Origin of the sequence: Bradyrhizobium sp. SZCCHNR1051 (assembly GCF_032489615.1) — a bacterium.
In the GTDB taxonomy this organism is placed as follows: domain Bacteria; phylum Pseudomonadota; class Alphaproteobacteria; order Rhizobiales; family Xanthobacteraceae; genus Bradyrhizobium.
In genome coordinates this window covers 57,672-170,734 of record NZ_JAUEYJ010000013.1, presented here as the reverse complement: position 1 = coordinate 170,734, position 113,063 = coordinate 57,672, and the positions used below count along the sequence as shown (strand labels likewise).

The following is a 113,063-nucleotide window of genomic DNA, read 5'->3' as shown; positions in this document are numbered from 1 at the left end:
CGGCGTCGGCGTGCATCTCGTCTCGGACCAGCCCAAGATCGTCGAGGAAGCCGTCGGCGGCTTCACCAAGGCACTGTACGAAGCCGTCATCATCGTGCTGGCGATCAGCTTCGTCAGCCTCGGCGTGCGCGCGGGCCTCGTCGTCGCGATCTCGATCCCGCTGGTGCTCGCGATCACCTTCCTGTTCATGAACTACACGGGCATATCCCTGCAGCGCATCTCGCTGGGCGCGCTGATCATCGCGCTCGGCCTCCTGGTCGACGACGCCATGATCGCGGTCGAGATGATGGTGGCGCGGCTCGAAGTGGGCGACAGCCTGCGCAAGGCAGCGACCTATGTCTACACCTCGACCGCGTTCCCGATGCTGACGGGAACGCTGGTCACGGTCGCCGGCTTCATTCCGATCGGCCTCAACAACAGCGCCGCCGGCGAGTTCACCTTCACGCTGTTCGTCGTGATCGCGGTGTCGCTGGTCGTGTCGTGGATCGTCGCCGTGCTGTTCACGCCGCTGCTCGGCGTCTCCATTCTGCCCGCGACCTTGCCGAGTCATCATGCCGAAGGCGGCCGGCTGACGCGGATCTTCCGCGCCATGCTCAATGCCTGCATGCGGCACCGCTGGACCACGATCATCGCCACGGTGCTGATCTTCGGCCTCTCCGTGTTCGGCATGCGCTTCGTGCAGCAGCAGTTCTTCCCCTCCTCCGACCGCAATGAGCTCGTCATCGACTTCAACCTGCCGCAGAACTCCTCGATCGCCGAGACCAATGCGCAGATGGCGCAGTTCGAGCAGGAGGCGCTGAAGGGCGATCCCGACATCGACCATTGGTCGACCTATGTCGGCTCCGGCGCGCAGCGCTTCGTGCTGTCGTTCGACGTGCAGCCGGCCGACGTGTCGTTCGGCCAGATCATCATCGTCACCAAGAGCCTCGAGGCGCGCGACCGTGCCCGCGCCAAGCTGCAGGCCTATCTGACCAAGACGTTCCCCGGCACCGACGCCTATGTGCATTTGCTCGACATCGGCCCGCCGGTCGGCCGCCCGGTGCAGTATCGCGTCAGCGGGCCCGATGTGGCCAAGGTGCGCGAGATCGCGCAGGAATTGGCCGGCGTCCTGCGCGGCAACAGCCATCTCGGGGCCGTCATCTTCGACTGGATGGAGCCGGCGCGCGTCGTGAAAGTCGACGTGCTGCAGGACAAGGCGCGCCAGCTCGGCGTCACCTCGGAGGACATCGCCAACGCGCTGAACGGCGTGCTCGACGGCACCTCGATCACCCAGGTGCGCGACGACATCTATCTGATCGACGTTCGCGGCCGCGCCCAGGCCAAGGAACGACAGTCGCTGGAGACGCTGCGCGATCTGCAGCTGTCCGGATCGAACGGCCAGTCGATCCCGCTCGCGGCGCTGGCGACCCTGCGCTACCAGATCGAGCAGCCGGAGATCTGGCGCCGCTCGCGGCAACCGACGCTGACCCTGAAGGCCAGCGTGATCGATCAGGTGCAGCCAAACACAGTCGTCGATCAGCTCAAGCCGGCGATCACGGCCTTCGACGCCAAGCTTCCGGCCGGCTACAAGGTCGTCACCGGCGGCAGCGTCGAGGAGAGCGCCAAGAGCCAGGCGCCGATCATCGCGGTCGTCCCGATCATGCTGTTCACGATGGCCACGATCCTGATGCTGCAACTGCAGAGCTTCCAGCGCCTGTTCCTGGTGTTCGCGGTGGCGCCGCTGGCCCTGATCGGCGTCGTCGCGGCGCTGCTGCCGAGCGGCGCGCCGCTCGGCTTCGTCGCCATCCTCGGCGTGCTCGCGCTGATCGGCATCCTGATCAGAAACTCGGTGATCCTGATCGTGCAGATCGAGCATCTGCGCGAAGAAGGACGGCCGCCGTGGGAGGCCGTGATGGAGGCGACCGAGCACCGCATGCGGCCGATCATGCTGACGGCGGCCGCAGCCTCGCTGGCGCTGATCCCGATCGCGCGCGAGGTGTTCTGGGGCCCGATGGCCTATGCGATGATGGGCGGCATCATCGTCGGCACAGTGCTGACCTTGCTGTTCCTGCCGGCGCTGTACGTCGCCTGGTTCCGCATCAAGGCGCCGGATAACACCGCGGCTCCGGAGGCCACGCCGCACGGCGTGTAAGACGACGAAGGGCGGGGAATCGCAGATAATTGCATGGGATAAGCCGTCCGCGTGGGTTAAACGCCACGCGGCGGCCGGTTAGATTCGGCCTTCATGGAAGGATGCGAATCATGACCGATCCTCAGATCGTCTGCCCCTCCTGCCGCACCGAGATCAAGCTGACCGAGCAGCTCGCAGCGCCCTTGATCGCGGAGACGCGCCGGCAGTTCGAAAAGCAGCTGCAGGCGAAGGAAGCCGATTTCGGCCGCCGCGAGGCGCAGCTCAAGGCCGCGCAGGAGCAAATCGCGCAGGCCAAGGCCGCGATCGATCAGCAAGTCGCCGCCAAGCTGAAGGCTGAACGCGCTGCGATCGCGCAAGCCGAAGCCGAGAAGGCGCGCCAGGCCGTCGCGGATGAGATGGGCAATCGCGATCGCCAGCTCGCCGAGTTGCACGAGACCATCCTCAGCAAGGACGCCAAGCTCGCCGACGCCCAGAAGGCGCAGGCCGAGATGATGCGCAAGCAGCGCGAACTCGACGAGGCCCGCCGCGAGCTCGATCTCACCATCGAGACCAAGGTGCAGGAGAGTCTCGTCGCCGTGCGCGACAAGGCGCGGCTCGAGGCCGAGGAAGGACTGAAGGCGAAGGTCGCCGAGAAGGAAACCCAGATCGCCGGCATGCAGCGCCAGATCGAGGAACTCCGCCGCAAGGCCGAGCAAGGCTCGCAGCAACTGCAGGGCGAGGCGCTCGAGATCGAGCTGGAATCGCAATTGCGTGCGCGCTTCCCCCGCGACCTTGTCGAGCCGGTGCCGAAGGGCGAGTTCGGCGGCGACGTGATCCATCGGGTCGTGGCCCCCAGCGGCCAGGTCTGCGGCGCGATCCTGTGGGAGTCCAAGCGCACCAAGAACTGGAGCGATGGCTGGCTGGTCAAGCTGCGCGACGACCTGCGCGCCGCCAAGGCCGACATCGCGCTGATCGTCTCGAGCGCGCTGCCCAAGGGGGTCGACGGCTTCGACCTGATCGACGGCGTCTGGGTCGCCGAGCCGCGCTTCGCGCTGCCACTGTCGCTGGCACTGCGGCAGTCGCTGATCGACGTCGCCTGCAGCAAGCTCGCGCAGGAGGGCCAGCAGACCAAGATGGAGATGGTCTACGCCTATCTCACGGGCCCCCGTTTCCGCCACCGCATCGACGCCATCGTCGAGCGCTTCACCGAGATGCAATCGGACCTCGACCGGGAGCGCAAGACCATGATGCGGCTCTGGGCCAAGCGCGAGGAGCAACTGCGCGGCGTGCTGGATTCGACGGCGGGACTGTATGGCGACCTGCAGGGCATCGCCGGCCGGGCGATGCAGGAGATCGAGAGCCTCGACGTGCTGCTGATCGAGGGCAAGAGCGAGGCGGCGGAGTAGCGCGCGCCGGCCGCGCCGATCCGAGGCGTGCCAGCACCGCACCACGTTTATGCTTTCCTACGCGGCCGCGTCTGGCATTCCTGTGGCCGCTACTGCTTCGCCATCTGCGTGCTCGCCTGTGCGTCCCTTGGCACAGCACCCTTGTCGACCCATTCCGGCGGGGCGCCCAGGCGGTTGGCGACCATACCGATGACTCCAGGATCCCTGCCGAACGCCTCACACGCCGCGTTCTTCGGCTTGCCGCCGAGGGCCGCGCCGATCCGTTCGATCGACGGCAGCTTCGGCACCTTGCCGAACGGGGTCTCGCCGGTCACCAGCATCTGGCCGAAATCGGCGCTGAACGAACCTGCCAAATCGTAGGCATCGCCGGCCTGCGACAGCACCGGCGAGTTGGTGAACGAATTGGCGCCGCGCGCCCATACCATTGCGGCCTGCTGCCGGCCCTTGCGGTCGAGCGCCTCAGCCTCGATCGTGAGACTGCCGAGCCCGATCGGCAGCCGCGGCACCGGAACGGGAACGCCGAGCGCGCCCGGCACGGCCGACACGACCTTGGAGGCCCCGGCGGCAACCGGATCGGTCGGCGTCGCCTGGGTGATGAAGGTGCGCGTCGTCAAATCGGCCCTCTGATTGGGCGCCACGACCGTGAAGCGTTCGCTCAGGTTGAGACACAGCGCGCGGTCGACGGCGTTGGCGACGAGCTGCCGCTGCTGGTCCGTCAGCACCGCGCCGGCCTGGCCCGAGAAGGTTGTCGGCATGATACGCACGGTCTGCGCCGCGAGCACATTGTCCTTGTCGACGTTGAGCAGCGACTTGGCGAGCACGCCGTTCGATTCCGCCAGCGACTGATAGGATGCGAGCGCGCCGCTCTGCGTCATCGGCGCCGTGGCGCAGCCCGACAGGTCGAGGGCCGCGCACAGCATCGCCAGGCGGATGGTGGCCGGGGTGCATGATCTCACGAAAGCCGCGACGTCGATTTCGACCATGCCCGGACCGCCTCACGCCGACCAATCTGCGCGCCCCTCGCGAGCGGCGCCATGTTTCTCCTAGGAAAATCCGGACAGCGTGGGGCGGAAGCATGGAGAGATGTTACGCAACGCCACCAACCAAGGAGAGAGTGCGGCAAGCGCGTCCGCGGTCCGCCACCTGCGCCGGCGGACTCAAAATCCGCTGGTGATGGCGACGACGCCCGACACGGCCAGGACGGCGCCCAGCCAGGCGGCCGGCGCGGGCCTGAGCCCGGTGCTCCACCACAGCAGCGGCAGGATCATGACAGGGGTCGTCGACGACAGGCTGGAGACGATCCCGACGGGCCGGCTGGTCAGCGCAAACAAGACGAGTGTCATGCCGACGCCCATCCCGAGCACACCGCTCAGCGCGGACCGCATGACGACCGATCGATTCACTGCGAACGAGCTGCGGAAACGCGGCATGACGGACAAGGCGACCAAAGCAGCCAATCCGATCGCGGCGCGAATTGACGTGGCCAATGCCGGATCCAGACCCGCGGCCATCACGGGACGCGCCATCAGGACAGCGGCCGCCGCGAACAGCGCGGCCGCCAGACCGAACAACAAACCTGCTCCGACCGAGCCGTGCGCTTCCTGAGCGACCGCGACAGGCTGTCGAAAGACGATCGCGACCCACACGCCGCTCACGATACACCCCACGCCCGTCATCTTGATCGTGGACAGCGTCTCACCGAGCAGGAGATAGCCGAGCACGGCCGCGAATGCGGCCCAGCTGGCGTAGACGACGGCGGTCAGGCGCGGCCCCAGCCGGGCCAGCGCCGCATAGAAACAGGAATCCGCGACGACGACGCCGAGCAGGCTCGATGCTGCCAGCATCAGCAGCTGATCACCGGACGGCGCGGCCCAGTGGCCTCGCAGCGTCACCAAGGCCAGCATGCTCAAGAGCGCCGCCGCAAGGCGGATCGCGTTGAACCTGACGGGACCGAGTTGGCGGACGGCCGACGGCGCGATGATGTTGCTGACGGCGATGCTGAAAGCGGCCGCCAGCGCGGCCAGATCGTGAAGCATCATCGGCGGCACGCCGGTCGGCCGAACACCTCACGCGGCACGGCCAAGCCAGGCGCGCATCTTCTGGGCCAAGGTGAGGCGCGGCTCTCCCGCCGATGTCCCGTTGCCGACCGGATCATCGGCAGCTTCGCGATCCGCATCGGAAGGCTGCGGCTCGGAGCTGCCCGTCTCTCGTGTCGGCACGGCGCCGGCTGCGCCGCCACGCGTCGCCGGACGGTCCGGAACGAGCGATTTGATCGCGGCCACGACAGCTTCCACCCGCTCGACATCCTCGGGCACGCGCTCCGCCTCGGCGGGCTGCGGCGCGATCGTCGCGCCGACCTCGGACAGTGCCTCCGTCTCCGGCCGGTCCGGCCGAGCCTCCGGCGCCGCTGCTGTGGCCGCCACTGCCGGCGTTGGTGCGATCTCCGGCGCGGGCGCGTCGTGCTCGGCTGCGGTGACGACGGCGATCTCTGCAGGCGGCGCAGGCGGCTCGCTGACGCGGCTGCGGCGCTTCTTCGCCACGGCAGACTTTTCGGCGACGGCGGCCTTCTCCGCCACGATCTTTTCAGCTGCCGCCGGGGTCTTTTCCACCGTTCTGGCCACCTCCGGCGCCGGCTTCGCCCTGGTCTTGCGGATCAGTCCGGCCAGCGCGTAGGGCCCGACCATCTCCAGGAACGTCCTTTCATGATCGCGCGACAGCCGCGCGACCGCGGCATCGAGCAGCAGCCAGTCGACGGCGCGGACGTCGTCCATCAGCGGCTGCGACGGCTCATCGGCCGCTTCCATGCGCCAGTAATGCACGACCTTGGAGCGCGTGCCGGTGTCGACGACCAACGTGCCGAGGAATTCGTGCACCGTCACCTTGTGGCCGGTCTCCTCCAGCACCTCGCGCTTGGCGGCGTCGCGCGGCGTCTCGCCGTCGTCGAGCTTGCCCTTGGGCAGCACCCATTCGTCGCGCTTGCGCAGGCGCACGACCGCGATGCGCGGCGGCTGTTCCCGCCGCAGCACGATGCCACCCGCCGCCATGATCGGCGCTCTCGCCATCGCCTCTCCCGAGCCGCAACGACCGCAACTCCCGCGGTCTGATTCGTCAGTTGAACGCTCGGATATAGGACTGCGCAACGACGAAATCGAGATTCCGCGGGCGCGGACCTGACATTCATCCGGCGGCGACGCGCCTGCGCCACAGTGGCTGTCCGGCGCGGATGCGGGCGCCTTCCGTCACATTGGGGCAGAACGTGAAGTCGCCGGGCGCGAGCAGGATGATCGTCGAGCCATGCTCGAACCAGCCGAGCTCGTCGCCCTTGCGCACATTGTTGTTACAGGTGTAGGCGAGCGGCCGCTCGGTCTGCGCGTTCAATACGCGGTCGAGCGCGTGCAGGCGGATGCTCGCGACCAGGATCGCGGCGACCGGCACGATCGTGAACGGCTCGCCGGAAGCGAGGTGCGTGCGGATGACCGCGCGCTCGTTCTTGCAGAACAGCCGCTCGACCCGCTTCAGCGCGATCGGATTGACGTTCCAGACGTCGCCATGGATCAGGCTGACATGCTCGATCGTCATGTCGGCCGGCGCGTGGAAGCGGTGATACATGCTCGAGGTGAGACGCAAGGTGACGAAGCAGTCGTTGCGATGGGTCTCGACCACGGCGGGATCGGCAACCAGATCGCGCAAGGAATAAGGCGCGCCCTTGATCTGGTAGAGCTCGCCGTCGCGGATCAGGCCGTGGGCACCGATGATGCCGTCCGACGGGCTGGTGACGATGGCGGGATCCAGATCGAACGGCCGCAGGCCGGGCTTCAGCTCGCGCGTGAAGCAGGCGTGCAGGCTCTCGAAGTGGCTCTCCTTGGCCTCGGAGAGATCGAGGTCGGAGAACAGCTTCCACAGCGCGATCGAGGCGTCGCGGACGAGCGGAGTCTCGATCTTGGAGAACCAGCCCATGAAGCGGGTCAGCGCGGCGCGCGGCACGCGGTTGGTGAGCAGGAAGTTGAGGTCTTCCTGTTGGGTGACGGAGGCGATCAGGCTTTTGACTGTCATGAATCTGTCAGCAGGAGGGGTTAGCGCTTTTGGACATGATGGAAAACTCGATTCCTTATGTATCGCTCGCCGTTGGCGCTGCCGTGACGGCCGCCGTCGCCCCGAAGGTCAAGGCCCGCATCGAATTGTCGCGCGCCAAGCACCGCTCGCTGGCCGGCCATTCCAAGATGTCGCGCCGGATCTCGAAGCTGATCCCGCGCTATGAGTTCGACATCGACGACTTCTTCCGCTCCGACGGCGCTCCGCCGGATGTCGCGACCCGGCGGCAGGATGGCTTCTTCCGGCTCGGCACGCTGTTCCAGGAGAAGTTCGCCAAGAGCCGCGCGCTGACGGCGGAAGCCGCGAGCCGCATCTCCGATCTGCAGTTCACGCAGTCCTACCGCGTGCCGTTCCAGTACAGCCGGCTGGTCAAGGAGCAGCTCGGCGCCGGCTCGTTCATGCAGGCCTCCTCCGGCGTGACCCTGACCGATCTCGACGGCAACCGGTTCTACGATCTCACCGGCTCCTACGGCGTCAACATCTTCGGCTACGACTTCTACAAGGAGTGCATCGCGGCCGCCGAGCGGCGGGCGAGCGCGCTCGGCCCGGTGCTCGGGCTCTATCATCCGGTCGTCGCGGACAACGTGAAGCGCCTGACCGAGCTGTCCGGCATGGATGAGGTCTCCTTCCACATGTCCGGCACCGAGGCGGTGATGCAAGCCGTGCGGCTCGCCCGCTACCACACCGGCCGCAGCCATCTGGTGCGCTTCGCCGGCAGCTATCACGGCTGGTGGGGCGACGTGCAGCCCGGCGTCGGCAATCCGATCGCGCCGCACGAGACCTACACCTTGGCCGAGATGTCCGAGCGCACCCTGCACGTCCTGCGCACGCGCCGCGACATCGCCTGCGTGCTGGTCAATCCACTGCAGGCGCTGCATCCGAACGGCAATGCGCCTGGCGATTCCGCGCTGGTCGACTCCTCGCGCAAGGGCCGCTACGACCGCGCGGCCTACACCGCCTGGCTGAAGCAGCTGCGCGAGGTGTGCACGGAGCGCGGCATCGTGCTGCTGTTCGACGAGGTGTTCCTCGGCTTCCGGCTCGCGCCGGGCGGCGCGCAGGAGTATTTCGGCGTCGCAGCCGACATGGTGACCTACGGCAAGAGCCTCGGCGGCGGCCTGCCGATCGGCGTGGTCTGCGGCAAGCGCGAGCTGATGCGCCGCTTCCGCGACGACCGCCCGGCCGACATCTGCTTCGCCCGCGGCACCTTCAACTCGCATCCTTACGTGATGGCGGCAATGGACGAGTTCCTGAGCCGGCTCGACAGCCCGAACTTCCGCGCCATCTACGACGGCCTCGACGGGACCTGGAACGGCCGCGCCGCGCAACTCAACGCCGCACTGGCCGAGCACGAGCTGCCGGTGCGCGTCTCCAATATGCATTCGATCTGGCTGGTCGAGTACACCGTGCCGTCGCGTTACAATTGGATGCTGCAATACTACCTGCGTGCCGAGGGCCTGGCGCTGAGCTGGGTCGGTACCGGCCGCTTGATCTTCAGCCTGAACTACACCGACGCCGATTTTGCCGAGGTGACCAGGTGCTTCGTCACGGCAGCCGAGAAGATGAAGCAGGACGGCTGGTGGTGGAACGACGGCACCCTCACCAACAAGGCGATCAAGCGCCAGATCCTGAAAGAGATGCTCGGCGCCGCGGTCGGGCGCTGAGCTCGCTGCCACCCTCCCCTGGAGGGGGAGGGTCGCCTCACGGGGCGCGCAGCGGCGCGTGAGGCGGGGTGGGGTGATCTCTCGACGCAGTTCAGTGCTCGTGGAGAGATCACCCCACCCCGACGCCCGCTGCGCGCGCGTCGACCCTCCCCCTCCAGGGGAGGGTGGCACCGCCGCTTCGGCTTCGGGCGCGATCGATCTCACTTTGGCCTTCCCACAAACACCGATGCCCGGGACCGGCCCGGGCATCGCGCAACTCAAACGCAGCGTCCGGCTCAGGCGTGCTGCTCTTCGAGGCTCTCGCCCATCAGGTGCAGGCCGGGGTCGATCAGCTCGCCGCGCAGCAGCGCCAGCGGGGCCGAGCGATACTGCATGAAATCGTTGAACGGGTCGGTGATGATCTTGGTCATCCAGACGAGGCCGGTTTCGACGTCACGGATGAAGAACAGGTGCACGGTGCGGAACAGCAGCCCGCCGATGCCGATCACGAGCCACAGCTTGGCGGTCTCGCGCACGAAATCCATCGCCGAGGTCCAGGGCGGCAGCAGGCCGAATAGGGTCGGCTGCAGATAGAGCACCACGGGGGCCGCGGCCCAGATCGACATCAGCACGACCTTGCGCTGCAGATTGTAGCCGACCTTGATCTCTTCCTTGTGTTCGTGGGTCGCCTGGTTGACGTGGTCGTAGCCCTTCGGCTCGAAGAAGAAGTGGCCCGCCTGGCGCGAGGTCATCGATATCAGCCAGCCGATCAGCGCCGAGACCAGCGGATCGAACACCATCATGACATAGGCGATCATGAAGCTGAGCGCGCTGACGAAGTGGAGGCTCTGGTTGATGCGGCTGTGATGATAATAGCGGTGGTCGTCCCAGCGCTGGATCCGCAGCTGCTCCAGGAAATGCTTGATCATGGTTGCTCCGAAGAATGAGTTGCAGGCCGTGTACAGGGATTCGGTGTAGATCGTGTGACATCATCAAGATGTCACACGATCGGACGCAGCGAGACGTTGGGGACTACGGAGAACGCCGCAGCGGCGGCAGAGGGCTGCCGCGGCTCAGGCCGCGGCGGCACGCTCCAGCTTGCGGAAACGGACCAGCGAGAAATGGCCGAGCGGCGGGATCAGGCGGCGTTCGACCAGCTCCATGCGCTCGGCGCCGGCGAGCCAGCGGAGATAGCGCGACCAGCCGAACTCGGCGGTGCGGAAGCCGAGACGGCGGACCACCGGCTGCAACGCCTGCTCGATGACGCGGCGCAGGCCGTCGTCGGCGCTGACGCGGGTCAGGATGATCAGCTCGCCGCCCGGGCGCAGCACGCGCGCGAATTCGTCGAGCGCGACCTCCGGGTTCGGTACGGCGGTGACGACATATTGCGCCATCACGACGTCGAAGGAGTCGTCGGGGAAGTCGAGCTGCTCGGCGTCCATCACCGCGAGGCCCTCGACGTTCTTGAGCCGCTGGTCGGCGACGCGGCGCATCGCCTTGCCGAGCATCGCCTCGGAGATGTCGGTGCCGAACACGCGCACATGCGGCGCATAGAGCGGCAGCGAGATGCCGGTGCCGACGCCGACCTCGAGCACGCGGCCGCCGAGCTTGTTGGTGGCTGATATCGCGGCCTTGCGGCCCTTCTCGAACACGCCGCCGAACACGAGGTCGTAGATCGGTGCCCAGCGGTCATAGGCCTGCTCGACCTGCTCGCGATCGAAGTCGAGCTCCCGCGCGCCGTCGAGCTTCATGGTTTCTGCCATCGTTACATCTCACTTGGTTTGGAATTGATGGAGTGACGCAACATCTGCCGTCAGCCGCGCACGGCGCTCTGACCGGCCAGCACCGGGGTCGGACGCACGACGCGGGACGGCTGCAGCACGGCGAGATTGCCGATGAACTGGCGCGCGCTGTTCTCCCAGGAGCGGTCGAGCGCAAATGCGCGGCAGGTCTCCCGCGACATCGTCAGCGCCTTCAAACATGCTGCGCGCAGATCCCAGTCGATCGCTCCGATCGGATGATCGGCGATGACGTCGAGCGGACCGGTCACTGGGAAGGCCGCGACCGGCGTGCCGCAGGCCAGCGACTCCAGTTGCACCACGCCGAACGTATCGGTCAGGCTCGGAAACACGAAGACGTCGGCGGCGGCCATGTGCGCGGTCAGATCCTTGCCGGTCTTCTCGCCGAGGAAATGCGCCGTCGGAAACCGGCGCTCCAGCTCCGCCTTCTGCGGGCCGTTGCCGATCACGACCTTCGAGCCGGGCAGATCGAGCGACAGGAACGCCTCGAGGTTCTTCTCGACCGCAACGCGGCCGACCGTCATGAACACCGGACGCGGCAGATCGAGCGTGACAGGCTCATCCGGATTGAACAGTCTCGTATCGACACCGCGCGTCCAGAAGCCCAGCTTCTTGAAGCCGCGCGAAGCGAGATCCTGCTTCAGCGAATTGGTCGCCACCATGGTCATCGCAGCCGCATCATGGAAGCGGCGCATCACCCAGTAGCCGACGGCATCGGGGATGCCGGTGCGCACCGAGACATATTCCGGAAAGCGCGTCGTGTAGGACGTCGTGAACGGCAGGCCGTGGCGCAGACAGTAGCGGCGCACCGCCCAGCCGATCGTGCCTTCGGTGGCGATATGAATCGCATCCGGCGCGGCGGCCTCGATGCGCCGGGCAATCTCGCGGCCGTTGGTCACGGCGAGCCGCAGGCCCGGATAGGTCGGCACGCCGAACGATGGAAAGCCTTCCGGCGTGAGGAAGGTGATGTCGGCGCCGAGGCCGGCCGCCGCGCGCGCCAGCGAGGTGAGCGTGCGCACCACGCCGTTGACCTGCGGGTGCCAGGCGTCGGTTGCGATTAAGATCCGCATAAGGCGATCCGGAAAGTTGCAGCGATTCTGAACAGCCGCAAATTCCGACATTGTTATTTCAGGCGTGTGACGTCATCGAACTGTCGAAGGGTCTTTTTGCTCGCCCGCCGCTATTTTCCGCGCGATCCGTGGCGGCGTCGCACAGGCGCTGTCGTGAAACCGTCATGAAACAAACGGTTAAGCCGACGAAACCGTTTTGCGTGCAGCGCGCAAACGCAACGAAACTTTTCTCCCCTATGAGTTGCAGCATCAGGCGTGGGTCGAAGCGCCACAAAGAATGATGACTGGCAGCCGATTTTGACGACGCCGGCCGAGACAATGGCGGCGCACCAAACGATCAAACAAGGGGACGTCCATGTTCACGCCAGGCACAGTCCGTTCGCCATCCCGCATCCTGTTCGGTGCGCTGATCGTCGGCACGATCGTTGCCACAACGCCGACGCTGGCCGCGCCCCCGGCCCCGCTCCCCTTCCCTTTCCTGCTGCAGCCGCCAGTGGCGACCTACGAGCCGCCGGCAACGACGCCGCAACTGATCACGCCGCGCGAGGACGAGGCGACCGCCTATGAGTTGCCCCCGCGCCTGCGCCGCCAGGTCGTGAGCTACGCGGCCCGCGAAGCGCCCGGCACGATCATCATCGACACACCAAACAAGTATTTGTACTACGTGCTCGGCAACGGCCAGGCGATGCGCTACGGCATCGGCGTCGGCCGTGACGGATTCACCTGGTCGGGCGTGCAGTCGGTGACCAGGAAGGCCGAATGGCCGGACTGGACGCCGCCGCCGGAAATGATCGCGCGCCAGCCCTATCTGCCGCGTCACATGGCCGGCGGTCCCGGCAATCCGCTCGGCGCCCGCGCGATGTATCTCGGCGGCACCGTCTACCGCATTCACGGCACCAACGCGCCCGAGACGATCGGCACGCATGTGTCGTCGGGCTGCATCCGCCTGACCAATCAGGACGTGATCGAACTCTATTCCCGCGTCGGCGTCGGCGCCAAGGTGATCGTGCTGCCGATGGAGCGCCGCGCCGATCTCGGCCGCATGACCCGCTGACCTGCGCGGGCCGCACTGCTCGTTCCTTCTCCCGGATCCTCCCTGACTGGACCGCCGAGGCCCGAAAGCCGCGGCGGTCATTTCTTTGCGCGCATTTCACCATTCACCATCACGGCCGATTGATGGTGGCCTGCTTCATCGGCTGCCCTGGCGCGCCTCCGTCCGGCCCTGTAAGCTCGGCAATCTTGCATTAACCGCGATCTCGCCGCTTCCGGCACGAGCCGGCCCGTGGCAACTGGAGTCCGTGGATCCGACATGAATCTTCCGACGCCGCGACCGGATTGGCAAAGCAGACCTCATCCGCTCGCTCCGAGACCGCAGCAGCCACGGCGGCGCTCGCCGCCCCGGCTGCGGATGATCCTGATCGGCGCCGCCGGCCTTGCCGCCGTCGTGCTGATCGGCATCATCATCGCGGAGGTGTTTCTGTTCTCGGGCAGCACGCCGGCGCCGCAACTGACCCAACTGCCGCCGCTGCCGCCGGCCACGCGCAACTCGATCATCATGACGCCTGTGTCGATCTCGCTCGGCGCGATTCGTGACGCCGCCGAAAAGGCCGCGCCGCGCAACTTCTCCGGCAAGGCCGACAACCCCGTCAACCAGATCCTGCAGAACGCCGACATCGGCTGGACCGTCACCCGCGGCGTCATCGCCGCCACCGGCACCCAGGACACATTGTCCCTGGCGACGCCGCTCTCGGGCCGGCTGAACGTCACCGGATCGCTGTCCGCCAAGGCGACCGGCGCGCTCGGCGATGCCATCGGCGGCCTGCTCGGCTCGGATGCCGCCAAGCAGATCGGCGGCATCAACATCAAGAATCTGAACGCCACCGCCGACATCAAGGGCAACGTCCTGATCGCGATGCGGCCGCGGCTCGCCGCCTCATGGTATGTCGAGCCGAATTTCGCCGCCCAGGTCAATCTCGGCGACACCGCGCTGACCGTAGCGGGTGCCCGCGTCAACGTGCCGGCGCAGATGAAGCCGATCATCGACAAGACCGTCAATGAGCAACTCAGCGCGCTCAGCGACAGGCTGCGCAAGGACCCGACCATCCGACGCGTGGCGCAGGCGCAATGGGCCCGCGCCTGTCGCTCGGTGCCGCTGCAGGGCACCGCGCCCGGACTGCCCGCCGTCTGGCTCGAGATCAAGCCGACGCGCGCGTTGGCCGCGCAGCCCGCGATCGATGCCAACGCAGTCAGCGTCACCATGGGAATCGAAGCGGAGACCCGGGTCACGGCGGCCGAGACCAAGCCGGAGTGTCCGTTCCCCGATAAGATTACGATCATTCCGCCCACCGCCGGAACTATCAATGTCGCGGTTCCGATCGACGTCCCCTTCACCGAGCTCAGCAAGCTCGTCGATTCGCAACTTGCGGGGCGGACATTCCCCGAGGACGGCTCCGGCCCGGTCGCGGTCACCGTCAAGCATGCGACCGTCGTGCCCTCGGGCGACCGGCTGCTGATCTCGCTGCAGGTCAAGGGCAAGGAGAAGGAGAGCCTCTTCGGCTTCGGCGCCGATGCGACCGTGCACATCTGGGGACGCCCCATGGTGGATCAGGCGCAGCAGATTCTGCGGCTGTCCGACCTGCAGCTCGCCGTCGAATCCGACGCGGCATTCGGCCTGCTCGGCGCCGCCGCTCGCGCCGTGGTGCCGCATCTGCAACGCGCGCTGCTGGAACGTTCGGTGGTCGATCTCAAGCCTTTCGCCGACAACGTCCGCGATAAGATCGCCACGGCGGTCGCCGAGCTGCAGAAGAACGAGAACGGCATCCGCGTCGATACCGACATCAACAATCTCGCTTTGACCGACATCGCCTTCGACGCCACCGTGCTGCGCGTGATCGCCTCGGCGGAGGGCACGATGTCGGTTCGAGTCAATACATTGCCAGGACTGTAACGGCCCGTTGCTACGCCTGGACGACGACGCCTTGCCGAAGCCGGCGGCAATTCGTGATCCTCGACGGCCGAGGCCACTTCAGGAGCAGGATATGGGAAGCCAAATGGATGGCGCCGTTAGTCTGGCGATCGACAAATAGACGGACGCGAGGCATCGACGGCTTCGTCATCATTCCGCTTCACGACCGATCTGGTATTATCATCCGCAAGCGCATAGCCGGACCGTCATGCGCGGCGCGGACGCGAGACGGGACCGTGGCGCTCCCGCCACTGCGCGGGCTTGACGCGCTCTCACGAAAGCCGCAACACGGCGCAGAGAGATGTCGTCGGGCCCTTTCCGCGCGCCCGTCGCAGGAAACATTCCGTAACAAAATTCTTCGCAAAACGCCGCGATTCTAGGTCACTTGTCGGTATGGCCCAGACACAACCACACATTCTTGTCGTCGAGGACGACCGCGAGACGCGGACGCTGATCGCAAAATATCTGCGCAACAATGCCTGCAACGTGACCACCGCGACCGACGGCCGCGAGATGACCCGCATCATGGGCGACCACCGTGTCGATCTCCTGATCCTCGACGTGATGCTGCCCGGCGAGGACGGCCTGACCTTGTGCCGCAAGCTGCGCGCGGAGTCGCAAGTGCCGATCATCATGCTCACCGCGCGCGGCGAGGACGTCGATCGCATCCTCGGACTGGAGATGGGCGCCGACGACTATCTGCCGAAGCCGTTCAATCCGCGCGAGCTGCTCGCCCGCATCAACGCGGTGCTGCGCCGGCAGGCGGCCGCGATGACGGCGAGCGCAACCGAAGGCGCGACCGCGCTGAGCTTCCTCGGCTGGACGATCGACTTCCGGCTGCGCGAGCTGCGCAATCCCGAGGGCGCGCGCGTGGCGATGACCAGCGCCGAGTTCGATCTGCTCCGCACCTTCTGCGAGCGGCCGGGCCGCGTGCTGTCACGCGACAGCCTGCTCGACCTGACGCAGGGCCGCAGCGCCGGCTCGTTCGAGCGCTCGATCGACGTGCTGGTCAGCCGCATCCGCCGCAAGATCGAGCCAGACCCGCAGGAGGCCACCATGATCAAGACCGTGCGCTCCGGCGGCTACATGTTCACGCCCGTCGTCGAGGTGGTGACCGGCCCGCAAAGCCATTGACCATCGGATCGAATGGCGATGTCATGATGTCGTTCGGTTTTCTCAACCTCAAGGGAATCCGCGGCCAGATCACGGCGCTGGTGGCCATTTCGATCGTGGCGCTCCACGCCATCATCACTGCGACATTCCTGATCTATCGTGCCGAGCAGCCCGACCCCGAAAACGAGGTTGGGCCGTTCCAGCTCGCGACCGCCATCCGCATTCTTGGCCGCGCCCCTGCTGCCGAACGACCTCGGCTGATCTCCGACATCGCTCGTGCCTATCCTGAGTTCGAGCTCAAGCCTCACGCGGGACCTCTGCCGGGTGATCCCGGTCGCCTGCACGAGCCGGCCGGCCCCGACGTCGGCGCCGGGAGCGGTGGCGACGAGCGCCGCCCGGCCCCTCCGGAGATGGCTGACGGACGGCCTCACGGTCCAGGCGGCTTTCGCGGCCTTGGCCCAGGCTATCGCATCTTCATGCCGCCGCCCGGCTCCCAGACGCGCACCGTCATCTTCGCTCTGCCCGATGGCAACATGGTCTCGGCCCGAATGGTCGACCGGCCGCACCGGCCGCCGTTCTGGGGTGCGCCCTGGCTGACGACGATCATGTTCGCGCTGATCAGCATGACGCTGCTCGGCCTGTGGGCCGCGCGCGCACTGACATCGCCGCTGTCGGGCTTCGCGAAGGCCGCCGAGAATTTCAGCCTCGACGGCGATGCGCCGGAATTGCCCGAGCGCGGACCGGAGGAGATCCGATCGTTGGCGCGCGCTCTCAACCGGATGCGCCAACGCATCACGGCGCTGATGAACGACCGCACCAAGATGCTGGCGGCCATCAGCCACGATCTGCGGACACCGCTGACCCGCATGCGGCTGCGCTGTGAGTTCGTCGAGGACGAGCTGCAGCGCAGCCGCATGCTGGCCGATCTCGATCAGATGCATGCGATGCTGGGCTCGGTGCTGTCGTTCCTGCGCAACGGCCGCAAGCTCGAGCCGATGACGCTGGTCGATATCGCGAGCATCCTGCAGCTCGTCGCCGACCAGTTCGCCGACGTCGGCCACAGCGTCACCTATATCGGCCCGGCGCACGCAATGGCGACGGTGCGGCCCGACGACCTGATGCGCTCGGTCACCAATCTGGTCGAGAACGCCGTGAAGTACGGCAAGGAAACGGTCATCAGGTTAACTGCGTCGGGGAAGCGCCTGACGATCGATGTGGAGGATGACGGACCCGGGATCGCCGATGCGCGCAAGCCCGACATGCTGGAGCCGTTCGTGCGCGGCGACGATGCCCGCAACATGGACGAGGCCACCGGCTTCGGGCTTGGCCTGTCGATCGCGAAGGCGATCGTCCAGGCTCATGGCGGCGAACTGTCGCTGCACGATCGCAGGCCGCACGGGCTGATCGCCCGCATCGAGCTGCCGCTCGGCCAGACCACCTTGCGCCCCGCAGCATGACGCGCGAACGCGCCCGGACAAGCCAGGCGCGCCGCGATCGAGACGAGCAGCTATTTTCGTCGGCGATGCCGTTACTGGGAGTACTTGAACTCGGGCATCGACTTCAGCTGGTCCTTGGTCGCGTTGATCATCGCGTGATCGGGATACCAGCGGTTCTTCGTGGAGCTCATCGACGAGGACGAAGTGCCGGTGGCCGCACCAGTCGTGGTCGTGGCCGGCGGCGTGGTCGAGGACGTGGTGCCGGAGGCCGGGGCATTCGACGCAGTGCTTGCCTGAACCGGCTGATCCGAGAACTTGATCTGATCGAACGAGACGGCGACGAGGTGCTCGCCCATGCCGAGGAAGCCGCCGACGCCGATCACGACGCCCTTGACCGCGCCGCTCTTGTCGACCAGCAGGTCGTCGATCGAGCCGACATTCTCGTTGTTGTTGTTGTAGACCTTCACGCCAACGAGCTTCGAGCTGCGCCAGTCGCCCTGATACGATGCCGCCGTGGTGCTGGCATGGGTCGTGGTCGTCGTGGTCGAGGTCGTGCTCTCCGCAGCGAAAGCCGCCGTCGCGAGCAACAGGGAACCGGCGAGGCCGGCCGCAACAGTTTTCATCACCATGTGGTGTCTCCTCTCAATGTGTATGGTGACGAGAGAACTGCAGCCGCCCCCCAGCGTTCCGTGGGAACTACGATTTCGTCATTTTGCGCGACAAGCCGCCTCGGTGCAGCTCGACAACGTCGTTTTGTGACACTCGGGAGCGCGCCGGGCCGGCGAGCTGAAGCCGGAATCGAGTTTGAGGAGAGCGTTCGACTGGGAGCCCGTGCAACCGGAAGAGCCGCCCCTCACAGCAGAGGACTGCGAGTCGGCGGTCTTCGTTGAGCCGCGCGCGTCGAGCACGGATCCCGCAACGCGGTTCGATGCTCACCTCCCGCAGGTCAATCGCATCTGGAAGAGGCTGGCCGCCCGATACGCCCGCCTGCGGCGGGCTCCTCGGGACGAGGGCTGCTTGGCAAGATCCAAGCCCTCATAAATCCAAGCCCTCGTGGTGAGCGTCTCGAACCAGGGGGCCACGACGGCTCAGCCCATAGGAGATTGCCCTGCCCGCCGACTGCGTCAGGGCCATCTCATTCGGGACGACTGGTCGGTCGATCGACGAAAACTCCGAGCTTCGATATTTCCGAGAGAGCGGCGCATTCTGAATCAGCTACGCGGCCATCGCGCCGTCCTCATCGACGGCCTCGGCATAGAACGCGATGGTCTCGTAGCGATAGTCGCAGAGACGGCAGTGCCAGAGATAGGCGGTGCGCCGCCCATCCTTCTCGACCCAGGCCGGCAGCGCGATCGGCTCGCCACATTGGGCGCAGGGATTGTTGCGCGGCAGGTCGAGGACGCGCATCGCGGATTGCGCGTTGTCGAAATTGCGAAACTGGATATCGGCTGCCTTCACGGCCATCACGCGCTCCCTCTCTGTTCAGTCTTCTTGAATGAGTCAGGCATGCTGTCGAACTGACGGCGGGATCATAGCCGCGCAGCGGCTGATTTGCACGCGCCGGGATGCCGCGCGACATCCGACCTCACGAGGATGGGATCAATGCGCTTGATTCAATTGCGGCTGGTGTCCACCGCGGGTTCCGCCGTGTGGCGGGCGGCCGCCTTGCGCAGATGGATGGTGGCGATGTCGTCGGCATAAACCTTCTGCCAGCCGTCGACGTGATCGAGCAGCTTGGTCGCCGCACTCTGCGTGCGCAGCAGGGTCGCCTCGATGTCGTAGTCCTTGAGCAGGCGGAACAGATTGTCCGGCTCCATCAGGCCGGAGGCGGCATTGTGATCGACGAAGAACTTTTCGCCATAGAGCTCGGTGCGGCCGTCGATGAACGGCGCGACACCGGCTGAGATCAGGTAGCCGCCGAAATCATAGTCATTGAGGACCCGCGTGAGGTTGAGCTTCTTCAGCTCGGTCACGGCTGCGACCGGGGTGCCGCGCATGTTCGGCGTGTAGTTCAGGATCGCGGCCGATGCGATGGTGCCGGCGCCGAGCGCGAGCATCACCGCCGCCGTCAGCGCGGCTCCCGACGCGCGCGCCTGCGGCAGCACGGGCAACGCGCCCGCCTGCCGGGCCAGCGGCGCGGCGAGCACCAGCGGCCCGACCAGCGCCAGGATCTCCGCCGCGCGCGCCTGCGCCAGCGCCATGTGCAGCAGGCCGACCAGCATCAGGATGCGCACCGGCGGCAGCCTGAGGCCGTGGAACAGCGCGAACCCGATCGCGATCAGCAGGCAGATCTCGAACGGGCCGAGGCCCTGGAAATCGGTCGCCTTCCATTCCACGATCAGCGGCAGCGCCTGTCCCAGCGACAGGATCTTCTGCGACGCCAGCAGCGCGTTCCAGCCATAGGGCGTGCAGCAGCTCGCCGCCAGCGCGAGCGCCGCAAACCCCGCCCAGCGCAGCGCCAGGCTGGAGCGGACCGAGCGATCGGCGTTGACCAGCGAGTCGAGTGCGGCGGGCGCGATGAAGAACAGGCCGAACACGAAGCCGCCATGCAGATTGGCCCATAGCGCGATCAGCAGCGCCAGCGGCCATGGCGGCGCGTCCTTGCGATCGGCGGCGTCGATCAGACCGGCGATCCAGGCGACCAGGATGGGAAACGCCAGCACATGCGGCCGCGCCAATAGATGCGGCAGGCAGAGCAGGAACGCCGCGACCACGAACACCAATGTCGTGCTGTCGCGCAGATGCCGGCCGAGCGCACGCGCGAACAGCGCAAAGGACAGCGCAATCGCCGACGCCGCCAGCACCACCGGTCCGGTCCAGCCGGCGAACTTGTAGGCGGCGGCATAGGCGACCTGCGCCAGCCATTGCGTGGAGATCCACGGCGCGCCGCGCATGGTGAAGGAATAGACGTCGACCTCGGGCACCGTGCGGTGGTCGATGATCCACTGCCCCACCGTGATCTGCCACAACGTGTCGGGATCGTTGAGCAGCCGGTTGCCGGAGATCAGCAGCAGCGCATAGACGCCGGCGCCGACCCACAGCGGCAGCAGCGCCTGCGCGCGCCCGGCGGTCGCTTCGGTGTGGGTGACGGACAGCGTCATCGCGGCATGGCCCCATTGGCGGAATTGCTCCGCCAGCCAAGCATGCACGGTATAATTCGCGGTAAACCGCCGGCGCATCCGGACTCGACCCGGCGTCTTCGCCCCATTCCTGCCACATTATCGCCCGGCGTTTGCGCCAATTACGGTGTGCAAAGTGTAAAGCGCGTGCTGGGGGGCTACTCGGCATGCGTGTGGTTCCCGGGGGATCCTGACACATGAGACGTCTCGTGCTGACGGCCTGCATTGCAGGCTTCGCGATGGCTGGTCCCGTGCCGTTCGCCGTGGCTGCCGATGATGCGAGCACCGCATCGGACAGTGCAGCCAAACCGAAGGCCGGCAAGGTCAAGCTCGCCCATGTCCGCTCTGACGGCAGGGAGCTGGCCGTACGCAGCGCGGTGACCAAGGCCGCGCGCGAGGTCGAGGCGATCGAGGCCGTCAGCAGCGCCGACACCTCGCCGCCGATGGACGCCAATGCCTCAGCGCCAGCCGACACCGATGCCGCTGCGGCCGAGCCCCGCGAGGCCGAGCGCAAGGCGGCCGAGGCCAAGCCGCGCCACATCGACACCGGCCATCCGCATATCGACGCGCTGGTGGCGGTGCACGCCGCCGCCAACAACATTCCGGAATCGCTGATCCACCGCGTCATCGTGCGCGAGAGCAAATACCAGAAGGACCTGGTCGGCCGCTGCGGCTGCATCGGCCTGATGCAGATCAAGCTCGGCACCGCGCGCGGCCTCGGCTACACCGGCGACGCGCAGGGCCTGCACGATCCGAACACCAACCTCACCTATGGCGTGCGCTATCTCGCCGGCGCCTACCGTGCCGCCCGCGGCGACCACGACCGCGCCGTGCTCTACTTCGCCAGGGGCTATTACGAGGAGGCCAAGCGGCAGCGCCTGGCCGACGCGCGGCCCGCCGGCCGCTCCGAGCGGACGAGCGCCCCGCTCGACATCACCCCAAAGATTGCAACCGGCCGCCACGCGCGGGCGCACTGATCGCCATTGGTTCCAAGGGCCGTCGGCATTGTCTTTCCGTGACACTCCGTTGACACGGGGGGATATCGGTCTATTTTAAGCGCGTTCCGAGGGGAGCTCCGAGGGGAGCTGAGATACCGCAGCGATGTGCGGTGACCCTTTGAACCTGATCCGGGTCATGCCGGCGAAGGGACAGGGATGCAGCAGACAACCACGCGCGGGGATGTCCCCGTTTCCATCATCGGTGCGGGCATCGCGGGTGCCTGGCAAGCCCTGCTGCTCGCGCGGGCCGGCCATCACGTCACCTTGCACGAGCGCAGCGACGCCGATCTGATGCTCTCCACCAGCCATTGGGCCGGCGGCATGCTCGCGCCCTATTGCGAGAGCGAGGTCGCCGAGCCGATCATCAGCCGGCTCGGGCTCGCCTCGCTCGACATCTGGCGGCGCGAGCTGCCGGACACGCCGTTCAACGGTTCGCTGGTGATCGCGCATGCCCGCGACCGCGCCGACTACGACCGCTTCGCCCGCCGCACCTCCGGCTATCAGCGGCTGGACGCGCAGCAGCTTGCAGCGTTGGAGCCGTCGCTGGAGGGCCGCTTCCGTGAGGGCCTGTTCTATCCGACCGAGGGCCATGTCGAGCCACGCCGCGTGCTGCCGAAGCTGCATCAGCGCATCGTCGAGGCCGGCGGCCGGGTGCTGTTCAACAGCGACGTCACGGCTGATGATCTCGACGGCCTCGTGATCGACTGCCGCGGGCTGGAGGCGCGCGACGCCGAGCCCGAGCTGCGCGGCGTCAAGGGCGAGATGATCCTGATCGAGACCGCCGAGGTGCAGCTCGCGCGGCCCGTGCGGCTGATGCATCCGCGCTTCCCGCTCTATCTGATCCCGCGCGAGGACAATTTGTTCATGCTGGGGGCGACCTCGCTCGAGGCCGAGGACACCGGCGTCAGCTTGCGCTCGGCGCTGGAATTGCTCGGTGCCGCCTACTCCGTGCATCCCGCATTCGGCGAGGCCCGCATCCTCGAATTCGGCTCAGGGCTCAGGCCGGCCTATCCCGACAATCTGCCGCGCATCACCATCAAGGGCGAGCGCGAGATCCGCGTCAACGGCCTCTATCGCCACGGCTTCCTGATCGCCCCCGCGCTGGCGCAGGCGACGCTGAACTACATCTCGCACGGCCAGATCGACAACGAGGTGATGCGATGCGCGTGACCGTCAATGGCGAGGCCCGCGACATCGCCGCGACCTCCGTCGCCGCGCTGCTCTCCGAGCTCGACTACGAGGGCACCCATTTCGCGATCGCGCTGAACTACGACGTCGTGCCGAGGAGCCGCTGGGCCGAGACGCAGCTCAAGACCGGCGACGAGATCGAGATCATCACGCCCCGGCAGGGAGGGTGAAGTTCATGGAGCGCTCGCTTGCGCCACGCACTCCGCTGTCGTCCCGGCGAACGCCGGGACCCATAGCCACCGGCTTTTGTGTTGAAGCTCGATCTCTCCCACCGAGGTCCCACGCGAGATCACGCGGTATGGGTCCCGGCGTTCGCCGGGACGACGTGGGGAGAGAAAGTCGCGCCCCGCGCAGACAGGGGATGACAGCCTCATTCGGGGAGAAACCTTTCCCATGCTGAAATTCTACGACAAGACCTTCACCTCCCGCCTGCTGATCGGCACCGCGCTCTACCCATCTCCGGCCATCATGCAGGACGCGATCCGCGCCTCGGGCGCGCAGATCGTCACCGTGTCGCTGCGGCGCGAGGCGGCCGGCGGCAAGACCGGCGACGCTTTCTGGAAGCTGATCAACGAGCTGAATGTCACGGTGCTGCCGAACACCGCCGGCTGCCGCAGCGTGCGCGAGGCGGTGACGACCGCCAAGCTCGCGCGCGAATTGTTCGGCACGAGCTGGATCAAGCTCGAGGTGATCGGCGACAACGACACCCTGCAGCCCGACGTGGTCGGGCTCGTCGAAGCCGCGACCATCCTGATCAAGGACGGTTTCGAGGTCTTCCCCTATTGCACCGAGGATCTCACGGTCGCGATGCGCCTGGTCGATGCCGGCTGCAAGGTCGTGATGCCCTGGGCGGCGCCGATCGGCTCGGCCAAGGGCATCACCAATCGCGATGCGCTCAAGCTCCTACGCGACCGCCTGCCTGACATCAGCCTCGTCGTCGACGCCGGCCTCGGCGCGCCCTCGCACGCGGCGGAAGCGCTCGAGCTCGGCTACGACGCCGTGCTGCTCAACACCGCGGTGGCAAAAGCCGCCGACCCGGTCGCGATGGCGCGCGCGTTCCGGCTCGGCTGCGAGGCCGGCCGCACCGCCTTTGAGGCCGGGCTGATGGACGCCCGTGATTTCGCCTCGCCCTCCACTCCTGTCGTTGGGACACCGTTCTGGCATGCCGTATCCTGACCGCTTCTATCCCGTCGTCGACAGCCTCGCCTGGGTCGAGCGCCTGACCAGGCTCGGCGTCGGCACCGTGCAGTTGCGCGCGAAAGACCTCAATGACGGCGAGGCGCTGCAGATCGTCACCGACGCGCTCGCCATCACCAAGGGCACCGCGACCAGGCTGATCGTCAACGACTACTGGCGCGCCGCGATCGTCGCCGGCGCCGCGCACGTCCATCTCGGCCAGGAGGATCTCGCCGACGCCGACGTCGCCGCGATCAAGGAGGCCGGCCTGACGCTCGGCCTCTCGACGCATGACGATGCCGAGCTGGAGACCGCGCTCGCCGCCAAGCCCGACTACGTCGCGCTCGGTCCGATCTTCCCGACGACGTTGAAGGCCATGCGCTTCGCGCCGCAGGGCATCGCGAAGATCACCGAGTGGAAGAAGCGCGTCGGCACGATTCCGCTGGTCGCGATCGGCGGTATCAAGCTGGAGCAGGCCGCGGAGATCTTTGCCGCCGGCGCCGATTCCATCGCGGTCGTCAGCGACGTCACGCAGAACGTAGACCCCGACGCCCGCGTCCGCGCCTGGCTCGATGCGACGAAGGAGCCGGCCTGATGCGCGCCACTATTGCGAATGCGTCTGAGAGCGATTGGGCCCCGACCTCGCCCCACACGAGCTCGTTCCCTCCCCCCTTGTGGGGGAGGGCTAGGGAGGGGGGTGAGCCACGAGCACCGAACGCGGGGTTACCCCCCTCCCCAACCCTCCCCCACAAGGGGGGAGGGAGCCTGAACAGCATCCGCCCCTTACGTCGACAACTCATTTTCGCCCTCGGCTCGGTACGAGCGAGCAACTGGCATGAGGCTCAACTCTCTCCGCCGTCATTGCGAGCGAAGCGACGCAATCCAGAGCCACGCGTGCCGCCCTGGATTGCTTCGTCGCAAGTGCTCCTCGCAATGACGTCCCCCATTCACTCCGATAACAACAATTGATCAGGAGGATCCCATGAACATCCGCTCCAATCCCGACACCACCCTGCCCGCCGTCACCACCGGCCCGCTGCCCTCCTCGCGCAAGATCTACGCGACCCCGGAGTCCGCGCCCGACCTGCGCGTGCCGCTGCGCGAGATCATCCTCTCCGAAGGCGCCGGTGAGCCCAACCTGCCGGTCTACGACACCTCCGGCCCCTACACCGACCCGACCGTGACGATCGACGTCAACGCCGGCCTGTCGCGCGCCCGCATTGCCTGGGTGCGCGAGCGCGGCGGTGTCGAGGAATATGTCGGCCGCGACATCAAGCCCGAGGACAACGGCAATGTCGGCGCCGACAAGGCCGCAAAAGCGTTCACCGCGCACCACAAGCCGTTGCGTGGCCTCGACGGCCACAAGATCACCCAGCTCGAATTCGCCCGCGCCGGCATCATCACCAAGGAGATGATCTACGTCGCCGAGCGCGAGAATCTCGGCCGCAAGACCCAGCTCAAGCGCGCCGAGGCCGCGCTCGCCGACGGCGAGAGCTTCGGCGCCGAGGTCCCGGCCTTCATCACCCCGGAGTTCGTGCGCTCCGAGATCGCGCGCGGCCGCGCCATCATCCCCTGCAACATCAATCACGCCGAGCTCGAGCCGATGATCATCGGCCGCAACTTCCTGACCAAGATCAACGCCAATATCGGCAACTCGGCGGTGACCTCCTCGGTCGAGGAGGAGGTGGACAAGATGGTGTGGGCGATCCGCTGGGGCGCCGACACCGTGATGGACCTCTCGACGGGCCGCAACATCCACACCACCCGCGAATGGATCCTGCGCAATTCGCCGGTGCCGATCGGCACCGTGCCGATCTACCAGGCGCTGGAGAAGTGCAACGGCGACCCGGTGCAGCTGACCTGGGAGCTCTACAAGGACACCCTGATCGAGCAGTGCGAGCAGGGCGTCGACTACTTCACCATCCATGCCGGCGTGCGGCTGGCCTACATCCACCTCACCGCGAGCCGCGTCACCGGCATCGTCTCGCGTGGCGGCTCGATCATGGCCAAGTGGTGCCTCGCGCATCACAAGGAGAGCTTCCTCTATACGCATTTCGAAGAGATCTGCGACATCATGCGCAAGTATGACGTCTCGTTCTCGCTCGGCGACGGCCTGCGCCCGGGATCGATCGCGGACGCCAACGACCGCGCGCAATTTGCTGAACTGGAAACGCTTGGCGAACTGACCAAGATCGCCTGGGACAAGGGCTGCCAAGTCATGATCGAAGGCCCCGGCCACGTGCCGATGCACAAGATCAAGATCAACATGGACAAGCAGCTCAAGGAGTGCGGCGAGGCACCGTTCTATACGCTCGGGCCGCTGACCACCGACATCGCGCCGGGCTACGACCACATCACCTCAGGCATCGGTGCCGCCATGATCGGCTGGTTCGGCTGCGCCATGCTGTGCTACGTGACTCCGAAGGAGCATCTCGGTCTCCCCGACCGCAACGACGTCAAGGTCGGCGTCATCACCTACAAGATCGCCGCCCACGCCGCCGATCTCGCCAAGGGCCATCCCGCAGCGCAGCTCCGCGACGACGCGCTGTCCCGCGCCCGCTTCGACTTCCGCTGGACCGACCAGTTCAACCTCGGCCTCGATCCGGAGACCGCAAAGCACTTCCACGACGAGACCCTGCCGAAGGAAGCCCACAAGGTCGCGCATTTCTGCTCGATGTGCGGCCCGAAATTCTGCTCGATGAAGATCACCCAGGACGTCCGCGACTACGCCGCGACGCTGAACGATCCGGCGACGGTCGGCATGACCATCAGCGGCACCATCGAGGACGGCATGGCCCAGATGAGCGCCAAGTTCAAGGAAATGGGCGGCAGCGTGTATCTCGATGCGGAGAAGGTGAAGGAGAGCAACAAGGCGTTGTCCTGAAGCCGCGCCCCGCTCTCTCCATCGTCATGGCCGGGCGCAGACCCGGCCATCCATCAAAGCCGGGCGAAAGCCCGGCTTTTTGTTTGACCAAGTTCACGAATCGTTCTATTGGCCCTCATAGTAGAATAGGACAAGGGAGCTTAGTTGGTTAGGCGCACACCGTGAGCTGTGCGGACTGTAGCCGGCATACTCCACTGCAACGCCTGACTGAGTGCCTCTTAGCGAACAAGGCTAATTTGTTTGTACGACGGCCTATTAAGGCTCGGATTGGCCATGTCTTACAATGCGAAAGTTTTTCGTATCCTTATCGCCTCACCATCGGACGTTGGCGAAGAAAGAGAAATTGCGGTAGATACGATACAGGCATGGAATGATCTAAACTCTTCTGAGCGCCAGATCGTTCTCTTACCCCTTCGATGGGAAACGCACAGCTCCCCCGAATTTGGTCATCGACCTCAGGAAGTTATCAACAGACAAGTAGTGGATCACTGCGATCTCCTGGTCGGTATTTTTTGGACGAGAGTCGGCTCGCCGACCGGAGCCGCAGACAGCGGCACCGTAGAAGAGATCGAGCGCGTTGCACAACAAGGCAAGCCGGTCATGCTATACTTCTCTCAGGCGAAGCAAGATCCCGGCACAATCGACTTGGAGCAACTTAGGCGCCTTAGAGAGTTCAAAGGAAAGACCTTCCCTAGAGCGCTTGTAGAGCACTTCTCCAATCAGATTGAATTTCGCGACAAGCTTTGGCGTCAACTTGAAATTCAGATAAGAACTTTGTTGGCGGAGGAGAACAAAAGCGGCAACAATGTTAACCTCAGCAGCAGGACCGAAATTCAATTTGGATTTGCTGATCCAAGCAGCGGAAAGCTGGTTGGCTCTGAGATGGACCTAAAGACGACATCTATAAACGTCAGCGGCATCGAAGAACTGCCAAACCACGGAGAGAGCGCCGACCCGACCAAAACATCGACGGGGTTACTTAGCGGACTGTTTGAGGACAATAACAAAGACTATTATCGAAAGATGGCCAAGTATCTAGTAACCGAAAATCTCTTTCGGCCGATACGATTCTGGCTTAAAAACTCTGGGGGAGTTGGAGCGCGAGATATATACGTTGATATTAGAATTTCGATGAAAGACTCTCAGCTCTTAGCCCTTCCTTTCGCCGAAATCCAACGACCAACTCCTCGGCGATCAGAGACCTCTATTATCTGGCACCCAACATTTCTTGACAAACGCTCGCAAGTCGAAGAAATAGGGAATCTAAAGGTTACTAGACTAGAGCTTCCAGCCCTTCAGCCTCAAAGGGAAATAAGTCCTGAAGCAACGGTCATGATTGGCGCACGGCATTCAGGTCTAGTGTCTGTGGAAGCTCGGATCTATGCGGATAGCCTGCCCGAACCGGTTTCGCACACGCTTCAAATCAATTGGACTGTGCAAGAGGTCAGTTTGACAGCGCATCAACTGCTCGAACAATCTGGAATCACTCTACGAAAATAGATAGTTCGACATCGATCACAGCGGTCGTTGATCTTAATGTTTTTCGCCAGTGTAAATGATATTGCCCATTCACCACATCCCCGCCCCGCCTCACATCAAGGCCCCGCCGCTGTCGTTCGGCACCCGCGTCGGCGATCTCCTCTTCGTCTCCGGCATTCCCGGCTTCGATGCCCACGGCAACCTGCCCGACAATTTCGAGGCGCAGTTCGCCAACGTCGTGACGAACTTCACCCGCGTCCTGACCGAAGGCGGCGCTGATATTCGCGACCTCGTCAAGGTCAACGTGCTGCTGACGCGCGCCGCTGATGTTGCGACCATGAACCGGCTCTACGCCGCGGCGTTCGGGCCGGCGCCGTATCCGGCGCGCACCACCTGCGTGGTGGTGGCGCTGCCTGATCCGAAGATGCTGATCGAGATCGAGGGCGTCGCGGCCGTGAAACGGTAGGGTGGGTTAGTACTACTGCGTCACAAATTTCTTCTTTTTGGCTTCGGGACAAGACCGCAACATGGGCATCGAGGCAAGGTTCTGGCCAGCACTCGAGTCAGCCGTATGCGCATGGTTGCAATCGAGTTCGGGATGTGGCGTTCAGGCCGCACGGGCGGCGCCTCTGGGTCGATAATCGTCGGGTAAGGCAGGCGCCTGGATTGTCCAGGTGGAACGCGATCCTGAGGGGGGAATCGTCGCCTGCTCGGCGATGAGGAAGCCGTAAGCCGCGATACACAGCGTGGCGTGGTGATGGAAGCCGCGCCAGCCGCGTCCCTCGTAGTGGCCGAGCCCGATCTCCTGCTTCAGCTCTTCATAGTCGCGCTCGACCCTCCAGCGCAGCTTGGTGAAGTCGACAAGCTTCCTGAAGGTGGTTGTCGCGGGCAATGTCGAGAGCCAGTATCTGGTCGGCTCCTTTTCCTCTTTGGGCCATTCGATCAGCAGCCACTCCGATTTCAGTTGCTCCGGGATCAGCTTGTTGTGCCCGACACGAACGCGTACCCGGGCGAAGCGCGATGACAGCCATTCGGCCGAACCCTGGCGCCACCGGATCGTGTGCCAAGCCTCCTTTGGCAGGCCACACGCCACCTTCTTGGCCGAGACCAGGTCAGGCTCGTCACGACGACCCGTGTTGTTCTGCGGCTTTCCTTTCCGCCGTGGACCGCTCCCGGGTGGCCACATCAGGGTGTTGGGCAGAATGCCCGCGACATAGGTCAATCCGAGCGCCGTGATCTCCGTGCGCAGTTGCGAGTCACGGCCGTAACCGGAGTCCATCAAGACCACCCCGCGCGGCAGACCGGCTTCGCATGAAGAGCGGATCTGCTCGATCGCGATCTTCGACTTGGTCTTGAACTTGATGTCTTTGGGCACGCCCGCCTTCTTTCGTCGCGTGCGGTCCTTGGTCCAGACGTCCGGCAGATACAGCCGATAGGCCACCGGCAGGCTGGCGGCGTGATTGGCGATCGACAGCGTCACCGCCACCTGGCAATTGGCCTGCTTACCGAGCTCGCCACAATATTGGTGGTGCACGCCGACCGAATGCTTACCCTTCTTCGCAAACGAGGTGTCGTCGAGAATCCAGGCCTCGATCGGCCCGGCTTTCTCCATCGCCGGCAGCACCATCTCGCACACCTTGGCCAGTACCTTCTCGTCCGACCAGGGTGAGGCATTGACGAAGTGCAGCAGCGACTGATGCTGGGCCGCCGTGCGCGCCGGAGCCGTCCTGGCCGCCATTGGTTCTACGCTCTTGCGCTCCCCGGGCAGCATCAGGCCTGTACAATAATCGTGAAGCGGGTTTACTCTGTCCGCGTGCCCGATCTCGCTCGCGAGACCTTCGACATAGGTTGAAAATCGACGCGCACTGGCTTCCTCAGGCTTGAGATCCATTCGACCCTCCCGCGCGTGAAAGTCTGAATCTCTACAAATACTTGATTCTTAGCCGGGTATATCGTCGATTTTTGACTCAGTAGTATTAGCGGACGGCAACCGACGGATCTCTCCACGCTCGCACATGGCTGAAAGCCGTTCGCGTAACCCACCATTCCGCGCAGGCGGCGGGTTACGCGCCCTGGCAAACATTCCCTCCGCGGTGAAATCGTCCCGCGGGCGCTAACCCGCCCTACGTTCTCCGTGCAGGAAGCAACCGCTCCGCCTGCAGAATTCGCCGGCCTCAGCTACTCGCCGTCGCCCAAGCGCAGTTCAACCGCGAGGTCCCCTTCATCCACTGCAATGATGCCGAGCCGCGCCGCCGTTTGCCACCGCAGCGAGCGGCCTGCCTCATTCTGCTGCAACCCTGCGTCGTGATGGCCCCGCTCCGCGATTTTCGTCTCTTGCGGCCGATTTAAATTTTAAATAGGATTTAATAATCCGAAACATTATCTCCGAAAATTTCACGATAGATGTTTTATTCATGGTCGATCCATGCCCTGTTCCGCCTCGTTGGCGCCGCCACGGCGCCATTGCGGGAGGCGATCCGGGAGGCCTTCCAGGCTCAGGTCTATCCGCTCGGCTACGTTCCCTCGCATGACGGCATGCGCGGGCTGATGACCCTGGGCGTCGTTACGGCCCATGTCTCGCACACGCTCGTGCCGGGCGCCGTGCTCTATATCGACCTGTTCTTCGTGGCGAGCGCCTATTACATCACCGGCCTGCTGCTGCGGGACATCGACAAGCACGGCCACATCAGGTTCCGGCAGTTCTATGCGCGGCGCTTCGCCCGGATCGTGCCGCCGCTGCTGCTGATGCTCGCCGCCTATCTGCTGTTCGCCTGGCTGCTGCGGCCGCCGTTCCTGCCGGCGCTGGAACGCGCCGCGATCGCGCTCTCCTACATCGCCAACTACTGGTATGTGTTCGACCCGAAGACGATCGAGGACATCGGCCACACCTGGACGCTGTCGACCGAGGAGCAGTTCTATCTGCTGTGGCCGCTGACCTTCGCAGTCCTGGTCAAGCGCCTCGGCGTCACCTGGCGATTGGTCGGCGCCATCTGCGCCATTGCGGCCGCGATCTGGGCCTGGCGCGTCGCTCTGGTGCTCGATGGGGCCGAGTGGCGCCGGCTCTACACCGCGTTCGACACCCGCGCCGATGCACTGATGGCGGGATGCGCGATGGCCGTCGTGCTCAGGCTGGTGCCGCACGGCACCTCACCCGCGCTCGACCGGCTCTGGCCGAAGCTGGCGTGGCCGCTCCTGATCTATTGGGGCACGGTCACCTTCCTGTTCTGGCCGGCGGACGGGCCGAGCATGAACTACTATCTGTTCGGCAGCATGCTGTGCGGCGTGCTTCCCGGCATCCTCGCGTTGACCATGCTGATGCGCAGCCACGGCACGATCTGCCACCGCATCTTCGAATGGCCGGTCGCGATCTTCCTCGGCCGGATCTTCTACGGCATCTATCTCTGGCACCTGCCGGTTCTGAATTTCCTGGACAGCTACGGCGTCTGGTGGCCGCTGCGGCTCGCGATCGGGCTGCCGCTGTCGGTCGTGGCGGCCACGCTGTCCTACGCCTATCTCGAGCGCCACTTCCTGCGCCGGCGCGCGGGGCCGGTGGCCTCGCAGCCGCTCCTCGCCGGCGCGGGTCCGGCGCTGGTTCCGACCGCGAGCTTCAGCGGCGATCTCCGGTTCTCGTCCCGACCGAGCGCCGGGGGCATCCACTCCTGAGGCCTGCGCGACGCGCTGCGCACGCCGAGAGGCCTCTCGCTCCGCCACCTCATCGCGCCTCATCATCGGCCGGGGGCATCGCGCGCTTTTGCCGCACGATTCGCGCGCGGCTGCCTTCAAATTGATCGAGACCGCTCCGACATAGGGCCGGCCGCGGGCTGGGCCAGTTTGTTGCCGGAGTTTTCACGATGCCTCGTTTCACCACAGTCTGTCTTGCCGCAGGCCTCGCCGCGGCCGCGCTGCTCGCCGCTGCGCCGGCGCAGGCCGGCTACTACATCATCCGCTGGGACAACACCGGCATCTGCCAGGTCTGGAGCGAGGCCTTCGCCTTCAAGCCGATCGCATGGCCGTCCGGCTATCAGGTCATCAGCCGGCCGGTGCCGACGTTCAACGACGCCGTGACCCGCCAGATCAGGCTCCGCCAGCAGGGCCGCTGCACGCTGTAAGCCGGCGCGCGCCTGACGGCATCATGTGACAACCGCATGTCGTCATTCACATCCCGGACATCGCTGTGAACGACGGCACGGGCGGCTTGCGTTGCGCGCGCTTTTGTCGCACCACTTGGGCCTTGGTCCGGCCGCAAGGCCGGTGGCCCGCGCGGGCGGGCGATTGTCGTTGTTTCGTTTGAGGAGATTGATGATGCGTCGCCTGACCACGTTCGCTGCCGCCACGGCCATTGCAGCCGCCTCGATCGTGCCCACCGCCTTCGCCGCGCCTGCGCCCAAGTCCGGCTACTACGTGATCCGCTGGGACAACACCGGCATCTGCCAGATCTGGAACACCGAGTTGCAGTCGAAGCCGGTGGAGTGGCCGTCGACCTACAAGATCGTTTCCAAGCCGGTGCCGACCTTCGTCGAGGCGACCAACATCCAGCTCAAGCTGCGCGACGAGCGCCGCTGCTTCCTGTAAGCGGCGTTCGCACGCATTCATGCATGGCGGCGGTCAGGCGGCGCTGACCGCGCTCGCCTGCATCGGCACGAATCCGGGCAGATCAGTGATCCGCGCCAGCCACGCCTGCACGCTCGGGTACGGCGTCAGCGACACGCCGCCTTCGGGCGCGTGCGCGGTGTAGCTGTAGAGCGCGACGTCGGCGATGGTCGGCGCCGCGCCGGTGAGGAACGGCCGCGCGGCGAGTTCCCGCTCCATCACCGTGAACAGGCTGTTGGCGAGCTGATGCGCCCTCGCCATGTCCAGCGGGGCGCCGAACAAGGTCGCCACCCGCGCCGCTGCCGGGCCGAACGCGAGCGGACCGGCCGCCGCCGACAGCCAGCGCTGGACCTGCGCTTGGCCGAGCGGATCGCGCGGCAGCCATTTGCCCGAGCCGTCATAGCGGCCGGCGAGATAGACCAGGATCGCATTGGAGTCCGGGATGACGGCGTCGCCGTCGACCAGCACCGGCACCTGGCCGAACGAATTGAGCGCGAGAAAGTCCGGCCGCTTGTGCGCGCCGCCCTTGAGGTCGACCTCGACGAGCTCGCAAGGCAGGTCAAGCAGGCTCAACATGAGCCGCACGCGATGCGCGTGGCCGGAAAGAACGAAATGATACAGACGACGTTGCGACATGCGGTGCTCCTGTTGCTCGCCGTCACCTAGACCACGGCCGCCGCAGCAACAATGCAGCATCGCGTCAACAGCCTGTTGCAACGACTGCAACAATGAGACAACGGCGCCATGGACCGCCTGCCCGACCAGCTCCAGCCCGGCCTGCGCCTCGTCTTCGTCGGCACCGCCGCGAGCGAGCGCTCGGCGGCGACCGGGCACTATTACGCCCACCCCGGCAACCGCTTCTGGCCGACGCTGTTCGCCGTCGGCCTGACGCCACGGCTGTACCAGCCGCACGAGTCTCCAGCGCTGCGCGTGCTCGGCATCGGCTTCACCGATCTGTGCAAGCAGGGCGCGGGCATGGACCATGTCGCGCTGAAGGCCGGCGTCGACGTCGCCGGTTTCATTGCGAAGATCCGGCAGCATCGACCAGCCACGGTCGCCTTCACCAGCAAGAAGGCCGCGAGCCTGTTCTATGGCCAGCCGACCGGCGCGACCGCGCTCGGGCGGCAGCCGGAGCAGGCCGACTTCCCGACCACGTTCGTGCTCGCCTCGCCGTCCGGCGCGGCGTCGGGTGCGTGGACATTGGCGCCGTGGCGGGAGCTGGCGATGCATTTGGCCCAGACCTCAGACGCGCAGCCGACTCGCGTGCGGTGATGATGGGTAGTAAGCCCATCATCATTGCGGCAAGCGACTCGCTGACGACGATCCGCGCAATGCCGATGACTGCGCCCTCTCCCCTTGTGGGAGAGGGCATGTAGTATAGAGCGGCAAACGCGCTCGGGTGAGGGGTCCCTCTCCGAGCGTAGTTTGCTGAGAGAGACCCCTCACCCAAGCGAGCGGGCTGATCGGCCGGAGATGCCCTCTCCCACAAGGGGAGAGGGCGCTGCATCGCAGAGCGCAATGCTGGCGATCCGACGCGCGGTTGTGGCTATCCACGTCACCGAGGTGAAGCATCCTATCTCTGCCCGACGGGCAATCCGCGCATGCGCATCATGCGCAAACTGCCCGTCGTGTTAGTTTGTCGCACCCACGCGCGCTTGCCACGTCGGGCAAATCAGGACGATGTTTTCGCTCAACCCGCCTCATGCAGAGGGACGTACGCGTCGTCACGATACGTGGAGGTGGGCCGCGGTGGACGTGGTGGCTGCGCCCGACGAGCGCCGGCTGTCACGTACGGTGAAGTCGTGATGTCCTGACACCCCGAAGCTGGTGTCACGTGCGTGCTCATGCGAAAGCGTAGCGCGCGCAATGGTGGCCAACAAGCCCGGCGCACCAGGGAGACCACGTATAAGCCGTCAAACCATGCGCGCAGGGAAGGCCGGGATGTCTCCGCCGAACCTGTGGTTCTGCCGCGTGCTTTTTTGTTGCACGCGGACCATGGGAGCGGCGAGCTCCCGGCCTTCCCTGCCCCTCTCGATTTTCGACGGGGCTCTCACGATGCATCCCTCGCGCACGCGGTGCGGCGAGAGCGCGGGCTTATGAGCAGAAGAGAGGGAGAGAGATGGTGTTGGCAATGCTCAGCACGCAACAACGGTCGTCGCCCACGCAAGCGGGCGATGACACTTGTTGTGAGTTGCTGGGCGTCCACGATGACGACGACGACGCAACTACCTGATCGTGATAGCAAGCCCCGACAGATCGACGTTCGCCAAGAGGCCGATCTGCTCACCCGAGAGCTCCAGCACCGCGCCCTTCTGGTTGGTCAGCACGATGCCGCGCACGCCGCGGCCGACGGCAAGGCCCGCGCCGGCGGCGCCATAGACGCCCTCGACGTCGGACGGACGCCAGATGTTGCTGACGCGGCCGCGCAGCACCGTGCGCGAGCCGCCGAACACCAGACCCCAGTCGAGGCCGCCGGTCGACAGCGGATAGGCGCGGCCATGAAAGTTCAACACGCCGCTGCCGCCGGAGCCGCCGATGATCCACCCCGCTTTGTAGATGGTCAGCGTGATGAAGCCGCCATCTGCGTGCGCCGTGGCCGGAATGACAGCGCCGCAAGCAGCTGTCAGTGCCACCAGCAGACCGCGAAGCGAGGATGCAATTGTCATGGATGAAGTCTCCAGCGAAGTGAATTTGGGCTTGAGGTAATTCGATGGCCGTGTGCGACGATCGTGCCCCACTAAGCGAATCGATCGGGCCGAATTTAGCCCTTTGCACGGCACCGTGCATGCGCAGCCGCCGGTGTGTTCGATATGATGCGCTCGCAGCGCAGGAACTGTGGCGGTCCGACGATCAGTCCTCTGCACCCCCATCGTGGACGCGCGTCGGCGCCGGCCAAATGGGTCGAGACCCGCGCGAAACCAAGGCCATTTCGGGGTATTCGGCACCGGTGCGACAGCAGGACGCCCGCGTTAAGGCCCCATTAACCTTGTCGGACCACGGTGATCTACGGGCTGGATGTTTAGTTGGTCTCGATGTTTGCGCGTCGTTTCAGTGTCGGCGTGGGCGTTGATCGGGAGGAGTTATGTCGCAAGAATTGTCATCCGAAGCCGCAAGTCCGTCACTCGTGCCGCTTGCCATGCCACCGTCGCGCTCCGCGGCGGAGGTCCTGCCGCTGTTGATCGGCACGCCGTTGTCCGAGATCGAGCGCGAGCTCATCGTGCAAACCCTGGCGCGCTGCAACGGCAACCGTACCCACGCCGCAAGGCTGCTCGGCATGCCCGTGCGCACTTTGCGCAACAAGATCCGCATCTACACGGCCGACGGCATCGCGGTGCCGGCCTATTCGGCCTGATCCAACGGCGGCCACGCGATATCCCATCGCGTGGAACTCATCAGGATGCGACGCCGATTGATGTTGATCAATCGGCCTCGCAGCCCTGCTGCAATTGCTGCCATCATCGCGGCTCTGTTACGCTTCGCCGCGAATCAGAGGTGTGTAGCGGAGTTGCGGTAGTGGCAAAGAATCCGGCCGGACGCGGCCTGCAGGGCCCCGTGGGTCCACGTGGCCCGCAGGGGCAGCCCGGGCGACGCGGGCCAGATGGTCAGCGCGGCAAGCCGGGTTCCGACGGCAAGGCAGGTGCGCAAGGCAAGCCCGGCCCGCAAGGGCCGCGCGGCGAGCAAGGCCCGCCCGGCAAGCCGGGACCGCAGGGGCCTCAAGGTCCGCAGGGTGAACCGGGACCGCCGGGCACGCTGCCGACGATCGATCAGCTGATGCCGTGGCTCGAGCAGATCTTCGCGGCCTATGACGACTACAAGCGCGCGCGCGATCGCGAGGCGCATGAGCGCGAGGCCGAGCTGGTCGCGGTGCGCGACATCTTCGCCGCGACGACCCATGACGATGCGCTGGACGAGGCCTTCGAGGACGACGATCCGCACGACATCGACATCCCGAAGAAGAAGAAAAAGAAGAAGGGCAAGAAAAAGAAGAAGCACGACAAGCAGGCCCAGGACCGCCACGACCACGACGACGAGGGGTTCTGAGCTTCGCCTTCTGTCAGGGCACGATGGGCCTCAGCGCGGGCCGAACCTGGCCGCCGAACGCTCCCGCGCCTTGGCCGCCTCAATCTCGCGGTCGCGCGGCGGGGCCTGGGTCTGCAGCGAGGTCAACAGCCGCCGCGCGGCGTCGGCCACCTCCTCGACCGCGCGGGCGAAGGCGGCGTCGTTGGCTTGCGACGGCGTGTTGAAGCCGGACAGCTTGCGCACGAATTGCAGGGCCGAGGCCTGAATTTCAGCCTCCGTCGCCGGCGGCTCGAAATTGAACAGCGTCTTGATGTTGCGGCACATGATGAGTCCCATCAATCCGGTACTGAACCAAGTCGCAGACCGTGCTATCATGTCCCCGACGCGGCCGGAAGAGTCGCGCATGATCAGGGGGAGTCCATGGTTCGACCGCTTGCCGCCGTTTTTGCCGCCGTCGTCGTTTTTTGCGCGCCGGCCCGCGCCTCCGACTATCCCGCCCCGAAGCAGGGCGACTTCGTCGTCAAGGATTTCAAGTTTCACACCGGCGAGACGCTGCCGGAGCTGAGGCTGCACTATACGACCGTCGGCGAGCCGACCGGGCAGCCGGTGCTGGTGCTGCATGGCACCGGCGGCTCAGGCGGAAGCATGCTGGTGCCGACCTTCGCCGGCGAATTGTTCGGCAAGGGCCAGCCGCTCGATGCGACCAGGTACTACATCATCATTCCCGACAGCATCGGCCACGGCAAATCGTCGAAGCCCTCCGACGGGCTGAAGACCAGGTTTCCCGCCTATGACTATGCCGACATGGTCGATGCGCAGCATCGCCTGCTGACCGAGGGCCTCGGCATCAAGCACGTCCGGCTCGTGATCGGCAATTCCATGGGCGGGATGCACAGCTGGGTGTGGGCCACGCGCTATCCGGACTTCATGGACGCCGCGGTGCCGATGGCCTCGCAGCCGACCGAAATGGCGGCCCGCAACTGGATGCTGCGCCGGCTGATGCTGGAGACGATCCGCAACGATCCCGACTACAATGGCGGCAACTACACCGCACAGCCGCGCATGATGAAATATGCCGTCACGGCCTATGCCACCGCCACGGCCGGCGGCACCATCGCCTATCAGCTCGCGGCACCGACCGCGGCCAAGGCCGACAAGCTGGTCGAGGAGCGGCTCGCCACGCCCATTCCCACCGACGCCAACGACTTCATCTATCAGTGGGACTCGTCGCACGACTACAATCCGTCTGCCGATCTCGACAAGATCAAGGCGACCGTGATGCTGATCAACTCGGCCGACGACGAGCGCAACCCGCCGGAGACCGGCGTGACGGTCGACGCCATGAAGCGCGTCGCCAACGGCAAGCTCCTGCTCATCCCGACCTCGGCCGAAACGCGCGGCCACCTGACCACCGGAAATGCGAAGTTCTACGCCGAGCCGCTGCGCGAATTGCTGGCGACGGCGCCACAGCGCGGCATGTAGGTCCGCAGAAGGGAGCGTTGAATGCGCAGGATGGTGCTGGCCGGTCTCACGATGGGCTCGCTCGCCTGCGCGACCGTCGCCGCCGCCTTCGACAACGGGCAGTTCGACAACGTCCCGCCTGACATTCGCGCGTGGTTCAAGAGCGTGATCGCGCCCAACGGCGTGCCATGCTGCGATGTCTCCGACGGCCACCGCACCACCTATGACGTGCGTGACGGCACCTATTGGGTGCCGATCGAAGGCCGGTGGATGGCGGTGCCGGAACGCGCCATCATCCGCGACCGCGGCAACCCGATCGGCGAGGCCGTGGTGTGGTACGTCCATCACCGCGGCGACATCATCATCAGCTGTTTCGTTCCCGCCGATGCCGTATGAGGCGCCGGCGCGTGCGGCTACCACTCATGCGACTCATTAGCGGCACGAGAAGTGACCTCCGGTTTCGTGACTAGCTCCGATTGACCTAAGTCAACAGTCGCGGAAACCGGCCGAAATAGTGTACAGAATGTGTCATGCATGAACCTGAAGATTCTTGATCGAGATGCCCAAGCGATTGTTTTACTGGTCCGCAGGCCGTCTGGCCCGGGCGTCTCTCGGGCTGGCTCTCGTTGTGGCGCCCTGCGCCGCGTCGGCCGATGATGAGCTGAAGCTCACGCCAAGCCAGGCGCAGAACCTCGGCGTGCGCGTGACGCATCCGATCTCCAGCCGGATGGACAAAACGCTGCCCTATCCCGCGCAGATCGTCATTCCCACGCCTCAACTGTGGGTCGTCAGCGCGCCGGTCGCGGGAATGATCACCAACCTCGCCGTTGCCCGCGGCGATCGCGTGACCGTCGGACAACCGCTGCTCACGCTGGAGAGTCCGAGCTTCGTCTCGCTCCAGCGCGATTACCTGCATGCGCTGGCCCAGGAGGTTCTCGCGGTTCAGCAGTTGAAGCGCAATGCCGACCTGTTCGAAGGCAAGGCCATCCCGCAACGCGTGCTGGAGTCGAGCCAGACCGAAGCGCGCCAGGCCAGCATCGTCGTCGCCGAACGTCGGCAGATGCTGCACATCAGCGGGCTGTCCGACGAAGCCATCGCCCGGCTCAGCAGCGAGGCGGCGATCAGCGCGACGCTCACTGTGACGGCCCCGCGCACGGCGTCCGTGGTCGAGCTCGCGGTATCGCCGGGCCAGCGCCTGGAACAGGCCGCGTCACTGGTGAAGCTCGCCCGGCTGTCGCCGCTATGGGCCGAGATCGCGATTCCCGCAACCAACATCGGCGCCATCAAGACCGGCGCCAAGGTCGACATCGAAGGCTATGCGACACCGGGCCAGGTCATCCTGGTGTCCGAGACGACCGATGCCGCCACGCAGACAATTCTCGTCCGCGCCGAGATTCCCAACAACGGCGAACTGCATTCCGGACAAATGGCGGCGGCCCGCATCGGCTTTGTCTCGGCAGGAGAAAGCGCGTGGGAAATTCCCTATAGCGGCCTCGTCCGGCGCGGTGAGCAGACCGCGGTGTTCGTTGCCACGGAAGGCGGCTTCCGGCTCGTTGCGGTCACCCTGCTCGCGGAGGATCAGGATCACGTCGTCATCGCAGGCCCCCTCACGGACAAGAACGAGATCGCCATCGGCGGCATCTCGGCGTTGCGCGGCATCCTCTCGCGACTGGGGCAGTAGATGCTGCAACGGCTGGTCGCATTCGCGCTGTCACAGCGGCTCTTCGTCATCCTCAGCACGCTGCTGGTGATCGGCGCAGGCGCCGTTGTCTTGCCGAGCCTGCCGATCGATGCCTTTCCAGACGTCTCGCCGGTCCAGGTGAAGATCATCATGAAGGCTCCCGGCCTGACGCCGGAAGAGGTCGAGCAGCGCATCACGGTACCGATCGAGCTGGAGCTGCTCGGGTTGCCGAACAAGAAGATCCTTCGCTCGACCACGAAATACGCGCTGGCCGACATCACCGTCGATTTCGAGGACGGCACCGACATCTACTGGGCCCGCAATCAGGTGTCGGAGCGGCTGTCCAACATCTCGCGCGACTTTCCCGAGGGCGTGAACGGGGGCCTCGCCCCGATCACGAGCCCTCTGGGCGAGATGTTCATGTTCACGATCGACAGTCCCGAACTGTCGCTGGCCGAACGCCGGACCTTGCTCGACTGGGTCATCCGACCAGCGCTGCGCACGGTGCCCGGAGTAGCCGACGTCAACGCGCTCGGCGGCTATGTCCGCGCCTTCGAAATCGTGCCGAGGAACGACGCGCTGGCGGCGCGCGGCATCTCGTCCGAGCTGTTTCGCAAGGCCATCGAGGCCAACAGCCGCAACGACGGTGCCGGGCGGGTCAACCAGGGCGAAGACAGCGCGCTGGTCCGCATCGAAGGCAGCATCCGCGGCATCGACGACATCCGGGCGATCATCGTCGACACCCGCGACGGAATCCCGATCCGGGTCAACGACGTCGCAAGGGTCAAGATCGGCGCACTCACCCGCTATGGCGCCGTCACGACGGACGGCAAGGGCGAGACGGTCGAGGGGCTCGTGCTCGGTCTGCGCGGCGCCAACGCCGGACAATTGGTGCGCGACGTTCGGGCCCGGCTGGACGAACTGAAGCGGTCGCTGCCGAGCAGCGTCTCCATCAACGTGTTCTACGACCGCAGCCGGCTGGTCAACCGCGCCGTCGGCACGGTGGTCCGGGCGCTGGGCGAAGCCACGGTGCTCGTCGTCGTGCTGCTGCTGCTGTTCCTCGGCAATTGGCGCGCCTCGCTGGTGATCGCGCTCAGCCTGCCGCTCGCGATCGTGATGGCGCTGATCGTGATGCGGGCGGTCGGCATGTCCGCTAACCTGATGAGTCTGGGGGGCCTTGCAATCGCGATCGGCATGCTGATCGACGCGCTGGTCGTGGTGGTCGAGAACATCGTCGGCAATCTCGCCAAGCACGATCACGGAAGCGCCACGCCGCTGATCCACGTCGTCTACCGCTCGGTTTGCGAAGTCCTGCAGCCGGTCGCCTCGGGCGTCCTGATCATCATCATCGTGTTCGTTCCGCTGCTGACCTTGCAGGGGCTGGAGGGAAAGCTCTTCATTCCGGTCGCGCTGGCGATCATTTTCGCTCTGGCCGCATCGCTGCTGCTTGCGCTGACGGTGCTTCCGGTCGCGACGTCCTTCGTGCTCACATCCGCATCGCATGACGATCCAATGCTGATCCGGGCAGCGCAGCGCGTCTACGCGCCCGCACTCGACTGGGCGCTCGGGAACGAGCGCAAGGTGATCATCGCGGCGCTGGTCAGCCTCGTTGCCGCGGGATACGGCTACACCCAGCTGGGCAAGACCTTCATGCCGACGATGGACGAAGGCGACGTCATCGTCAGCGTGGAAACGCTGCCGTCCGTCAATCTCGACGAGTCCCTCGCCATCAATGCCCGGCTGCAGACGGCGTTGATGAAGGTGCCAGACGTCGCCGGCATCATCGCGCGCACCGGCTCGGACGAGCTCGGGCTCGATCCGATGGGACCCAATCAGACCGACACGTTCCTGGTGCTCAAGCCGGCAGACCAACGGCAGACCAGCGACCGCGATGTCCTGCTCGAGAAGCTTCGCGAGGTCCTGACCGGCTTCCCCGGCGTCTCGCTCAGCTTCACGCAACCCATCGACATGCGCGTGCAGGAAATGATCAGCGGCGTGCGCGGCGACGTCGCGGTCAAGATCTTCGGCCCGGACATCACCAAGCTCAACGAGATCGCAGCGAAGCTGTCGGCGATCATGTCCGACATCGATGGCGCCCAAGACGTCTACACGACGCTCAACGAGGGCGCGCAATACTACACGATCGCCGTCAACCGGATGGAGGCGGGCCGCCTTGGGCTCACCGTGGACTCGATCTCGGCCGCCTTGCGCACGCAGATCGAAGGCCGAACGATCGGCACCGCGCTCGAGGAGGGACGCCGGACGCCGATCCTGGTCCGCGGCGGCGAGACCACGCGGCAGGCTCCGACGATGCTGGCGGCGCTGCCGCTGACGCTTGCGTCAGGCCAGCATGTTGCGCTCTCGCAGGTCGCCCGCATCCAGAGGGTCGACGGCCCGGTGAAGATCGATCGTGAGGACGGCAACCGCATGAGCGTGGTTCGCAGCAACGTCCGCGGCCGTGACATGGTCGGCTTCGTGCAGGCGGCCCAGCAAAGGGTCGCAGCCGAGCTGCCGCTGCCGTCCGGCTATCGGCTGACATGGGGCGGGCAGTTCGAGAACCAGCAGCGTGCAGCCGCGCGTCTGTCCGTCGTTGTGCCGGTCGCGATCGGCCTGATCTTCGTGCTGCTCTTCACGACGTTCGGCTCGGTGCGCCAGGCCCTGCTCGTCCTCGTCAACATTCCCTTTGCGCTGATCGGCGGCGTGTTCGCGTTGGTCTCGACCGGCGAATACCTCTCCGTCCCGGCCTCCGTCGGCTTCATCGCACTGCTTGGAATCGCCGTGCTCAACGGCGTCGTGCTGGTGTCTCATTTCAACCAGTTGCGCGCTCACGGGCTCTCCGAGCAGCGCATCGTGGTCGAAGGCGCAAAGCGCAGGCTGCGGCCGGTGCTGATGACGGCGAGCATCACGGCGCTCGGATTGATCCCACTGCTGTTTGCATCCGGACCTGGATCGGAGGTCCAGCGTCCGCTTGCGATCGTCGTGATCGGCGGCCTGTTGTCGTCTACGCTGCTGACGCTGATCCTGTTGCCGATCCTGTATCGCCGCTACGGCGCCGCTGCGAAGGACGCGACATGACCGGCCAAGCCGTCTGCCTGACACTGATCGTGCCGGATGCGCTTCGTGCCGAGGTGCTCGACCATCTGAGCGAGCAGACCGATCTGGTGAGCGGCTTTACGGCCTCTGATGCGTCCGGACATGGCGTCCGCGTCCGGCTGCGCAGCGCGGCGGAGCGGGTCAAGGGACATGCCGACGAGGTCGTCGTGCGGATCGTGCTGCAGGGACAGGATCTCGAGCACCTGCTGGAACGGCTCAGGAACGCATTTGCAGGGACGAAGCTCGTCTATTGGGTCATGCCCGTGACGGATTTCGGCATTATCGACTGAGCACGACTCTGGGCGCCCCTCACGTCACAGGGGCGGTCGATTCAAGGCATGAAACACCAGCCGTGAATCGACCCTGTACCGAAAGCGGACGACCGCCTCAACGTTGACGTCAGTGCTCGCTCTCGAGGCCGCCGACGTGCTTCTGCGTGTAGAGTTCGAGACCGATCCGGTTGATCAGGTCGAGCTGGGTCTCGAGGAAATCGATGTGATGCTCCTCGTCCTTCATCAGCTGCTCGAACAGGTCGCGCGACACGTAGTCCTTCACGCCATGGCAATAGGTTGCGGCTTCCTGATACAGCGTCCGCGCGCCGATCTCGGCGGCGAGATCGCACTCGATGATCTCCTTGACGTTCTGGCCGATGCGCAGCGGATCGAGCACCTGCATGTTGGGGAAGCCGTCGAGGAAGAGAATGCGGTCGGTGAACTTGTCGGCGTGCTCCATCTCCTCGATGGATTCCTTGCGCCAGACCTTCGCCATGTCGAGAAGGCCCCAATTGTTCAACAGGCGATAGTGCAGCCAATATTGGTTGATGGCAGTCAGCTCGCTGCGCAATCCCTTGTTGAGATATTCGATGACCTTGGGGTCGCCCTGCATGGATAAGCTCCGAAAAAGTTAGAGGCCGCAGGCGCTCAATAACAGGTTCGAAGTGCGGAGACGACCCCCGTTCATGTGCATTTTTAGGGCGGAAAGCACGCGACCGAGGGCAAACGCCTGTCAGCAGGCGGCGAGCGCGAACCGGCTCTGAAGGTCGTCATCGATCGCCTGCACCGGCGCCGCCCCATGATGGTGGCCGTGCTGACAGCCAACCTGGCAGGAGCGGGCGCAGGGACCCAGCGCCTCGTCGATGATCGTCTTGATTGTGCGCGCACAGCGGCCGCATTCCGCGCTGCACCCCAGGCAACCGTAGACCTGCTTGGGGTTCCGCGGCAGTTCGTCCGCAGACTTCACCGCGTTGCGGATGTCGTGATCGCTGATGACGTTGCAGGAACAAACAATCATGAGAAACCGGCCAATCGTCCTTGGTCAGGTATCGATAGTCATCCGCAGCTACCCGCGCAAAGGGAAAACGGCGCTTTTGAAGCGATTCCAATTTCCAGATCAATCTAGAACGACTCCAACTATGCGAGCTTGCCGCAGATCAAAGTCGTCGCCGGACGACCATCGAGCGGCGATCGAGCAGCCGGAACTCAGTCGCCACCACCCCCGTCGCCTCCACCACTGTCGCCACCGTCACCCCCGCCATCGATCGGGTTTCCCATGACGTCTGACGAGGTATTGGAAAACCAACTCGCAAGTCCGATCCCCTGGCCGTCGTGCGATGAGCTGCCGGAATCGCTGATGGTGGTGTCGGTGGAAGAGCGGCGGCGGTTGGGCCCGCGGTCGGCGCGAACCAGCAGCGCGTAGCAGATGGCCGAGGTCGGTCCGATCGCCACGACGATCGTCATCGTGGGAGTCATGCCTGCTCCGAACCGACGTCAAATTTTGTGCACTGCAGCATTGAACGCATCCTTGAGATGGGTCGTCCAATGGAACGCGCCCGTTCATTGATCATTCAAGCGGGATATGTGAACCTGCCGTATCGCTTGATGCGCGATCCGCCGACTTGGAGTGAGAGAGGTTAAGGTCATGAAGAAGACTCTTGCGGCCCTGGCCGCCGTCGCGACGCTGTCGACCGCAGCGCTGGCCCCTGCTCCTGCTGAAGCGCGCAATGGTCGTGTCGCCGCCGGTGTCGCTGCCGGCCTGCTCGGCGGCGCCCTCATCGGTGGCGCCATCGCTGCGGGCAGCAATCCCTATTATTACGGGCCGGGCTACTCCTACTCGCCAGGATATTCTTACGGGCCGGGCTACTCCTATTACGGCGGGCCTGCCTACGTCGCCGATCCCGGCTATGCCTGCTATTGGCAACGCCAGCGCTTCTGGGACGGCTACGGCTGGCGGCTTCGCCGCGTCCGCGTTTGCGAGTGATCGTTCACCTTCATTAATTCCATGACCTTGCACCGGAATTTCGAGAACGGCGGCCTCCACGGCCAGAAAAAACCGTTTTTCCGTCGCATCAGGTCGGACAGAGTTTACGAAGGGTTGACGGATTGTCGTGTTTTCTCACGATGCTGACGGCCCCTGATCGTGCGTGAATCACCAACCTGGTGCCCGCGAGGGCGCCTTCCAGGAGATCTCGGAACATGAAGAAGATCCTGACCGCAGTGCTTGCGGTTGCGACCATCGCCGGTTCGCTGAGCGTGACGGCACCAGCCGCCAAGGCTGGCGACGTGGGTGCCGGCGTGGCTGCCGGCCTGATCGGCGGCGCCCTGATCGGCGGCGCGATCGCGTCCAGCCGCCCGGCCTATGGCGGTCCGGTCTATGTCGAAGCCCCTCCGCCGGGCCCGCCGCCGTGCGTGTGGCGCCGTGAGCGCTATTGGGACGGCTACGGCTGGGTGTCGCGCCCGGTTCGCGTCTGCTACTGATCCTGACGACGCATAGCGTTGCAGCAAGCCCGGCCCTGCGGCCGGGCTTTTTGCTGCCGGCCAATCCGCTGAATTCGGTCGATCAGCGCGCGGCGTTGATCGCCTGCAGCACCGACTCGCTCGGCCAGCAGTCGACCTTCAGGCCCGCCTTCTTCTGAAATGCGCCGAGCGCGGCGCGGGTCTGCATGCCGGCCTTGCCATCCAGCTTGTCGCCGTAGAGACCGAGCCGCGTCAGGCCCTTCTGCATCGCCTCGACGTCCTTGCTCCGAAGCTGCTTCGACGCCGCCCACGGCGTCGCGAACGGGGCCGAACTCGTCATGCGGTCCGCGAGGTGGCCGACGAACAGCACGTAGAGATCGGAGAAATTGTACTCCTTGATGACGAAGTAGTTCGCCGTCGTCAGGAAAGCCGGACCATAGATGCCCTCAGGCTGCAGCAGCGACGCCGGCTGCCGCTGCTCGGCTGCGCTCAGCCGCTGGCCATGCACCGGGACGAAGCCGGCCCGCAGCCATTCGCCGATCGGCTTCTTCACCTCCGGCACACCCATCGCGCAATCGACATTGGCAGGCGGCTTGACCTCGTAGGCCCAGCGCACGCCGCGCTGCCAGCCCTTGTTCGCAAGCTGCAGCGCCGCCGAGCCCAGCGCGTCCGGCACCGAATGCCAGAGATCGACCTTGCCGTCGCCATCGAGATCGACGCCGTGCTTGTAGTACTCCGACGGCAGGAACTGGGTGAGCCCGACCGCCCCGCCCCATGAGGCCCTGAGATCGCCGCGCGACACGACACCGTCGCTCAGCATCTTCAGCGCCATGATGAACTCGGTGCGGTACTGGTCCTTGCGCCGGCCGACATAGGCCTGCGTCGCCAGCACGCGCAGCGCATCGTAGGGCAGCGCATAGCGGCCGAAATCGGTTTCGCGGCCCCAGATCGCGAGCACAACCGGCCCCGGCACGCCGAAGCGGCGTTCGATCTCGGCGAGCGCCGAACGATATTGCTGGATCAGCTTCTCACCGTGCGCGGCCAGCCGCGCGATCGACGCTTCCTTGATGTAGTCGGCTGGCACCTGCACGAACTCGGCCTGCGCCGGCGCCCCCGTCGCGGGCCGGCCGGGCAGCAGCAGATCGGGAAGCTTGTAGTCAGGCTCCAATCCGCGCGTCTCGGCCTCGAACGTCGCGCGGGAGACGCCCTGCTCCTTGGCTTCGGGCCAGAGCGAGTTGACGAACTCCGTGAAGGCGGCGTCGGTCGCGCTCGCTTGGCCATCGCCAAACATGCAGAGCACCAGACCGACGAGAACGAGCCTGCGCAAACGGAGTAGCAGCTGCCGAGCCATCCGATAGGGCTAGCACAGCCCGCGGCCGTTGTGAACGTCAGCAGACCGCGCGGCGGAACTCGAGGCTGCCGCTCAATGCCCCGCCTGCTTCGCCTCTTCGATCGCGGCATTCGACAATTTGTCGACCACGGCGATGCCGATCGCGGAGAGGATGAAGACCGTGTGGATGATCGTCTGCCACATCACGCCGGTCTCGGTGTAGTTCGACTTGCCCGACGAGAGCGCGCCGGCCTCGATGAAGGTACGGAGCAGATGAATGGAAGAGATGCCTATGATGGCCATCGCCAGCTTGATCTTCAGCACGCTGGCATTGACGTGGCTGAGCCATTCGGGTTCGTCGGGATGGCCCTGCAGATTCAGCCGCGACACGAAGGTCTCGTAGCCGCCGACGATCACCATCACGAGCAGGTTCGAGATCATGACCACGTCGATCAGGCCGAGCACCGCGAGCATGATCTGCTGCTCGGAGAAATCGAAGGCGTGAGCGAACAGGTGCCAGAGCTCCTTCAGGAACAGCACGACATAGACGCCCTGTGCGATGATCAGCCCGACATAGAGCGGTAGCTGCAGCCAGCGCGAGCCGAAGATCAGCATTGGAATGGGGCGCAGCGCTCCGCCCTTGGAGGACAGGGTCGCGTCGGGGGAAGACATGATGGGATTTTCTCGCGGCTGGATGGGATTGCGAAACGACTATCTACGCAATCACGTCGCACATGGAAGCGACAACTGGCCGCAGCCTGGGCGCGACGCTTTGTCCCGGAACGAAGACAGCGTCGCGCCTTGCGATGTCCTGAGATCAGCGCGTTAGCTTCTTGTACTTGACCCGGTGCGGAATCACGCTGTCCTGGCCGAGCCGGCGCATCTTGTCCTTCTCATAGTCCTGGAAGTTTCCTTCGAACCATTCGACATGGCTGTCGCCCTCGAAGGCCAGCATGTGGGTCGCGATACGGTCGAGGAACCAGCGATCGTGGCTGATGATGACGGCGCAGCCGGCGAAGTCTTCCAGGGCCTCTTCGAGCGCACGCAGGGTATCGACGTCGAGATCGTTGGTCGGCTCGTCGAGCAGCAGCACGTTGGACCCGGACTTCAGCATCTTGGCGAGATGCACGCGATTGCGCTCACCACCCGACAGCGCGCCGACCTTCTTCTGCTGGTCGGCGCCCTTGAAGTTGAACGACGAGCAATAGCCGCGCGAATTGACTTCCTTCTTGCCGAGCAGGATCAGCTCGTTGCCGCCGGAGATCTCTTCCCACACCGTCTTGTTGCCATCGAGCGCGTCGCGCGACTGGTCGACATAGCCGAGATGCACGGTCTCGCCGATGGTGATGGTGCCGGCGTCCGGCTTCTCTTGTCCCGTGATCATGCGGAACAGCGTGGTCTTGCCGGCGCCGTTCGGGCCGATGACGCCGACGATGCCGCCGGGCGGCAGCTTGAAGGTGAGATTGTCGATCAGCAGGCGATCGCCGAAGCTCTTGGTCAGCCCCTCGAAATCGATGACGTTGTTACCGAGCCGCTCGGCCACGGGAATGATGATCTGCGCGGTCTGGGTCTGCTTCTCGCTCGCCTTCTTGAGCAGCTCCTCGTAGCGCTGATAGCGCGCCTTGGATTTCGCCTGGCGGGCCTTCGGCGACGCCGCGATCCACTCCTGCTCGCGCGCCAAAGTGCGCTGGTGCGCCGCATCCTCGCGGCCTTCCTGCTCCAGCCGCTTCTGCTTCTGCTGCAGCCAGGACGAGTAGTTGCCCTCGTAGGGGATGCCCTTGCCGCGGTCGAGCTCGAGGATCCAGCTGGTGACGTTGTCGAGGAAGTAGCGGTCGTGGGTGACGATCAGGATCGCGCCCGGATAGTTGCGCAGATGGCCTTCGAGCCACGACACCGATTCGGCGTCGAGATGGTTGGTCGGCTCGTCGAGCAGCAGCAGCTCGGGCTGGTCGAGCAGCAGCCGGCACAGCGCGACGCGGCGACGCTCGCCGCCGGACAGCTTGGCGACGTCGGCATCGTCGGGCGGGCAGCGCAGCGCATCCATCGCCTGGTCGACCTTGCTGTCGAGATCCCACAGGCCCTGCGCCTCGATCTCGTCCTGCAGCTTGGTCATCTCGTCGGCGGTCTCCTCGGAGTAGTTCATCGCCAGCTCGTTGTAGCGATCGAGAATCGCCTTCTGCTTGCCGACGCCGAGCATGACATTCTCGCGCACCGTGAGCTTCGGGTCGAGCTGCGGCTCCTGCTCGAGATAGCCGACGCGGGCGCCCTCGGCGACCCACGCCTCGCCGGTATAGTCCTTGTCGATGCCGGCCATGATCTTGAGCAGGGTGGACTTACCGGAGCCGTTGACGCCGAGCACACCGATCTTGGCGTCCGGATAGAACGACAGATGGATGTTATCGAGCACCTTGCGTGTCGGGTAGGTCTTGGACAGACCCTGCATGAAGTAGACGAACTGGCGCGCCATCGCGTGTCCCTTGAAGCCTGCCGGAATTTTCGGAAAATGGTTGCCGCTGATGTAACCGCGCGGTCCCCAAAGGGCAACCGGCGAGCCGGTCCTGACCGGAACAAATGCCGGGAGAATCACGGTCGTTCCTGCGCCGGGACGGGCCTCCCGCCCACGGACGAATACGGGTCCGTCACCTTGTGTGTGGCGGATCACGACAATTGCAACCATCTTTTAATTAATTCGGCGGGACACTCGGTCTCGGCCCGCAAGACCCGCGCGCCCAAGCGGCAAAAGCCGCGACCGACAACAGCGAGAGCCCGTCATGGCAGCCTTCACCTCAGCCTCCCTGCCCGCTCCGGCGGCCCACCGCAACGACCGATCCGGGATCGTCGACGAGATCCGCGGCTTCTGGCGCGACTTCGTCACGCGAGCGTTCAACCCGTACCGACCGGAGCTGCATTACATGCGTGGCCCCGGCCCCGCCTGGCGCGCCAAATACGGCCATGACGCAGCGTTCCGGCTGAAGACCCGCCTCGACTGATATCGCCTGGTTCCGCGTCACAGCGGGACGACGCCTTGCGCACCCAGCCCTTTGCGCGCAAGCATGGCTCCATTCCCGACGGCATTCATGATTGCCGCCGTTTCCCGATGAATGGACCTTGCCGATGACACGGCTGCGCTGTGCGATCCTCGACGACTATTACGATACGGCCCTCTCATTGGCCGACTGGCCCCGGCTGGCCGACAGAGTGGATGTGACAGCTTTCACACAGCCGTTCGGCAACGAGGAAGCGGCCGCCGGCGCGCTCACCGATGCCGACATCATCTGTGCGATGCGCGAGCGGACGCCATTGCCGCGCTCCCTGATCGAGCGGTTGCCGAAGCTGAGGCTCCTGATCACCTCGGGCATGCGCAACGCCGCCATCGACATGGAGGCCGCCAAGGCGCGCGGCATCATGGTCTGCGGCACGCAATATGGCCGTGACCCCACCGCACCGCTCACCATGGGCCTGATCCTGGAGCTGACCCGCAGGATCGGCCAGGAGAACGCCCGCATGCATGCCGGCGAGCCTTGGCAGGCGCTGGGCGGCGTGGAGATCGAGGGCAAGACGCTGGGCGTGATCGGGCTGGGCAAGCTCGGCACCAAGGTGGCGGAGCTCGGCAAGGCGTTCGGCATGAACGTGATCGCCTGGAGCCCCAACCTGACGCCAGACCACTGCAACGCGGCGGGCGTCGGCTTCGCCACCAAGGAGGAGCTGTTCGCGACCGCCGATGTCATCACCATCCATGTCGTGCTCAGCGACCGCTCACGCGGGCTGGTCGGCCCCGCCGACCTCGCGCGGATGAAGCCAACCGCCTACCTGGTCAACACCTCGCGCGCACCGATCGTCGACGAGGCCGCGCTGCTGCAGGCGCTGCGCGACAAGCGCATCGCCGGCGCCGGGCTCGACGTGTTCTCGGTCGAGCCGCTGCCGGTCGCCCATCCGCTGCGCGGGCTCGGCAACGTCGTGATCACGCCGCATCTCGGCTACGTCACCGAGGAGAGCTTTCGGGCCCATTACGGTCAGATGGTCGATTGCATCGCCGCCTGGCTCGCCGGGTCCGAGCCGCCGCGCCGGCTGGCTTGAGGCAGGCGAGAGCGGCTCACAAAGCAAAACACCCTCCGCGAGGAGGGTGTTTCCAACGGGCTCAGCTCGGGCAAACGCGCCTCAGCGGATCGTGACCGGCGGCGGCAGCGGCTGCATGTTGGCCGGCTGGCTAGCCGGCACGGCCGCCTGCGCCTGGACAGGCGCCTGAGCCGGTGAGGCCGCGGCGGCAGCCATGTTCTTGCCGGAGCCCGGAGGTGCACCGCCCGGCATCACGACCACGCGGGTGCCGACCTTGACCCGGTCGAACAGGTCGGCGACGTCGTCGTTCAGCATGCCGATGCATCCTGACGACACGAACTTGCCGATGGTCGACGGCTGGTTGGTGCCGTGGATGCGGTACACGGTCGAGCCCAGATACATCGCGCGGGCGCCGAGCGGATTGCCGGGACCGCCGGCCATGAAGCGCGGCAGATAGGGCTGGCGCTCGATCATCTCGCTCGGCGGATACCAGTCCGGCCACTCGGTCTTCTTGGTGATCTTCTGCACGCCGGTCCAGGTGAAGCCTTCGCGGCCGACACGGACGCCGTAGCGCATGGCCCGGCCGTTGCCGAGCACCAGATAGAGGTAGGTGTTCGGCGTATCGACGACGATCGTTCCCGGCGGCTCCTTGGTGACGAAGTCGACCTCCTGGCGGCGCAGGTTCGCCGGCAGCGGCGCCGGCGCCGCATCGGGTTGTTCCTCAGGCGGCAGGGCTGCCACCGTCATCGGCCGATCTCCGGCGGCCGGAGCCTGTGCGGCGCCCGCGACGGCGGGAGCGCCACCGACGGCGCCGGGCGGCCGCGGCGCGCCGGAGTCGCCACCAGGCGCGCTGTTGCCGTAGGCGCCACCATAAGCCTGTTGGCCGGAGGCGGGACGATCACCGTAGATCACCGGGGGCGGACCAGCCGGGCGGCCGTAACGCGGATCATCCGGGGACATCACGGGGCCGTTCGGAGCTGCTCCATAGACCGCCGCACCGGCCGGACGCCCATATCGGGGATCGTCGGGAGAAAGGATGGGGCCGGTCGGAGCAGCAGCGCCATAGACCGGCGCATTGGCTGGACGACCGTAGCGCGGATCGTCCGGCGAGATCACCGGGCCGGGCGGCGGCAGGGCCGCGGAATTGCCAGGCGCATCCTCGTCGTCGAGCGCGTCGAAATCCTGCCCCTGCCCGCGCGCATCGGCCGGGTAAGGCGTCGGCGCCGGTGAATACGCTCCAGGCGCGGTCTGATAGACCTGCTGTGCCTCGGCAAACGAAGCTGCCGTCACGCCCGCTGCCGCGACCGCGCAAACCGTCAGGATTTGTCTGATCATCATCGCCCTTGCAGTATCCCCAAGCCGCCGATTGGGACCTTTGCTGTGCCAGATGGCCGAAGATAGCGGCGCATTCAAGACAATTCCGGCCAGAGCGGCCCGACTTCGGCAATTTGTGATCATGTCTCCGTCGTTGCACGGAAGTCTCACGCCGCCGAAAAAGTGCAGCGGAGCCCCCGCAGGCCCTATCGATGCCGTGATTTGCCGAGCGGGCGGGAACACTTCCGGTATTCTGACTTGAGCCTGATTCGCGATGCACGGCAGAAGCCGGCCTCGTCGCGGACGCGGCTATTCCCTGTGATCACCGCGTTCCCTACTGGCTCGAATGTCTCGGCAGTCCCGCTGCCGTGGCGAGAGTTACCGTCAATGCTTCCCGGCTTTCGTTTTCTGGTCGCCGCGATCGTCTGTTCCATTTCTCTCACCATCTTCGGCATGGGCGCTGCGGCTCTGTTGCGCGCCGCCCATGAGCAGTTCGCCAGCAACGCGTCCTGGCGCACGACTCAGGCGTCGGGCTTCACGACGTTCCTACCGCCGGCCGAACCCACGCCGGTGCTCGCGGTGCTGCGGGTGGATTCGATTCCGACACCGCCGGTGACGCCGCCGCCGGTCGTGGCCGATGCTGCCCCGGCAACGTCCGAACAGCCGAGCGCGCCGTCGACGGCGGCGCCGCTCACAGAAGCGCCCGAAGTGACCCCCGTTGCGGTGGCCACCGATGTGCCGACGCCCTCGCTGCCGGCGGAAACGGTCGACACGTCCCGCACCTCCGCCATTGTCGCGACCGCGTCCGCGACGAATGACCGGATCGAGAGCATCAAGCCGGAGCGCCCCATTCCGGACACGACCGCTTCGATCGTCGCTCCGGTCGAAAAAGCGTTCGACAAGCCGAGCATGGACAGCTCGCCCGAGACTGCAGCGACCGCCCCGCCGCGGGCGTCGCGTGAAGCTGCGGCCGCCGTGGTGGCACCGCCGCCGCCAGCTCGTCAGATCCTCGCCAGCGCCGATCCGATGATGACGACCGCAGCCGCCGCTTCAACCGCGCTCGCGCCCGTTCCGGCGGTGCTCGACCCGATCGCCGCCAAGCTCGCCGCACTGGCCGAACAGCCGGCTCATCAGGAGCGGCCCGCCGCCAGCGAGCATCGTGCCTCGGTGAAGGTCGCGAGCATTCAGTTGCGCCGGAGCATGCTCAAGAAGCGCCAGGCCCGCGAGAAGCAGATCGCGGCGCGCCGCGCCAACCAGCGGCGCATCGCACAGCGGCTCCGGTCGGCACGGCAAGCTGCTGCTGCTGCTGCTCAACAGCAACAGGCCGCATTCCCCGATCCGTTCGGGCAGCAGCCGTTCGGTCAACCGCAGACGGTCAGCCAGCAGGCGGCCGGGCCGCGCACACGGTAAAGAGGAGCCGCCGATCAGGCTGGCCCGGTCGCAACCGGCGGGCCGTTCTCGATGCCCCACTCCGACCACGAGCCGTCGTAGAGCGCGGTGTCGCGGATGCCGAGACGATAGAGCGCCAGCGTGAGCACCGCCGCCGACACGCCGGAGCCGCAGGAGGTCACGATCGGCTTGGCGAGATCGACGCCAGCGGCGCCGAATGCCTCGCGCAACTGGTCGAGCGGCCTCATCATGCCGGTCGTCGCGTCGAACAACTCCGCATAGGGCAGATTGCGGCTGCCGGGGATATGGCCGGATCGGAGGCCGGGCCGCGGCTCGGCGACCTCGCCCGCGAAGCGCGGCGCCTGCCGTGCATCGATCACCTGCTCGGCATTGCCAGCGAGATTGGCAACCATCTGTTCGATCCGGCGCACGCGCGCGGCATCGAATTTCGCGCTGTAGGTGCCGAGCGCCGCCGTGACCTGTCCGCTCTCGACCGGGCGTCCCTCCGCCATCCACTTCTTCAGCCCGCCGTCGAGCACGCGCACATCCGTGTGGCCGAATGACAGGAACATCCACCAGGCGCGCGGCGCGGCGACCCAGCCGCCGGAATCATAGACCACTACCGTATCGCCATTGCTGACGCCGAGCCGGCCTGCGTCGCGGCCGAACTGCTCGGCGCTCGGATACATGTGCGGCAGCGGATTGGAACGGTCGGAGACCTCGTCGACGTCGAAGAACACGGCGCCGGGGATGTGCGCCTTCAGATAATCGTCCTTCGGCAGCGGCAGCACACCCGGCATCTTGAAGGCCGCATCGAGCACCTTGACCCTGGGATCGCCCAGATGCGCAGCAAGCCAGTCGGTGGAGACGAGAGGGTCGTTGGGGGTGGTCATGCGTGGCTCCGCGGTCACTTTCAGTCCTCATGGCCGGACTTGATCCGGTCATCCATCTTCTTCAAGCGATGGACACGCGGGTCAAGCCCGCGCGTGATGGGCAGCGATCAATCCTTCTTCTTCGGCGCCCAGGCCTCGACCGGCCCGCCGGCGTCCCGCCACGCCGCGAAGCCGCCGCCGATATGGGCGACCGGTTTCAGGCCCATGTCCTGCGCGGTCTTGGCAGCGAGCGCAGAGCGCAGGCCGCCAGCGCAGTGGAAGATGAACGTCTTGTCCTCTTGGAAGATCGCCTTGGCATAGGGGCTCTGCGGATCGATCCAGAACTCCAGCATGCCGCGCGTACAGGAGAACGCGCCGGGGATCCTGCCCTCGCGCTCGATCTCGCGCGGATCGCGGATATCGACGATGACGACGTCGTCGCGCTTGGCAGCCTCGATTGCCTCAGCCGCAGAGAGCGTGGCGATCTCGGCATTGGCTTCGTCGAGCAGCGCCTTGATACCGCGGGTGATGGTCTGGGGCATTCTCTCGTTTCCTCTTGGCGTCATTCCGGGCCGATGCGAAGCATCGAACCCGGAATCTCGAAGTGGCAACGCAATGTCGGGATTCCGGGTTCGCCCTTCGGGCGCCCCGGAATGACAGCATCACCGCACCAGCTCCTTCATCGCCGCTTCCAGACCCTCGATCGTGATCGGATACATGCGCTCGGAGAAGATGCGGCGGATGAGGGTGGTGGACTCCGAATAGTCCCAGTGCTTCTGCGCCACCGGATTGAGCCACACCGCGTGTGGATAGGTGCGGATGACGCGGTCGAGCCACACCGACCCCGGCTCTTCGTTGACGTGCTCGACCGAGCCGCCGGGCACCATGATCTCATAGGGCGACATCGAGGCGTCGCCGACGAACACGACCTTGTAGTCGTGCGGGTACTTATGCAGCACGTCCCAGGTCGGCGTGCGATCGGTGAAACGCCGCTTGTTCTGCTTCCATACGCCCTCATAGAGGCAGTTGTGGAAGTAGAAATATTCCATGTGCTTGAATTCGCTCTTGGCGGCCGAGAACAGCTCCTCGACCTGCGCGACGTGGGAATCCATCGAGCCGCCGATGTCGAAGAACACCAGCACCTTCACCGCATTGCGCCGCTCAGGGCGCATATGCACGTCGAGATAGCCGTGGTTGGCGGTCTCGCGGATCGTGGTGTCCAAGTCGAGCTCGTCGGGCGCACCGGTGCGGGCGAACTTGCGCAGCCGGCGCAGCGCCACCTTGATGTTGCGGATGCCGAGCTCGACATTGCCGTCGAGATCCTTGAACTCGCGGCGGTCCCACACCTTCACCGCGCGGTTGTTGCGGTTCTTCTCCTGGCCGATGCGGACGCCTTCGGGATTGTAGCCATAGGCGCCGAATGGCGAGGTGCCGGCGGTGCCGATCCACTTGCTGCCGCCCTGGTGACGGCCCTTCTGCTCTTCCAGACGCTTCTTCAAGGTCTCCATGAGCTTGTCCCAGCCCATGGCCTCGATCTCTTTCTTCTCTTCCTCGGTGAGATATTTCTCGGCCAGCTTCTTCAGCCATTCCTCGGGGATTTCGGCCTTCTCCATCGCATCGAGCAGGTTCTCCAGCCCCTTGAATACGGTGCCGAACACGCGATCGAACTTGTCGAGATTTCGCTCGTCCTTCACCAGCGCGGTGCGCGAGAGATAGTAGAAGTTCTCGACCGAATGCTCGGCGAGGTCGGCGTCGACAGCCTCCATCAGCGTGAGATATTCACGCAAGGAGACCGGGACCTGCGCGTCGCGCAGCGCTGTGAAGAATTGCAGGAACATGCCCATTAGATCGCGCGGCCGGGAGGGCACGTCAAGGGCCGCTCCACGCCCCGCGCTGGACCCGCCCGCATTTTGCTCTACAATCCCTGGAACAACAGGCGAAATGGGGGCTTTCATGGGTATCATCGCAGCGCTGATCATCGGCGCCATCGCAGGCTGGCTGGCAGGGCTGATCGTGCGCGGCGCCGGTTTCGGCCTGATCGGCAACATGGTCATCGGCATCATCGGCGCGCTGGTCGCAAGCTACGTGCTGCCGGCACTGCACATTGCGCTCGCCAGCGGCACGCTGGGGACGATCCTGGACGCCACGATCGGCGCCGTCATCGTGCTCGTGATCCTCTCATTGATCAGGCGCGCTTGATTATTTCTGCTTCCGATGGCAGCCATCATCTCAAGGCCGCAGCGGCGTTGCCGCTGCGTAGCCACTCAACACAAGTTCGAACGATGAGCGAGACGCGATGAAATTTACCGGCACCCAGGACTACGTCGCCACCGACGACCTCAAAGTGGCCGTCAACGCGGCGATCGTGCTCGAGCGCCCGCTGCTGGTGAAGGGCGAGCCGGGGACGGGCAAGACCGTGCTGGCCGAGGAAGTCGCAAAGGCCGTCAACGCGCCGCTGCTCACCTGGCACATCAAGTCGACCACCAAGGCGCAGCAGGGCCTTTATGAATACGACGCGGTGTCGCGGCTGCGCGACAGCCAGCTCGGCGACAGCAGGGTGTCCGACATCAAGAACTACATTAAGCGCGGCAAGCTGTGGGAGGCCTTCACGGCCGATCAGCGGCCGGTGCTCTTGATCGACGAGATCGACAAGGCCGACATCGAGTTCCCGAACGACCTGCTGCTCGAGCTCGACCGGATGGAATTCCACGTCTACGAGACCAACGAGACCATCAAGGCGAAACTGCGCCCGATCGTCATCATCACCTCCAACAACGAGAAGGAGCTGCCGGACGCGTTCCTACGCCGCTGCTTCTTCCACTACATCAAGTTCCCCGATCCGGATACGATGGGCCGCATCGTCGACGTGCACTTCCCGAACATCAAGAAGCGTCTGGTCGAGGAGGCCCTGCGCATCTTCTTCGAGGTCCGCGACGTGCCCGGCCTGAAGAAGAAGCCGTCGACCTCCGAGCTCCTGGACTGGCTCAAGCTGCTGCTCAACGAGGACATCGGACCCGAGCAGTTGCGCGAGCGCGATCCGCGCAAGCTGATCCCGCCGCTGCACGGTGCGCTGCTCAAGAACGAGCAGGACGTGCACCTGTTCGAGCGGCTCGCCTTCCTCAGCCGGCGCGAGGTGTGAGGCGCCCGGCTCAATCCGACGGGGCCGAACGCGTCATTGCGGCGCCGTCCTCTCGATCAGGCGTCCGAGCGCGCGCATGATCCCATCGACAGCAATCGGCTTCTCGCAGCGGAGGATCTTCGAGAAGCGGTCCGGGATGACCGATTCGTCATAACCGGTGGTGAAGACGAAGGGCACGCCGCGCTCGACAAGCAGATCGGCGACCGGAAACGCCATGTCGCCGCGCAGGTTCACGTCGAGAACGGCGCCTTCGATCCGCCCCTCGCGTTTGATCAACGCGAGCGCGTCAGGGACGGTTCCGACCGGGCCCAGGATCGTGCCACCGGCGCCGCCGAAGGCGCAGCGCAGCTCGTCGGCAAGCATGTATTCGTCCTCGACGATGAGGATATGACGGTCGCGAAGCGAGCGTTCAGGCATGCTCATCGAGCTCCAGTGTGGTGAGCGAAACGGGAATCGATATCGTGCAACGGACACCGTCGGATTCGAAAGTGTATGAGGTCCTCGCGCTGAGCTGATAGGGCAAGGCCTGTTCGATCAGCTCGCGCCCTTGTCCGGTGCCGCGGGGCATCGTGGCTGGCGGCGGCATGTCGACGCCGCTCTCGCGCCACTCGATGTGCAGCCAGGGTCGTCCCTCCGCGCCTTCGCACTCGAGCGACCAGCCCACGCAGAGCCGGCCGGACGGCTGCGCCAGCGCACCATACTTGACCGCGTTGGTGGCGAGCTCGTGCAGCGCCATGGCAAGGGTCTGAACCGTCGACGACCGCAGCCGAACGCCGGACGGCCCCGAAAGCTCGATGCGCTCGGAACCGCCGGCGACAGCAGACAGCTCGCTGCGGATCAGATCGTCGAAGGTGACGCGATCATGCTCCTTGAGGCGCGACAGCAGGCCCTGGGCGCGCGACAGCGTATCCAGCCTATCACGGAAGCGGGCGCGAAAATCGCCGAGATCGGTGCTCGCGCGCGCCGTCTTGTCGGCCATCGAGCGGACCACGCCGAGCAGGTTGCGGGTGCGATGCTGCAGTTCGGCGACCAACACCTTCTGCCGCTCCTCCCATTCGCGCCGCTCGGTCACGTCGACCATGGCGCCGGTCATGCGGATCGGTCGTCCTGCATCGTCATAGAAGAAGCGCCCACGGCCGTACAGGCAGCGAATTGCGCCGCCCGGATGCACAACACGAAACTCGCTGACATATTCCTGGTGCGCCTCCATCGCGCGGTGAAGCGCGGCTTCGGCTGCGGGACGATCGTCGGGATGGATGCGCGCGGCCCAGACCTCGTAGCTCGGGGTCAGTTCGCCAACACCATAGCCTTCCATGCGAAAGTGCTCGTCCGACCAATACACCTCGCCGGTCGCGACGTTCCAGTCCCACAGGCCGAGCCGCCCCACCTCGACCGCGCTGCGCAGGCGCTCCTCGCTCTTGCGCAACTCCCGTTCGGCCTTGTTCTGCTCGGAGATGTCGCGCGCCGTTCCGAACCACTCGATGATCTCGCCGTTGCGCCCGAGAATGGGGATGGCGCGCGAATGGATCCAACCGAGGCTGCCATCGATCCGGATGACACGGTGCTCCAGCTCGAACATGCTCTTCGTCGCAACGACCCTGCTGATCGCCGCCATCACCTGCGGCTGATCGTCCTGATGAATGTATTTCGCGAGCCAGCCCTGGCTCGGCTTCATCGTATCGGCAATGAAGTCCTTGCCCTGCAACTGGCGCATCTCCCGCCAGTCAGGACTCATGCGATAGACGACGTCGGAGCTCGCCGTCACGAAAGCGCGATAGCGCTCCTCGCTGGCACGCAGCCGCTCCGTCGCCTCGGCACGCAGCCGGGCCATCTTGAGATGCGCCTCGACGCGCGCCAGCAGTTCACGCGCACTGAACGGCTTGATGAGATAATCATCCGCACCGGCCTCCATGCCTTCGACGCGGCTCTCTTCTGCGGCCCGGGCCGACAGCAGGATCACCGGGATGGTGCCGACCTGTTCATCGGCGCGCAGCCGGGCGAGCAACTGCATGCCATCGATGCGCGGCATCATCACGTCCGACAAAACGAGGTCGGGTTTGTCGCGGGCGATGGCTGCGAGCGCGGCTTCACCATCGGCGACGGTCTCGACATCGTAGCGCGCTGCGAGCAGGCGGCGGACATAGTCGCGCATGTCGGCATTGTCGTCGGCCAGGAGGATGCGGGGGCGCGGCCCGGCCCTGTTGGCGGAGAGGGCGGGGACGTCGATGTCCCGAACGGCATGCGCATCGAGCGGCGGCGTATCCGGCAGCCAGCGCAACGCCTCCTCGATGAAGGGGCGCTCACCGCGGAACATCGGCTCCTGCGCTGGCGCCGCGTCGACCTGGTCGGACGGCAGATGGCTTCGTCCCCTGGGAATTCTGACTACGAACGTGCTGCCCTGCCCGGCTTCGCTGGTCGCTGCGACGGATCCACCGTGCAGCTCGGCGAGCTCGTGCACAAGCGCGAGCCCGATGCCCGAGCCTTCATGGGTGCGGCCGCGCGCGCCGGCGACGCGATGGAAACGGTCGAAAAGCCGCGGCAGCTCGTGCTGCGGGATGCCGGTTCCGGTGTCCTTCACGCTCAGCTCGAAATGACGATCGCAGGTGACGAGCCGGACCTCGATGTCGCCCGTGAAGGTGAACTTGAACGCGTTGGACAGCAGGTTGAGGACGATCTTCTCCCACATTTCGCGATCGACATAGGCCGGCTCCGGCAGCGGCGGGCAATCCACGATCAGCCTGAGGCCAGCGGCCTCGATCGCCGAGCGGAAGGTGCTGGCGATCTCCGCGGTCAGGCTCGCGAGGTCGACCGGCGCGTAGACCGCCTGCATCCTGCCGGCCTCGATCCGCGAGAAATCCAGCAGCGTGTTGACCAGCTTGAGCAGCCGCAAGGCATTGCGCTGGGCGATTTCCAACCGGTCGCGATCCGCCGGCGGCAAGCTCTGCGACCGCAGCAGGACATCTTCGAGCGGACCGAGCATCAGCGTCAGCGGCGTGCGAAACTCGTGGCTGACATTGGCGAAGAACGCGGTCTTGGCCCGATCGATCTCGGCGAGCGTCTCGGCGCGGCGCCGCTCCTGCTCATAGGCCAGCGTCTCGGCGAAGGCGCTGCCGAGTTGAGCGGCCATCAGATCGAAGAAGCCCTGGTGCTCCGCATCGAGGGCGCGGCGCGGATTGACGCCACAGATCAGGATCGCCGTCGCCTGCTCCCGGCCCGTGGCAACCGGCAGCGCAAGCGCCAGCTGTGGCGGCTCGGGCCATGCGCCGGTCGGCACGCCGGCAAATTTCGCACGATCCAGCACGACGCGAATCGGTGCCGCCGCACGCGCCGCCTCCCGGATCGGCCACAGCGCGCCCCCGTTGCCGTCGAGGGCAATCTGCGCCGGCGCGATCGCGCTGTCCGGCTGCACCCCCGCAGCGCTCAACAGCCGTGCCGATCGCTGGTCCTCGCTGAGCTGGTAGATCACCGCAAACGGGACGTCATGCGGATTCTCGGCGAGGACATCGGTGGCTTCGCGACAAGCGTGGGCCAGACTGTCGGCACGGCCGCGCGCGGCGAGATCGCGCAAGGTCCGCATGCGACGCTCGCCCACGACCCGGGCCGTCGTCTCGATGACGGGGGTGAATACGCCGCCGACGCCGCCGGTCTCATCGCGAATCGGCGAATAGGAGAACGAAAAATAGGTCTCTTCGAGGTAGCCATGGCGGTCGATGAACAGCGGCATGTCGCGTGAGCGGGTCGCTTCGCCAAGCCCAACGACCTGCCGCAACATCGGGCTGATGACCTCCCAGATCTCGGACCATACCGCGCACCCCGGTGCCCCCAGCGCGGCGGGATGCTTCTGCGAGCCGAGGATCGGACGATACTCGTCATTGTAGAGCATGACGAGCTCCTGGCCCCACCAGATCAGGATCGGGAACGCGCAGTCCAGGCAGGTGCTGACCGACGTGCGCAACGACTGAGGCCAGCTCTCGGGCGGCCCCAACGGCGTTCGTGACCAATCATGGATGCGCATGAGCGCTCCCATCTCGCCGCCACCCTGCAGGAAGTCGGCCCCGCGCGCGAACGCCTGAAACGTTGCGCGACCGGCATCCGAATGCTGGTTCACTCCTGGTCCCTTTTGGCCCCTTTTTCGCCGCACAGTATCGCGAAATGCGCGCGGGCGCCAAGCACGGGCCCGAACGAGCGACAAGCGCATCGACGGGGAACTCGGCGGCGAGGCGGGTTCCATCTGTCCATCCACAGCCGATCTCGCAATTTGGGACAGTCCACCGCAAACGCTCGACGTGCGCGCCTGCGCTTGTTAAGCGCCAGCCTCTGCGTGAGGCGGGGTTGAGTCGGGGCACATGACGGTTGCGATCGAGATGGGGCAGACGGCGGCGGGATCGCCTGCAGCTCTCGACCTCGAGGAACTCCTGGCGACCCGGCTCCTGGTGCAGGGCAATTCCGGCTCCGGCAAGTCGCATCTCTTGCGCCGCCTGCTGGAGCAGAGCGCGCCCTGGGTGCAGCAGACGATCATCGATCCGGAGGGCGACTTCGTCACGCTCGCCGAGCGATTCGGCCATCTCGTGATCGCGGCCGAGGATCACACCGAGCGCGCGCTGCAGGTCGCCGGCGAACGGGCGCGGATGCATCGCGTCTCGACGGTCCTCAACCTCGAAGGCCTCGATGCCGAGAATCAGATGCGGCGCGCGGCCGCCTTTCTCAACGGCCTGTTCGAGATCTCCCGCGACCACTGGTACCCGATGCTCGTCGTGGTCGACGAGGCCCAGCTGTTCGCACCAGCCGTCGCGGGCGAAGTCTCCGACGAGGCCCGCAAGGCTTCGCTCGGCGCGATGACCAACCTGATGTGCCGCGGCCGCAAGCGCGGGCTGGCGGGGGTGATCGCGACGCAACGACTGGCGAAGCTCGCCAAGAATGTCGCGGCCGAGGCCTCGAACTTCCTCATGGGCCGCACCTTCCTCGACATCGACATGGCCCGCGCCGCCGACCTGCTCGGCATGGAGCGGCGCCAGGCCGAGGCGTTCCGCGACCTCGAGCGCGGCCAGTTCATGGCGCTGGGCCCTGCGCTGTCGCGCCGGCCGCTGGGCCTGCGGATCGGCCCGACTGACACCAAGCCGCGCAACGCGACGCCGCGGCTGATGCCGCTGCCGGAGGCCTCGCTCGAGGACGCCCGCGCGGTGATTCTCGCCGCACCGCCGCCCGAGACGAACGCGAGGCCGCAGCGCAAGCCGCAGCCCGAGCTGCTCGACCAGTTGATGGCGGCGAAGTCCGCCGCGCTCGAGCTGCGCCCCGAACCGCCGGCGCCCGCCGTCAGCGAGGAGGAACTCGCCGAGCGCCGCGCCCGTGTCGAGCGCGTGCTGCGCGCCGTGCTGGCCGAGCCCGACGCCGGCTTCCGCGCCGTCGGCGTGCTCTATCAGGAGTTCGTCGTCCGCTGCCGCATCGAGGGGCTGGGCACGGCGGTGCCCGACCTCAACGAGTTCCGCCGTATGCTGACGCGCGCCCGCGCGGGGCTCGGCGGCGACGAGACGGCCGACGACGCCGGCTGGCGGGACGTCACGCTGCGCGCCTCGCTGCTCCCAGAGGACATGCAGGGCGTGTTCATGATGATCGCCCGCGCCGCCAAGGACGGCCGCCCCTGCCCGAGCGATGCCGCGATCGCCCGCGCCTATGGCTCGCACTCGTTGCGGCGGGCGCAGCGCCTGCTGACCTATATCGAGGACCAGGGCCTCATCGTCTGCCAGCTCGATGGCGCCGGCCGCCGCATCGTCACTTTGGTCGAACTCGCCTGGGCCACCGCGCCGGGTGATCCCAATGCCGACGACGCCGAGCAAAGTCTCGTCACCTCATCATCTTGAGGATGCGCCCGGATCGCTCCGGGCGCATCCCGATATCGTTCGCGATCAGGTCGCGGCGATCCTGCCCATCGCCGGGTCGCTGATGCTGGGCCGGCCGTTCTCGACATGACCCGCGAGCTGCCAGTTGAAGTTGGCATCGGTATCAGTCGTGACCGTCAGATCGTACCAGCCATGGGTCTGCTGCAGGCGAACCCGCGTCTCGAGCCGCTGTCCGCGCTGCAGGCGGTGCCGCTCGCTGCGTCCCGTATAGTTGTCGGCCAGCGTCACGACGCAGCTCGCCCCCTTGTTGGTGAGCGCGATCGCAAGGCTGCGCGAATCGTCGCCATCGTCCCAATCGCAGAGATGGACGGTGTCGACATCGACCAGCGCGGCGGTGGTGGCGACGCCGCCCTTGAAGTGGCGGAAGAAGCCGTTCGGCCCGTACACCGACAGATCGTACTGGCCGGCGCTGGCCGCAAGGTCCCATGCGCCCCGCAGCGACTTGCCGGCCTCGACGGTGTAGCTCCACGGTCCGGCCGCGGTGTTGCCGGAGCGGACGTGGAAGCAGACGCCCGCCTGCCCCGGATTGACGAAGCGGATCGCAAACGTCCTGTGCGCGGCGTCGGCATCGCCGTCGACGCGGAGATCGTAGGGCAGCGCGCGCGCCGGGCGAATGCCAGGCTCCTGCTGCGGCATCACCTGCTTGGCCGGCGGAACCGGGTGATAGTCGTCGAAACGCGCACCGGAGGTGATGTCCGCGACCGGCGGCTTGAAGCCGGCCGTGCTCGGCAGCGGCGCCATGCCTTCGTTGGGCGAGGTGAAGTTGAACGCCGAGGTGAGATCGCCGCACACCGCGCGCCGCCAGGCCGGGATGTTGCTCTCGAACAAATCAGGCGCCTTGTGATGGAAGCGGCGCTCGATGAAGCGGATCACCGAGGTGTGATCGAACACTTCCGAGCACACGAAGCCGCCGCGCGACCACGGCGACACCACCAGCATCGGCACGCGCACGCCAAGGCCGTAGGGACCAGCCACGTGGCTGCCGTCGCCGGCGAAGAGGTCCGTGCTGACATCGACGGTCGACTGGCCCCAGGCCTGCGACATCGCCGGATACGGGCCGACGGCATGGTCGAAGAATCCGCCGCCCTCGTCGTAGTTGATGATCAGCGCGGTCTTGCTCCACAGTTCCGGATTCGACGTCAGGATGTCGAGCACCTTGGAGATGTACCAGGCGCCCGGCCCCGGCAGCCAGTTCGGATGCTCGCTGAACGCTTCGGGAGCTGCGATCCACGACACCTGCGGCAGCGTGCCGTTGCGCACGTCGTTGCGCAGCCCGTCGAACAGGTTCTCGAACGTGCCGCCCTTGGCGATGTTGCTGCCGCGCAGCGCCTTCTCGTACAGCGGACTGCCCGGCTGCGAGTTCTGATACTGGTGGAAATACAGCAGCGAGTTGTCGCCGTAATTGCCGATCCACGGATTCTGGGTCCAGCCCCAGAAGCCTTCCGCCGTCAGGCCGAGACCGATGTCCTGGTAGACCTTCCAGGAAATGCCGGCCTTCTCCAGCCGCTCCGGGAACGTGGTCCAGTCGTAGCCGGCTTCCGCATTGGTGATGACCGGGCCGCCGCCCTTGCCGTCGTTGCCGTCCCAGCCGGTCCACAAGTAGTAGCGATTCGGATCCGTCGGGCCCATCACCGAGCAGAAATACGAATCGCACACCGTGAAGGCGTCCGCGAGCGCATAGTGCCAGGGCAGATCCTGCCGATTCATGCAGGTCATCGTCGTGGTGCCCTTGTTAGCGATCCACTTGTCGTAATTGCCGTTGTTCCAGGCCTTCTGGCCGTCGTTCCAGCCATGCGCCACGTCCTCGACATAGACCTGGCCGGCATTGTCGACGCGGAACGGCATCACCGATCCCGTGCCGCCCGGCTGCTGCCACACCGGGTTGCCGTTCGGCAGCTTCACGGCGCGCGGATCGTTGAAGCCGCGCACGCCGCGCATCGCGCCGAAGTAATGATCGAAGGCGCGGTTCTCCTGCATCAGCACAACGATGTGCTTGACGTCCTCGATGCTGCCGTGGCGGTTGAACGCCGGAATGGCATGCGCGCGCTCGATGCTCTGGCCGAGGGCCGCGGTCGCAGCCGACGCTCCGAGCAGCCGCAGGAACTCGCGCCGGTTGTGCGCGATCGTGTTCGACATCTCGTTCATTCCCCATGGTGATGACGGTGTCGAGCGACTTAGGTCGGCGCGTTAACAGCCGCGTGACCGGCCGGTAAAGGATGTGTGGCAGGCTTTTGACCCCGCGCGGCGGTGCGGCATTCGCGGCGGCGCGAAGGCGCCCTGCCGCGATCCGCGTCAAAGCCGCCATTGCCCTTGCGCCAGAGGCGAAAAGCTGAATGATCCGTTCGGGTTGAGACGACGACAGGCCGGGCCGCCCCCGGGTTTGGCGCGTTGCGTTTTTGAGGATGATTTGCATATGCCGACGTTGACGGTGCAAGCGGCGGGTCTGCAGGGAGCGCCGGTATGGATATGGCTGCAGGTCGTGTCCAACGGACTGGTCGCCAGCGCCTTCTTCACCATCGCCTTCGTGGTCGGCACGTTTCTGCGGCGGCGTTGGCGCGACGTGATGTTCCGCGGCATCGTCGGGGCGCTTGCGACCTTCGTGGCCGTCGTCGGGGTCACGCGCCTGCTGGCGATCGTCGATCTCTGGGTGCCGACCTCGACCATCACGGGCCTCATCAACATCTTTCTTGGCGTCACCTCGATCGGAATCATCGTCGTCATGATCAAGATGCTGCCGCAGCTTCTGGTGCTGCCGACGCGCATCACCTTGCAGAAGGCCTATGCGCAGCTCGAGGAGGAGATCCGCCAGCGCCGCGCCGCGGAGGCGATGGTGCGACGATTCCAGGAGATCGAGGCCAACGAGGCCCAGGTCCGTCAGGCACAGAAGATGGAGGCGATCGGCCAGCTCACCGGCGGCGTCGCGCACGACTTCAACAACATCCTGACCGTCATCACCGGGACGATCGAGATCCTCGCCGATGCGGTCAAGGACAAGCCCCAGCTCGCCGGCATCGCCGGCATGATCAGCGCCGCCGCCGAGCGCGGCGCCGATCTGACCCGGCACCTGCTTGCCTTCTCGCGCCGCCAGCCGCTGCAGCCCCGCGCCACCGACATCAATGCGCTCGTCGTCGAAGCCGGCCGTCTGCTGCGGCCGACGCTCGGCGAGCAGATCGAGATCGAATCGATGCTGGCCCATGACAGCGCGCCGGCGCTGATCGATCCGAGCCAATTGTCGACGGCGATCCTCAACCTCGCGCTCAACGCGCGCGACGCGATGCCGGACGGCGGCAAGCTGACCTTGGAGACCAAGAACGTCACGCTCGACGAGCACTACGCGCAACTGAACCGCGACGCCAAGCCCGGAAGCTACGTCATGATCGCGGTCAGCGACACCGGCCAGGGCATTCCCGCCCCGCTGCTCGACAAGGTGTTCGAGCCGTTCTTCACCACCAAGGACGTCGGCAAGGGCTCGGGCCTCGGCCTCAGCATGGTCTATGGCTTCGTCAAGCAGTCGAACGGCCACGTCAAGATCTACAGCGAGGAAGGCCACGGCACGACGGTCAAGCTCTATCTGCCGCGGGCCGCGAGCGCGCCGGAGCCGCCGGCGGCCGAGCCTGGCCGGCCGGCTGTCGCACAGGGCGACGAGACCATCCTGATCGTCGAGGACGATGCGCTGGTGCGCGACTACGTCGTGGCTCAGGTGCGCCGTCTCGGCTATCGCACGCTCGCCGCGAGCAACGCCGCCGAGGGCCTGGCGCTGATCGACAATCCGGAACGGATCGACCTGCTGTTCACCGACGTCATCATTCCAGGCGGCATGAACGGCCGCCAGCTCGCGATCGAGGCCGAGAAGCGCCGTCCCGGGCTGAAGGTGCTCTACACATCGGGCTACACGGAGAACGCGATCGTGCATCATGGGCGGCTCGATGCCGACGTGCTGCTGCTCGCCAAGCCCTACGTCAGCGCCGATCTTGCGCGCATGATCCGCACTGCGCTGGAGGCGTAAGGCTGACATCGGTCGTTGCGGTCGCGATCCGACATCTGATCGACGTTTCCAACAGCCCATCCTCGCCATGTCTGTCATCACCCGCGAAGCCAGGCGTGACGGCGGAGCTTGTAGAGCTCATGCTGATCTCACATCCGCCCATTCTGCTCATGAGTACACGCTCTCGCAGCTGATGAGGCCCGAGTGATGCGGCGGTCACGTCCCTCCCGAACAACGAGAGGGCGCAGGGAAGGCCGGGAGCTCGCCGCCCCCATGGCCCCCGTGCGGAAAGAATGCACGGGGCAGGAACCACAGGTTCGGCCGAGACATCCCGGCCTTCCCTGCGCGATGGCTCTACGAATTATACGTGATCTCCCTGGGGATCGGCTGTCTTGCCCCCATCGTCCGCGCGTGCCGTCAAGCAACGACCGCGGACTTGACCTCAGCGTCGAGAGGCCAGGACCACACGACTTCTCCGTACGCGCCGACTGCGCTCGTCTGGCGCAGCCATCACGTCCATCGCCCCCCACCTCCACGTATCGTGACGACGCGTACGTCCCTCTGCACGAGGCGGGTTGGCAGGAGATAAGCACACTTTCCGAAAAAGCGAAAGGAAAATTTTGTTGCGTGCGCGGGATGCCGGACTGCCTGGAAGCTCACGCCAGGATGAAAGCAGCGCCGCTCACCCAGCAAGGCGTCGCTGCGGCTCCTCGGCGCCATCAGGCCTGTATTCGAGCAGGTCGCCCGGCGGGAGACATCCTCGGCTCAGGACCTATTGAATTGCTTGCGGGACAAGGGCGGCTCGATTCACTGGCACCCCAAGGAGACGCCGGCATGAGTGATCTGTGCTTATGGGGTAATCTTCCACGTTTAGGTGTTTGCTGACGAGTTCATCCACACGATTTCCCAAACGTAGCCATCCGGGTCTTCAATGTGGCGGTTGTACATGAAGCCGAGATCCTGAGCTGGGTTGGGATCGGCGCGTCCGCCCGCAGCAACAGCGCGAGTTAGGGTTGCATCAACGGCATCGCGGTCGGCGACCGTAAGGGCGAACATAGCCTGACTCTCGCGTCGAGCGTCGCCGATCGGGCGTTTGGTGAATTCGCGATATTGATCGTGGGTCAGCAGCATCACACCGATCGTGTTCGTGAACATGAGGGACGTCGAGCTTTCGCCGGAAAACTGTGAGTTCACCGCCCCACCAAGGGCAACGTAGAATGCTGTCGACGCGGCGAGATCTCTCACGGGGAAGTTCACCAAAATCATGTTGGGCATCGCTTTCCTTCCAAGACCTATGAGGCCAAGCTGTCGCCTCGCCTCATAGCGGTAGTCCAAATGTATCTTAATATCAAGATACTTTATCGAAAGACACTTGCCCATGGATCGTGCCGAGATCGCTTCAAAACAATGGGCTCGCGAGCGCCCTGATCTTCCAACGCTGCCTGTAGAGCTCGTGGGGCGTTTGCTTGACGCCGCCGCACGGGTGATCCGCGACCACATGAACCCATTGCTCGCAGAAGCAGGGCTACAGGTTGGCGAGTTTGACGTCCTCACGCCCCTCAGGCGCGCCGGTGAGCCCTATATGCTTTCACCGACCCAGCTCTATGAAGCGGCAATGATCTCTTCAGGCGGCATGACGAACCGCCTCGATCGGTTGGAGCGCGCCGGATTGGTCGAACGATACCCCGATCCCAATGACCGACGTGGCAGGCAAATTGCCTTAACCCCTGCCGGCAAGCGCGCGATCGACGATCTGATCGGTCCAATGGTGGCCCTGGAGGCACGATTGATTTCCGTCCTGACACCGGCGGAACAGAAGACGCTCAACGCTCTTCTCAAGAAATTGCTCACCGGCCTCTAGGTCGTTTTGGCACCTCAGCCTTCACCTATCACCTGGGACGACTGCTTCACGCTGGCCGCGAGCTATGTGATCTCGTCCAACTACGCGGTTGCGGGTGCCGACACAATCTCGAGATTCCGGGTTCAAGGCCTACGGCCTTGCCCCGGAATGTCGATGGTCGCGACGCAAGAGGATTGCGTCCGTCAATTCGGCCCCGCGTTCCAGGTCACCGGCAGATTCAGCAGGCCACGGAAGGCCCAGCCGCCGATGCGCACGGGCTCGGTGTTTCGGAGCCTCAGGTTCGGCAGTCGCGCAAACAGCGTCGGCAATGCGACCTCGGCAATCATCGCCCGCGAGGCCCAGGCGCCGGCGCAGAAATGCGGACCGGCGCCGAAGGCGATGCTCTTGGAGACGTCGCGGCGGATGTCGAAGCGATCCGGCCCGGAAAAATGCGTCTCGTCGCGGTTGGCCGAGCCGAACATCAGGAACACGCGCTCCTCCGGCTCGAAGGCGACGTCGCGAATCGTCCAGGGCTTGGCGATCCGCCGGGGCGACATGCCGATCGGCGAGATCCAGCGGGCATATTCCTCGAATACCTGCAGCCAGCGCACCTCGCCATTGAGGGCCAGCGCAAGCTGATCGGGATGCGTCAGCAGCGCCCATACCGTGCCGGCGATCGCATCGCGCGGCTCGTTCTGGCCACCCGAGATGGCGAGCTTGATGTTGGCGCGGATGCTCTCCATCGGCATTTGCGTGGCAAGCATCACGCCAAGCAGGCTCTGGTTCGGGGTCTTCTCCAGCACCGGCAGCATGTCGTCGATGGCGGCGTCGATGCCGGCAGTCGCGGCGTTGCAACGCGCCTCGACCGCGGGATCGGCGGTGTAGTTGGCGATGCCGTCGATCATCGCCTGCGACCACGCATTCATGTCCTGAAAGCGCATGTTGGTGAGGCCGGTGATCAGCTTCAGGCACTCGGCCGAGAACGGCAATGCGAAGTCGCGGACGAGGTCCACGTCGGCGGTGGGATCGAGCGCGTCGATCAGCCGGTCGGCATGGGCCTGGAACTGCGCCAGCCAGTGCACCCGCACGGCCCGCGGCGACACCGCCGGCGCGATCGCCTGGCGCTCGGCCATGTGCGCCGCGCCATCCTTGCGCATCATGTTGTGGCCCATCAGCCGGTTCATCAGGCCCTGCGGCTGATGCGAGCTGAAGACGTCGATCTGCTTCTCGGACACGAAGATGTCGTCGCGACGGCACAACAGCGTACTGCCGAGCTGCGGCACGAAGGCGATCGGCGCCTCCTGGCGCATGCGCGCCAGCGCCGGATAGGGATCGGCCCAGAAGGTGGCGGTATCGATATCGAAGCGCGGTGCTGTGCTCACTCTCGGTCTCCGGTCTGACGGCGCAGGCTAGCTGCACGCTCCGGCAACGTCTGTCCCGGCGATGGGTGACAGCAGGCGCGCCCTCCTCGCTCAGTTCAGCGGCCGCGGTGTCGCCATCAGGCGGAGGGCGATCGCAAACAGCTCGTTCTGCGAGGCGATGCCGAGCCTTTCATAGGCGCGCTTGCGATAGGTGAAGACGGAGTTGAGGGCGATGCCAAGATCCCCGGCGATCGCCTCGGAGGTGAAGCCTTCGAGGATGCGACGGCAGACGTCCTTCTCCCGCGCGGTCAGCACCGACAGCGGTCCGCCGGCGGCAAACAACGAAGCAAATTTGTCGGCCGGGTCCATTGCGGCGGCGCGATCCTGGCAATGACGCGCGACGATGGCCCCCACGATCGGGGCGACCGCGGCGATGCGCTGGCGCTCGTGGGGCTCAAAACCGCCTTGCACAGCGGTGCGATAGAAGTTCACGTAGGTGCAGTGCTCGCCGACCCAGATCGCGGTGGCGGCCTTGTCGACGATCTCGGAATCTTCGAAGAACAGCTTGCGGTAGCCCTTCGGGTACATGCGGCGCGCGAAATTCGGCAGCAGGATGTAGCGCGCGTCCGCGCGCCTGCGGAAGATCGTGTCCCGGTTTGGATCGGCCGTGTGGAAATGCTCCGAATAGGCCGCGCCGAGATCAGGCCCGATCGCGATGTTCCCCGTGCTGAGCAGGCAGCGCGCCGAGCGCTGGTTCTCGAAGGTGAACACCATGCAGTGGCCGACATCGGCAACGGTGCGCAGCGTCTCGATCAGGACTTGCGGAAACTCGGGCTGTCCGATCGCGAGCACCATCGCGCCGACGGCGCCGGCCGCCTCGATGCCAGGCCCCTGAGCCTCCATGCGTTCCTCCCGGATCTCTTTGTTCGCTGAAACCTAGCAGCAACCCGCCCTGGCTGGAAGCGCCGCCCCGCGTCACCAACCACGGGGACAGACACGAGGCCGCCAGTCCGGCTACGCTCATTGGCCAAAGTCTCGGCCAGTCAACGCGCCGAGCACGCTCAACGGGGAGGAACCACGATGAGAGCCGCGCTCATGGCGATCGGAATTGCTGCAACGATGGCTTTCGGCTCGCCCGCGCGCGCCGACATCAAGGTCGGTATCGTGGTGTCCGCAACCGGGCCCGGCTCGGCGCTCGGGCAGCCGCAGATCAAGGCGGTAGCTGCGCTGCCGAAGGAGATCGGCGGCGAGAAGATCGTCTATATCGCGCTCGACGACGAATCCGACAGCGTGAAGGGATTGCAGAACGCGCGCCGGCTGGTGATCCAGGATGGTGTCGACGTCATCATCGGCTCGTCGCTGACGCCGGTCACCATGCCGATGCTCGACGTCGCGCTCGAAAGCAGGACGCCGCTGCTGTCGCTGGCGGCCTCGACCGCGATCGTGCAGCCGATGGACGACAAGCGCAGATGGGCATTCAAGGTCGTGCCCAATGACGACATCATGGCCGCGGCGATGCTCAAATACATCGCCAAGAGCGGGGTGAAGTCACTCGGCTTCATCGGCGTGTCCGACGGCTATGGCGAAGGCTACTATCAGGAGGTGACAAAGCTGGCGCCGAAGCTCGGGCTCACGGTGACCACCCACGAGGTCTATGCCCGCGGCGACACCAGCGTCACCGGCCAGGCGCTCAAGGTGATCGCCACCAATCCGGACGCGGTGTTCATCGCCTCGGCCGGCACGCCGGCCGTGCTGCCGCAACAGGCGCTGCGCGAGCGCGGCTATGCGGGGAGGATCTTCCAGACCCACGGCGTCGCGACGCAGGAGTTCATCAAGCTCGGCAAGGAGAATGTCGAGGGTGCGGTGTTCGCCGGCGAGGCCTTTTCGATCGCCGACGATCTCGCCGCTGAGGATCCGTTCCGCCGTGCCAATGACGAATTCGTGTCAGCCTATCAGGCCGCCAATGGCGACAAGCCCAACATCTTCGCCGCACATCTGTGGGACACCGCCACGCTGCTCAAGCGCGCCATCCCCGGCGCGTTGAAGGCGGCCAAGCCGGGCACCGCAGAGTTTCGCGCCGCGCTGCGCGACGAGCTGGAGCGCGGCAAGGACGTCTATCTCAACAACGGTCTCTCCAACATGAGCCCGACCGACCACAACGGCTACGACGAGCGCTCGGCGTTTCTGATCAAGGTCGAGGGCGGGAAGTTCAGGCTGGTGAAGTAGTCAAGCTCGTGATCGGAAGTATAGTCTGCCGCGCAGGCGGTGCACTCCCCTCCCCCTTGCGGGGAGGGGTCGGGGGTGGGGGTCCACGAGTCCCGCTGTCAATGATGTGCGATTGAACGCGCGCGAGACAGACTAAATCGTAGAGGGCGAAGTCAATGCTCACGCCGAAGCCCATCTGCCGAACGTGAGCTTGCAACTTAGTTCAGCGCCCGGGGACCCCCACCCCCGACCCCTCCCCGCAAGGGGGAGGGGGCGCACTGGTCGTGCGGCACGACACGGGCTCGAACGATAAGCGGCGACGGCCCCAACTACGCCGGCAGCCTCTCCCCCACCGGCGCCTTGCCCAAAATCAGATCCGCCGCCTTGTCGCCGATCATCAAGGTCGCAGCGTTGAGGTTGGCGGAGATCATGCGCGGCATGATCGAGGCATCGGCGACGCGCAGGCCCTGAAGGCCGTGGACGCGGAGCTGGTCGTCGACGGTGGCCCAGGTCGACTCCGCCGGGCCCATGCGGCAGGAGCAGCCGGGGTGGAAGGTGGTGGTGGCGCGCTGCGTCGCCGCGGCCAGGAGCTCATCGTCGCTCTGCACCTTCGGGCCGGGGAAATCCTCGTAAGCGTAGTATGGCGCGAGCGGCGCCGAGGCCAGCAGGCGACGCGCCAGCTTCATGCCGGCGACGACGACGCGGCGATCGAGCTCGGCGGTGAGATAGTTGGTCTGGATCAGCGGCTGATCGAACGGATCGGCCGAGCGCAGCCGCACGTAGCCGCGGCTCTCCGGGCGCTGCTGCCACGACGCGACCGTCATGCCGGGCTCGTCCTCGAGCTGGCCCTGCACACCCTCCTTGTAGCTCGCCGGCGTGAAGGTGAGCTGCAGATCGGAGCTTTCGGCGGTCTCGCCGGAATGCCAGAAGCAGTAGACCATGGTCGGCGACAGCGACAGGATGCCGCGCCGCGTCACCGCCCATTTCAGCGCCTCGCCCCACAGATTGAGGCCGCGCGCGAGCTCGTTGACGGTCTTGATGTTCTTGACGCGCGCGACGGTGCGCGGCGCGTAGTGGTCCTGCAGGCCCTCGCCGACGCTTCGGAGTGCATGACACACCTCGATGCCGTGCTCCTGCAGCAGCTCGGGCGCGCCGATGCCGGACAGCTGCAGCAGCTGCGGCGAGTTATAGGCGCCGCCGGACAGGATCACCTCCTTGCGCGCGCGCACCTCGACCGGCACGCCGCCGCGCCCGCCGCGGTGATAGCGCACGCCGACCGCGCGCTTGCCGTCGAGCATGACGCCGGTGGCATGGGCATGAGTGCGGACCTCGACGTTCGGCCGCTTGCTGGCCGGACGCAGGAACGCGGTCGCCGACGACACGCGGCGGCCGTTCTGGATGGTGCGCTGGACGTAGGACACGCCTTCCTGGATCGCGCCGTTGTAGTCGGGGTTGCGCGGGATGCCGAGCGAGACGGCGCTATCCATGAAGGCCTCGCACAGCGTGTCCTTCCACTCCATGGTGGTCACGATGAGCTTGCCGTCGCGGCCGCGATATTGATCCTCGCCGGCGCCGATACGCTTCTCCATGCGCTTGAAGTGCGGCAGCACGTCGGAATAGCTCCAGCCGCGATTGCCCATCTGCGCCCAGGTATCGAAATCCTGGCGCTGGCCGCGATTGTAGACATGGCCATTGATCGAGGAGGAGCCGCCGAGCGTCTTGCCGCGCGGCGCGTAGATGCTGCGCCCCGCCGTGTACGGTCCCGGCTCCTGCTGATAGCCCCAGTTGATGCTCTTCATGTAGAAGGTCTTGATGAAGCCGGCCGGCAGATGGATGTAGGGGTGCCAGTCGCGTGGCCCCGCCTCCAGCACGCACACCGTGACCTGGGGGTCCTCGCTGAGGCGGCTCGCCAGCACGCAGCCGGCAGAGCCGGCGCCCACGATCACATAGTCGAAGGTATCCATCTGGTCGTTCGTCCCGGTCTCGTCATCGTCCGCCGCGCCAGGCGGCAAGCGGCCATAGCGCGATCAGCGCGGCTTGTCATTCAATTGGTAGTCGAGATGCGCCTTCACGGTCGGCCATTCGGCCGCGGTGATGCTGTAGACGACGGTATCCCGCAGCGTGCCGTTCGGCGCGATCTGGTGGCTGCGCAGGATGCCGTCCTGCTTGGCGCCGAGTCGCTCGATGGCGCGCCGGCTCTGGTGGTTGAAGAAATGCGTGCGGAACTCGACCGCGATGCAGTTCATCGCCTCGAAGGCGTGCGCCAGCAGCAGCCTCTTGCACTGCGTGTTGAGCGCGCTGCGCTGCACCCGCTTCGCATACCAGGTCGAGCCGATCTCGACGCGGCGGTTGGCGGCATCGACGTTCATGTAGGTGGTCATGCCGGCGACGCGGCCGTCGGCGTCGAGCACCGTGAACGGCTGCATGCTCCCCGCCGCTAACAGGCCGAGCCGGCGTTCGATCTCCTTGGCCATGGTCTCGGGTTTCGGAACTGCGGTGTACCACAGCTTCCACAATTCGCCGTCGCTGACGGCCTCGACCAGCGCGTCGTGATGATCGGGCGACAGCGGCACGAGGCTGGCGTGGGAGCCGCGGAGGGTGACCGGTTCGAGAAAGGGCATTTGACACTCCTTCCCCTCATCCTGAGGAGCAGCGCGCAGCGCTGCGTCTCGAAGGATGAGGCCGAGGTCGGGCCTCATGGTTCGAGACGCGCCTACGGCGCTCCTCACCATGAGGAGCAATTCCGAGAACGTTCTACGTTGCTCGTTATCATCCGCGCAGCGTCATGACGATGCCCAGCTGTCCTACTTGTTCAGAAAATTCAGCGGCAGGCCCGGCCGCGGCCAGTCCATCGCCACCAGCTCACCCCTGCCCGACAGCGTGATGTAGGCCGTCTTCAGCTCGGGACCGCCGAAGGCAATGTTGGTCGTGACGCGGTCACCGGTCGGCACCTGCTCGACCAGCGTCCCGTCGGGCGCGATCACGCTGATGCAGCCGGTCACCAGCGTGGCGACGCAGACATTGCCGTTCGCCTCGACCGCGAGCGAATCGAACATCTGGTAGCCGCCGAGGCCCGCGATCGGCCGGCCGCGCTCGCCGCGATAGATCACCTCGCGCGGCTTCACGGTGCCGGGCTCGGCGAGATCGTAGGCCCAGAGACGCGCGGTCGGCGTCTCCGCGATGTAGACGGTCTTCTCATCCGGCGACAGCCCGATGCCATTGGCCGGCAGGATGCCGTGGACGGCCTCGACGATCTCGCTCATGCCGGGCTTGAGATAATAGAACGCGCCGACATCCATGTCGCGGGCGCGGCGCTTGCCGAGATCGGAGAACCACAGGCCGCCATGGCGGTCGAATACGAGGTCATTCGGCCCGCGCAGCTCATGCTCGCCGCAGCGGCTGACCACGGTCTCGATCTTGCCGCTCTGCAGATCGACGCGCTGGATCGAGCCGCCGAGATAGTCCTCGGGCTGCGGGCCCGGCATGATCATCTTGCCGGTCGGAATCCAGGAGAAGCCACCATTGTTGCAGATGTAGATCTTGCCGTCGGGCCCGAGGGCTGCGCCGTTCGGCCCGCCCGGAATCTGCGCCACGACCTCCTTGCGTCCGTCGGGAAACACCCGCGTCAGGCGCTTGCCGCGGATCTCGACCAGCACCACCGAGCCGTCGGGCATCACCACGGGCCCTTCCGGAAATTCCAGATCGGTGGCGAGCACGCGCATGTCGGACATCGGACGACCTCCCGCTTTCGTCGCCGCGCTGCGGCGCATTGTTGTTAGGCGTGAGGTTATCGCAAACGTGCCGCTGCTTGCCAAGCAATCGGCGGGGTCCGGCGCCGCAGGGCTGGCCTGCAGCGTCTCGACACAAATCCGGGGCGCCTCCGGCGGAGGTCAGCGAATCACCGGAACCCAGATCTCGAACCCGCCATCACCGGTCCTCGGATCGAAGCGCTGATCGTAGCGTTCGAAGCTCGGTGCGTCGGCGACCGTGCAGCCCGATTGCGGCAGCCAGTGATTCCAGATCGTGTTGACGGTGCGGCGGATGGTCGAGACGTGGCCCGGATGGGCGAACACGGCAAAGGTCGCGGCGGGAATCCGAACCTTGGCGAAGCTGCGCGGCAGGTCGGAGAAGTCGGTCACCGCGACTCCTGCCACGTAGTCGAAATTTCCGGCATCGTCGCCGTTGCAGCAGACACCGTAGGCGACATCTCCGATGCGAGCCGGGATCTCGTGCACCACCTGGTGGAAGCGCTGCCACAGCGCCGGAATACCGGCCCCATTGTCGTGGCTGAAGCGTTCGGAGACGCCCGCCACGAGCAGGGGCTTGGCCGTCACGAAGCGCGGGGCGGCGAGATCGTCGAGCGGGGTCTGGTCCATCATGATCGGCTCCTGAAGCGGAAGGCCATCGAGGCATGGGTTGGCGCGCACCGATTCCGGCGTGACGCCGAACTGGTCGCGGAACGCGCGCGTGAACGCTTCGTGGGAGCCGTAGTCCGCCTCAAGCGCGAGACTGAGAATGTCGGGTGCGCCAGAGGCCAGAGCCCGTGCCGCCTCGCTGAGACGGCGCAGCCTGACATAGCGCATCACCGAGACGCCGGTCGCCGCCGCGAACGCGCGCACGATGTGGAAGCGCGACACGCCAGCGATGGCCGCCACGTCATCCAACGTCAACGGCGCCGACAGATGACTCTCGATGAACCAGAGTGCCTTCTGGGCCGGGTTGGTGGACACGCTTCTCTCCTATCGAAGCGCCCGATCCTGCGCGCGGAGATCCACGTGCGCTTGATCGTTATTGCGCTGCGGACCGTGCTATTTGCTGGTCGGCTTCGCCGGCGCCGCGTCCTTGGCAGCCGGCGCATCGGCCTTCTTCCTCAGCTCGTCCGCGAGCTTCGCCTGGGACGCCTTCAGCTCGTCGATCAGACCCTGCTGCGAGATCAGCGCGGCCTTCAGCGCCTGGATCTGGCGATTCGCCGCATCGAGCTTCTGCTGCTGATCGAGCGATTGCTTGGTCATGGTTTTCTGCAGGAAATCGATATTGCTCTGCAGACATGATGTCCGTCGATCCATCGCCTTTTCTGCAGTGCAGATTTCGATGCCCGGAATATCCTGCGCATGTCCGGCAGAACTCACACATAACGCGAGCACGCTCGCGGCAAAGATGATTCGCGCGGCAACGAATTTTCGCATCACAATTTTCTCATTTGCTTGCCCAACACATGATTTTGCGTGGAACTGACGGAGTTTCCTGATTGATACCATACTGAGACCTCAATCGCGCATTGAAGTTCCGGCCGGGACCCGTTTTTAGGGAGATGGACAGAATGGCTACGCGCGAAAAACGGCTGGCGCAATTCGACGGCAGCGGTGAGCCACCGCCGGGGCAGACGGTCGAGGTGCTGTGCGAAGATCACAGCGGCACCTATCAACTTCCGTTCCCCTGTTTCTACATTGATGGCAAATGGCACAACAAGGAATCCGGCGGCGCGCTCGAAGCCACTGTCATCGGCTGGCGCTTCCCGCGCGCTCGATTTGATGAGCGCAACGGACGCCGTCCGCAGCCGAGCTTCGTTGCCGATCGCGCTTCGTCTTATTGATTACACCGGGCCCTGAGTTCTGCTCAGGGCCGGTCTTGCCGAAAATACGGTTTCGAACGCAGATTGAGCATCACGACCGGATAGGCCATCAGCAGCGCGCCGGTGACGACCGCAAGGACAGCCGTTCCAACGTCGAGCACACCGTCACCCCACGCCCGCCGCCACATCGCAATTGCGATCGGAAAGAACAGAATCAGCGCCGTCGCCAGCCCCGGCGAGAATCTGCCTCCACTGCGCAGGAACGGCAGAATGTGGAAGAAGATGGCGTTGATGATCATCAGCGCTGCGTAGGCGAGCGCGGCCGGCGGCCATGTCTCGGCAAGCTCTGCCTGCACCGCGCCGAGCACGACCACCAGCGCGTTCGTCACGTAGAAGTCGCTCCACTCGACCGGCAGCTTCATCACCGCACGCGCCCAATTGCGCCAATCGAACGTGTATTCCTCGAGAATATGCGCGCCATAGGCCGCGAGCGCGAGCCAAGCCAATGTGGTCAAGGTCATGATCGATGCTCCCCTCGCGGGTGATGGACCGGCGCCGGATCGGTCGCAAGGGGCAATGTAGAGCACCAAGGCGCGAGACAGGCAGCGCGCGTGCCGTGTTTCAAAATGCGACGGCGCTGCCTTGCAGTCTTAATCCTTGGAACGCTGCTGGAACGAATCGCGTCCGAATCGGATGCCGCATCTGGTGCGCGATCTGTTCACGCTAGATGTCGGACACAATGGAGACGACGCACCACATCGTGAGGAGAAGCCTCCGGCCGCATGCCGCAACCGGATGCTAAAGATTAACGGAGAAGGAGCTCAGGCGTTCAGGTCCACGGCGTGACCGGGGGCACGTTGTCGGTCGCCGGCGGCATCTCGACCGTCTTGAAGTCGGCCGGGCTGACGATCTCCATATATTCCATGTCAGGGGAATAATCGTAGAGGTAGTGCACGATGCCGGGACGCTGGTGCACAACGTCGCCGGCCTTCACCAGGGTCGGCTTGTCCTCGTACATGAAGCGGGCCCAGCCCTTCATCATGATGACGATCTGGAAATCGCAATCATGGCGATGCCAGCCGGTGCCATCCACCGGCGGACAATCCGGATTGGCCTTGACGAGGTGGCAGATCACCTGCCCGCCGGTGGCGTCGGCGATGCCCAGATCGCGATACAGGAAGAAGTCGCGCAACCCGCCGCCCGTGTAGGCGGTGTCGTCGGGCTTCACGTGCGAGAACTTGGTCACCACTGCATGCTGGTTCATGACGGCCTCCACCGGTTGATCCCGACATCGGCGACCGTTGCGGCCCATCGATCGGCCACAGAGGCCACCACGTCCGAAAGCGGATTGTGCCATGCGAAAACCACGCCACGCCCCGTTTGCAACGCAAAGATCGGCAGGCCAGGCGCGCCTTCGCGGGCCGAACCGATTGCCAACAACCGGGTTTTGACCGACGCCACACGGCAATGGTGACGTGCTGACAGCTCACGCCACGCGCCGCGAAGACGCAGATCCGGCTTCAAATTGAGCAGCACCTGCCCGTGGCATGAGCCGTTCTCGCCGGAGCCGGCGGCTGCAAAGTGCCGCGGGCACGGGCCGCTGACGGCAGGACCCTAGTACTCGACCTCCAGCTCCTCGATCTCCTCTGGCTCGGCCTTGGCGGCCTCGATCCATTGCTGCATCTCCGGCAGCGCCATGATCAGGTCGGCATAGGCCCTGAGCTGCGGCTCGAGCTTCACGTCATAAGTCACGAACCGCGTCACCACCGGCGCATACATCGCATCCGCCATGCCGCGCTGACCGAACAGAAATGGGCCGCCGGATCTGTCCAGGCAGTCGCGCCAGATCGCCCAGATGCGGTCGATGTCGGCCTGCGCCCGCGTCCAGACCTTGAAGCCCGGAAAGCGACCCTTGAGATTGACCGGCAGCGACGCCCGCAGGGTCGTGAAGCCGGAATGGATCTCGCCCGAAATCGAGCGGCAATGCGCGCGCTGAATGCGGTCGGCAGGCAGTAGGCCCGCCTCCGGAAAGGTCTCGTTGAGATACTCGCCGATCGCCAGCGTATCCCAGATCGTCGCACCATCGTGGCGCAGGCACGGCACCAGGATCGAGGACGACAGCAGCAGGATCTCGGCGCGCGCCGATGCGTCGTCCGGACCGACCACGACCTCGTCGAAATCGAGCCCGGAAAATTTTGCGAGCAGCCAGCCGCGCAGCGACCACGACGAGTAATTCTTGCTGCTGATGGTCAACGTCGCTTTGGCCATGTCGCCCCTACCCTCTTGCCGCTTTGCCGCTTGTCGTTCGCCCATCGTGCCGCTCGTGCGAGCGGCATCATGCGCGGAGCCGGATACGTCGAGATTTCAGCGAGCAAGCGACATGCCAGTTTTTCAGGCAAGCCTCGGCCACTCTGGCTCCGATATTGCATACAGCAATGCATGTAATGGATCGGACGCGATGGCGCTGCTGTACCAAGCCTATCAGAACCACATGGACCTGACCGAGCCGTGGCGCCAGAGCGCAGCAGCCGCCATGCGCTATCTCAACCTGATCCCATCAGGGCTATCCAGCCGCGCCATGCGGCGTCTGTCCGCCGCGCTCGAGCTGATCTCCCGCGCGGCCTTGACCTACGCTCGCCCGGCGTATGGCATCGACAGCGTGACGGTCGGCAACCGCGAGCTCGCCGTCACCGAAGAGGTCACGTTCAAGACGCCGTTCGGCTCGCTCCTGCACTTCAAGAAGGACGCTGCGCCGGATCAGCCCAAGGTGCTGCTGGTCGCACCGATGTCCGGCCATTTTGCCACGCTGCTGCGGGGCACCGTGAAGACGCTGCTGCAAGACCACGACGTCTATATCACAGACTGGCACAATCCGCGCGACATCCCGCGCGATCATGGCCGCTTCGGGCTGGAAGACTACACCGATCATCTCATCAGTTTTCTCAGCCAGCTCGGTCCGCGGTCGCACATGGTGGCGATCTGCCAACCGTCGGTCTCCGCGCTCGCGGCCACCGCCGTGATGTGCGAGGACAACCATCCGTCGCGCCCCGCCACCTTGACCTTGATGGCCGGACCGATCGACACGCGGATCCAGCCGACCAAGGTCAACGAGTTCGCCAAGAGCAAGCCGATCGACTGGTTCGAGGACAACCTGATCCACTACGTGCCCTTCCAGTGCAGGGGCGCCTTCCGCAAGGTCTATCCGGGCTTCGTGCAGCTCACGGCCTTCGTGTCGATGAATCTCGAGCGCCATGTGAAACAGCACATGGATCTCGCCAATCATCTCGCCAAGGGTGAGGTCGAGAAGGCGGAGACCATCAAGACGTTCTACGACGAGTATTTCGCGGTCATGGACCTTCCCGCCGAGTTCTACATCGAGACCGTGCGCGACGTGTTCCAGGAGCATCTGCTGCCGCAGGGCAAGCTGATGCATCGCGGCCGTCCCGTCGATCCGAAAGCCGTGCGGCGCATCGGCCTGATGACGGTGGAAGGCGAGCGCGACGACATCTGCTCGATCGGACAGACGCTCTCGGCGCAGGACATCTGCACCAATGTACGTGCCTATCGCCGCGTCCATCACATGCAGGCCGGCGTCGGCCATTACGGCGTGTTCAGTGGCAAGAAGTGGAATACCGAGATCTATCCGCTGCTGCGGGATTTCGTGCACGTCAATTCGTGAAGCGGCCGCGTTGCAGTGTCGCCGACGGCGCCTCCCCGAACTTGTCGCGATAGGCACCCGCCATCCGCCCGAGATGGGTGAAGCCGAGGTCGAAGGCGATGTCGATGATCCGCGCCTCCGGCGGAGCCGCCATCAATTGCGCATTGAGCCGCGCCAGCCGGATGTCGAGCAGCATGTCGGAGATCGACATCCCGAAATGGCGGCGAAAGCCGCCCTGCAGCGCCCGGATCCCCACTCCTGACGACGCCGCGAGTTGTGCCAGATCGAGCGGTTCGGCTGCGTGCGCTGCCAGGAGATCACGCGCCCGGCGGACGGCCTGCGGCAGCGTCTCGACCCGGCCGGAATGCAGCCTGATCGCCTCCGCCAGGCCATTGCCCGGCTGCTCGAACAGAATGTCCAGCAGCGTCTCGCGCCAATTGGCTGCCGCAACCGATGGCAGGCCGCGCCCACCGCCGAGACGCTCGGCGAGGTCGGCGAGCGCAAGCATGTGAGCCCGGAGCCGCGAGCCATGACATCCCGACAGCGCGATCGCGGGATCGAATTCGATCGGTTGCACCGCGCGCCCGGACAGCGCGGCGGCGCGCTGTTCCACGAGACGGCGGTCGAGCAACAGGATCAACTGAGCGCAAGCGTCCCAGACCATCCGCGTGGGCAATGTCGGCGACAGCAGCGATGCTGCATGGTCTGGCGCCGTGGCGACCTCGCCGGCCCCGGCGAAAACCCGCGCGGTCCCCGCCAGCGGAAGCTGCAGCAGGAAGAAGCGGTCGAGACAGCCGGGATCGATGGTTACCGCACCGCCATAGGCGACGTAGTTGATGGAAAAGCCATCGAATGCCGCACAATTATGCAGAGCCAGGAAATCGCGCGCAGTATCGGCCTCCGGTTGCAGCCCATGCGGACAGAAGATGCGGCCTATTTGTTCAGCGGCCTCATCGACATCGTGCGTTGCAACACGGCCATAGGCTGTAAGCCGCGGCTCAGCCGGTGACTTCCAACTACGATCAGCGGCTGCACCTGCAGTCATGGCCTACATCGTCCGTCGAGATCGTTTGAAACCTATAATAATTAGCAACTGACGTCGAGAGATTCGTTTTCTGGATAGACTTGGCGTCGCCCCGGCTTGATCCTCCCATGCGTGCAGCAAGGAGATCCGCCATGATCACACTCGAAAAAGGCATCACGCGCGCAGGTACCGGCTATGCCGGCAAGACCTGGAATATCCTGGGTCAGCTCTATTATCCCAAGGCCGTCACCGACTCCACGTTCGCCTTCGAGACCAACAGCGAGCCCGGGCAGTTCGTGCCGGTTCACGTTCATCCCACCCAGGACGAGTTCATCCTGGTGCAGGAAGGCGTCCTCGACCTCAAGCTCGACGGCGTCTGGGTCAAGGCGAATGCCGGCGACCTCGTGCGCATGCCGCGCGGCATTCCGCATGGCTATTTCAACAAATCCGACAAGCCGGCGCGCGCGCTGTTCTGGGTGTCGCCGATGCAGAAGCTGGAGGCGCTGTTCAACATGCTGGACAATCTCGCCGACCCGGCCGAAGTGGTGCGGATCTCGGCGGAGCACGAGGTCGACTTCCTGCCGCCCGAGGCCAACGACTAGGCGGCAGCGCCGGGCCCGGCGAGCGCTCCTCAATTGTTGCGGTACGGACGGCGCGCGATCATCGCTATCGGCCCGGTGCGTGCAGCATGAGCAACGGCTGCGCCTGAACGACATGCGATCGGCGAGATCCTTCTCGCCCTGATTTCGAAGCTGGCTTGTCCGTCGGCATCGCACATCTCGGTCGCGCCGGGCGACCTTCGTCACCATCAAACTCTTGCGGGCTCTTGCGGCGCGGCGGGTGCGCGGCCGCGCGCCCGACAACAAGGAGGTCCCATGATCAATCGAAAGAATGTCTGTGTGATCGGCGCCGGCGTCTCCGGCCTGGCTGCAGCGAAAGCATTCACCGCCCGCGGGCACAACGTCACCATCGTCGAGCGGAGCGCCGATCTCGGCGGCGTCTGGGAGCCCGCGCGATCCTATCCCGACGTGCAGACGCAGAGCCCCAAGGAGCTCTATCGCTACACCGACAAGGCGATGCCGGATCACTATCCCGAATGGCCGAAGGGACCGCAGGTCTATGCCTATCTTGCCGACTACGCGAAGTCCCACGACCTCATCCGCCTGATGCGGTTGAACACGACCGTCCTTGCGATGCAGCGCCGCAGTGACGGCAAGCCTGGATGGAGCCTCGACCTCAAGATCGGAGACCGAACGAGCCGGGAGGATTTCGATTTCGTCGCCGTCTGCACCGGTCAGTTCAACGAGCCGCAGACGTTGTCGCTTGCCGGCGAAGATCAGTTCGCGGCCGCCGGCGGCTTGATCCTGCATTCCTCGAAATACAACGATGCCGCGCTCACGAGGGGACGCGACGTGGTAGTCCTCGGCGGCTCGAAATCGGCAACCGATATCGCGGTCAACGCCGTGCGCTCCGGCGCGCGCTCGGTCAGGATCGTGCTTCGTGAAGCGGTGTGGCGCATTCCCTACTTCATCGGCGGTCTGATCAACTTCAAGCGCATCCTCTATATCCGCGCCCAGGAGCAGATGTTCCCAAGCTGGGGCATCGGCCCGCTCTCGCGCCTTGCCCATCTGCTGGCCAAGCCGCTCGTCTGGGCCAATTGGCGCGGCCTGGAGAGCCTGCTCAAGACGCAGTTGATGCTCGCCAAATGCAACATGGTGCCGAAGGGCAGGATCGAGGACGGCGTGAACTGCTCCGTCCCGATCGCGACGCCCGACTTCTTCCCGATGGTCGCAGACGGCCGGATCAAGGCTGTCTACGGCACCTTCGGCCACTACGAGCCGAACACCATCGTGACCAGCGGCGGTGAACGAATTCCGGCCGACGTCGCGATCCTCGCCATCGGCTACAAGCTCGGGGTCCCGTTCCTGTCGGCTGCCGACCGCGCCAGGCTGGTCGATCCGGACGGACAGTACCGGCTCTATCGGCTGATCGCCAATCCCGATCTTCCCGACATGGGCTTCGTCGGCTTCAATTCGAGCTTCTGCACCGTGCTCTGTGCGGACATGGCCGCCAACTGGCTGGTGCGGTATGCCGACAAGCAGCTGGCGCATCAGCCGAGCGAGCGCGAGATGCGCGACAACATCGAGATGATGCTGCATTTCAAGCGGATCGAGCGCCCTGCCGCGGGCGTCTATGGCGGACTTTGCGTCGCGCCCTATCACTTCAAGCATTTCGACGAACTGCTTGCGGACATTGGCGCCCAGCGCCGACGGCGCAACCCGTTGGCCGAGATGTTCACGCCGCCCGATGCGGACGCGTATAACGACTTTCTCGCATCCGCGCCGGCCTATCAGGCCGGCTGAGGTGGCGGCGAGCAGCCTCGCCACACTACTAACACAGTGACGCCGCAAGCGAGACGCATTGCAGGGACGGCCGTATGCGCCGACGCCGGCGCTGGCCTTCCTGGCAAGGCCGGGCTATCCAAAGCGCCCCCGGCCTCCAGCCGTTCGCCTCGGAGCCTGCCATGATACTCTCGCCCCATCTCCGCACCATCGGTCTCGCCGCTTCGGCCGCGTTCCTCCTGACCACCGCGGCCCAGGCCGCAGATGTCCACGTCATGATCTCCGGCGGCATGACCGCTGCGTTCAAATCCCTGGTGCCGGAGTTCGAGCGGCGCTCGGGTCACAAGGTCACGATTGCCTACGGCCCGTCGATGGGAACGACAACGAATGCGATTCCCGTTCGCCTCGAGCGTGGCGAACCTGCCGATGTCCTCATCATGGTGGGCTACGCGCTCAGCGATCTCACCACCAAGGGCAAGGTGATGCCGGACAGCCGCGCGGACCTCGCCAACTCGCCGATCGGCGTCGCGGTCAAGTCGGGGACGCCGCATCCCGATATTTCGAACGCGGAAGCCGTGAGACGCATGCTGATCGCCGCCAAGACCATCGCCTATTCGGACAGCGCCAGCGGCGTCTACGTCTCGACCGAGATGTTCGACAAGCTTGGCATCAAGGACGAGATGAAAGGCAAGGCGCGGATGATTCCGGCCACTCCCGTCGGCGAGATCGTCGTCCAGGGCGAAGCGGAGATCGGCTTTCAGCAGATCAGCGAGCTCAAGCCGGTGAAGGGCATCGACATCGTCGGGCCGCTGCCGGCCGGACTGCAGAAGATCACCGTGTTCTCCGCCGGCATCGCTACGGCCGCCAAGGAGCCGGAGGCCGGCAAGGCGCTCATCAAGTTCCTGCAATCACCGGATGCGCGTCATGTCATCGCGGAAAGCGGCCTCGATCCGATCGTGAGGCGGGCCCCGAACTGACGATAGAGCGCGCCGGCTGAGACGATGGCTCTCCCCGCCTGTGGCGTGGGAGAGTTCGGCAGGTAGCGTCGGTGCGCCTACTGGGTGAGCAAAGTCGATTCGCTCAGATTGTTGGCGCCGTAGGCTTTCTTGAGCAGGCCGTTCGCCTTGGAGTCCGTCATGAACTTGGTGACGAAGGCCAGCGACTGCGGATGCTTCAGCGGCACCGCGACCGCGGTGTCCGTCTTCTTGAAGGTCTCGGCGAGCACCTTGGTGCCGGAAATCTGCTTGGCGATGAGATTCAGTTGATCGCGCGCCAGCGCGAGCGCGTCGATCTCGCCCGCGCTGAGCAGCGCGTAGACTTCCTCGTAGGACTTGAAGCCGGTGACGGTCGCCTTCTTCAGGAAGGCCTTGGCACCGCGCAGCACGGTCGTGTCGTTGATGGCCGCAACCTCGGTGCCTGCCTGGTCCAGCGCCGCGATGTTGGCAACGTCGAGACCGGCGCGGATGATGAAGGTGGTCTCGACCGAATCGTAGACCGGACCGAAGGAGACCTTGGTTTCGCGCTCCGCGTCCTTCGGCATGAACGCCACATCCCAGACGCCCTGCGCAGCGTCATCGGTGATCGCATTGGAATTCGGATGCTCGACGAACTCGACGGGCACGCCAACCTGCGCGGCCATGGCCTTGCCGAGCTCAACCGGAACGCCTGAATAGCCGTTGTCCGATTTGACGCACCAGAACGCACCGCCGGCGGGGCCAACGGCAATGGCGACGCGAAGCTTGCCCGTCGGCGCGATTTCTTCCTTCAAGCCGGCTGCGCCCGCGGCGTGGCCGGCAAACGTGACTACCGCAGCTACCAGGGCTGCGTCACGCAGCCAGCGCCAAATCGCCATGGCCCTCTCCCATTGGATTGCAAGTTGGATACGAGCCGCACCTTGCCGGGAGCACCGTTAAATACAGCTTACCTCGCTCACGCAAAGCAGCATGCGACGCGCAAAACTTGCGCGTCGCAATTACGGTTTCAAATAACTCGATACCGAAAACCGATTAAGCGTCGCTTAAACGCAGCGGCGAACCGCGACGCCATTGACGATCACCGTGCGGCACGCCGCGGCCGCCACCGGCGGCTTGCGAACCACCACGGCGCCCGCCGCACTGGCGCAGCCGGCCCGCACGACGCCGCGAGCACAGACCACGGCATTGGCATCCGACATCGACACGAACGGCATCGCCGCCAGGATGAACAATCCGCACAGCGTGGAAATAATGGCACGTGAAACAATGGCGCTCATCTTCAAACTCCTGATCATGATCTGATTGGTCAAATATCCACCCCGTCGCGACCTTGCCTGGGACTTCCCCGCCCGACAATTGGGACAATTTGGGTGGATTCGCTTTCGTGTGCGTCCTCGCGGGCACGGCGGTGGTAACTGTGAACGGCGGCAGCCACCCTGCATCAGCGATTGGCCGCAAACTGCGCGAGCATGCCCTTGCAGCCAGGTGTCAGCGCGCCGGCATTGGCCGCGAGGCACTGCGCAATCCGGCCGCCGCCCGGCTCGATGCCGCTGCACAACGCCCGCGCGTCCGCGCCGCACGCCGCCCTCACGATGCGCAACTCCTCGAGCGGCCGCAGCGGCCGCAACACCAGCGCCGGCGCCGCTGGTCCAGCGGTGGTTGTCGCCGCGGGCGAGGCAACAGCCGCAGTCGCCGTCGATGCCCCGGTCGTCGCGGCACCACCGCTCGAAGCCGCCATGGCCTGAGCGCAGGGAGCGGACACCTTGGCCTTGTTCTGCTCCAAGCACTGCAGCGCCGCCGCGCCGCCCGGCGGCACGCTGCTGCAGACCTTGCGGTAATCGGAGCCGCAGGCACTTCGGATCGCGGCAACCTGCGCCTCGCTCGGCTTGACCGCAGGCGCCGACGCAGCCGGCTTGGCCGCAGCCGTGGCGGACTGGGCAGGCACGGCCGGGACGGACGCGGCCGGCTGCGCCGCGACCTTCGGAGGCTCGACGGGAGGCTTGCTCGCCTCGGCGGCGGCCGGCCTGCTCTCGACCGGTGGCGCCGAATCCGGCTTGGCTTGCACGACAGGCTTGGCCTCTGCCGCGGGTTTGGCTTCTGCCGCAGGCTTGGTCTCCGCGGCAGGCTCGAGCGCCTTGACCGCCGTCTGACAAGATGAGGACAGGCTCGCGATGTTCTTCTGCAGGCATTGGAACGCCGCCGCGCCGCCGGGCGGTACGTTCGCGCATTTCGCCATGTAGTCCGACCGGCATGCCGACTTGATCGCGTTGCGCTGCGCATCGCTCTGCGCCAGCGCCTCCGTTGCAGCAAGGCCGGCCGCCGCGACCATCCCGAGCACCAGCATTCTCCTGAAGCGATTGATCATCGATCGATCCTCAATGGTGTCGTGCTTCAATCTCTCGTCGCCACCGCGGTCGCCTGCATGGTGGCCAATCAGATCTCATCAGTATCAGCACGCGCATATCGGCCCAGGCTGCGCCGGCAGCGCGTGCCTGGCAATTGGGAAAATTTGGGTGGATCGCATTCTCACTCCGCCGGCGCCTCCTGCAGCGCCGGCTGCGCCGCCGGCAGCTCCGGCGGCAGGATTAGCGCGGCGAAGATCGCGACCAGTGCCAGCGCGGCGAACGCCTGCAGCATGGTGACGAAGCCGCCGCGCTCATACAGCCAGGCGACCAGGCCGACCGAGGCGCCTGCCGCGGTGAAGCCGATGAAATAGCGCACCGCATAGGCGCGCGAGCGCCATTCCTCCGCCGTGTACTTGCCGACCATCGCGTCGTTGACCGTGACCTGTCCGAACGCGCCCATCACGATGCCGATCGAGGCCACGATCAGCGCCCAGTCGCGCGCATCGGCGGCGAGGTAGAGCAGCGGCGCCAGCACAAGCGAGAGCGGCAGCGCGATCGTCTTCAGCGCGTGGCGATCCAGCAGGCGGCCGATCGTGTACTGCGTCATCGCGCCGAACACGTAGACGCCGGCCGCGATCACGCCGAGCAGCGCCGGGCTCTGCGTCAACCCGGCCAGCCGCTCCGCGAACAGCTTTGGCAGCGCCACGGTGATCGCGTTGAACGTCGTGGAGATCGCGATCACCACCAGCAGCAGCGCGAGCACCACGCGCCACATCTGGTCGCGCGCGACACGGGCCTGCGCCGCGGCCTGCTTCGATCCGCGGCGGTCCTCATGCACGACCGACAGCGCGAACACCACGCCGATCGCCACCGTGATCACCCCGGGCACGATGAAGGCGAAGCGCCAGCCGAGATATTGCCCGACCACGCCGGTGACCAGCGCCGACGAGGCGACGCCGAGATTTCCGAACACCCCGTTCAGCCCCATGTCGCGGCCGAGCCGGTCGGCGTAGGACACCAGCATCGCGGTTCCCACCGGGTGATAGATCGAGGCGAACAGCCCGATCGCGAGCAGCGCCGCGCCGAGCTGCCACGGCGTCTGCACCAGGCCGACCGAGATCATCGACAGACCGATGCCGAGATAGAAGATCAGCATCATGTGCCGCCGGCTCCAGCGGTCGCCGAGCCAGCCGGTCAACAGCGACCCGGCGCCGAAGGCGACGAAGCCCGGCGTCGCATAGGGCAGCAGGTCCGCATAGGCCATGCCGAGCGCCGGGCCCATGATGATGACCGCGGCTGCGAAGATCAGCATCGCATAATGGTCGATGAAATGGGCCGCGTTGACGAAGCCGATGATGCGGCGGGCGCTGTTCATGGGAGCTGTCCTCGATTCCTGACGGATCGGTTATAGTCGACGCGACCAACGAGAAGCCGCCAATGACCGTCGTGGACACGCCATTGAAGCCGCTCGGCGCCGACCGGGTGACGACCGAGCCCGGCGTCCATCTGATCGCGCGCCTCTATCACAAGGGCGCGCGGCTCGATCCGCACATGCACCGCGAATCCCAGTTGATCTACGCCTCGCGCGGCACGATGCAGGTGACGACGCCGCGGGGACGCTGGCTGGTGCCGCCGGACCGCGCGGTCTGGGTGCCGGCGCGCCATGGCCACGCCATCGACATGCTGGCCGACAGCCAGATGCGGACGCTGTATTTCGAGCTGGACTGGCTGAAGCGGGAGACACGGGGCGCGCGGCTCGACCGCGAGTTCGTGGTGCAGGTCTCGCCGCTGCTGCATCAGGCGATCCTGGCGCTGTTCGCGGCGGCCGGCGGGCCCGAGCGCACGGCGCTGCTGGTGCGGCTCGCTCTGCTCGAGTTGCGCCGCGCCGAGGATTCCTCGACCTTCATCCCCTTGCCGCAGGATCCGCGCGCGCGCCGTGCCGCCCAGCTCGTCCTCGCCTCTCCCGCGAGCGAGGAGGACCTGGCGACCCTGGCGGGCAAGGTCGGCAGCTCGGCCCGCACCCTGTCGCGGCTGTTCGCGGCGGAGACGCGGCTGAGCTTCAAGGCGTGGTGCCAGCGTGCCCGGATCGCCGCCGCGATCGAGCGGCTGTCCACCGACCGTCACCTCTCCGTCAAGCAGCTCGCCGCCGATCTCGGCTATGCCAGCGTGCCGGCGTTTTCGCATGCCTTCAGGCAGGTCACCGGCCGCACTCCGACCGAATTCGCGGAGCAGACAGGTGCATGACACGCCGGCCGCATATGCGCGCCGCGACGGCGGCGTTGACGATTTGTTATGTTTGAATGTGACCAGCTTTGCCATAAATCCATGTAACATCGCCTTCATCACGCTCTGGGATTCGACCGACATCAGATGGCCAATGCCTTTTTCACCGACCTGATCACCACAATTTCCGAGCGAGGCCGGACGCTGCTGCGCGGCGGCGGCGCCCCTGCCGAGAAGCACGATGCGACGAGCCTGGCCGAGCTGTGCGAGGCGCTGGTGTCCGGCGCCGGCGAGGCCTCGGGCACGGCGATGGCCCGCGACGTGCTCGACGGCTATCACGATCTCGACCCCGAGGGGCGCAAGGCGTTCTTCACCGCGCTGGTCCATGATTTCGGGCCCGACAAGGCCAGGCTCGCCAAGGCGATCGACGACTGGCGCGCGGCGCCATCGGACGAGGGCGCGAGCGCGCTGCATTTCGCCTCCGAGCCGCGCCGGCAGGAGCTGATCCGCCGGCTCAACCGCGCGCCGGGCGGCACGCCCGAGCTGGTGGCGATGCGCACCGATCTCCTGGATCTGTTGAAGGCCAATCCGGAACTCGCCGCGCTCGATCGTGACGTGGTGCATCTCTTGAGCTCGTGGTTCAATAGGGGGTTTCTCGTGCTGCGTAAGATCGACTGGTCGACGCCGGCGAACATTCTGGAGCAGATCATCCGCTACGAGGCGGTGCATGAGATCCACGACTGGGACGATCTGCGCCGCCGCATCGATCCGGTCGATCGCCGCTGCTACGCCTTCTTCCATCCGGCGATGCCCGACGCGCCCCTGATCTTCGTCGAGATCGCGCTGACCGAGACGATCCCCGGCGCCATCGCGCCGCTGCTCGCGGTCGACCGTCCGCCGGTGCCGGCCGACCGCGCCCGCACCGCCGTGTTCTATTCGATCTCCAACACCCAGCGCGGGCTCGGCGGCATCTCGTTCGGCAACTTCCTGATCAAGCAAGTGGTGGAGGAGTTGAGGCGCGAGCTGCCGAAGCTCGACACCTTCGTGACCTTGTCGCCGGTGCCGGGCTTCATGAATTGGCTGAAGTCGACGGCCGATGCGACCGAAGAGGATCGCAACGTGCTCAAGCTCCTGAACGAGCCGCGCTGGGTCGAGGACGCCGAGATGTCCGCCGAGCTGCGCCCCGTGATCGAGCCGCTCGCCGCGCACTACTTCCTGAGGGCGCGCACGTCGAAGGGAAAGGTGATCGATCCCGTCGCGCGCTTCCACCTCGGCAACGGCGCGAGGCTCGAGCGCATCAACTGGCTCGGCGACCTCTCGTCCAAGGGCCAGCGCGAATCCGCGACCGTGATGGTGAACTATCTGTATCGGCTCGAGGACATCGAGAAGAACCACGAAGCCTATGCCAATGACGGCGAGGTCGTCGCCTCCAGCGCGGTCAAGAAGCTGCTGCGCGCCGAGGGCCGGCGGCTGCTGGATATGCGGCTGTCGTCGTAATTGGTCCCCTATACGGCGCATGGGACGAACCACGCGAACCACAAAGTCAGTGTCATCCCGGCGAACGCCGGGGTCCATAACCCCAGGACGTGATTTGGGGCGGACTCGTCGTTAGACCTCGCGTCCCACATCCGCCGCGGAGTATGGGTCCCGGCGTTCGCCGGGACGACGCTGTAGGAAAACCGCTTTCACATCTCAAACAGCTGGAGGACGTGCGACCGCGGCCTCGCGGCGCCTGACGCCCGAGTGCTGCGAAACACGTCACCCTCATCAAATACAGAGGGCGCAGGGAAGACCGGGTGCTGGCCGCAACCCATGGCCCCCGTGCGAGAGAAAGTGCACGGGGCAGGAACCACAGGTTCGACCGGTGCATTCCGGCCTTCCCTGCGCGATGGTTTGAACGGTGTCCTTCGTGCTCTCCCTGGGGATCGGCGTTCTTGCCCCCATTTTGCGACAACGCGCCTTTGGCGCGTTGCGCAGACCTCAGCGTCGAGAGGCCAGGACCACACGACTTCTCCGTCCGCGAAAGGCGCCGGCCGTCTACCAGCACCTCCACGGCCACCGCATCCCTGCCCCGACGTTCGTGACGACGCGTACGCCCCTCTGCGAAAAGGACAGGATGGGCGCATCATTGCTGATTTTCGGAATTTGTCAAGGTGAAAGATTCGGGCGCCGCTCGCGGCGCCCGCCGGGACCTCGGCCCCCTCGCCCTCACGACGCCTTGCGTTTCGCCTCCACATGCCGCGCGAAGCTGTCGAGAATGGCCTGCCAGCCGCCCTGCTGCTGCTCGATCGAATGGGTCGTTTCGGCATCGAAGACGACGCGAACGACAACGCCATTCGGACCGGGCTCGAAGTGGACCTCGGCCTTGCGGTCGCCGAAGGCGTATTCGATCAGCTTGTGCTCGACGATCTTGGTGTAGGTGCCGGCGAAGTCAAAACCCATGCTGCCGTCCTTGGCCTCCATCCGCGACGAGAAAGCGCCGCCCTCTCTCAGGTCGACCGTGGCTTTGGTCGTATGCCAGTCGTCGGAGGCCGCGTTCCACTTCACGATGTCGGCCGGCGTCGTATAGGCACGCCAAACCTGATCGATCGGCGCTGCAACGGTGGTTTGGACGGTGATCCTCATGGCAATAACTCCAGGTTCGAATTTGACGGCTCGCTGCAGGTGTGCAGGAGTTGTCCATCCAAGGACGACGCAGACCGGCCCGCTCCCGACACACGGTGGGAAATATTTCGCGCCTGAAGGATCCGCTGCGGGGATTACAATGGAGGGGAGCCGATGCGCGCATCAATCATCCCTCTCCGCAGCCCCGATAGGCGGCGCGATTGAAGCGGTCGATCTTGGCGAAGCAGCTCCGGCGATCAGTCAAAGACGGCAAGCTTCACGCACCGTCGCAACTAACGATTACTTTTGACTCAGCTCGCGCAAGAACGCTCGCACTTGATTTATTATATCTAGATTCTCTGCGTCATTATATCCACTCGCCCGAGGATGCATGCTCGGATTCCTCCATGCGTCCTTCACCCCGTAGAGGTATGAATGAGCCGCCTTCAGCCGTTCCGCGCGTCTCTTTTGCTTGATAGTGCCCTGCGGAAGGGCATTTATTGGCCCACTCATCGCATTTAGTATTTGCCCCCAAGTCAGCTCACGAACGTGCTTACCTGGATTCACTTGAACGATCTTGACGCCAATTCGCTTTGCAAATTCTTGCACTCCGATTTCCATAGCGCGCATCATGTGAAAAACACTAGCATCATTCTGATCCAGAACCCAACATTGTAAGCCCGCCAGGATGTCCGTCTTTACAGCTGGCATCGCCACGAAAGATGCTTCGCACTCAATCCTGATTTTGCTCGCTGTGGCGACCTTCTCAGCAGAAGGTAGATACGAGGTGACAGCAGCCAGCTCTCGCCACAAGGCTGAATGGATGGCGCGCGCTCGCGCCACGAAATCTTCGTAGTGGACGTCGGTCTTGTTCGTAAGCTCATTTAGATACATCACGGCAATTTCAGTCGCTGGCAGCTCCAAATAGCTGAGAAGCTGTCGGCCGGTAAGGATTATAACCTCCATTACCCGTCGATCTTCATCTCTAAGGGACGGCCCTACATTCAACACCTTTCTTGCCGCATCGTTTGGCGATGACAATCGAAGAACACTGACGCGGAATTCGCCGTCGCGCTCGACTGCAACCAAATGGAAAATCAAGTTATAGAGCAGGTAAAGCGGAAGAGTATTCATTGACCGCCTCCGCACAATTTAAGCGCGGGAGAAATTTTTCCCGCAATAGCATCATTGCAAGCTCAGTGGATGCCGCCGCTCGGTCTCCCTCCCCTCGCGGTCGACAAATTCTGCCAACCTGGAGTAGGCGACATTCTTCCTCGACAATGTCGGCCTTCCTTTCTAGCGGAGTCTCGGTGAAGCTGCATAGAACTTTCAGAACGTTCCGTCGCCGGTGGCGAATTCTACGCACTTAACCAACAGAATTAGACTCTTACCTCATCACGCGGATTGGCCGCAGCCGCAGCACCGCCGGCGGCAGATTGGCTGCCAGCCACTCCGCAATCACCTTCTGCTTGCGGTGATACGCCAGCCCCACCGCGACCACCGCGATGCCGATCAGCGACAGTGCGAACGGGAACAGCAGCGAGTCCTTGAAGACGACGTCGGCGAGGTGGCCGAGATACATCGTGATGCCGATGGCGCCGAACACGGCGTAGGCGCGGCGGACGATGATGACGGCGATCGCGAGCAGGCCGACGTTCAGCAGGCAGTAGATCGCCTTGCCCAGCTCGGTCGCGCCTTCGGTGGCGCTGACGCCGCCCCAGAAGGCCATCAGGCCGAACAGATGCAGCCAGAAGCCGAAGTCGCGGCTGTGGCTGTTGTAGTCGACGATCCACGCCACGCTGAGAATGCCGAGGCCGAACCAGATCGAGACGATGCGGCGCATCTCCCAGTCGAAATGGCTGACGTTGAAGATCCAGGGCGTGAGGTCCATCGACATGAACCACAGCGCGACCGACATGATTGCGACGATGAAGGGCACGCGATAGAAGCGCAGCGCGATCGCGCCCGCCGCGATCGTGGCGATCTCCATGAACAGCCAACTGCCCTTGATCCAGACGTAGAAGTCATGAACCGTGCCGGGCTTGCCGAATTTGCCCCACCAGCCGAATTCGGCCTGGATGCCGTAGACGGCGAGCGGCGCCATCGAGACGGCGATGGCGATCAGGAGGCCGCCGGGGACGCGAAGATCGCGATGCCAGAGGTGATTGCCGGCGAGGCCGAACGCCACGGCATAGGCGAGCGCGCAGGCCGTCAGGGCGCGGCCGCCCATCTGCGAGAACGCCACGGTCGAGAACAGGCCCATGGCGCCGATGACGATCAGCGCGCCGGCGTACCAGAGCAGATGCGCGGCATCGAATTTGGCGTGCGGCGCGGGACCCGCCTTCGCCTGTTGCTCGAGGTAGGTCAGCAACCGCTGCAACTCGTCGGGCCCGATCGCGCCGGCCCCGGCGGCGGCGCGCAGATCCTGTTCCGAATAGGACATCGTCTTCACCCTCTGTGACCTCGCCGGAGATGGCACGCAGGGGTCCGATCGCGCAAACGCCTGGGGACGTCGCGCGTCGGGACCGGTGCCGACGGGGCCGATATGGGTGAGTGTAGCGGAATGTGAGCGACGTTCAATATAATTTTGAACGACGCTCAAATATCTACGACCAACGTTCTAAATTACCCATCGCGACGCGGGTGCTAAAGCTGCTTCGACCCCGCCCTTCTCCACACCGTCATGGCCGGGCTTGTCCCGGCCATCCATGTCGTGCGCCTGGAATGACGACGTGGATGCCCGGGACAAGCCCGGGCATGACCAGTCCTGGGTTGGCGGTTTGCCTCATCGCTGAGGCCAGAGGTTGGCGGATACGACCACCAGAGGCCCGCAGCGCAGTCGCCTCAATCCTTGAAATACGGCTCGACCGGGCCGTGGACCTTGATGGTCAGCGGGTTGCCGTGGCGGTCCTTGGCGTTCCCTGCGGCGACGCGGATCCAGCCTTCGCTGATGCAGTATTCCTCGACATTGGTCTTCTCGGCGCCCTTGAAGCGGATGCCGACGTCGCGCGACAGGATCTCCGCATTGTAATAGGGGCTCTTCGGATCGACCGACAGCCGGTCAGGAAATGGGGTCGCAGTCGTCTCGTTGTCGCTCACAGCAGTGCCTCGATCTCTTTCTTCAACGCCTCGGGCGTGGTGGTCGGCGCATGGCGCGACACCACGTGACCGGTGCGATCGACCAGGAATTTGGTGAAATTCCACTTGATCGCTGAGCCCAGCAGGCCCGTCTTCTCGCCCTTCAGGAACCGGTATAGCGGATGCGCGTCCGCACCGTTGACGTCGATCTTCGCGAACAGCGGGAAGGTGACGTCGTACTTGCCGGCGCAGAACGCGCCGATCTCCTCGGCCGTGCCGGGCTCCTGGGCGCCGAACTGGTTACAGGGAAATCCGAGCACGGCAAAGCCCCTGTCAGCATAGGCCCGGTGCAGCGCCTCGAGGCCGCGATATTGCGGCGTGAAGCCGCAGGCGCTGGCGGTGTTGACGATCAGCAGCACCTGGCCCTCGAAGCGCTTCAGCGGCACCTCCTCGCCCTTCAGCGAGGTGGCGGTGAAATCATAGATGCCGGCCATCAGCCCAGCACCGGATCGATCGGCGACGGCGGGGTACCGCCAGCCTCGATCGCTTCGCCAGCGAGAAGGCACGCGTCCTCGCGAAAGCGCTGGCCGACAAGCTGGACGCCGACCGGCACGCGGCCGACCATGCCGGTCGAGACCGTCAGGCCCGGCAGGCCGAAGAACGGAATCGCGATCTGCGTGAGCTGGGCGTGCCAGACCTGCTGGAACGACTCCTCGTCCTTGCGGTCGAGCTGATCGGCGAACGGCAGCATGCCCGACACCGGCATCAGCAGCAGCGGATGCTGCTCCATGAACAGGAGCCATTGCCGGGTCAGCGCGGCGCGGCGCGCGAGCGTCTGCGACAGGTCGAACGGGTGAACCTTGTCACTGACGCCGCGCAGGCAGGCCAGCGCGCCGGGATCGCCCTCCTTCTCGGCCGCCGCGAGCTGCGCCTCGTAGCCGTCGCCGAGCCAGAGACGGGTCTGCAGCAGCGCGGCCTCCTGCATCGGCGGCGTGTCCGCGATCTCCTCGACGGTCCAGCCGGCGGCTTCCAGCCGCCTGGCGGCATCGCGCAAGGCGGCCACGACCTCCGGCACCGGGTTCAGCCCGTCCGGGTTGACGCAGAGAGTGACGCGCTTCGGCAGCGGCGGGCCCTCAAGCGGCACCGGCATCCACCAGACGTCGCGGACGTCGCGCGCCGACATCGCCGCCAGCGCGATCCTGACGTCGTTGATCGTGCGGGCGAGCGGACCCGAGACGGCGCTGATCTGCGGTCCGATCGGGCGCTCGGGGAACTGTGTATTGAAGGCCGGGATGCGGCCGACCGTCGGGCGCAGGCCGTGGATGCCGCAGGCGTAAGCGGGATAGCGGACGGAGCCGGCGATGTCGGTGCCATGACCGATGTGGCCGATGCCCGCCGCAGTGGCCGATCCTGCGCCGCCCGAGGAGCCGCCCGGCGTGATGCCGGGGTCGCGCGGATTCTTGGTGTGGCCGTGGATGAGGTTGCTGGTGAACCAGCGATAGGACACTGCGGGGGTGTTGGTGCGGCCGAGCAGCACCGCGCCCGCCTTCACCAGATTGTTGACGACCGGATTGTGTGCCGACGCGATCGCGTCCTTCTGCAGATTGAGGCCGTTGGTGGTGGCGAAGCCGGCCTGGTCGACATTGACCTTGATCGTCACCGGCACGCCGGCGAGCGGCCCCGGGTCCTCACCGCGCGCCAGGCGGGCGTCGATGGCGTCGGCCTGTTGCAGCACGTCCTCAGGGCGATGGTCGATCACGGCGTTGATCGCGGGATTGACCGCATCGAGCCGTGCCAGCGCCGCGGTCGCGGCATCGCGGGCGGAGACCTGCTTCGACTTGATGAGGGCGGCGAGGTCGGCAGCCGGCAGGCGCCAGAGATCGGTCATGGGGAGCTCCGTGGTGACGGATGGCTGTTCTAGCGCGCGGGCTGGATGGGAGAAAGCCGTCCAGGCGCGGCACTCCGGGATAGCCCATGCAGCAACGCGCATGGGTCTTGTCCCCCGCTCGCCGATCGGGACCGAGGGGACGATCAATACCGATCCTGCATCGATCGATCCGGAAACAAGCTTGGTCAAGCTTCACAAACGACTTTAAGACCTCAAGCAACAACATCACGAAGGGGGAAACCACATGATCAGACCGGGCACCATCATGGCCGCTACATTCGTTCTCGCCGCTGCAGCAACGCTGGCGCCGCGCGCAGGCCACGCCGAGACCTACGCCTATGTCGGCAATGCCGACAGCAACGACATCAGCGTCTTGAAATTCGATGCTGCGACCGGCGAGATGACCCCGGTGCAGACGGCTTCCTTCGTCGGCGTCGACAAGCCGGGCTCGTCGACCCCGCTCGCGGTCAGCCCGGACAAGCGGGTGCTGATCGCCGGTGTGCGGTCGCAGCCGTTCCAGGCGGAAAGCTTCGCGATCGATGCCAAGACCGGCCAGCTCACGCATCTCGGCAACGGCCCGCTCGCCGACAGCATGGCCAACATCGCCTTCGACCGCACCGGCAAGGTGCTGTTCAGCGCGTCCTATGGCGGCAACAAGGTCGCGGCGAATCCGGTCCAGGCCAACGGCGTGGTCGCCGCGCCGAGCCAGGTGCTCCCGACCGGGCTGAACGCCCATGCCTTCCTGCCCTCGCCCGACAATCGCTTCGTGTTCGCGACCAATCTCGGCTCCGACCAGGTGCTCGGCTTCGCCTTCGACGCCGCCACCGGCGCGCTGACGGCCAAGGACGCGCTGACGGTGAAGACGCCGGAGAAATCCGGGCCGCGGCACTTCATCTTCCACCCGAACGGCAAGTTCATCTATCTCCTGCACGAGCTCAACGCCGATCTCGCCGTCTATGCCTATGATGCCGAGAAAGGCAGCTGGAGCGAGCAGCAGCGCACCACCGCCCTGCCCGCCGGCTTCACCGGCAAACCCTGGGCGGCCGATCTTCACGTGACGCCTGACGGCAAGTTCCTCTACGCCTCGGAACGCGGCTCGAACACGATTGCCGGCTTCAAGGTCGATGCGGCCAGCGGGCGCCTGACCTTGATCGGCAGCGTGCCGACCGAGACCCAGCCGCGCGGCTTCGCCATCGATCCCACCGGGCGCTATCTCGCCGCCGTCGGCGAGCTGTCGAACGGCATGTCGGTGTATCGGATCGACGCCGCCGGCGGCGCGCTGGAGAAGCTGAAGTCCTACGCCGTCGGCAAGAAGCCGAACTGGGTGGAGTTCGTCAGCCTGCCGTGACCGAACGCCAGGGCCGCCGCGAGATCGTGAGTGGCGGCCCGGCGTTTCCACCGGCGCTATCATCCCCTATATACAGCGCATGACCATGCCTGCCGCCCAGCCCGACCGCCATCCCCTCGCCGTTCAACATCCGGAACTCGACGACGCATCGATCCGCCTGCTGGTCGAGACCTTCTACGGGCGCGCACGGGAGGACGAGCTGATCGGCCCGATCTTCAACCGTGCGGTGGAGGATTGGGACGAACATATCGGCAGGATCAGCGATTTCTGGTCGTCGATGTTCCTGAAGACGGGCCGCTACACCGGCGCGCCGATGCGGCCGCATCTGTTGCTGTCGTTGCGGGGGCCGCATTTCGACCGCTGGCTGCAACTGTTCGAGGCGACGGCGAAGGACCTGCTCGCGCCGGAACTCGCGGAGCTCTTCATCGTCCGCGCCCGCCGCATCGCCGACAGCTTCGAGATGGGCATCGCCAGCACGCGCGGCGACATCGTGCGCCCGCGCCATTCGGTCTGACCTCGGCTGCAAACATGCGAGCGTTCGAGGAGCGGCGATGCGGCCGCTCTGCGCTCAATGGCGCGTCATCGATTGCGCCGGCATGTTGAAGATCGCTTCGGAGAACGGGAACTCCAGCACGATCTCGCCGTCCTCGTCGGTGACCTCGATGACGGCCGTCATCAGCGCCGCGTTGCCGCCTTCGGTACGCAGCAGTTCCTTGATCATGTCGCGCGCGACTTCCCAGGCGCGGTCGGGACTGCGCAGCACCTCGCCGTCGGTATCGGAGACCAGTTCCTCGCCGATCCGTGTGTTGAAGAAATATCTAGGCATCATCAGCTTCCAATGGGGTCGCGCGCTTGGGTTTTGAAGTCTCGAACATCTCACGACTGCTTCATCCGGCCAGCTCAGCCCCTCAAGCTAGGGACCGAATTGTACGGCGTTGCGAAGCCATCGATCACGAATTCGTTGTTTTCGCGGCTCAATCCGACGAAAACGGCAGCAACTCGCATCTGCAACTTCGCACTGCAATAAACAGGCCTGAGAGGCTCAAACAAAAAGATTCCACTGGCGAACTTTTCGTAGCACGGTAGTTTAATGCTGAGGACGATAACCGTCCCGTCTTGAAGGAGAGGACAATGGCCTGGAAAGCACCGAAGATCGTTGAAGTGCCGGTCGGCATGGAAATCAACATGTACGCCTGCGCGGCCCGCAAATAATTCGCGGGTGTGACGTCCAGGTCTCGGCGATCAGGACGTCGACGCTTGAGGGTGGGGATCAGCGACCGCGTATGTGCCAGCCCGTACGCGGGTCGGATGTCCCACCCTCGTCACCTTCCCTGCGGGCGATCCTGGCCGTTGGTCAGCTTGCCTGCCGGTCATCCTGCCGCTGGTAATCGCGTGCGCCACCACAGCTGAATTCCAGGAGACGGCTCATGCTTCGCCTCGTCGTCCTGGGCGCCGCCGCAGGCGGTGGAGTGCCGCAGTGGAATTGCGGCTGCCCCGTGTGTCGTGCCGCGCGCACGGATCATCCCGAGATCAGCAACAGCCAGGCCTCGGTCGCGGTCAGCGCCGATGGCGCCAACTGGTTCCTGATCAACGCCTCGCCCGATCTGCGTCAGCAGGTCACCCGAACGCCGCAACTGCATCCGAAGCCCGGCGCCTTGCGCCACAGTCCGATCGCCGGCGTGATCCTGACCAATGGCGAGATCGACGCGGTCACGGGGCTGCTGTCGATGCGCGAGAGCTCGCCATTTTCGATCCATGCGCATCCCAAGGTGCTTGCGATCCTCAGATCGAACAACATCTTCGATGTGCTGAAGGACGAGACCGTCAAGCGCGTGCCGATCGTGATCGATGTGCCGTTCCGGCCGCTTTTGCAGGACGGCAGGCCCTCGGGCCTGGAGGTCACGGCCTTCGCCGTCTCGGGAACGAGCGCGTGGTATCTGCGCGACAATCAGCATCCCGGCGGTAGCTCCTCGATCGGCGACACGCTGGGCCTGAAGATTGCCGATCTCGAAGGCGGCCAATATTGCTACGTCATCGCCGCCTGTGCCGGCGTCGACGATGATCTGAGAACGAGATTGAAGGGCGCGCCCCTGGTGCTGTTCGACGGCACGGTGTGGCGCGACGACGAGATGATCCAGGCCGGACTCGGCAACAAGACCGGGCAGAGCATGGGACATATCGCGATGTCTGGAGAAAGCGGCGCGATCAAGTCGCTGGCGGATATCGGGATCGGCAGGAAGGTCTTCCTGCACATCAACAACTCCAATCCGGCGTGGCTGCACGCCTCACACGAGCGGCAAACGTTGGAACGCGAGGGATGGGAAATCCCCGCTGAAGGGATGGAGATCGAGCTGTGAGTGAGGCGAAACTGAGTGGAATGACGGCGCTGTCGGTCGGCAAGGGCGTGACCTTGAACAGTGCCAGCGAGCTGGAAGCGGCGCTGCGCCATATCGGGGCGACGCGCTATCACAACCTGCACCCGTTTCATAAGCTGCTGCACGGCGGCAAGCTCAACAAGGGCCAGGTGCAGGCCTGGGCGCTGAACCGCTACTATTACCAGTCGACGATCCCAATCAAAGACGCGATGGTGATGACGCGCTTCCGCGATCGCGCCACGCGGCTGGAATGGCGGCACCGCATCGAGGATCATGACGGCGATATCGGCAGCGAAGGCGGCATCGAGCGCTGGATCAAGCTGACCGAAGGCCTCGGGCTCGACACGGACTATGTCGAATCCACCGAGGGCATCCTGCCCGCTACCCGTTTCGCGGTCGAAGCCTATGTGCATTTCTGCCGCGACCGCACGCCGCTGGAGGCGATCGCCTCGTCGCTGACCGAGCTGTTCGCGCCGAGCATCCATGAAGAGCGTATCTCGGGCATGCTCGAGCACTACAATTTCGTCAACAACGACACGATGAGCTACTTCAAGCGGCGTCTCACCCAGGCGCCGCGCGACGCCAACTTCGCGCTGCATTACGTCAAGGAGCACGCCACCACGCCGGAGCAGCGCGCCGCCGTGTGCAACGCGCTGATCTTCAAGACCAACGTGCTGTGGGTGCAGCTCGACGCACTGTATTACGCCTATGTCGAAGGCAACATCCCGCCCGGCGCCTTCGTGCCGAAGGAGGGGTAGCCGTGTCCCGTTTGAACCACCGCTCTCGTACCGCGAACGGTGCACTCCCTCCCCCCTTGCGGGGGAGGGTTGGGGTGGGGGGGCCACACGGGAAGTCTTTGCTGGGACCCCCACCCCCGACCCCTCCCCGCAAGGGGGAGGGGAGTGGCATCGTGCTCTGCGCGGCCACCGTGCTTCTTCACGACTACACGACTTAGAGACCCGCCATGGCTCCGCGTCGCATCCAAGTCACCGAGACCAGCCGCGTGGTGCTGCCGCGACACACCAAGCTGAAGTTCGACGAGACGCGCCAGGTCTGGGTGATCCTCGCCCCTGAGCGCGTGCTGGCGCCGGACGAGATCGCGGTCGAGGTGCTCAAGCTGTGCGATGGCGCGCGCGCCGTCGCCGGCATCATCGATGATCTCGCGGCGAAATATGCCGCGCCCCGCGACGTCATCGCGACCGACGTCGTCGCCATGCTGCAGGATCTCGCCGACAAGGGATTTCTCACCGAGGTTCGGGAGACGACATCATGACCGAGCTCACCGAGACGACGCCGCAGATCGACGCGAATGACGGCCTTGCCGTGCTGGAGCGGCGCAGCTCCACGGCCGAGACCTACGGCATCCCGCTCGCCGTGCTGGCCGAGCTGACGCATCGCTGTCCGCTGCAATGCCCCTATTGCTCCAACCCGCTGGAGCTCGATCGCGCCGGGCAGGAGCTGACGACGGCGGAGTGGAAGAAGGTGCTGTCGGAGCTCGCCGAGATCGGCGTGCTGCAGATCCACTTCTCCGGCGGCGAGCCGACCGCGCGCAAGGATCTGGTCGAGCTGGTGCAGCATGCCAACGACGTCGGACTCTACACCAACCTGATCACCTCGGCCGTGCTGCTGACGCGGGAGCGGCTGAAGGAGCTGGCCGATGCCGGGCTGTCCCATGTCCAGATCAGCTTCCAGGGCAGCGAGGCCGGCATCGCCGACCGCGTCGGCGGCTACAAGGGCGGCCACGTCAAGAAGCTCGAGGTCGCGCGCTGGACCCGCGAGCTCGAGCTGCCGCTGACGGTCAACGCCGTGATGCACCGGCAGAACCTGCATCAGCTGCCTGATATCATCCGGATGGCGGTCGATCTCGACGCCGACCGGCTCGAGGTCGCCAACGTGCAATATTACGGCTGGGCGCTGAAGAATCGCGCCAGCCTGATGCCGACCTACGCCCAGCTCGAAGAGACCGACCGCATCGTCGAGGACGCCCGCGAGCGGCTGAAGGGCACGCTGACCATCGACTATGTGGTGCCGGACTATTACGCGCTGCGGCCGAAGAAGTGCATGGGCGGCTGGGGCCGGCAGTTCTTCAACATCTCGCCGTCGGGCAAGATCCTGCCCTGCCACGCCGCCGAGAGCATCACCGGGCTCGACTTCATGTCTGTCCGCTCGAACCATTCGATCGCCTGGATCTGGCAGAACTCCGAGGCCTTCAACCGCTACCGCGGCACCGGCTGGATGAAGGAGCCGTGCAAATCCTGCGAGTTCCGCGAGATTGATTTCGGCGGCTGCCGCTGCCAAGCGTTCGCCCTGACCGGCGATGCGGGGAATACCGATCCGGCCTGCACGCTGTCGCCGCTGCACGAGAGCATCTTCAAGCAGGCCGAGCGTGACGCGGCCTCGGGCCAGGACCGCTTCCTGTATCGCAACTTCGCCGGCGGCACGCCCGAGAGCGATGATGCCTGACGCCGAAGCCGGCCGCGCCTCCGCGCACCGCAGCGATCCGTTCATCCCGCTGACGTCGGAATGGCTGGATGTCTCCGGCGGTCACCAGATCTATGTCGAGAGCAGCGGCCGCGCTGGCGGCATTCCCGCGGTTTATCTGCACGGCGGGCCGGGCTCCGGATGCCAGCCGGATCACCGCCGGCTGTTCGATCCCGAGCGCTTCCACGCCGTGCTGTTCGACCAGCGCGGCGCCGGCCGCTCGCGTCCTGCACGCAGCCGCGACAACAACACCCTGCCCGACCTGATCGCCGACATGGAGGCGATCCGCGAAAGATTCGGTTTCGAGCGCTGGATCGTCGCCGGCGGCTCCTGGGGCGCCACCTTGGCGCTGGCTTATGCGCAGGCGCACCCGACGCGCGTCACGGGGCTGGTGTTGCGCGCGACCTTTTTCGGCACCCGCGCGGAGGTGGCGACCGCCTTCGGCGAGACGCTGGCGCGCTTTCACCCGGCCCTGCACCGCGACTTTCTGGAGCTGCTGCCGGAGAACGAGCACGCCGATCCGTGCGACGCCTACTTCCGGCGCATCCTCGATCCCGATCCGGCGATCCATGGCCCTGCCGCCCGCGCCTGGCACGATACCGAGCGCGCGCTGTCCGAGGTGAAGCCCGCGCGCGCCCGGCTCGACCGCCTCGCCATCCGCTCCGGCACCGCCTTGCCGGCGACGCCGTTCATGGAGGCGCACTATTTCTCGCACGACAGCTTCATGGCGCCGGACCAGTTGCTGCGCAATGCGAACAGTCTCAGCGGGATTCCCGGAATCATCGTGCAGGGCCGCTACGACCTGCTTTGTCCGCCAGCGACCTCGGCACAGCTGGCGGAGGTGTGGCGCGACGCCGAAATCCGTGTCGTCGAAGCCGCAGGTCACAATCTTTATGACCCCGGCATCCGCGATGCGGTCATGAAAGCCATCTCCGACATGGCTAAGCGCACGACCGCGCCTTAAACATGTGATCGTCTCCCCTCATTCCTGAGGAGCCATGCGCAGCATGGCGTCTCGAAGGATGAGGCCGATCCATCCCGACCTCATGGTTCACCAGGCAATGCGTAAGCATTGTCCGCGAGACGCGCCCGAGGGGCGCTCCTCACCATGAGGAATTGGCCGCCAAACAAGGACATCTGCAATGCCCATCGCCGGGAAAGGCATGCTGTTGACATCGATGAATATCGATGCCGCTGACGAAGCCGACTTCAACCACTGGTATGACAGCGAGCATCTCGAAGAGCGCGTGGCCATCCCCGGCTTCATCGAGGCGCGGCGCTATGTCGCCGAGCAGGGCAGCCCGAAATATCTCTGCCTGTATTCGACCGAGACGATCGACGTGCTCGACAGCGCGCCCTATCGCGCCCGGCTGGAGTCGCCGACGGAATGGTCGAAGGCAGTGATGGCGCGGTTCAAGAACATGATCCGCAGCGTCGCGCGCATCACGATCTCGATCGGCGCCGGTCGCGGCGCGGTGCTCGGCATCATCCGCCTGCGGCCGAAGCCGGGACAGGACGGGGCGCTGCGCGACGCGCTGCAGATCGAGCTCGATCCGAGCGAGGTCAAGGGCGTCATCTCGATGCACCTGCTCGAGGGCGATGCTGATCTCTCCGGTCCGGCAGCCGGGGTTCCCGCGAGCTCACGCGATGCCGACTGGTTCATCCTCATCGACGGCACCGACAGTCATGCCATCGCGACCTTGATGACCACGCGCTTCGCGGCCATCGACGGTCCGCTGGCGACGCAGATCTCGGCCGGCATCTACAGGCTGATGTGGGACCTGAGCCGCGCGGACATCGCCTCTGGCTGAGCGCGCATTGTTCTGCGTCAATGACGCGAGCGTGCAACCGGCAGATGCAGCCGCTCGCCACAATGCCGCAACGCAACATTCGATGGCATCATCACGCCCGCAATGCGGCGCCGCACACTGTGCACGAAGGGCAGCTTTGCAAATTTGCCTTTGTGTGCGCCTTGGAATGGCTCTAGTCTGATTAGACTATTCAATTGAGCCATTCAAAAAACAGAAGGGCGACGAACAGGACCTGCTCCGGACTCCCAATCGATCCCCAGCCGATCCTGAACAAGCAGTCGTCCTCACGTCAGGAAGGCCGCGCGCTCATGGTTCGCCGCGCGGACAGGGTATGAATGAGAGCGACTGATATCTCGGCCCCCGACTACTTTCACAAAGTAGTCGATTGCCAATGGGCTTGTCCCGCACACACTCCGGTCCCCGAATACATCCGCCTGATCGCCGAGGGTCGCTACAGCGACGCCTACATGATCAATTGGAAATCGAATGTATTCCCGGGCATTCTCGGACGCACCTGCGATCGCCCTTGCGAGCCCGCCTGCCGACGCGGGCGCGTCGAGGAAAGCCCGGTCGCGATCTGCCGCCTCAAGCGCGTTGCGGCCGATTTCAAGGACGACGTCCATCAGCGCATGCCGCGCCCCGTCCCCCGCAACGGCCGGCGCATCGCGCTGGTCGGCGGCGGCCCGGCCTCGCTGACCGTTGCCCGCGATCTCGCGCCGCTCGGCTATCACTGCACGATCTTCGATGCCGATCCCAAACCCGGCGGCATGATGCGCTCGCAGATCCCCAAATTCCGCCTGCCCGACAGCGTCATCGACGAGGAGACGGGCTACGTGCTCAGCCTCGGCGTCGACTACAAGGCCGGCCATCGTATCGACAGCCTCAAGAAGCTGCTGGCCGAGAACTATGACGCCGTCTTCATCGGGTCCGGCGCGCCGCGCGGCCGGGAGCTGAACATTCCAGGCCGGGAGGAAGCGGCGGCCAACATCCATCTCGGCATCGACTGGCTATCCGGCGTCTCGTTCGGCCACACCGACAAGATCGGCAAGCGCGTGATCGTGCTCGGCGGCGGCAACACCGCGATGGACTGCTGCCGCACGGCGCGGCGGCTCGGCGGCGAGGACGTCAAGGTCATCGTGCGCTCCGGCTTCGAGGAGATGAAGGCGTCTCCGTGGGAGAAGGAGGACGCGCTGCACGAGGACATTCCGATCCTCAATTATCTCGTTCCGATCGCGTTCCATCATGCCGCCGGCAAGCTGACCGGCATGACCTTCCAGAAGGTGAAGGCGGAATATGACGCCAACGGCGGACGCTCGCTGGTGCCGTCCGGCGAGCCCGACGAGACCTATCCCTGCGACGACGTGCTGGTCGCCGTCGGCCAGGAGAACGCATTCCCCTGGATCGAAGCCGATTGCGGCATCGAATTCGACAAGCGGCACATGCCCAAGGTCGATCCGACCACCTTCGTCTCGACCAATCCAAGGGTGTTCTTCGGTGGCGACGCCGCGTTCGGGCCGAAGAACATCATCTGGGCGGTCGCACAGGGCCACGAGGCCGCGCTGTCGATCCATCGCCTACTCTCGGGCGAGGACATCACCGAGCGCCCGCTGCCCGAGGTGCACATCTCCTCGCAGAAGATGGGCATCCATGAGTGGAGCTACGACAACGACATCTCATCCGACAAGCGCTTCAAGGTGCCGCATCGTGACAAGGTCGTGGCGCTGAAGGACATCCGCACCGAGGTCGAGCTCGGCTACGACGTCAAGCTCGCGCTCGGCGAGGCGCATCGCTGCCTGAATTGCGACGTGCAGACGGTGTTCTCCGACACGCTGTGCATCGAATGCGACGCCTGCGCCGACATCTGTCCGATGGATTGCATCACCTTCACCGACAATGGCGAGGAGGCGGATCTGCGCGCGCGGCTGAAGGCGCCCTCGCTGCATCCCGACCAGAGCCTCTACGTGTCCTCGGATCTGAAGACCGGGCGCGTGATGGTGAAGGACGAGGACGTCTGCCTCCATTGCGGCCTGTGCGCCGAACGCTGCCCCACCGGTGCGTGGGACATGCAGAAATATTTCATCGAGACGACCCACGCAGGTAACGCATGTCCCAGCAAGCGCCGCTCAGCAGCGTAAACGACTTCGTCGTCCGCTTCGCCAACGTCAACGGCTCCGGCTCGGCCAGCGCCAACGAGCTGTTCGCGCGCGCCGTGCTCCGTCATGGCGTGCCGGTGAGCCCACGCAACATCTTCCCGTCGAACATCCAGGGCCTGCCGACCTGGTACGAGGTGCGCGTCACCGAAGCGGGCCATCTCGGCGCCCGCGGCGGCGGCACTGATTTGATGGTGGCGATGAACCCGCAGACCTGGGACAAGGACGTCGCCGGTATCGCGCCGGGCGGCTATCTGTTCTACGATTCCACCAAGCCGATGCCGGCAACCAAGTTCCGCGACGACATCACCGTCATCGGCGTCCCGCTGACCGCGATCACCAACTCGACCTATTCGGATCCGCGCCAGCGCCAGCTGTTCAAGAACATCATCTATCTCGGCGCGCTCTCAGCGCTGCTCGACATGGATCCGAAGCTGATCGAGCAACTGATCGGCGAGCAGTACAAGGGCAAGGAGAAGCTGCTCTCCTCCAACGTCCACGCGCTGCATCTCGGCCGCGACTGGGCGCTGCAGAATTTGAAATGCCCGATCGGCCTGCGCATCAAGAAGGCCGACAAGGTCGGCGACCGCATTTTCATCGAGGGCAACAACGCCGCCGCGCTGGGCGCCGTGTATGGCGGCGCCACGGTCTGCGCCTGGTACCCGATCACGCCGTCGTCTTCGCTGGCCGAAGCGTTCAGCAACCACTGCAAGAAACTGCGGCACGATCCGGAAACCGGGCAGGCCAAATACGCGATCGTGCAGGCCGAGGACGAGCTCGCCTCGATCGGCATGGTGGTCGGCGCGTCCTGGAACGGCGCCCGCGCCTTTACCACGACATCGGGCCCCGGCGTTTCGCTGATGACCGAGTTCATCGGCCTGTCCTACTTTGCCGAGATCCCGGCCGTGATCATGAACGTGCAGCGCGCCGGCCCCTCGACCGGCATGCCGACGCGGACGCAGCAATGCGACCTGATCGCCTGCGGCTATGCCTCGCACGGTGATACCAAGCACGTGATGCTGTTCCCCGAAGATCCGGCCGAGGCGTTCGAGTTTGCCGCTGCGGCGTTCGATCTTGCCGAGCGGCTGCAGACCACGATTTTCCTGATGCTCGACCTCGACATCGGCATGAACCAGCGGCTGTGCCGACCGCTGAAGTGGGACGATGCCAAGCAGTATGACCGCGGCAAGGTGATGACGGCGGAGATGCTCGACGAAGGCCGCGACTTCGGCCGCTATCTCGACGTCGACGGCGACGGCATTCCGTTCCGCACCTACCCCGGCACGCATCCGACGAAGGGCTCCTACTTCACCCGTGGCACGTCGCGTGACCGCTACGCGCGCTATTCCGAGGAAGGCGCCGTCTATGCCGACAACGTGCAGCGCCTGCTGCGCAAGTTCCAGACCGCGCAAGACATGGTGCCGCGGCCGTTGCAGGCCAATGCGAGCAAGCCGACCAGATATGGCGTGATCTATTTCGGCTCGACCGCGCCGGCGATGGACGAGGCAATCGGACTGCTGGAGGCGCGCGGCTGCCAGCTCGACCGCCTGCGCATCCGCGCCTTCCCGTTCCATTCGAGCGTGGCGAGTTTCATCGCCGAGCACGATTTCGTCTATGTGGTCGAGCAGAACCGCGACGCGCAGTTGCGCCAGCTCATCGTCACGGAGAACGGCATCGACCCGGTCCGCCTGGTGCCGATCCTGCATTATGACGGCACGCCGATCACGGCGCGCTTCATTGCCGATGCGATCGGCGACCACCAGGACCACATCAAGGTCACCCCGCTGCGCAAGGCCGTGTCATGACGTGCTCTCCGCTCTCTCCGCCGTCATGTCCGGACTCGCCCCGCCTGCGCGGCCATAACCGCTTCGGAGCGGCGAAGGCCCGGGCATCCACGTCTTTCCTCCCGGCCCCGACGTGGATGGCCGGGACAAGCCCGGCCATGACGATGCCGGGTGATGCGAGGCTCTCATGACCTACATCGCAAAGCCGAAGTTCCAGCATCCGGGCATCAAGAAGAACGCGCTCGGCTACAGCCATCGCGACTACGAGGGCAAGATTTCGACCCTCTGCGCCGGCTGCGGCCACGATTCGATCACGGCCTCGATCATCGAGGCCTGCTTCGAGCTGTCGATCGAGCCGCATCGCGTGGCAAAAATCTCCGGCATCGGCTGCTCGTCGAAGACGCCGGACTATTTCCTCGGCAATTCGCACGGCTTCAACACCGTGCACGGTCGCATGCCCTCGGTGCTGACCGGCGCCAACCTCGCCAACCGCGAGCTGATCTATCTCGGCGTCTCCGGCGACGGCGATTCCGCCTCGATCGGCTTCGGCCAGTTCGCCCACGCGATCCGGCGCGGCGTGAACATGACCTATATCGTCGAGAACAATGGTGTCTACGGCCTGACCAAGGGCCAATTCTCGGCGACCGCCGACCGCGGGTCGAAGTCGAAGAAGGGCGTCACCAACACCGACAATCCGATCGACTTGGTTGGCATCGCGCTGCAGCTCGGGGCCACCTATGTGGCGCGGTCCTTCTCCGGCGACAAGAAGCAGCTGGTGCCGATCATCGAGGGCGCCATCCAGCACAAGGGCGCGGCGTTCATCGACGTCATCAGCCCATGCATCGCGTTCAACAATCACGCCGGCTCAACCAAGAGCTTCGACTATGTCCGCGAGCACAACGATGCCGTGAACCGGCTCGACGTGCTGACCGGACGCGATCCGATCGAGATCGACCAGGATCCGGGCACGGTGCAGATCGTCGAGCAGCACGACGGCTCCAGGCTGGCGCTGCGCAAGATCGACGCCGACTACGACCCGCACGACCGGCTCGGCGCCATGACCTTCCTCCAGAAGCATGCCGCGCAAGGCCAGATCGTGACCGGGTTACTCTATGTCGACCCTGAGGCCGACGATCTGCACAGCCACCTCAACACGGTGGAGCGCCCGCTCAACCGGTTGGAGGCGGCGGATCTGTGCCCGGGGCAGTCGGCGCTCGACAAGATCAATGCGAGTCTGCGCTAGCAGACCGCTGCGTGGAGAGCGTGTGCTCTGTAGCCGTCCTTCGAGACGCCTGCCTCCGGCGGGCTCCTCAGGACGAGGGCGGAGTGCATTGCGCCCGCTTCTGGCGGGGCTATCGCATTTCACAATCGGAGTTTTGCGCTTCTCTATCTCCACGTCATGGCCGGGCTTGTCCCGGCCATCCACGTCGTTCGGCACGCTGAGAACCACGTAGATGCCCGGGACAAGCCCGGGCATGACGGAGTAACTAACTGGCAGATCGTTCGTTGCGACAGCTCGGCATATCCTGGTGAGCCGCGCCCTCGCTCCTCATCGTGAGGAGCGCCGCAGGCGCGTCTTGAACCATGAGGCCCGTCATCGTTGATGACGATTACGCCCGCAGCGCGCTCGCCCAAACGCGATCGAGCTGCGCGATCGCCTCTGGCAGCGGCAGCGCCGAGAGCGCGTCGTCGCCACCACTCACAAGCCCAAACTCGCGCAGCCGCAGCAGCGCCTCATCGATATTGAACGCCCGACCCAGCCCGAACATCTGCTGCAGCAACTCCTCGACATGGCTGCCCAATGCAGCACGCGAGAGCGGCACCGACGCCAGCAGCAGGCCGCCATAGGCCAGCACTGCCTCCTTCCAGTCCTGGTCCTCGGCCTCGCCGATCAGATAGTTGAAGATGCCGGAATTGTTGTTGACGTTGCGGAAGTAGATGTTGTCGGTGACCTGCTTCTGGTGGA

General features: G+C 65.3%; 107 protein-coding genes and 1 riboswitch (2 of these 108 cut by a window edge). Of the genes, 56 read left to right on the top strand and 51 right to left on the bottom strand.

What is annotated here, in order from left to right:
* Together QW868_RS17890 and QW868_RS17885 are read left to right on the top strand one after the other, a co-directional pair.
* Positions 1-2,131: the 3' portion of an efflux RND transporter permease subunit gene (locus tag QW868_RS17890; protein ID WP_316231082.1), read on the top strand. 947 nt of this gene lie to the left of the window's left edge; the window shows 2,131 of its 3,078 coding nt (coding positions 948-3,078); its start codon lies beyond the left edge, outside the window; the stop codon is at positions 2,129-2,131.
* A gap of 110 nt (positions 2,132-2,241) precedes the next feature.
* Positions 2,242-3,516: a DUF2130 domain-containing protein gene (locus QW868_RS17885; RefSeq protein WP_316231081.1), complete on the top strand. Its 1,275-nt coding sequence runs from the start codon at positions 2,242-2,244 to the stop codon at positions 3,514-3,516.
* A gap of 89 nt (positions 3,517-3,605) precedes the next feature.
* Here QW868_RS17885 and QW868_RS17880 read toward each other — a convergent pair whose 3' ends face one another.
* The 4 genes from QW868_RS17880 to asd all read right to left on the bottom strand — a co-directional run bounded on the left by QW868_RS17880 (position 3,606) and on the right by asd (position 7,569).
* Positions 3,606-4,499: a DUF3313 domain-containing protein gene (locus tag QW868_RS17880; RefSeq protein ID WP_316231080.1), complete on the bottom strand. Its 894-nt coding sequence runs from the start codon at positions 4,497-4,499 to the stop codon at positions 3,606-3,608.
* 174 nt (positions 4,500-4,673) lie between these two features.
* Positions 4,674-5,552, bottom strand: coding sequence for a DMT family transporter (locus QW868_RS17875; RefSeq protein WP_316231111.1), 879 nt, complete (start codon positions 5,550-5,552; stop codon positions 4,674-4,676).
* Between the two features lie 30 nt (positions 5,553-5,582).
* A complete protein-coding gene (locus QW868_RS17870; protein WP_316231079.1) occupies positions 5,583-6,578 on the bottom strand; it encodes an NUDIX hydrolase in 996 nt (331 codons plus the stop codon).
* A 115-nt stretch (positions 6,579-6,693) separates the two neighbouring features.
* Complete coding sequence (gene asd / locus QW868_RS17865; RefSeq protein ID WP_316231078.1) at positions 6,694-7,569, bottom strand: archaetidylserine decarboxylase; 876 nt, start codon at positions 7,567-7,569, stop codon at positions 6,694-6,696.
* Positions 7,570-7,604: 35 nt separating this feature from the next.
* Between asd and QW868_RS17860 the strand changes: the two genes are divergently transcribed.
* Positions 7,605-9,269 (top strand): aminotransferase class III-fold pyridoxal phosphate-dependent enzyme, encoded by a 1,665-nt coding sequence (locus QW868_RS17860; RefSeq protein ID WP_410051304.1) that lies wholly within the window; start codon positions 7,605-7,607, stop codon positions 9,267-9,269.
* Positions 9,270-9,544: 275 nt separating this feature from the next.
* On the opposite strand, the gene QW868_RS17855 is transcribed toward QW868_RS17860, so the two are convergent.
* The 3 genes from QW868_RS17855 to QW868_RS17845 all read right to left on the bottom strand — a co-directional run bounded on the left by QW868_RS17855 (position 9,545) and on the right by QW868_RS17845 (position 12,117).
* Positions 9,545-10,177 carry a hypothetical protein gene (locus tag QW868_RS17855; protein ID WP_315811700.1) on the bottom strand — a complete coding sequence of 211 codons (633 nt, stop codon included), beginning with the start codon at positions 10,175-10,177 and terminating at the stop codon, positions 9,545-9,547.
* 144 nt (positions 10,178-10,321) lie between these two features.
* A complete protein-coding gene (locus tag QW868_RS17850; protein WP_315738560.1) occupies positions 10,322-11,011 on the bottom strand; it encodes a class I SAM-dependent methyltransferase in 690 nt (229 codons plus the stop codon).
* A 50-nt stretch (positions 11,012-11,061) separates the two neighbouring features.
* Positions 11,062-12,117 carry a glycosyltransferase family 1 protein gene (locus tag QW868_RS17845; protein WP_315796711.1) on the bottom strand — a complete coding sequence of 352 codons (1,056 nt, stop codon included), beginning with the start codon at positions 12,115-12,117 and terminating at the stop codon, positions 11,062-11,064.
* A gap of 355 nt (positions 12,118-12,472) precedes the next feature.
* Between QW868_RS17845 and QW868_RS17840 the strand changes: the two genes are divergently transcribed.
* The 4 genes from QW868_RS17840 (at position 12,473) to QW868_RS17825 (ending at position 17,652) form a co-directional block, all read left to right on the top strand.
* Complete coding sequence (locus QW868_RS17840; RefSeq protein ID WP_316231076.1) at positions 12,473-13,171, top strand: L,D-transpeptidase; 699 nt, start codon at positions 12,473-12,475, stop codon at positions 13,169-13,171.
* Between the two features lie 255 nt (positions 13,172-13,426).
* Entirely contained in the window at positions 13,427-15,064 is a 1,638-nt protein-coding gene (locus QW868_RS17835) for a DUF4403 family protein (RefSeq protein ID WP_315738563.1), read from the top strand.
* A gap of 411 nt (positions 15,065-15,475) precedes the next feature.
* Entirely contained in the window at positions 15,476-16,216 is a 741-nt protein-coding gene (locus QW868_RS17830; protein ID WP_315717811.1) for a response regulator, read from the top strand.
* A 23-nt stretch (positions 16,217-16,239) separates the two neighbouring features.
* On the top strand, positions 16,240-17,652 hold the full coding sequence (locus QW868_RS17825) for an ATP-binding protein (RefSeq protein WP_316231110.1): 1,413 nt from the start codon (positions 16,240-16,242) through the stop codon (positions 17,650-17,652).
* Positions 17,653-17,723: 71 nt separating this feature from the next.
* Here the strand turns inward: QW868_RS17825 and QW868_RS17820 are convergent, their stop codons facing one another.
* The 3 genes from QW868_RS17820 to QW868_RS17810 all read right to left on the bottom strand — a co-directional run bounded on the left by QW868_RS17820 (position 17,724) and on the right by QW868_RS17810 (position 20,732).
* Complete coding sequence (locus QW868_RS17820) at positions 17,724-18,260, bottom strand: PRC-barrel domain-containing protein (protein ID WP_315811696.1); 537 nt, start codon at positions 18,258-18,260, stop codon at positions 17,724-17,726.
* 586 nt (positions 18,261-18,846) lie between these two features.
* Positions 18,847-19,095, bottom strand: coding sequence for a hypothetical protein (locus QW868_RS17815; protein WP_315772004.1), 249 nt, complete (start codon positions 19,093-19,095; stop codon positions 18,847-18,849).
* 149 nt (positions 19,096-19,244) lie between these two features.
* Positions 19,245-20,732, bottom strand: a complete 1,488-nt coding sequence (locus tag QW868_RS17810; RefSeq protein ID WP_316231109.1) for a hypothetical protein — start codon at positions 20,730-20,732, stop codon at positions 19,245-19,247.
* A gap of 215 nt (positions 20,733-20,947) precedes the next feature.
* Between QW868_RS17810 and QW868_RS17805 the strand changes: the two genes are divergently transcribed.
* The 8 genes from QW868_RS17805 to QW868_RS17770 all read left to right on the top strand — a co-directional run bounded on the left by QW868_RS17805 (position 20,948) and on the right by QW868_RS17770 (position 28,941).
* Complete coding sequence (locus QW868_RS17805; RefSeq protein WP_316231075.1) at positions 20,948-21,727, top strand: lytic transglycosylase domain-containing protein; 780 nt, start codon at positions 20,948-20,950, stop codon at positions 21,725-21,727.
* A 79-nt stretch (positions 21,728-21,806) separates the two neighbouring features.
* Positions 21,807-21,917, top strand: a riboswitch (TPP riboswitch).
* Positions 21,905-22,918, top strand: a complete 1,014-nt coding sequence (locus QW868_RS17800; RefSeq protein WP_316158177.1) for an FAD-dependent oxidoreductase — start codon at positions 21,905-21,907, stop codon at positions 22,916-22,918. It overlaps the preceding riboswitch by 13 nt.
* Positions 22,909-23,106: a sulfur carrier protein ThiS gene (gene thiS / locus QW868_RS17795; protein WP_315781926.1), complete on the top strand. Its 198-nt coding sequence runs from the start codon at positions 22,909-22,911 to the stop codon at positions 23,104-23,106. The genes QW868_RS17800 and thiS overlap by 10 nt, the downstream gene beginning before the upstream one ends.
* Before the next feature lie 223 nt (positions 23,107-23,329).
* Positions 23,330-24,112 carry a thiazole synthase gene (locus QW868_RS17790; protein WP_316231074.1) on the top strand — a complete coding sequence of 261 codons (783 nt, stop codon included), beginning with the start codon at positions 23,330-23,332 and terminating at the stop codon, positions 24,110-24,112.
* Positions 24,099-24,707: a thiamine phosphate synthase gene (locus tag QW868_RS17785; protein WP_316231073.1), complete on the top strand. Its 609-nt coding sequence runs from the start codon at positions 24,099-24,101 to the stop codon at positions 24,705-24,707. Before QW868_RS17790 ends, QW868_RS17785 begins: the two co-directional genes overlap by 14 nt.
* 387 nt (positions 24,708-25,094) lie before the next feature.
* Positions 25,095-26,996, top strand: coding sequence for a phosphomethylpyrimidine synthase ThiC (gene thiC / locus QW868_RS17780; protein ID WP_316231072.1), 1,902 nt, complete (start codon positions 25,095-25,097; stop codon positions 26,994-26,996).
* Between the two features lie 273 nt (positions 26,997-27,269).
* Positions 27,270-28,496, top strand: coding sequence for a hypothetical protein (locus tag QW868_RS17775; protein ID WP_316231071.1), 1,227 nt, complete (start codon positions 27,270-27,272; stop codon positions 28,494-28,496).
* Positions 28,497-28,557: 61 nt separating this feature from the next.
* A complete protein-coding gene (locus QW868_RS17770; RefSeq protein WP_316231108.1) occupies positions 28,558-28,941 on the top strand; it encodes a RidA family protein in 384 nt (127 codons plus the stop codon).
* Positions 28,942-29,082: 141 nt separating this feature from the next.
* Here the strand turns inward: QW868_RS17770 and QW868_RS17765 are convergent, their stop codons facing one another.
* The gene (locus QW868_RS17765; protein WP_316231070.1) at positions 29,083-30,366 is read right to left on the bottom strand and encodes an IS701 family transposase; all 1,284 of its coding nucleotides are present in this window, start codon (positions 30,364-30,366) and stop codon (positions 29,083-29,085) included.
* 512 nt (positions 30,367-30,878) lie between these two features.
* Here QW868_RS17765 and QW868_RS17760 point away from each other — a divergent pair.
* The 3 genes from QW868_RS17760 to QW868_RS17750 all read left to right on the top strand — a co-directional run bounded on the left by QW868_RS17760 (position 30,879) and on the right by QW868_RS17750 (position 33,047).
* Positions 30,879-32,138 (top strand): acyltransferase, encoded by a 1,260-nt coding sequence (locus QW868_RS17760; RefSeq protein WP_316231069.1) that lies wholly within the window; start codon positions 30,879-30,881, stop codon positions 32,136-32,138.
* 188 nt (positions 32,139-32,326) lie between these two features.
* A complete protein-coding gene (locus tag QW868_RS17755) occupies positions 32,327-32,584 on the top strand; it encodes a hypothetical protein (protein ID WP_315738574.1) in 258 nt (85 codons plus the stop codon).
* Positions 32,585-32,777: 193 nt separating this feature from the next.
* On the top strand, positions 32,778-33,047 hold the full coding sequence (locus tag QW868_RS17750) for a hypothetical protein (protein WP_315738575.1): 270 nt from the start codon (positions 32,778-32,780) through the stop codon (positions 33,045-33,047).
* 33 nt (positions 33,048-33,080) lie between these two features.
* On the opposite strand, the gene QW868_RS17745 is transcribed toward QW868_RS17750, so the two are convergent.
* Complete coding sequence (locus QW868_RS17745) at positions 33,081-33,701, bottom strand: glutathione S-transferase (protein ID WP_315811690.1); 621 nt, start codon at positions 33,699-33,701, stop codon at positions 33,081-33,083.
* A 108-nt stretch (positions 33,702-33,809) separates the two neighbouring features.
* Between QW868_RS17745 and QW868_RS17740 the strand changes: the two genes are divergently transcribed.
* Positions 33,810-34,337: a mismatch-specific DNA-glycosylase gene (locus QW868_RS17740; protein ID WP_316231068.1), complete on the top strand. Its 528-nt coding sequence runs from the start codon at positions 33,810-33,812 to the stop codon at positions 34,335-34,337.
* A 953-nt stretch (positions 34,338-35,290) separates the two neighbouring features.
* Here the strand turns inward: QW868_RS17740 and QW868_RS17735 are convergent.
* Positions 35,291-35,731, bottom strand: coding sequence for a hypothetical protein (locus QW868_RS17735; protein ID WP_315717830.1), 441 nt, complete (start codon positions 35,729-35,731; stop codon positions 35,291-35,293).
* A 416-nt stretch (positions 35,732-36,147) separates the two neighbouring features.
* On the opposite strand from QW868_RS17735, the gene QW868_RS17730 reads away from it, so the two are divergent.
* Together QW868_RS17730 and QW868_RS17725 are read left to right on the top strand one after the other, a co-directional pair.
* Positions 36,148-36,417: a helix-turn-helix domain-containing protein gene (locus QW868_RS17730; protein ID WP_315717831.1), complete on the top strand. Its 270-nt coding sequence runs from the start codon at positions 36,148-36,150 to the stop codon at positions 36,415-36,417.
* A 161-nt stretch (positions 36,418-36,578) separates the two neighbouring features.
* A complete protein-coding gene (locus QW868_RS17725) occupies positions 36,579-37,106 on the top strand; it encodes a collagen-like protein (RefSeq protein ID WP_316231067.1) in 528 nt (175 codons plus the stop codon).
* A gap of 30 nt (positions 37,107-37,136) precedes the next feature.
* On the opposite strand, the gene QW868_RS17720 is transcribed toward QW868_RS17725, so the two are convergent.
* On the bottom strand, positions 37,137-37,409 hold the full coding sequence (locus QW868_RS17720) for a DUF2277 domain-containing protein (protein WP_316231107.1): 273 nt from the start codon (positions 37,407-37,409) through the stop codon (positions 37,137-37,139).
* 96 nt (positions 37,410-37,505) lie between these two features.
* Between QW868_RS17720 and QW868_RS17715 the strand changes: the two genes are divergently transcribed.
* The 5 genes from QW868_RS17715 to QW868_RS17695 all read left to right on the top strand — a co-directional run bounded on the left by QW868_RS17715 (position 37,506) and on the right by QW868_RS17695 (position 43,610).
* Entirely contained in the window at positions 37,506-38,567 is a 1,062-nt protein-coding gene (locus tag QW868_RS17715; RefSeq protein WP_316231066.1) for an alpha/beta fold hydrolase, read from the top strand.
* 21 nt (positions 38,568-38,588) lie between these two features.
* Positions 38,589-38,942 carry a hypothetical protein gene (locus QW868_RS17710; protein WP_315811687.1) on the top strand — a complete coding sequence of 118 codons (354 nt, stop codon included), beginning with the start codon at positions 38,589-38,591 and terminating at the stop codon, positions 38,940-38,942.
* 163 nt (positions 38,943-39,105) lie between these two features.
* A complete protein-coding gene (locus QW868_RS17705; RefSeq protein ID WP_316231065.1) occupies positions 39,106-40,227 on the top strand; it encodes an efflux RND transporter periplasmic adaptor subunit in 1,122 nt (373 codons plus the stop codon).
* Positions 40,228-43,302 (top strand): CusA/CzcA family heavy metal efflux RND transporter, encoded by a 3,075-nt coding sequence (locus QW868_RS17700; protein ID WP_316231064.1) that lies wholly within the window; start codon positions 40,228-40,230, stop codon positions 43,300-43,302.
* Positions 43,299-43,610 (top strand): DUF3240 family protein, encoded by a 312-nt coding sequence (locus QW868_RS17695; protein WP_315811686.1) that lies wholly within the window; start codon positions 43,299-43,301, stop codon positions 43,608-43,610. Before QW868_RS17700 ends, QW868_RS17695 begins: the two co-directional genes overlap by 4 nt.
* Positions 43,611-43,719: 109 nt before the next feature.
* Here QW868_RS17695 and bfr read toward each other — a convergent pair whose 3' ends face one another.
* The 3 genes from bfr to QW868_RS17680 all read right to left on the bottom strand — a co-directional run bounded on the left by bfr (position 43,720) and on the right by QW868_RS17680 (position 45,068).
* A complete protein-coding gene (gene bfr / locus QW868_RS17690) occupies positions 43,720-44,205 on the bottom strand; it encodes a bacterioferritin (RefSeq protein ID WP_315717837.1) in 486 nt (161 codons plus the stop codon).
* A gap of 120 nt (positions 44,206-44,325) precedes the next feature.
* Positions 44,326-44,610: a bacterioferritin-associated ferredoxin gene (locus tag QW868_RS17685; protein ID WP_315738584.1), complete on the bottom strand. Its 285-nt coding sequence runs from the start codon at positions 44,608-44,610 to the stop codon at positions 44,326-44,328.
* 188 nt (positions 44,611-44,798) lie between these two features.
* Positions 44,799-45,068: a hypothetical protein gene (locus QW868_RS17680; RefSeq protein ID WP_316231063.1), complete on the bottom strand. Its 270-nt coding sequence runs from the start codon at positions 45,066-45,068 to the stop codon at positions 44,799-44,801.
* Positions 45,069-45,237: 169 nt separating this feature from the next.
* On the opposite strand from QW868_RS17680, the gene QW868_RS17675 reads away from it, so the two are divergent.
* Positions 45,238-45,576, top strand: a complete 339-nt coding sequence (locus QW868_RS17675) for a hypothetical protein (RefSeq protein WP_315738586.1) — start codon at positions 45,238-45,240, stop codon at positions 45,574-45,576.
* A gap of 215 nt (positions 45,577-45,791) precedes the next feature.
* Positions 45,792-46,073: a hypothetical protein gene (locus QW868_RS17670; RefSeq protein WP_008964967.1), complete on the top strand. Its 282-nt coding sequence runs from the start codon at positions 45,792-45,794 to the stop codon at positions 46,071-46,073.
* An 82-nt stretch (positions 46,074-46,155) separates the two neighbouring features.
* Here QW868_RS17670 and QW868_RS17665 read toward each other — a convergent pair whose 3' ends face one another.
* From QW868_RS17665 to ettA, 3 genes are all read right to left on the bottom strand, one after another.
* Positions 46,156-47,343, bottom strand: a complete 1,188-nt coding sequence (locus QW868_RS17665) for a lytic murein transglycosylase (protein ID WP_316231062.1) — start codon at positions 47,341-47,343, stop codon at positions 46,156-46,158.
* 132 nt (positions 47,344-47,475) lie between these two features.
* The gene (locus QW868_RS17660; protein ID WP_315738588.1) at positions 47,476-48,054 is read right to left on the bottom strand and encodes a TIGR00645 family protein; all 579 of its coding nucleotides are present in this window, start codon (positions 48,052-48,054) and stop codon (positions 47,476-47,478) included.
* A gap of 145 nt (positions 48,055-48,199) precedes the next feature.
* Positions 48,200-49,849: an energy-dependent translational throttle protein EttA gene (gene ettA / locus QW868_RS17655; RefSeq protein ID WP_315755321.1), complete on the bottom strand. Its 1,650-nt coding sequence runs from the start codon at positions 49,847-49,849 to the stop codon at positions 48,200-48,202.
* Positions 49,850-50,153: 304 nt separating this feature from the next.
* On the opposite strand from ettA, the gene QW868_RS17650 reads away from it, so the two are divergent.
* Both QW868_RS17650 and QW868_RS17645 read left to right on the top strand, forming a co-directional pair.
* Entirely contained in the window at positions 50,154-50,372 is a 219-nt protein-coding gene (locus QW868_RS17650; protein WP_315738590.1) for a hypothetical protein, read from the top strand.
* Positions 50,373-50,496: 124 nt separating this feature from the next.
* A complete protein-coding gene (locus QW868_RS17645) occupies positions 50,497-51,459 on the top strand; it encodes a D-2-hydroxyacid dehydrogenase family protein (RefSeq protein WP_316231061.1) in 963 nt (320 codons plus the stop codon).
* Positions 51,460-51,540: 81 nt separating this feature from the next.
* Here the strand turns inward: QW868_RS17645 and QW868_RS17640 are convergent, their stop codons facing one another.
* On the bottom strand, positions 51,541-52,776 hold the full coding sequence (locus tag QW868_RS17640) for a L,D-transpeptidase (RefSeq protein ID WP_315775960.1): 1,236 nt from the start codon (positions 52,774-52,776) through the stop codon (positions 51,541-51,543).
* 363 nt (positions 52,777-53,139) lie between these two features.
* On the opposite strand from QW868_RS17640, the gene QW868_RS17635 reads away from it, so the two are divergent.
* Positions 53,140-54,162 carry a hypothetical protein gene (locus QW868_RS17635; protein WP_316231060.1) on the top strand — a complete coding sequence of 341 codons (1,023 nt, stop codon included), beginning with the start codon at positions 53,140-53,142 and terminating at the stop codon, positions 54,160-54,162.
* 14 nt (positions 54,163-54,176) lie between these two features.
* Here QW868_RS17635 and sseA read toward each other — a convergent pair whose 3' ends face one another.
* From sseA to QW868_RS17620, 3 genes are all read right to left on the bottom strand, one after another.
* Entirely contained in the window at positions 54,177-55,034 is an 858-nt protein-coding gene (gene sseA / locus QW868_RS17630) for a 3-mercaptopyruvate sulfurtransferase (protein WP_316231059.1), read from the bottom strand.
* 107 nt (positions 55,035-55,141) lie between these two features.
* Positions 55,142-55,555 (bottom strand): rhodanese-like domain-containing protein, encoded by a 414-nt coding sequence (locus QW868_RS17625; protein WP_315796689.1) that lies wholly within the window; start codon positions 55,553-55,555, stop codon positions 55,142-55,144.
* 120 nt (positions 55,556-55,675) lie between these two features.
* Complete coding sequence (locus QW868_RS17620; protein WP_315755313.1) at positions 55,676-56,851, bottom strand: VWA domain-containing protein; 1,176 nt, start codon at positions 56,849-56,851, stop codon at positions 55,676-55,678.
* A 115-nt stretch (positions 56,852-56,966) separates the two neighbouring features.
* On the opposite strand from QW868_RS17620, the gene QW868_RS17615 reads away from it, so the two are divergent.
* Both QW868_RS17615 and QW868_RS17610 read left to right on the top strand, forming a co-directional pair.
* Positions 56,967-57,212, top strand: a complete 246-nt coding sequence (locus QW868_RS17615; RefSeq protein ID WP_315738597.1) for a GlsB/YeaQ/YmgE family stress response membrane protein — start codon at positions 56,967-56,969, stop codon at positions 57,210-57,212.
* Positions 57,213-57,309: 97 nt separating this feature from the next.
* Positions 57,310-58,152: a MoxR family ATPase gene (locus QW868_RS17610; RefSeq protein WP_316231058.1), complete on the top strand. Its 843-nt coding sequence runs from the start codon at positions 57,310-57,312 to the stop codon at positions 58,150-58,152.
* Positions 58,153-58,185: 33 nt separating this feature from the next.
* Here the strand turns inward: QW868_RS17610 and QW868_RS17605 are convergent, their stop codons facing one another.
* Positions 58,186-58,569, bottom strand: a complete 384-nt coding sequence (locus QW868_RS17605; protein WP_315738598.1) for a response regulator — start codon at positions 58,567-58,569, stop codon at positions 58,186-58,188.
* Positions 58,562-62,260 carry a PAS domain-containing protein gene (locus QW868_RS17600; protein ID WP_316231057.1) on the bottom strand — a complete coding sequence of 1,233 codons (3,699 nt, stop codon included), beginning with the start codon at positions 62,258-62,260 and terminating at the stop codon, positions 58,562-58,564. Before QW868_RS17600 ends, QW868_RS17605 begins: the two co-directional genes overlap by 8 nt.
* A gap of 238 nt (positions 62,261-62,498) precedes the next feature.
* Here QW868_RS17600 and QW868_RS17595 point away from each other — a divergent pair, with 238 nt between their 5' ends.
* Positions 62,499-64,010 (top strand): ATP-binding protein, encoded by a 1,512-nt coding sequence (locus QW868_RS17595; protein ID WP_315738600.1) that lies wholly within the window; start codon positions 62,499-62,501, stop codon positions 64,008-64,010.
* Positions 64,011-64,055: 45 nt separating this feature from the next.
* Here the strand turns inward: QW868_RS17595 and QW868_RS17590 are convergent, their stop codons facing one another.
* Entirely contained in the window at positions 64,056-66,185 is a 2,130-nt protein-coding gene (locus QW868_RS17590) for a phosphocholine-specific phospholipase C (protein WP_315811680.1), read from the bottom strand.
* Positions 66,186-66,462: 277 nt separating this feature from the next.
* On the opposite strand from QW868_RS17590, the gene QW868_RS17585 reads away from it, so the two are divergent.
* Positions 66,463-68,055, top strand: a complete 1,593-nt coding sequence (locus QW868_RS17585; RefSeq protein WP_315738603.1) for an ATP-binding protein — start codon at positions 66,463-66,465, stop codon at positions 68,053-68,055.
* An 849-nt stretch (positions 68,056-68,904) separates the two neighbouring features.
* Here the strand turns inward: QW868_RS17585 and QW868_RS17580 are convergent.
* The gene (locus QW868_RS17580) at positions 68,905-69,309 is read right to left on the bottom strand and encodes a VOC family protein (protein ID WP_315738604.1); all 405 of its coding nucleotides are present in this window, start codon (positions 69,307-69,309) and stop codon (positions 68,905-68,907) included.
* Positions 69,310-69,412: 103 nt separating this feature from the next.
* On the opposite strand from QW868_RS17580, the gene QW868_RS17575 reads away from it, so the two are divergent.
* Positions 69,413-69,895 (top strand): MarR family transcriptional regulator, encoded by a 483-nt coding sequence (locus QW868_RS17575; RefSeq protein ID WP_315738605.1) that lies wholly within the window; start codon positions 69,413-69,415, stop codon positions 69,893-69,895.
* A 182-nt stretch (positions 69,896-70,077) separates the two neighbouring features.
* On the opposite strand, the gene QW868_RS17570 is transcribed toward QW868_RS17575, so the two are convergent.
* Both QW868_RS17570 and QW868_RS17565 read right to left on the bottom strand, forming a co-directional pair.
* Entirely contained in the window at positions 70,078-71,256 is a 1,179-nt protein-coding gene (locus QW868_RS17570; protein WP_315811679.1) for a cytochrome P450, read from the bottom strand.
* 90 nt (positions 71,257-71,346) lie between these two features.
* Positions 71,347-72,138 (bottom strand): helix-turn-helix transcriptional regulator, encoded by a 792-nt coding sequence (locus tag QW868_RS17565; RefSeq protein ID WP_315811678.1) that lies wholly within the window; start codon positions 72,136-72,138, stop codon positions 71,347-71,349.
* Between the two features lie 177 nt (positions 72,139-72,315).
* Between QW868_RS17565 and QW868_RS17560 the strand changes: the two genes are divergently transcribed.
* Positions 72,316-73,461: an ABC transporter substrate-binding protein gene (locus tag QW868_RS17560; RefSeq protein ID WP_316231056.1), complete on the top strand. Its 1,146-nt coding sequence runs from the start codon at positions 72,316-72,318 to the stop codon at positions 73,459-73,461.
* Between the two features lie 308 nt (positions 73,462-73,769).
* On the opposite strand, the gene QW868_RS17555 is transcribed toward QW868_RS17560, so the two are convergent.
* From QW868_RS17555 to QW868_RS17535, 5 genes are all read right to left on the bottom strand, one after another.
* Positions 73,770-75,404 carry a GMC family oxidoreductase gene (locus QW868_RS17555; protein WP_316231055.1) on the bottom strand — a complete coding sequence of 545 codons (1,635 nt, stop codon included), beginning with the start codon at positions 75,402-75,404 and terminating at the stop codon, positions 73,770-73,772.
* A gap of 63 nt (positions 75,405-75,467) precedes the next feature.
* Positions 75,468-76,061 carry a GNAT family protein gene (locus QW868_RS17550; RefSeq protein WP_316231054.1) on the bottom strand — a complete coding sequence of 198 codons (594 nt, stop codon included), beginning with the start codon at positions 76,059-76,061 and terminating at the stop codon, positions 75,468-75,470.
* A 183-nt stretch (positions 76,062-76,244) separates the two neighbouring features.
* Positions 76,245-77,171, bottom strand: coding sequence for an SMP-30/gluconolactonase/LRE family protein (locus tag QW868_RS17545; RefSeq protein ID WP_315796681.1), 927 nt, complete (start codon positions 77,169-77,171; stop codon positions 76,245-76,247).
* A 159-nt stretch (positions 77,172-77,330) separates the two neighbouring features.
* Positions 77,331-78,170 (bottom strand): AraC family transcriptional regulator, encoded by an 840-nt coding sequence (locus QW868_RS17540; protein ID WP_315738613.1) that lies wholly within the window; start codon positions 78,168-78,170, stop codon positions 77,331-77,333.
* Between the two features lie 78 nt (positions 78,171-78,248).
* Positions 78,249-78,626 carry a hypothetical protein gene (locus QW868_RS17535; protein ID WP_316231053.1) on the bottom strand — a complete coding sequence of 126 codons (378 nt, stop codon included), beginning with the start codon at positions 78,624-78,626 and terminating at the stop codon, positions 78,249-78,251.
* Positions 78,627-78,760: 134 nt separating this feature from the next.
* Between QW868_RS17535 and QW868_RS17530 the strand changes: the two genes are divergently transcribed.
* Positions 78,761-79,033 carry a hypothetical protein gene (locus tag QW868_RS17530; RefSeq protein WP_315718054.1) on the top strand — a complete coding sequence of 91 codons (273 nt, stop codon included), beginning with the start codon at positions 78,761-78,763 and terminating at the stop codon, positions 79,031-79,033.
* 23 nt (positions 79,034-79,056) lie between these two features.
* On the opposite strand, the gene QW868_RS17525 is transcribed toward QW868_RS17530, so the two are convergent.
* The 3 genes from QW868_RS17525 to QW868_RS17515 form a co-directional block, all read right to left on the bottom strand.
* On the bottom strand, positions 79,057-79,533 hold the full coding sequence (locus tag QW868_RS17525; RefSeq protein ID WP_315738615.1) for an HXXEE domain-containing protein: 477 nt from the start codon (positions 79,531-79,533) through the stop codon (positions 79,057-79,059).
* A 308-nt stretch (positions 79,534-79,841) separates the two neighbouring features.
* Positions 79,842-80,276: a cupin domain-containing protein gene (locus tag QW868_RS17520; RefSeq protein ID WP_315775946.1), complete on the bottom strand. Its 435-nt coding sequence runs from the start codon at positions 80,274-80,276 to the stop codon at positions 79,842-79,844.
* A 350-nt stretch (positions 80,277-80,626) separates the two neighbouring features.
* Positions 80,627-81,280, bottom strand: coding sequence for a glutathione S-transferase family protein (locus tag QW868_RS17515; RefSeq protein WP_316177122.1), 654 nt, complete (start codon positions 81,278-81,280; stop codon positions 80,627-80,629).
* Positions 81,281-81,470: 190 nt separating this feature from the next.
* Between QW868_RS17515 and QW868_RS17510 the strand changes: the two genes are divergently transcribed.
* Positions 81,471-82,691, top strand: a complete 1,221-nt coding sequence (locus tag QW868_RS17510) for a polyhydroxyalkanoate depolymerase (protein WP_316231052.1) — start codon at positions 81,471-81,473, stop codon at positions 82,689-82,691.
* On the opposite strand, the gene QW868_RS17505 is transcribed toward QW868_RS17510, so the two are convergent.
* On the bottom strand, positions 82,681-83,715 hold the full coding sequence (locus tag QW868_RS17505) for an AraC family transcriptional regulator (protein WP_316231051.1): 1,035 nt from the start codon (positions 83,713-83,715) through the stop codon (positions 82,681-82,683). The genes QW868_RS17510 and QW868_RS17505 overlap by 11 nt on opposite strands.
* A gap of 131 nt (positions 83,716-83,846) precedes the next feature.
* Here QW868_RS17505 and QW868_RS17500 point away from each other — a divergent pair, with 131 nt between their 5' ends.
* The 3 genes from QW868_RS17500 to QW868_RS17490 all read left to right on the top strand — a co-directional run bounded on the left by QW868_RS17500 (position 83,847) and on the right by QW868_RS17490 (position 87,013).
* Positions 83,847-84,296: a cupin domain-containing protein gene (locus QW868_RS17500; protein WP_315718048.1), complete on the top strand. Its 450-nt coding sequence runs from the start codon at positions 83,847-83,849 to the stop codon at positions 84,294-84,296.
* Between the two features lie 273 nt (positions 84,297-84,569).
* Positions 84,570-86,057, top strand: coding sequence for an NAD(P)/FAD-dependent oxidoreductase (locus QW868_RS17495; protein WP_316231050.1), 1,488 nt, complete (start codon positions 84,570-84,572; stop codon positions 86,055-86,057).
* Positions 86,058-86,218: 161 nt separating this feature from the next.
* A complete protein-coding gene (locus tag QW868_RS17490; protein WP_316231049.1) occupies positions 86,219-87,013 on the top strand; it encodes a substrate-binding domain-containing protein in 795 nt (264 codons plus the stop codon).
* 77 nt (positions 87,014-87,090) lie between these two features.
* Here the strand turns inward: QW868_RS17490 and QW868_RS17485 are convergent, their stop codons facing one another.
* From QW868_RS17485 to QW868_RS17470, 4 genes are all read right to left on the bottom strand, one after another.
* A complete protein-coding gene (locus QW868_RS17485) occupies positions 87,091-87,888 on the bottom strand; it encodes a transporter substrate-binding domain-containing protein (RefSeq protein ID WP_316231048.1) in 798 nt (265 codons plus the stop codon).
* Positions 87,889-88,053: 165 nt separating this feature from the next.
* Positions 88,054-88,287, bottom strand: a complete 234-nt coding sequence (locus QW868_RS17480) for a hypothetical protein (RefSeq protein WP_316231047.1) — start codon at positions 88,285-88,287, stop codon at positions 88,054-88,056.
* Positions 88,288-88,451: 164 nt separating this feature from the next.
* Positions 88,452-89,375: a hypothetical protein gene (locus tag QW868_RS17475; RefSeq protein WP_316231046.1), complete on the bottom strand. Its 924-nt coding sequence runs from the start codon at positions 89,373-89,375 to the stop codon at positions 88,452-88,454.
* 161 nt (positions 89,376-89,536) lie between these two features.
* Complete coding sequence (locus QW868_RS17470) at positions 89,537-90,730, bottom strand: MFS transporter (RefSeq protein WP_316231045.1); 1,194 nt, start codon at positions 90,728-90,730, stop codon at positions 89,537-89,539.
* A gap of 62 nt (positions 90,731-90,792) precedes the next feature.
* On the opposite strand from QW868_RS17470, the gene QW868_RS17465 reads away from it, so the two are divergent.
* Together QW868_RS17465 and QW868_RS17460 are read left to right on the top strand one after the other, a co-directional pair.
* On the top strand, positions 90,793-91,599 hold the full coding sequence (locus QW868_RS17465) for a helix-turn-helix transcriptional regulator (protein WP_316231044.1): 807 nt from the start codon (positions 90,793-90,795) through the stop codon (positions 91,597-91,599).
* 126 nt (positions 91,600-91,725) lie between these two features.
* Positions 91,726-93,075 (top strand): malonyl-CoA decarboxylase, encoded by a 1,350-nt coding sequence (locus QW868_RS17460; RefSeq protein ID WP_316177136.1) that lies wholly within the window; start codon positions 91,726-91,728, stop codon positions 93,073-93,075.
* 711 nt (positions 93,076-93,786) lie between these two features.
* Here QW868_RS17460 and QW868_RS17455 read toward each other — a convergent pair.
* From QW868_RS17455 to QW868_RS17430, 6 genes are all read right to left on the bottom strand, one after another.
* Positions 93,787-94,203 (bottom strand): SRPBCC family protein, encoded by a 417-nt coding sequence (locus QW868_RS17455; protein ID WP_316231043.1) that lies wholly within the window; start codon positions 94,201-94,203, stop codon positions 93,787-93,789.
* Positions 94,204-94,482: 279 nt separating this feature from the next.
* Positions 94,483-95,316, bottom strand: a complete 834-nt coding sequence (locus QW868_RS17450) for a hypothetical protein (protein ID WP_316231042.1) — start codon at positions 95,314-95,316, stop codon at positions 94,483-94,485.
* Between the two features lie 253 nt (positions 95,317-95,569).
* On the bottom strand, positions 95,570-96,625 hold the full coding sequence (locus QW868_RS17445) for a hypothetical protein (protein ID WP_316231041.1): 1,056 nt from the start codon (positions 96,623-96,625) through the stop codon (positions 95,570-95,572).
* Between the two features lie 401 nt (positions 96,626-97,026).
* Positions 97,027-97,281 carry a DUF3297 family protein gene (locus tag QW868_RS17440; RefSeq protein ID WP_315718031.1) on the bottom strand — a complete coding sequence of 85 codons (255 nt, stop codon included), beginning with the start codon at positions 97,279-97,281 and terminating at the stop codon, positions 97,027-97,029.
* Entirely contained in the window at positions 97,278-97,754 is a 477-nt protein-coding gene (locus tag QW868_RS17435; RefSeq protein WP_315725519.1) for a glutathione peroxidase, read from the bottom strand. Before QW868_RS17435 ends, QW868_RS17440 begins: the two co-directional genes overlap by 4 nt.
* Positions 97,754-99,148, bottom strand: a complete 1,395-nt coding sequence (locus QW868_RS17430) for an amidase family protein (protein WP_316231040.1) — start codon at positions 99,146-99,148, stop codon at positions 97,754-97,756. Before QW868_RS17430 ends, QW868_RS17435 begins: the two co-directional genes overlap by 1 nt.
* A 244-nt stretch (positions 99,149-99,392) precedes the next feature.
* Between QW868_RS17430 and QW868_RS17425 the strand changes: the two genes are divergently transcribed.
* Together QW868_RS17425 and QW868_RS17420 are read left to right on the top strand one after the other, a co-directional pair.
* Positions 99,393-100,496 (top strand): lactonase family protein, encoded by a 1,104-nt coding sequence (locus tag QW868_RS17425; protein ID WP_316231039.1) that lies wholly within the window; start codon positions 99,393-99,395, stop codon positions 100,494-100,496.
* 79 nt (positions 100,497-100,575) lie between these two features.
* Complete coding sequence (locus QW868_RS17420; RefSeq protein WP_316177295.1) at positions 100,576-101,010, top strand: group III truncated hemoglobin; 435 nt, start codon at positions 100,576-100,578, stop codon at positions 101,008-101,010.
* A gap of 54 nt (positions 101,011-101,064) precedes the next feature.
* Here QW868_RS17420 and QW868_RS17415 read toward each other — a convergent pair whose 3' ends face one another.
* Positions 101,065-101,322, bottom strand: a complete 258-nt coding sequence (locus QW868_RS17415; protein ID WP_315718026.1) for a DUF6894 family protein — start codon at positions 101,320-101,322, stop codon at positions 101,065-101,067.
* Between the two features lie 305 nt (positions 101,323-101,627).
* On the opposite strand from QW868_RS17415, the gene pqqA reads away from it, so the two are divergent.
* The 10 genes from pqqA (at position 101,628) to QW868_RS17365 (ending at position 112,340) form a co-directional block, all read left to right on the top strand.
* Positions 101,628-101,708, top strand: a complete 81-nt coding sequence (gene pqqA / locus QW868_RS17410; protein WP_012029362.1) for a pyrroloquinoline quinone precursor peptide PqqA — start codon at positions 101,628-101,630, stop codon at positions 101,706-101,708.
* Positions 101,709-101,923: 215 nt separating this feature from the next.
* Positions 101,924-102,853, top strand: a complete 930-nt coding sequence (pqqB, locus tag QW868_RS17405) for a pyrroloquinoline quinone biosynthesis protein PqqB (RefSeq protein ID WP_316231038.1) — start codon at positions 101,924-101,926, stop codon at positions 102,851-102,853.
* Between the two features lie 20 nt (positions 102,854-102,873).
* On the top strand, positions 102,874-103,629 hold the full coding sequence (pqqC, locus tag QW868_RS17400; protein WP_410051303.1) for a pyrroloquinoline-quinone synthase PqqC: 756 nt from the start codon (positions 102,874-102,876) through the stop codon (positions 103,627-103,629).
* 206 nt (positions 103,630-103,835) lie between these two features.
* A complete protein-coding gene (gene pqqD, locus QW868_RS17395; protein WP_316231036.1) occupies positions 103,836-104,144 on the top strand; it encodes a pyrroloquinoline quinone biosynthesis peptide chaperone PqqD in 309 nt (102 codons plus the stop codon).
* Positions 104,141-105,334, top strand: coding sequence for a pyrroloquinoline quinone biosynthesis protein PqqE (gene pqqE, locus QW868_RS17390; RefSeq protein WP_316231035.1), 1,194 nt, complete (start codon positions 104,141-104,143; stop codon positions 105,332-105,334). The genes pqqD and pqqE overlap by 4 nt, the downstream gene beginning before the upstream one ends.
* Positions 105,327-106,316 carry a prolyl aminopeptidase gene (gene pip, locus QW868_RS17385; RefSeq protein WP_316231034.1) on the top strand — a complete coding sequence of 330 codons (990 nt, stop codon included), beginning with the start codon at positions 105,327-105,329 and terminating at the stop codon, positions 106,314-106,316. The genes pqqE and pip overlap by 8 nt, the downstream gene beginning before the upstream one ends.
* A 178-nt stretch (positions 106,317-106,494) precedes the next feature.
* A complete protein-coding gene (locus QW868_RS17380) occupies positions 106,495-107,163 on the top strand; it encodes a DUF4286 family protein (RefSeq protein WP_316231033.1) in 669 nt (222 codons plus the stop codon).
* Positions 107,164-107,498: 335 nt separating this feature from the next.
* Positions 107,499-109,298 (top strand): FAD-dependent oxidoreductase, encoded by a 1,800-nt coding sequence (locus QW868_RS17375; protein ID WP_316231032.1) that lies wholly within the window; start codon positions 107,499-107,501, stop codon positions 109,296-109,298.
* Positions 109,268-111,118, top strand: coding sequence for a 2-oxoacid:acceptor oxidoreductase subunit alpha (locus QW868_RS17370; protein ID WP_315738643.1), 1,851 nt, complete (start codon positions 109,268-109,270; stop codon positions 111,116-111,118). Before QW868_RS17375 ends, QW868_RS17370 begins: the two co-directional genes overlap by 31 nt.
* A gap of 166 nt (positions 111,119-111,284) precedes the next feature.
* On the top strand, positions 111,285-112,340 hold the full coding sequence (locus tag QW868_RS17365) for a 2-oxoacid:ferredoxin oxidoreductase subunit beta (protein WP_316160282.1): 1,056 nt from the start codon (positions 111,285-111,287) through the stop codon (positions 112,338-112,340).
* A 367-nt stretch (positions 112,341-112,707) separates the two neighbouring features.
* Here the strand turns inward: QW868_RS17365 and QW868_RS17360 are convergent, their stop codons facing one another.
* Positions 112,708-113,063, bottom strand: the final stretch of a protein-coding gene (locus QW868_RS17360; RefSeq protein WP_316231031.1) for a TMEM143 family protein. It continues 916 nt past the right edge of the window; only the last 356 of its 1,272 coding nucleotides appear in the window; the start codon falls outside the window, past its right edge; the stop codon is at positions 112,708-112,710.

Coding starts and splice junctions, on each gene's coding strand:
- QW868_RS17885 (WP_316231081.1), top strand. CDS start 2,242: ATGACCGATCCTCAGATCGTCTGCCCCTCCTGCCGCACCGAGATCAAG.
- QW868_RS17880 (WP_316231080.1), bottom strand. CDS start 4,499: ATGGTCGAAATCGACGTCGCGGCTTTCGTGAGATCATGCACCCCGGCC.
- QW868_RS17875 (WP_316231111.1), bottom strand. CDS start 5,552: ATGCTTCACGATCTGGCCGCGCTGGCGGCCGCTTTCAGCATCGCCGTC.
- QW868_RS17870 (WP_316231079.1), bottom strand. CDS start 6,578: ATGGCGAGAGCGCCGATCATGGCGGCGGGTGGCATCGTGCTGCGGCGG.
- asd (WP_316231078.1), bottom strand. CDS start 7,569: ATGACAGTCAAAAGCCTGATCGCCTCCGTCACCCAACAGGAAGACCTC.
- QW868_RS17860 (WP_410051304.1), top strand. CDS start 7,605: ATGATGGAAAACTCGATTCCTTATGTATCGCTCGCCGTTGGCGCTGCC.
- QW868_RS17855 (WP_315811700.1), bottom strand. CDS start 10,177: ATGATCAAGCATTTCCTGGAGCAGCTGCGGATCCAGCGCTGGGACGAC.
- QW868_RS17850 (WP_315738560.1), bottom strand. CDS start 11,011: ATGGCAGAAACCATGAAGCTCGACGGCGCGCGGGAGCTCGACTTCGAT.
- QW868_RS17845 (WP_315796711.1), bottom strand. CDS start 12,117: ATGCGGATCTTAATCGCAACCGACGCCTGGCACCCGCAGGTCAACGGC.
- QW868_RS17840 (WP_316231076.1), top strand. CDS start 12,473: ATGTTCACGCCAGGCACAGTCCGTTCGCCATCCCGCATCCTGTTCGGT.
- QW868_RS17835 (WP_315738563.1), top strand. CDS start 13,427: ATGAATCTTCCGACGCCGCGACCGGATTGGCAAAGCAGACCTCATCCG.
- QW868_RS17830 (WP_315717811.1), top strand. CDS start 15,476: ATGGCCCAGACACAACCACACATTCTTGTCGTCGAGGACGACCGCGAG.
- QW868_RS17825 (WP_316231110.1), top strand. CDS start 16,240: ATGATGTCGTTCGGTTTTCTCAACCTCAAGGGAATCCGCGGCCAGATC.
- QW868_RS17820 (WP_315811696.1), bottom strand. CDS start 18,260: ATGGTGATGAAAACTGTTGCGGCCGGCCTCGCCGGTTCCCTGTTGCTC.
- QW868_RS17815 (WP_315772004.1), bottom strand. CDS start 19,095: ATGGCCGTGAAGGCAGCCGATATCCAGTTTCGCAATTTCGACAACGCG.
- QW868_RS17810 (WP_316231109.1), bottom strand. CDS start 20,732: ATGACGCTGTCCGTCACCCACACCGAAGCGACCGCCGGGCGCGCGCAG.
- QW868_RS17805 (WP_316231075.1), top strand. CDS start 20,948: ATGAGACGTCTCGTGCTGACGGCCTGCATTGCAGGCTTCGCGATGGCT.
- QW868_RS17800 (WP_316158177.1), top strand. CDS start 21,905: ATGCAGCAGACAACCACGCGCGGGGATGTCCCCGTTTCCATCATCGGT.
- thiS (WP_315781926.1), top strand. CDS start 22,909: ATGCGCGTGACCGTCAATGGCGAGGCCCGCGACATCGCCGCGACCTCC.
- QW868_RS17790 (WP_316231074.1), top strand. CDS start 23,330: ATGCTGAAATTCTACGACAAGACCTTCACCTCCCGCCTGCTGATCGGC.
- QW868_RS17785 (WP_316231073.1), top strand. CDS start 24,099: ATGCCGTATCCTGACCGCTTCTATCCCGTCGTCGACAGCCTCGCCTGG.
- thiC (WP_316231072.1), top strand. CDS start 25,095: ATGAACATCCGCTCCAATCCCGACACCACCCTGCCCGCCGTCACCACC.
- QW868_RS17775 (WP_316231071.1), top strand. CDS start 27,270: ATGTCTTACAATGCGAAAGTTTTTCGTATCCTTATCGCCTCACCATCG.
- QW868_RS17765 (WP_316231070.1), bottom strand. CDS start 30,366: ATGGATCTCAAGCCTGAGGAAGCCAGTGCGCGTCGATTTTCAACCTAT.
- QW868_RS17760 (WP_316231069.1), top strand. CDS start 30,879: ATGTTTTATTCATGGTCGATCCATGCCCTGTTCCGCCTCGTTGGCGCC.
- QW868_RS17755 (WP_315738574.1), top strand. CDS start 32,327: ATGCCTCGTTTCACCACAGTCTGTCTTGCCGCAGGCCTCGCCGCGGCC.
- QW868_RS17750 (WP_315738575.1), top strand. CDS start 32,778: ATGCGTCGCCTGACCACGTTCGCTGCCGCCACGGCCATTGCAGCCGCC.
- QW868_RS17745 (WP_315811690.1), bottom strand. CDS start 33,701: ATGTCGCAACGTCGTCTGTATCATTTCGTTCTTTCCGGCCACGCGCAT.
- QW868_RS17740 (WP_316231068.1), top strand. CDS start 33,810: ATGGACCGCCTGCCCGACCAGCTCCAGCCCGGCCTGCGCCTCGTCTTC.
- QW868_RS17735 (WP_315717830.1), bottom strand. CDS start 35,731: ATGACAATTGCATCCTCGCTTCGCGGTCTGCTGGTGGCACTGACAGCT.
- QW868_RS17730 (WP_315717831.1), top strand. CDS start 36,148: ATGTCGCAAGAATTGTCATCCGAAGCCGCAAGTCCGTCACTCGTGCCG.
- QW868_RS17720 (WP_316231107.1), bottom strand. CDS start 37,409: ATGTGCCGCAACATCAAGACGCTGTTCAATTTCGAGCCGCCGGCGACG.
- QW868_RS17715 (WP_316231066.1), top strand. CDS start 37,506: ATGGTTCGACCGCTTGCCGCCGTTTTTGCCGCCGTCGTCGTTTTTTGC.
- QW868_RS17710 (WP_315811687.1), top strand. CDS start 38,589: ATGCGCAGGATGGTGCTGGCCGGTCTCACGATGGGCTCGCTCGCCTGC.
- QW868_RS17705 (WP_316231065.1), top strand. CDS start 39,106: ATGCCCAAGCGATTGTTTTACTGGTCCGCAGGCCGTCTGGCCCGGGCG.
- QW868_RS17700 (WP_316231064.1), top strand. CDS start 40,228: ATGCTGCAACGGCTGGTCGCATTCGCGCTGTCACAGCGGCTCTTCGTC.
- QW868_RS17695 (WP_315811686.1), top strand. CDS start 43,299: ATGACCGGCCAAGCCGTCTGCCTGACACTGATCGTGCCGGATGCGCTT.
- bfr (WP_315717837.1), bottom strand. CDS start 44,205: ATGCAGGGCGACCCCAAGGTCATCGAATATCTCAACAAGGGATTGCGC.
- QW868_RS17685 (WP_315738584.1), bottom strand. CDS start 44,610: ATGATTGTTTGTTCCTGCAACGTCATCAGCGATCACGACATCCGCAAC.
- QW868_RS17680 (WP_316231063.1), bottom strand. CDS start 45,068: ATGACTCCCACGATGACGATCGTCGTGGCGATCGGACCGACCTCGGCC.
- QW868_RS17675 (WP_315738586.1), top strand. CDS start 45,238: ATGAAGAAGACTCTTGCGGCCCTGGCCGCCGTCGCGACGCTGTCGACC.
- QW868_RS17670 (WP_008964967.1), top strand. CDS start 45,792: ATGAAGAAGATCCTGACCGCAGTGCTTGCGGTTGCGACCATCGCCGGT.
- QW868_RS17665 (WP_316231062.1), bottom strand. CDS start 47,343: ATGTTTGGCGATGGCCAAGCGAGCGCGACCGACGCCGCCTTCACGGAG.
- QW868_RS17660 (WP_315738588.1), bottom strand. CDS start 48,054: ATGTCTTCCCCCGACGCGACCCTGTCCTCCAAGGGCGGAGCGCTGCGC.
- ettA (WP_315755321.1), bottom strand. CDS start 49,849: ATGGCGCGCCAGTTCGTCTACTTCATGCAGGGTCTGTCCAAGACCTAC.
- QW868_RS17650 (WP_315738590.1), top strand. CDS start 50,154: ATGGCAGCCTTCACCTCAGCCTCCCTGCCCGCTCCGGCGGCCCACCGC.
- QW868_RS17645 (WP_316231061.1), top strand. CDS start 50,497: ATGACACGGCTGCGCTGTGCGATCCTCGACGACTATTACGATACGGCC.
- QW868_RS17640 (WP_315775960.1), bottom strand. CDS start 52,776: ATGATGATCAGACAAATCCTGACGGTTTGCGCGGTCGCGGCAGCGGGC.
- QW868_RS17635 (WP_316231060.1), top strand. CDS start 53,140: ATGCTTCCCGGCTTTCGTTTTCTGGTCGCCGCGATCGTCTGTTCCATT.
- sseA (WP_316231059.1), bottom strand. CDS start 55,034: ATGACCACCCCCAACGACCCTCTCGTCTCCACCGACTGGCTTGCTGCG.
- QW868_RS17625 (WP_315796689.1), bottom strand. CDS start 55,555: ATGCCCCAGACCATCACCCGCGGTATCAAGGCGCTGCTCGACGAAGCC.
- QW868_RS17620 (WP_315755313.1), bottom strand. CDS start 56,851: ATGTTCCTGCAATTCTTCACAGCGCTGCGCGACGCGCAGGTCCCGGTC.
- QW868_RS17615 (WP_315738597.1), top strand. CDS start 56,967: ATGGGTATCATCGCAGCGCTGATCATCGGCGCCATCGCAGGCTGGCTG.
- QW868_RS17610 (WP_316231058.1), top strand. CDS start 57,310: ATGAAATTTACCGGCACCCAGGACTACGTCGCCACCGACGACCTCAAA.
- QW868_RS17605 (WP_315738598.1), bottom strand. CDS start 58,569: ATGCCTGAACGCTCGCTTCGCGACCGTCATATCCTCATCGTCGAGGAC.
- QW868_RS17595 (WP_315738600.1), top strand. CDS start 62,499: ATGACGGTTGCGATCGAGATGGGGCAGACGGCGGCGGGATCGCCTGCA.
- QW868_RS17590 (WP_315811680.1), bottom strand. CDS start 66,185: ATGTCGAACACGATCGCGCACAACCGGCGCGAGTTCCTGCGGCTGCTC.
- QW868_RS17585 (WP_315738603.1), top strand. CDS start 66,463: ATGCCGACGTTGACGGTGCAAGCGGCGGGTCTGCAGGGAGCGCCGGTA.
- QW868_RS17580 (WP_315738604.1), bottom strand. CDS start 69,309: ATGCCCAACATGATTTTGGTGAACTTCCCCGTGAGAGATCTCGCCGCG.
- QW868_RS17575 (WP_315738605.1), top strand. CDS start 69,413: ATGGATCGTGCCGAGATCGCTTCAAAACAATGGGCTCGCGAGCGCCCT.
- QW868_RS17565 (WP_315811678.1), bottom strand. CDS start 72,138: ATGGAGGCTCAGGGGCCTGGCATCGAGGCGGCCGGCGCCGTCGGCGCG.
- QW868_RS17560 (WP_316231056.1), top strand. CDS start 72,316: ATGAGAGCCGCGCTCATGGCGATCGGAATTGCTGCAACGATGGCTTTC.
- QW868_RS17555 (WP_316231055.1), bottom strand. CDS start 75,404: ATGGATACCTTCGACTATGTGATCGTGGGCGCCGGCTCTGCCGGCTGC.
- QW868_RS17550 (WP_316231054.1), bottom strand. CDS start 76,061: ATGCCCTTTCTCGAACCGGTCACCCTCCGCGGCTCCCACGCCAGCCTC.
- QW868_RS17545 (WP_315796681.1), bottom strand. CDS start 77,171: ATGTCCGACATGCGCGTGCTCGCCACCGATCTGGAATTTCCGGAAGGG.
- QW868_RS17535 (WP_316231053.1), bottom strand. CDS start 78,626: ATGCGAAAATTCGTTGCCGCGCGAATCATCTTTGCCGCGAGCGTGCTC.
- QW868_RS17530 (WP_315718054.1), top strand. CDS start 78,761: ATGGCTACGCGCGAAAAACGGCTGGCGCAATTCGACGGCAGCGGTGAG.
- QW868_RS17525 (WP_315738615.1), bottom strand. CDS start 79,533: ATGACCTTGACCACATTGGCTTGGCTCGCGCTCGCGGCCTATGGCGCG.
- QW868_RS17520 (WP_315775946.1), bottom strand. CDS start 80,276: ATGAACCAGCATGCAGTGGTGACCAAGTTCTCGCACGTGAAGCCCGAC.
- QW868_RS17515 (WP_316177122.1), bottom strand. CDS start 81,280: ATGGCCAAAGCGACGTTGACCATCAGCAGCAAGAATTACTCGTCGTGG.
- QW868_RS17510 (WP_316231052.1), top strand. CDS start 81,471: ATGGCGCTGCTGTACCAAGCCTATCAGAACCACATGGACCTGACCGAG.
- QW868_RS17505 (WP_316231051.1), bottom strand. CDS start 83,715: ATGACTGCAGGTGCAGCCGCTGATCGTAGTTGGAAGTCACCGGCTGAG.
- QW868_RS17500 (WP_315718048.1), top strand. CDS start 83,847: ATGATCACACTCGAAAAAGGCATCACGCGCGCAGGTACCGGCTATGCC.
- QW868_RS17495 (WP_316231050.1), top strand. CDS start 84,570: ATGATCAATCGAAAGAATGTCTGTGTGATCGGCGCCGGCGTCTCCGGC.
- QW868_RS17490 (WP_316231049.1), top strand. CDS start 86,219: ATGATACTCTCGCCCCATCTCCGCACCATCGGTCTCGCCGCTTCGGCC.
- QW868_RS17485 (WP_316231048.1), bottom strand. CDS start 87,888: ATGGCGATTTGGCGCTGGCTGCGTGACGCAGCCCTGGTAGCTGCGGTA.
- QW868_RS17480 (WP_316231047.1), bottom strand. CDS start 88,287: ATGAGCGCCATTGTTTCACGTGCCATTATTTCCACGCTGTGCGGATTG.
- QW868_RS17475 (WP_316231046.1), bottom strand. CDS start 89,375: ATGATCAATCGCTTCAGGAGAATGCTGGTGCTCGGGATGGTCGCGGCG.
- QW868_RS17470 (WP_316231045.1), bottom strand. CDS start 90,730: ATGAACAGCGCCCGCCGCATCATCGGCTTCGTCAACGCGGCCCATTTC.
- QW868_RS17465 (WP_316231044.1), top strand. CDS start 90,793: ATGACCGTCGTGGACACGCCATTGAAGCCGCTCGGCGCCGACCGGGTG.
- QW868_RS17460 (WP_316177136.1), top strand. CDS start 91,726: ATGGCCAATGCCTTTTTCACCGACCTGATCACCACAATTTCCGAGCGA.
- QW868_RS17455 (WP_316231043.1), bottom strand. CDS start 94,203: ATGAGGATCACCGTCCAAACCACCGTTGCAGCGCCGATCGATCAGGTT.
- QW868_RS17450 (WP_316231042.1), bottom strand. CDS start 95,316: ATGAATACTCTTCCGCTTTACCTGCTCTATAACTTGATTTTCCATTTG.
- QW868_RS17445 (WP_316231041.1), bottom strand. CDS start 96,625: ATGTCCTATTCGGAACAGGATCTGCGCGCCGCCGCCGGGGCCGGCGCG.
- QW868_RS17435 (WP_315725519.1), bottom strand. CDS start 97,754: ATGGCCGGCATCTATGATTTCACCGCCACCTCGCTGAAGGGCGAGGAG.
- QW868_RS17430 (WP_316231040.1), bottom strand. CDS start 99,148: ATGACCGATCTCTGGCGCCTGCCGGCTGCCGACCTCGCCGCCCTCATC.
- QW868_RS17425 (WP_316231039.1), top strand. CDS start 99,393: ATGATCAGACCGGGCACCATCATGGCCGCTACATTCGTTCTCGCCGCT.
- QW868_RS17420 (WP_316177295.1), top strand. CDS start 100,576: ATGACCATGCCTGCCGCCCAGCCCGACCGCCATCCCCTCGCCGTTCAA.
- QW868_RS17415 (WP_315718026.1), bottom strand. CDS start 101,322: ATGCCTAGATATTTCTTCAACACACGGATCGGCGAGGAACTGGTCTCC.
- pqqA (WP_012029362.1), top strand. CDS start 101,628: ATGGCCTGGAAAGCACCGAAGATCGTTGAAGTGCCGGTCGGCATGGAA.
- pqqB (WP_316231038.1), top strand. CDS start 101,924: ATGCTTCGCCTCGTCGTCCTGGGCGCCGCCGCAGGCGGTGGAGTGCCG.
- pqqC (WP_410051303.1), top strand. CDS start 102,874: ATGACGGCGCTGTCGGTCGGCAAGGGCGTGACCTTGAACAGTGCCAGC.
- pqqD (WP_316231036.1), top strand. CDS start 103,836: ATGGCTCCGCGTCGCATCCAAGTCACCGAGACCAGCCGCGTGGTGCTG.
- pqqE (WP_316231035.1), top strand. CDS start 104,141: ATGACCGAGCTCACCGAGACGACGCCGCAGATCGACGCGAATGACGGC.
- pip (WP_316231034.1), top strand. CDS start 105,327: ATGCCTGACGCCGAAGCCGGCCGCGCCTCCGCGCACCGCAGCGATCCG.
- QW868_RS17380 (WP_316231033.1), top strand. CDS start 106,495: ATGCCCATCGCCGGGAAAGGCATGCTGTTGACATCGATGAATATCGAT.
- QW868_RS17375 (WP_316231032.1), top strand. CDS start 107,499: ATGAGAGCGACTGATATCTCGGCCCCCGACTACTTTCACAAAGTAGTC.
- QW868_RS17370 (WP_315738643.1), top strand. CDS start 109,268: ATGTCCCAGCAAGCGCCGCTCAGCAGCGTAAACGACTTCGTCGTCCGC.
- QW868_RS17365 (WP_316160282.1), top strand. CDS start 111,285: ATGACCTACATCGCAAAGCCGAAGTTCCAGCATCCGGGCATCAAGAAG.